This window comes from Sporosarcina sp. P26b (assembly GCF_002743245.1).
In the GTDB taxonomy this organism is placed as follows: Bacteria; Bacillota; Bacilli; order Bacillales_A; family Planococcaceae; genus Sporosarcina; species Sporosarcina ureae_C.
Window position 1 is genome coordinate 1 of record NZ_PDYW01000007.1, and the last position, 115,343, is coordinate 115,343.

Consider the following 115,343-nt stretch of genomic DNA (forward strand, 5'->3'; position numbering starts at 1 on the left):
CGTCGTTTATTTAGCGTGCTTACAAAGATCTTACCCTTTTAATCAAGCTAGTAAACCATGGATAGTGCATGGGATGCGGGTTATAAATTTACTATCAATTCTTAAGTTGACAGCTATGGGCTCAAGCCACGCCCTCCGGAAAGCGTTCCCATCTGGAGTACCAATCCCGAACCGTTACAAAGTTTATTAACTAAATTAGCACCATTACCTAAAAACCGTTTCATGCAATCGTGCATGAAACGGTTTTCTATTTCATAAGCTACAATGCGGAGAAAAAGGAGGGCTAATGATGAAAGAAGAACTATACGAAAACTTAGCTAGAAGAACAGACGGCGACATTTATATAGGTGTGGTAGGCCCTGTTCGAGTAGGGAAATCCACTTTTGTCAAACGAGTCATGGAGGAAGTCGTAATTCCTAACATGACGGATGCCAATGATCGAATACGAGCACAAGACGAACTTCCCCAAAGTTCACCAGGTCCCGTAATTATGACTGCAGAACCTAAATTCGTACCTGCCCAAGGAACAAGCGTTTCAATCGGGGATGGCGAACTAGAATTCCAAATTCGCCTAGCAGACTGTGTAGGTTACGTCATTGATGGCGTGAAAGGATATGAAGACGAGGACGGACCGAAATATGTCCATACACCTTGGCATAACGAACCCATCCCGTTCCAAGAAGCAGCACGGATCGGAACGGACAAGGTCATTCGTGATCATTCAACAATTGGTATCTTGCTGACAACAGACGGTACGGTGAATAATATTTCACGGGCTGCTGCTGAAGTGGCGGAGAAAGAAATTGTTGCAAAACTACAAGAGATCGGTAAACCATTTGTCATTGTGTTGAACTCTAAAATGCCTGCTCATGAAAAAGCATTGGAACTAAAACATCAATTGCATGAAAAGTATGGAGTTCCAGTCATTGCAATCAGTGCGGATCAGCTCAATGCAGCAGAGATCCAGTTAATTCTTAAAGAGGCGTTGTATGAATTCCCGATTACGGATATCGAACTACAACGCCCGGATTGGATGGAAGAGCTAGGAGATAGTCATAAACTGAATTCACGTATCGATCAGTTGATCACAGACGGGTTCCTCGGCGTCTCGAAGATTCGTAAAGTCCAGGAGATTGCAGAGTTATTGCAAGAAGAGGAGTTTATTAGGCAAGCAGAAGTAATAGAAGTGGATGCGGGTAAAGGCCGAGCGATCGTGAAGATTGATATGGATGAGCAAGCCTTCGTTAATGTCTGTGAAGAATTTATGGGGACAGAAATGCGTTCTAAGAAAGATTGGCTCGTATTTATTCAAGAAGCCGTGAAAGCGAAAAAATCTTATGATATGTATGCTGAAGCGATCGATACAGCGAAAAAGTCGGGGTATGGTGTTGCGTTGCCATCGATCGAAGATTTCCAGCCGACTGCTCCTGAATTAATTAAACAAGATACGTTTTATGGTGTAAAGATGAAAGCAAAAGCACCGTCGCTTCATATTATTCGAATCGATATGGAAGCAGAATTTGCTCCATTGATCGGTTCTGAATTCCACAGTCATCACTTGTTAAAAGAATTGAAAAATGCCTTTTTACATGATCGAGAAGCGCTGTGGGAAACGCAGTTATTCGGTACACCACTTCATGAAGTTATGAAAGAAAGTATCCGATATAAGACTGCGGCGGTTCCAGATCGAGCGAGAAAAAGATTGCGTGAAACAATTGAACAAATGGTTAATGATGGAAATAAAGGTATGATTACTTTTATTGTTTAAGCTAAAATAGCTGAAAAAAAGCATAAATAGTATAGTGTGAAGTGAAGAAAGATCCGTCAAAAACGGGTCTTTTTTCTATGCTTTTCCATGAAAATCGCTTGAAATGCCGAGAATAAAGGAAAAGCGCGATAATATTGTTGCACCTCAGTTTTTCTTATGTTACTCTTTTTACAGTGTTAACAGCAATAGCATCCCCTTTGAGAGGAGGTGAACGGTGTGAATAAAACAGAATTAATTAACTCTGTAGCAGAAGCGGCAGGTCTAACAAAAAAAGACGCAACTAAAGCTGTTGAAGCTGTATTCGATACAATTCAATCAACTCTTGCTAACGGTGATAAAGTTCAATTGATTGGTTTCGGAAACTTTGAAGTGCGCGAACGTGCTGCACGTAAAGGACGTAACCCACAATCAGGTGAAGAAATCGAAATCGCTGCAAGTAAAGTTCCAGCTTTCAAAGCAGGTAAAGCACTAAAAGACGCAGTAAAATAATTCGAGATTTTACATAGGAGTCCGTCCAGCAAATCTGTCAATCAGATGGCTATGGATGGACTCCTTTCCATTTTTTTAATGGAATACATAAGGAAGTACAAGTCACTATACGGAATGATTGGAATGTGCTAGTATTTTGGTGAAATAGGTTTTGTTCCTACAAGGAGGACATGCTGTTATGAAAGAGCAAGATGTAAATAAATTAGAGCAGGCAGTTACGATGATCTTGGAAGCGATCGGTGAAGATCCGGCTCGTGAAGGATTAGTTGAAACGCCGAAACGTGTAGCGAAAATGTACCAAGAAGTTTTTGAAGGTCTAAATAAAGATCCAAGAGATTATTTTGATACGGTATTTCATGAAAATCATGATGAAGTCGTATTAGTGAAAGATATACCATTTTATTCTATGTGCGAGCATCACTTAGTGCCATTTTTCGGTGTAGCCCATGTAGCATATATTCCACGTAATGGAGTGGTCGCTGGCTTAAGTAAATTAGCTAGAGCGGTTGAAACGGCAGCACGTCGTCCGCAATTGCAAGAACGCATTACATCGAGCGTGGCAGATGCTATGATGGAAAAACTGAATCCGCATGGTGTCTATATCATTATTGAAGCGGAACATATGTGCATGACAATGAGAGGAATCAAGAAGCCTGGAGCGAAAACTATCACGACAGTCGCTAGAGGAATCTATGAACACGATGACGTCAAACGGGCTGAAATTTTATCTCTTATTAGAACAAACTAAGGTCTTTGCCGAGCACTTGCTGTATATGCTATCATTAGAATTATATATAGACTGGAGATGCGAACATGACACAACCGGATTATCTAATTATTAAAGCGAAAAAAGATGGAGTGAATGTCATTGGACTCACTAGAGGCAATGACACAAAGTTTCACCATACCGAAAAATTAGATAGAGGAGAAGTCATGATCGCGCAGTTTACCGAGCATACATCCGCTATAAAGATTCGGGGAGAAGCTGAAATTCATACAGCTCATGGCGTAGTTTCAAGCGAAGAAAAAGAATGACCGTATAGTTTACGGGAATGGAGCTTACTGATGGAGACAAAAGGATTCACTGACCAAGTCGACAATTATATATATGATTTGCGACGCGCTATTTACCAGCCAGTGGTCGAACGAGATGCAGGGCGTGCATCGATTGACAGGCGAAAAGCAGCGTTGCTCCTATTGCCTTTGCTCAACGGAGAGCAGTGGACGGACGAGATGCAGACCGCAGCTTTGGCGATTGGTGCCATCCATACGGCATTTGACGTTCATGACCAAATTGATATCGCAGATGCATCATCCAAAGAACAGCAATTGATGGTTCTCGCCGGTGATCACTTCAGTGGTATCCATTACAAGCTATTGGCATCGATTCCGAATTTCCATCTCATTCGTTCCTTGTCTGCAGCAATCGGTAGAGTCAATGAATGCAAGACGACATTGTTACAAACTCCGCCAACAACACTCGAAGAGCGATTACAGTTGATTACTGAAGTGGAAAGCGCGTGTATTGTAGAATTCTTCGACACATTTGGCTTTACGCGGTACACACACATCATCGAGACGCTTGTTCCATTCCTATGGTTGCTTGACAGTAAACAGCATGATTTAAATCGGATGAAATTTCCGCATTTAGTGCCAAATACGAGTGACACGCAAGACTGGATCGATCAATTGCAGCAACAGCTGAAGGATAGATTAGAAAACAGTTTTTATTTACATACTGAATTAGTGGAAGAGTTGCAAAAAATGACGAACGAACAAGAAAGTAAACTGAAGTGAAGAAAGAAGGGACGAACTGTGGCGGTCTCAAAAGAAGAAAAAGTTCATAACGTCTTTGAAAAAATTTCGACAGACTATGATAAAATGAATTCCGTGATCAGTTTCAATCAACATATTAAGTGGCGAAATGATATCATGGTGCGCATGAATGTACAGCCTGGAGCGAAAGCACTTGACGTTTGTTGTGGTACAGCAGACTGGACCGTGGCATTAGCCGAGGCGGCTGGACCTACTGGCGAAATTGTTGGATTGGACTTCAGTGCGAACATGCTGGATTCCGGCAGAGATAAAGTAGCACCTTATCCGAATCTAACATTGATTCAAGGTAATGCCATGTCTCTTCCTTTCCCGGATCATTCATTCGATTATGTGACTATAGGTTTTGGTCTACGAAACGTTCCGGATTACTTAACTGTATTAAAAGAAATGCGACGTGTTTTAAAACCGGGTGGTATGGCAGTATGTTTGGAAACATCTCAACCCAAAATACCTGTCTATCGTCAAGGTTTCCGTTTCTATTTCAAATATATTATGCCGTTATTCGGTAAACTCTTCGCGAAGAGCTATAAAGAATATTCTTGGCTACAAGAATCTGCAAATGATTTCCCAGGCATGAAAGAGTTGGCGCAACTTTTTGTCGATGCAGGATATCAAGAGGTTTCTTATAAGTCTTACAGTGGCGGTGCGGCGGCGGGCCATATCGGTTACAAATAATGAGTACACGGGAGAAGGTAATGGGTTTGGAAAAAATTAAGTTGATGTCGCTTTATACGGATTTCCGCAAAGACATGTCCTATATTGAAAAAGAACTTGAGCGTTCCGTGCAATCTTCTTCTCCCATTGTTCGTCAAGCTTCTTTGCATTTATTGAAAGCGGGTGGAAAGAGGATTCGGCCGATTTTTGTGATTTTGGCTGCACAATCTGGAAACTATTCGATGGAAAATGCTGCAAAGGTCGCTGTATCACTAGAATTAATTCACATGGCGTCTCTTGTCCATGATGACGTAATCGATGATTCTGATATGCGGCGCGGATTAGAAACTGTTAAAGCGAAGTGGAACAACAGGGTAGCGATGTATGCAGGCGATTTCATCTTTTCACGTGCGCTGACATCCATAGGCAATATTGAAAAAGCTTCTGTCCATCAAATTTTGGCAGAGACAATGCTTGAGATATGCAAAGGGGAAATCATTCAAATTGATTTCCAGCAACAAACCGATCAAGGATTACGTGATTATTTAAAGCGTATTAAGCGTAAGACGGCTTTATTGCTTTCTTCAAGCTGTGAACTTGGCGCATTAAGTTCGGATGCAGATGCAGAAACTGTTCGGAAATTGAAGCGTTATGGCTATTTCACAGGGATGGCATTTCAAATTATTGATGATATCCTGGACATTACTTCAACAGATGCGGAGCTTGGAAAACCAGCCGGAAGCGATTTATTGAATGGTCATATTACTTTGCCGGTTTTATACATAAAAGATGATGAACAATTCAAACCCTTTATGGAACGTGCGTTTACCGGTGAGATGGAAGAGTCAGATAGACAAGCGATGCTTCGTTATATTCGACAAAGTGGTGCGATCGACAAAGCACAGCATGTGAGTGATTTGTATTTGATCAAAGCGTTGAAGGAATTGGAAAGTCTACCGAATAGCAAATCGAAGAAAGCATTGATTCAAATCGCTGATTTCATCGGACAACGAAAATATTGACGATGTTTGTTAATAGTTGAAAGAAAAAGGCGTCAATGTTACGATTTAAAAGGGATATTCCCTATACATGATTGAAGGAGTGTTTTAGAGATGGAAAGAACATTTTTAATGGTAAAGCCTGACGGCGTACAACGTAACCTAATTGGTGAAATCGTTGGTCGTTTCGAAAGTAAAGGATTCCAATTAGTTGGCGGGAAATTAATGAACATTTCTCAAGAACTTGCTGAACAGCATTACGGAGAGCACAAAGAACGTCCATTCTTCGGAGAGCTTGTAGAATTCATCACTTCTGGACCAGTTTTCGCAATGGTATGGGAAGGCGAGAACGTAATCTCTACTTCACGCTTAATGACGGGTGCTACAAATCCGAAAGAATCAGCTCCAGGAACGATCCGCGGAGATTTCGCTGTAACAGTAGGCAAGAATATCATTCATGGTTCAGACTCAACTGAGTCAGCAAGCCGCGAGATCAACTTGTTCTTTAAAGAAGAAGAGCTTGTGACTTATGACAAAACAGTGAACAACTGGATTAACTAATTGCCAAAAACAGCCGAGCGAATTTCGCGTGGCTGTTTTTCTTATACATACGATATACTTTTTCCGCTATAATGAGAACGTACATAGAAAGAAAAGGCAACAGGGGGTCATGAGATGTCTGATTATTCGATATTAATTCAAGGCGTAAAGAAGAAGACCGGGATCGATTTATCTTTATATAAAGAAGCTCAAATGAAGAGAAGACTCACTTCTTTGTATGAAAAAAAAGGATTCCGTAATTTTAAAGATTACTCTCAAGCTATTCAAACAGACAAAGACTTATTGGAAGAATTCCTTGACCGAATGACGATTAATGTGTCAGAATTTTACCGCAATGCCGTTCGTTGGAATGTCTTAGAGAAGAAGATTTTCCCGCAATTATTAGAGAAAAATAAGCGCTTGAAAATTTGGAGTGCCGCTTGTTCTACGGGAGAAGAGCCTTATTCACTTGCGATGGTTCTGTCCTCACATGTTCCATTGCGTGATATCTCCATCCACGCGACGGATCTTGATATGGGCGTGTTGAATCGTGCGAAAGTTGGCCTATACAATGAACGTGCATTAAAAGAAGTCCCCAAGCCAATCATTGATAAATATTTCATAAAAGAAGGCGCATCTTATCAAGTTGTAGATGATATTAAGAAAACAGTTACGTTCAAACAACAAAACTTGCTTGAAGATCGCTATGATACAAACTATGACTTGATCGTATGCCGTAATGTGATGATCTATTTCACGGAAGAGGCGAAAGACCAAATCTATTCCAACTTCTCCAAAGCATTAAAGCCAGGGGGGATTCTGTTCGTCGGAAGTACAGAACAGATCTTCAATCCTGAAAAATACAATTTTGAATCAGTAGATACATTCTTTTATAGAAAAAAATAATAATCCACGTTACGGAGGAATCGAATATGCGCTTTATAACAGCTGGAGAATCACACGGCCCAAAACTTACAGCCATCATTGAAGGATTACCTGCACAGATGGAACTAACGGCTGAAATGATCAATAAAGAATTAAAGAGAAGACAAGGTGGACACGGTAGAGGTCGTAGAATGCAAATAGAGAAGGACCTTGTGGAAATCTCTTCTGGTGTACGCCATGGTAAAACAATAGGCTCACCGGTCACGCTGACGGTTGTCAACGATGATTGGAAGCATTGGACTGGTATTATGGGCGTAGAACCACTTCCCGAAGATATGAATCCTGAAGATGTGAAGCGTCAGATCACTCGTCCACGTCCTGGGCACGCAGATCTTGTAGGTGGCATGAAATATGGTCACCGTGATTTGCGAAATGTCCTTGAACGTTCGTCGGCACGTGAGACAACGATGCGTGTAGCGATCGGAGCAGTTGCGAAGCAATTCTTGCGTCAGCTCGGTATCGAAACTGTAGCGCATGTAACAGAAATTGGTGGCGTTCAAACAAATCCTGCTGCTTATGCAGATTTATCCATAGAAGAACTTCGTGCCATCGTAGAAGAAGATGCAGTATACTGTGCGGATCAAGATGCGTCAGCCAAAATGACGGAAGCGATAGATGCGATTAAAAAACGCGGCGATACACTGGGCGGCGTAGTGGAAGTGATCATCGAAGGATGCCCTCCAGGAATCGGTAGTTATGTACAGTTTGATCGTAAAATGGACGGCAAACTTGCTGGAGCTATGATGAGCATCAACGCATTTAAAGGTGTGGAAGTAGGTCTTGGATTTGATATGGCGAAAATGCCAGGCAGTGAAGTGCATGATGAGATCGCATGGAATGCAGATCAAGGCTATTACCGTAAATCCAATCGTTTAGGTGGACTTGAAGGTGGAATGACGACAGGTATGCCAATCGTAGTTCGCGGTGTAATGAAACCAATTCCGACGCTTTATAAGCCACTCGAAAGCGTAGATATTGATACGAAAGAAGCCTTCGTTGCGACAATTGAGCGATCTGATCCTTGTGCGGTTCCTGCCGCATCCGTTGTAGCTGAGCATGTCATCGCAACTGAAATGGCAAAAGCTATCATGGAGGAATTCCGTTCGGATACAATGGACGGTCTACAGAAGGATATTGAACAATATAGACAATATGTAAAGGAGTTTTAAGATGGATAAGTTAACGGTTTCCGTCCGCGATCATCGATACGACGTCTATATAGGTTCGAAAACATATGATTTATTTTCGACTGAATATGCAGAGTTACTTAGTTCGACAGATAAAATTGGTATCATTGCCGATGCGCATGTTGCGGAGTTACATCTTCCTTTATTACAAGAAGCTCTACTACGTTCCGGTCGCGAGGTATCGGTGAAAATTGTGCCTGGCGGCGAGAAGTGTAAAATGCCAGAAGTTTACGTAGAGTGTCAGTCTTTCTTACTGACTGAAGGTTTTACACGTAATTCACTTCTCATCGCTTTCGGCGGTGGAGCGTGCGGAGATCTGACAGGATTTGTGGCAGCTACGTTTATGCGTGGAATTCGCTTCATTCAATGCCCTACAACTGTTCTTGCGCATGATAGTGCAGTCGGTGGCAAGACAGCCATCAATATGCCGGAAGGGAAGAACATGGTCGGTTCATTCCACCAGCCTTCAGCGGTATTATTTGATACGGATGTATTTAACACGTTGCCGGCTTCCGAAATGCGTTCAGGACTAGCGGAATTAGTCAAACACGCCTTTATTTCGGATGCGCATTGGACAGAGCAATTATTGGAAAAGAAGGAGTTCTCTACTCCATCCATCGAGTGGCTTGAAAAAGAATTATTACAAGGCATTCAAGTGAAAGCCGATATTGTAGGACAAGACGAGTTTGAAGGTTCTACACGTAAGTTTCTAAATTTCGGACATACATTTGGTCATGCAGTAGAAGCGGCATCAGGATTCGGCACTCTCAGTCATGGAGAATGTGTCATGATCGGTATGGGATATGCTTTCTTGCTAAGTGAAAAATATGGTGATATTCCTGAAGGGTTTACTAATCGTTATCTTCACTTTGCTAACCGTAACGGTTATACATTCGGACCAGTATTCTCTTATAGTTTCGAAGAGTTATTATCCTATATGCAAAAGGATAAAAAAGCTTCATTTGGTAAGATGAATTTTGTGCTACTGCAAAAGATTGGTGAACCGTTTGTGAAGGAAATTAGTGCCGAAGAGTGTCAGAAAGCATTTATAGAGTTCAAAGAGAAATTGGAAAGCGAGGGAATCGTATGAGTGTAAGAGGAATTAGAGGCGCCACAACTGTGGAAACTGATAACGCGCAAGAAGTGTTACAAGCGACAGAATCTCTTGTACTCGAAATGGCAGAGGTGAATCAATTTAAACCCGAAGATATTGGTTCGGTCATTGTTTCAACGACAGTGGATGTCAAAGCAGCATTCCCAGCAAAAGCAATCCGCTCGATTGAAGGCTGGACGTATGTGCCAGTTATGTGTACACATGAGATCGATGTACCAGGCTCTATGCCTATGTGTATACGCGTCATGATGAATGTAAATACATCAAAAAAACAAAATGAAATACAACATATCTATCAAAATAAGGCAGTTCAATTACGACCTGATCTACAAAAATAAATCAACGAAAGTAAAGGAGGAGCCATCCCATGAAGTGGAAACCAATTTTACGTACGATGAAACCTTATACCCCAGGCCGTTCACTAGAAGATGTAAAACATACATACGGCTTGCAAGAAGTAAATAAGCTCGCTTCAAATGAAAACCCTTATGGTTCATCACCGAAAGTCGCAGAGTATTTACGTTCAAAAGCAGCCCAATTTGAAATATACCCAGATGTATACACAGCAGGTTTACGTGGAAAGCTAGCGGAATTCCATCAAGTTGAATCGAATGAAATTCTTTTCGGAAACGGTTCAGATGAAATTGTTACTATCATTTCACGTGCCTTACTGCAACCGGGTACGAATACAGTGATGGCTTCCATAACGTTTCCTCAATATGCACATAATGCAAAAATTGAGGGAGCTGAAATTCGTGAAGTGGCCATGCTTGAAAATGGCGACCACGATCTAGAAGGCTTTTTAAAAGTTGCGGATGAAGAAACAGCAGTCATCTGGATTTGTAACCCAAACAACCCGACAGGAAATCTTTTGTCGAGTACAGCGGTGAAAAATTTCTTGGATCAAGCGCCTAAGACAGCTCTTATAGTTCTCGATGAAGCGTACTTTGAATTTGTTACGGATTCTTCACAGGAAGACGCAATGAAGTGGATTCATGACTACGATAACTTAATTATTCTTCGTACTTTCTCTAAAGCATATGGACTAGCAAGTTTCCGCATTGGGTACGGTGTGACGAACGCGGATGTAGTATCAGAACTCAATAAAGTACGAAATCCTTTCAACAACAGCTCATTGGCGCTCGCGGTAGCGGAAGTTGCGCTTGAAGATCAGGAATTTCTTCAACATTGCGTGACCCACAATGCGGAAGAACGAAAACGTTATGAGGAGTATGCAAAACAGCATTCATTAGCAATCTATCCTTCGGCTACTAATTTTGTATTAATCGCTGTACCTGGAGATGCAGATGAAGCATGCGAAGTGTTATTACAAAACGGATATATTGTCCGCAGCGGAAATCTGCTGGGCACACCAGGATTTGTTCGCGTGACAATTGGAACGCATGAGCAAAATACAGGTTTATTCAAAGCATTTGATCAATTATTAACTAACTAGTAAGGATAGATGACAATGAAAACGACTGTAAGTATTATCGGACTCGGGTTGATCGGTGGATCCCTTGGTCTAGCATTAAAGCGAAATCCAGAAGTTCATATTATAGGTTTTGACCGTTCTTACGCTACTGCTGATGAAGCATTTCGAAGAGGAATCATCGATACGGTTGCACCTTCCGCAAAATCAGCCTGTGAACAGGCTGACTTTGTTGTTTTTGCGACGCCTGTTAACACGACAGTGGCTCTTTTTGAAGAAGCAGTAGAGTGGGACTTTAAAGAACATGCTATTGTCAGTGATACAGGCAGTACGAAAAAACCTATTATGGATGCAGCTAAAGCATTGCAAAATAAAGGAATTACCTTCATTGGTGGTCATCCGATGGCGGGTTCTCATAAGAGCGGTGTATCTGCTGCGATGGAGCATCTCTTTGAGAATGCGTATTATATTCTCACCCCTAATGAAACAACAACTGAAGAACAAATCATGCATATAGAAAATTTGCTGTCTTCAACTAAAGCGAAATTGATTGTACTACAAGCAGAAGAGCATGATCGCATGACGGCAATTATTAGCCATTTTCCGCATATTGTTGCATCTTCTTTAGTCGGTCGTTTAGCTGCACAAGAAGAAGGTCAACCATTCGTAAAAAAATTGGCTGCAGGTGGTTTCAGAGATTTAACACGTATCGCTTCGGCAGATCCTGTCATGTGGCGAGATATTACCATTCAAAATAGAGAAGAATTATTGTCACAAGTGGATGGTTGGCTTCATGAGATGAACTCGATCCGCGATATGCTAGAAGAGAATAATCCAGAGCATATTTTTGATTTCTTTGCACAGGCAAAAACGTACCGCGATCAATTGCCTTCCACAAGTCAAGGTGCAACTCAAGGGGCGCTTTATATGCCATTTGATTTACACATCGACATACCCGATCATCCTGGTATCATTTCCGAAATCACTAAAATTCTAGCAGATTCTAATATTAGTTTGACTAATATACGTATCGTCGAAACACGTACAGATGTGTACGGTATTTTGGTTATTAGCTTTCAATCAGCTTCTGAACGTAAGCGAGCTCGTCAAGTGTTGACGTCAGAAACGGATTATTCCATGCACGTACTTTAAGAGGAGGAGAGCGCAATGTCAGAACAACAAACCGTTTCATTTGAAAAACCGGTCCTTCGCGGCACTTTGCAAGTACCTGGAGATAAATCTATTTCCCACCGTGCCGTGATGTTGGGGTCAATTGCAAAAGGCAAAACGACTATCAGTGGATTTTTGGATGGTGAAGATTGTCTGAGTACGATTGAAATGTTCAAACAGCTTGGTGTGAAGATTACTCGTAACGGAACAGATGTCACTGTTGAAAGTCCTGGCATCGCGAATTGGCAGACACCTGCTAAGCCATTGGATGCAGGCAACTCGGGAACGACTGCCCGTTTAATGTTAGGTATTTTATCAGGATCTTCGGTTACTTCTGAAATGTGTGGAGACCAATATTTGTCGAAGCGACCAATGAAACGCGTAACAGATCCTTTAGAACAAATGGGTGCTACTATTACGAGTGAAGGGAAGGCGGATTATTTACCTCTGACTATCACTGGAAAAACGTTGCAGGCCATCGACTATTTAATGCCTGTTGCCAGTGCGCAAGTGAAGTCTGCCATTTTACTGGCGGGTCTTCAAGCACAGGGCACGACTTCTGTTACTGAAATTGCTGTCTCTCGTGATCATACAGAGCGTATGCTAGTCCAATTTGGTGCGGAGCTTGAACAACAAGATAAAGTGATTCGTATAGAAGGTGGACAGCAACTGACAGGGACTGATGTTGTAGTGCCAGGGGATATTTCATCTGCAGCATTTTTCATGGTAGCAACAGCAGTAGTAGAAAATAGTGATGTTTCGTTTCTAAAAGTTGGATTGAACCCTACTCGGACAGGTATACTAGACGTACTGGAATCGATGGGTGTAGAGATCGAACTATCGGATGAACAAGGGTTTACAGGTGAGCGCTACGGTACTGTGCGTATCCGACATTCTAAACTGCGAGGGACGGAAATTGGTGGCGAATTGATTCCAAGACTGATCGATGAACTTCCCGTACTTGCATTGTTAGCAACACAAGCGGAAGGAAAGACCGTGATCAAAGACGCGGAAGAACTTCGTGTTAAAGAGACGGACCGTATTGAAGCAGTTGCTACAGAATTGCGGAAACTCGGAGCGAATATCGAGACCACACCGGATGGAATGATTATACAAGGACCGACACCTTTAACGGGAGCTACACTGCAATCATACGGTGACCACCGTCTTGGAATGATGGCAGCCGTTGCAGGATTGATTACGTCTAGTCCTGTTCAAATCGATAATCCATCTTGTATTGCTATTTCCTATCCACACTTTTTCGAAGATCTATCGGAGCTAGTGAATCAATAAAGTAGAATAGAAAGCTCAGGTGAAGAAATGAATGTACTGCAGGAATTGGAGCAAATTTTACTCGACGGAGATTTAGATGCTCTACAAGATAAAATACAGAAACTGCAAGCGGCGAATGAATATGATGCTCTATATGATGTCGCGAATATGTTAGTCGAATATGGATTCGTCGGACAAGCAGACGGGATATTCTCAGAACTACTAGTAGTGTTCCCGGATGAAGCGCAGCTCAAAATAGATCGGGCTGCTGCTTTGCTTGAACTGGGTGAAGAGGATGAAGCGCTATTATTGCTAACGGATATTTCACCAGACGAGGAAGAGTATGTTCAAGCATTGCTCGCGCAGGCAGATTATTATCAAATGCTTGGCCTTGCCGAAACAGCATTAGCTAAAGTACGGGAAGCTGCAGAACTGGCTCCTCACGAACCGGTAATCCAGCTAGCGCAAGCGGAGCTTCTATTGGACTCAGGAAGATACAGTGAATCGGTGAGAATTTATCAAAAGCTTCACGAGTCATCTGATGAGGTTGCGGGCGTACGTCTGTCTTCACGTCTTGCCGAAGCCTACAGCGCAGGTGCTGCGTATGAAGAAGCCATACCTTTCTATGAGGAATTACTTGAGAATGCATCAAATCCTGAAGAATTATTCGGATTGGCATTGGCTTACTACCAAACTGCACGCTATTCGGAAGCCGTAACACGTCTCGAGCAATTAATTGAAATGGATCCAGATTATTTCTCGGCCTATATGCTAGCAGGTCAAAGTTATGCCCAGCAAAATGAAGATGACAAAGCCTATGAACTGTTCCAAAAAGGTATTGAGCGTGATGAATTTGATAAAGAATTACAACTCGCTGCAGGTAAATCTGCTTTAAAACTGCAAATGCCTGAACAAGCAGAAGAGCATTTGAAAGAAGCACTCGTACTGGATCCGGAATATATCGATGCTCTCGTAACGCTTGCTGCAGTCTACGAAAATCAGGAAGAGAACGAGGCATTAATTGAATTGCTACTGTACGCAGAAGCTGATCAATTGGAGATTCCTTTACTCGATGCTTTTCTTGCATATGCCTATGAGCGTAAGGAAGATTATAAAAAAGCGAATGAAATGTATTTGAAAGCATATGATGGGATGAACGAAGATGCTGCTTTCTTAGATCAATATGCACGATTCTTGCTAGAGGAAGGCAAACGCGAAGAAGCATTGCCGATTATTCAGCAGCTAGTTAGAATTGCACCGCATGAAGAAGAATGGACAGCATATATCGCGCAATCTGAAGAGGAGGGGTAAGATGAATGCCATGGTTCCTGTAGCTGCCAAGAAAGAATTTTTAAGGTGGTTTTTAAAGCGCTATCGATTAAAGCGACGGGAATGTGTATGGATTTTAAATTATCTTCTCAGCAACGAACATTTATTGACGAATGTTCACTTCACAGATGAAGCTCATCACTGTCCGCGTGCTATGATCATTTCCACAACAGAAGTGGATAGTATTCCCTTCCGTTTCTACAAGGGGAGTTTGATGACGGCAGACGCAGAAAAATCATTTCACGACCTTAGGCTGCATCCAGATGAAGATATGTTCATCCAACTGAATTTCAAAAACAGCAATAAGTGTCCGGAGTATGCGAGTGTGGCGGAAGAGAATCCTTATTTGCCTGAAGATCTCTTGAAGAAAAAGAAGGACCAGCAAATAGCGGAAAAACTTCTCGAAGAGAGCTTCACCTTGACGACCAATGAAATGTTGCTGAAGAAAATCGACGAAGCGCTAGACAAAGGCGACCGTGAGCTATTCATCAGCTTAACGGCTATGCTGAATGAAATGAAAAAAGATAAAGACATTCACCAATGATTTCGCCCTTCGCGGTGGAATCATTGGTTTGCGTTGAGGGAACATATGCGCTAAACTTTACTAAGTAATGTAAGGAGGAATGACAATGAACTGGGTTCCGAAAGATGTAGATACCTACATAAATCAGAAAGAATATATCGATACAATCGTTGTGCCTTTGATTGCCATAGATACGCGACCTGAAACTATGAAAAACAGCGCTTCCTCTTCTGAATTCTTGATGAATCTTTCCATGTTCATCGAGAAGCAGTTCAAGGGGCGTATGATGTTCATGCCGCCTGTGTCCTATACACAGTCGACAGACTTGCAGCAAATGGCAGATACGCTGTCAGAGGACTTAAAGAAGTCTTCCTTTACGCATGTTTTCTATCTCACGACGGATCCGAAGTGGACAAGCGTCACGGTGGAGGGTAAGATTGTCTGGCTGCCGTCTATCCCACTAGAGACAATGGATAACCATCTACGTCAGACCATCATGGAAGACCAGCTACGGCAAGTTCTGACACACTTCATGGAGAGTTGGAACGTGCAGTGAGAAGCTGGTTGCGATTGGTGAATACTTTCTGAGTTTGGGGAGAATTTGTGCTTTGGAGGCGACCCTTTAATCGTTGCGATAAAAGTGGAAGGTATTTCTTGTGGTCGATTCAAGCTGAAGCAGTAATCGATTTGGAAATTGAATTTGAACTATGTTAAACTTTAATCTGTATACGTATTAAAAGTAAGTCCGAAGACAACGCTAATTAACACAAAGTAATCATTCAGAAATACCGCTACCAAGAGGATGCAAGCACTATTATGTACTTATTTAAAGAACTATGTCGGTTTGTCACCAAATCTTAATATTTGTCCACAAACTTAAGCACCTACTAAAAGCATTATTGAATTTAGTTTCATATTGATATATCATAGATATGTCCTAGTATTACAATTAGCAAAAGAATGTCCGTGGGACTGACTTTGGAGTAAGAGGAGGGAAATTACTGATGAGCAATAAAGTGTCAAGACGCACGTTCCTAAGTTATACATTAATGGGAACTGGTGGGTTCATGGCCTCTGCAATGCTGATGCCGATGATTCGTTTCGCAATTGATCCCGTTCTGGCTAGTGCCGGCGGTTCCGACATGATTCCAACACCGCAAAAAGAAGCCGATCTTTCAGAAGTACCGGTTCGTGTAGACTATACAATCAAAGATCGACAAGATGCATGGTATACTTCTGACGAATCTAACACGGCTTGGGTCTACAAAGAAGGCGACAAAGTCATAGCACTTTCTCCAGTCTGTAAACACTTAGGGTGTACTGTAAACTGGGAAGGCGACGAGCATAAAAACGAGTTTTTCTGCCCTTGTCACGCTGGACGTTACAAGAAAAATGGTGATAACATTCCAGGAACACCGCCACTTGGACCGCTTGATGAGTTTGAAGTAGAAGTCATCGACGGATTTGTCTATCTTGGTGGAGTAATACCGAACACATTAGTCTAAAGGGTAAGGGGGTACGACCGCAGTGTTAAATAAAATTTATGATTGGGTGGATGAACGGTTAGATATCACACCAATTTGGCGAGATATCGCTGACCACGAAGTACCTGAGCACGTAAACCCTGCACATCATTTTTCTGCATTCATCTATTGTTTCGGAGGTTTGACGTTTTTCGTAACGGTTATCCAAATCTTGTCTGGTATGTTCCTGACAATGTATTACACACCGGATATTGAAAACGCATGGAAATCAGTTTTCTACCTTCAAAATGATGTTGCATTCGGTGAACTTGTGCGAGGGATGCACCACTGGGGAGCTTCGTTAGTTATCGTAATGATGTTCCTACATACTTTGCGTGTATTCTTTACAGGGTCTTATAAGAAACCTCGTGAATTGAACTGGATCGTCGGAGTGTTAATCTTCGTCGTTATGCTAGGTCTTGGCTTCACAGGCTATCTATTGCCTTGGGATATGAAAGCTTTATTTGCAACAAAAGTTGGGATTGAGATTGCCGCGTCAGTACCTTTCATCGGAGAACAGATTAAAATTCTTCTCGCGGGTGATTCCACGATTTTAGGTGCACAGACGTTAACAAGATTCTTCGCGATTCATGTATTTTTCCTACCAGCTGCTTTGCTTGGGTTGCTCGCAGCACACTTTATCATGATCAGAAGACAAGGTATTTCCGGACCACTATAAGAACCAGTTTTTTGGTTAGGGTCATCTGAAATTTAAGAAGGAGGGAATAACATGCACCGCGGAAAAGGGATGAAATTTGTTGGTGATTCGCGCATCAAGGCTTCAGGCAAGATGGCGAATACACCAAAAGACTACTCAGAATATCCGGGTAAAACCGAAGCATTCTGGCCAAACTTTCTATTGAAAGAGTGGATGGTTGGAGCAGTTTTCTTAATCGGCTATCTAATCGTTACACTTGCACACCCGTCACCGCTTGAGCGTCAAGCGGACCCGACGGATACAATGTATATACCGGTTCCAGACTGGTATTTCCTTTTCATGTATCAGTTATTGAAATATGAATTTGCTTCCGGTCCTTATAACGTGATCGGCGCAATCGTAGTTCCAGGATTGGCTGTTATGGCTTTAATGCTAGTTCCTTTCATGGATACTACAAAGGAAAGACGTCCATTTAAGCGTCCGTTACCAACTGGATTCATGATTCTTTCATTCTTGGCGATCTTCTACTTGACTTGGGAATCAGTTGAAAACCACGACTGGGAAGCAGCAAAAGTTCAAGGTGCAATCGTTGATGAAGTAGAATATGATGAAACAGCAGAAGGGTATGAGATTTATCAGGGCTCTTCCTGTATTGGCTGTCACGGTGACTCTTTCCAAGGTGGATTGGGCTTGCCGTTAACTAACACAGGTATGACACCTGAAGAAATCATCGAAATCGCTCATGATGGCCGAGGTTCAATGCCTCCTGGTACATGGGAAGGTTCAGATGAAGATCTTCAAGTACTTGCTGAATTTATATCTGAGCTAGAAACGAAGTAAGAAAAAAGAGTCAGGAAACTGGCTCTTTTTTTCTATCTATTTATACGTAACCAAATTATACATAGAAGTAGTATATTCCAATGGAAGTGGTGATGTTTTTGCGAATGTTATGGGCACAAATCTGGATGATTCTTTCACATAAATCCTTCTTATGGATTCTTCTTTTCATTAATATATTAGGGTCTGTGTACGGATATGATTGGTATATGTGGCAGCTGGAAATTACCGAGCCAAAGTTTTGGATTTTCGTACCGGATAGTCCGACCGCTACATTATTCTTTTGTTTCGCTATCATCGGCTGGCTACTCAATCGAAACTTCAAACTAATGGAAGCTCTCGCACTCATTACGCTGATCAAATATGGATTATGGGCAGTGGCTATGAACTTGCTGACACTTGTCGTAACGGGTTCGATCGGCTGGGTTGGTTGGATGCTGATTGGTTCTCACTTCGCAATGGCATTGCAAGGCATTCTGTATATACCGAAATATAGATTCACTGGGTGGCATATTGCCATTGCCGCAATTTGGACACTTCATAACGATGTAATTGATTATGTGTTTGGGCAAATGCCCATTTACCGTGACTTGACGCAATTCAGTCCGCAAATCGGTTATTTCACATTTTGGTTATCGATCGCTTGTATTGTAATTGCAATATGGGATTATAGATCAAGATTGAAAGCACGGGTTTTGAAAGCGTAGCTAATAGTTGCAGTAACCAAGCAAACATTATAAAATGTAGGATAGAGAGAAAGAGAAAGGGGAGAGATCGACGTGTTCTTGATTTACTTTGCCATCATTTTATTGCTACCGATTTACGCGCAATTTAAAGTGAAAAGCACATATAAAAAGTATTCGAAGATCCGTTCTACTTCCGGAATGACCGGTGCTCAAGTAGCAAGGCTTATATTGGATCAAAATGGTTTACATGATGTGAAAGTAGTAGAAAGCCAAGGATTCTTAACTGACCATTACAATCCATTGACAAAGATTGTGGCATTGTCCACAAGTAATTATCATGAAGCATCTGTTGCTGGCACAGCAGTGGCAGCGCATGAAGTTGGTCACGCTATTCAAGACAAAGAGGCCTACTCATTCTTGCGTTTCCGTCACAGATTAGCGCCTGTTGCAAGTCTGACGTCTAATGCATCATGGGTATTTATCATGATCGGAATTATCTTCTCAAGCATGAATTCTTTGCTAGGGATCGGAATTGTGTTGATGGCAGTCGGCGTATTGTTCCAAATTGTTACATTGCCTGTAGAGTTTAATGCATCTTCACGTGCGATGGACCAGATCGTTCAACTTGGAATTATCCGCAACGACGAAGAGCCACAAGCGAAAAAGGTATTAAGCGCAGCAGCGATGACATATGTTGCCGCAACTGCAGTAGCTGTTCTAGAATTAGTACGTTTAGTACTAATCTTTACTAGCCGCGACTAATAAACAGAAAAATCCTTCTGCTGATATAGCAGAAGGATTTTTTTAATCGGCAATTGGCCGTTTTTGTTCATCCAGTGTGAAACCTTCACCCATGACATCATGTACTTCCATCATGGAGACAAACGCTTCAGGATCGACTGAGACGATCAGATTCTTCAATCGAATCATTTCATTTTTACCGACTACACAATAGAGTATTTCACGATCTTCCTTTGAAAAATGTCCGTATCCTTTGAACACGGTCACGCCACGTTCCATGGAATCGGCGATTTTACTAGCGATTTCATCGGGGAAGTTCGTTACGATGAAAGCACCTCTTGCGGAATATGCACCTTCTTGAACGAAATCAATGACCCGCGCACCGACGAATAACGCAACTAAAGTGTACATCATCGAACGGTAGTCTAAATACACAGCCCATGACAATAAGATGATTGCTGCATCAAATGTGAACATCGTTTTGCCCATTGTAATGCCGAATTTCTTATGCGCAAGCCTTGCTATGATATCCGAACCGCCTGTCGTACCACCGCTTCTAAATATAATACCGAGCCCAACACCGATGAAAACACCCGCAAATAATGAAACTAAGAATAGATCGCCTTCCATATGAATATTGACTTCATATTTCATAAACAATTTAATGAATACGGAGACGGCTACTGTACCAATGACGGTATAAATGAAGGAACGTCTACCAAGCATTTTCCATCCTATAATGAACATGGGAATATTCAGCAACAAGTTCATCAATGCGGGATCCCAATTGAAGGCGAACAGTAAGATCAACGTAATTCCCGTGAATCCGCCTTCCGCCAGTTCATGTTGGATCGTAAAGTTTACGAGTCCGAAACTAAATAATGCTGCACCCAAGATAATTAATAAGATATTGCGTACACGAATTCCAGCGAACAAATACAACACTCCTTTGTTAGATGCACTCTTGATGTCATCAAGCTTTTATTTCTAGATAGCTTGTCCATTCAACGCACGTATTTTCATGTCACAATTCGTGCATTATACATAGTATGTGCTAAATATTATATTTTGACAATAGCCAGAAGAATGCATACGATAGGAAGGGGAGTTGATTGCGATGACTAAAACGATGGAACAACTGCAACAGGAAGTTGACACATACATAACAGGCTTTAAAGAAGGATATTTTCCTCCTATGGAACTCATCGCACGATTGACAGAAGAGTTAGGGGAATTATCACGTGAAGTTCAAGATCGCTATGGTATGAAGAAGAAAAAATCTACTGAAGCTGTGCGGACTTTGGAGGAAGAAACAGGCGATCTGTTATTCGTCCTCATCTGCTTCGCCAACTCACAACAAATCGATTTATCTACAGCACTTGAGACCGTCCTGACAAAATTCAACACAAGAGATAAAGACCGCTGGACTAAAAAGGAGGAAATGGAATGACGATTAAATTAGCGATAGCAGGTGCACGTGGAAGAATGGGTGGAACTGCGGTAGTGGCAGGTACGGAAGCAGCAGACATTGAAATCGTGGCGGCACTAGATTATAAACATGATGGAGAATATTTACATAATGGTTCAGTAACAGATGCGAAAGATGGAATTCCAATATATACATCTCTTGCAGCGTTACATGCGGCGCATCATCCAGATGTATTACTTGATGTGACGGATCCTGATGCGGTATTCGCTAACGCAAGCGAAGCATTATCTCTTGGTATGGACGTAGTGATCGGAACATCAGGATTGACTGCTGAAATGCTAGAGGACTTGGAGAGCCTTTCCAATGAACAGCAAAAGAGCTGTATTATCGCACCGAACTTCTCGATAGGCGCTGTGTTGATGATGAAATTTGCCCAACAAGCTGCACGTTATTTGGGAGACGTTGAAATACTTGAAATGCACCATGATCGGAAACTCGATGCACCGTCAGGAACTGCTGTTAAAACTGCAGAAATGATTCGTGAAGTCCGTGCAGCTCATATTCAAGGTCATCCTGAAGAACAAGAAACGCTAAAAGGCGCACGCGGTGCAGATGTGGAGGGAATGAAGATTCACAGCATTCGGTTACCTGGATTGCTTGCACATCAAGAAGTGCTACTTGGCGGTGAAGGAGAGTTACTCAAAATCCGTCATGACTCATTCGATCGTAAGTCCTTTATGCCGGGGATATTACTGGCGATTCGTGAATCAGTTTCCACACCACGATTCGTATACGGGCTTGAAAAAATTATAGATTAAACTTTTGCGGTGAGGCGGTTAATGTATGCAACATAGAAAATTAAAAGTAGGTGTCATTTGTTATCCTTCGCTTGGAGGATCAGGCGTAGTGGCAACGGAATTAGGACTGAAAATGGCGAGTAAAGGTCATGAGATGCATTATATTACATCGAGTAAACCTTTTCGTTTTTTAGATGTTCATCCAAATATCCAGTTTCATGAAGTGACGATCGAAGGATATGCGGTATTCAAGTACCCTCCTTATGACATTGCCCTTGCGAACCGTATTGCGCAAGTCATCGAATCGGAACAGCTGGATTTGCTCCACGTACACTATGCGGTGCCACACGCGATCTCGGCTATTCTGGCAAAAGATATGGCGGAATCCTCTATCGGTATTATAACGACCTTACATGGTACCGATGTGACGATTCTTGGCCACGACCCTGCATTACGAAATACATTGTCTTATGGTATTAATAAATCTGATCGTGTAACAGCTGTTTCACGTTCATTACGCAATGAAACGATTGAGTTGCTACAACCGAAGACGGAAATACGAACGATTTACAACTTTATCGACGAGGGAAAGTATTATCCACGTGAAGTAGCGCATCTGCGTGAAGAACTAGGTATTGCAGAAGATGAAAAAGTACTGATCCATATATCTAATTTCCGTAAAGTGAAGCGCATTCCCGATATTATCGAAAGCTTCCGTTTAATCGATAAGCAACATAAAGCAAAATTGCTATTAGTTGGTGAAGGTCCTGAAAAGTTTGATTTGGAAGAGTATGTAGAACGTATTGGATTGCAAGACGATATTCTGTTCTTAGGGAAACGGGATGATCTACCTGAATTATTATCAATCAGTGATGTGATGTTGTTACTTTCTGAGAAAGAAGCATTCGGTCTCGTCTTACTCGAAGCTTTTGCGTGCGGTGTGCCTGCCGTAGCCAATGCAATCGGCGGTATCCCGGAGGTTGTTCAGGATGGCGTTAACGGATTCTTAGTGCAACTAGGCGATGTACAAGCTGTTGCAGATCGTGTCACACAGTTGCTGAGCGATTCGGCTTTATATCAACAAATGAAAAAGCATGCGATTCAAACAGTGCAAGAAGAATTTAGTTCTGATTCGATTGTAGAACAATATGAGGAATTATATTATGAAGTGGCGGCGATGAAATGACGTCTACATTTGGTTCCGCAGCGAGCCGGCAAGTCATTCTAGAATTAAGTACAGCAGGCTACGAAGCAGTCTTTGTCGGCGGTGCAGTACGTGATGCTGAACTCGGCAAAAAGCCGCTCGATATCGATATAGCAACGTCGGCTACACCTCACCAAGTCAAAGAAGTATTTAGGCATACTATCGATATCGGTATTGAACACGGTACGATTCTGGTGATGATGCACGGCGAGCCGATTGAAGTGACGACGTACCGTACCGAATCTACATATAGCGACCAGCGTCATCCTGATGAAATAATCTATGTGAATTCATTGAAAGAAGATTTACAACGACGTGACTTTACGATCAATGCGCTTGCGATGACAGTGGATGGTGAACTCATAGATTTATTTGATGGACTGAAGGATTTGAAGCAAAAGATCATTCGTTGCGTGGGGAACCCTGAAGAACGCTTTGGGGAAGACCCGCTACGTATTTTCCGTGCTTTGCGTTTTTCCTCTGTTTTGGATTTTGAAATTGAAGAAAAAACATTGGATTCGATGAAAAAACTAGCTCCTTCATTACGGCATGTCGCAATTGAACGGATCAAAACCGAAATGGATAAACTGTTTCTAGGAGAGAATCCTTCCCGTGCATTTCATTACGGACGTCAAATTGGTTTACCCGAACTTTTTCCGGAGTTACTTGCGGCATTTGATACACTGGATCGCTACACTCCGTTTCTTCACGCGCGTCACGGCTTCGCAGCAATGCTTGCCGTAACGGACACAGAAGCCGCAAATCTCTCAAGACAGTTCAAATTGTCGAACGAGGAAAAACGCTTTTTGAAACAATTTGAGGAAGCATTTGCTAGCCGTAGAAATCATGTATTTGGTCCATGGGAATTCTATAGCTATTCAACCGACGTTTTAGAAGTTGTAGAAAAAGTGTATCATGTGAATCATGAAGATAATGAATTAATTACACAGCAAATTGAACAATATAAAGAGCAATTACCGATTAGAACACGTACAGATCTCGCTTTTACTGGAACGGACTTGTTGAAGTGGTCAGGCAAAAGTGGTGGAAAATGGACGAGTGATTGGATCAAGAAAATCGAACGAGCAATTGTCTTCGGACGAATTGAAAATGACGCACAGGCGATAAAGGACTGGTTTATAAATGAAATCACCCGTGAAAAGTGAATTATTGAAACGATTATTTGCGGCGCAAGGTGAACCTATATCGGGTCAAGATATTGCCGATGAATTCGGTCTCTCACGCACAGCTATTTGGAAATACATTAAAGAGCTTGAAGAAGAAGGCTATGAAATTGGGTCACAACGAAAGAAAGGCTATTACTTAATTGAAGCCCCAGATTTGGTCAACCAAGGAAACATCACGGAGTATTTAACGACAGAACGCTACGGAAGGACTATTAAATATTTTACAACAGTCCCTACTACGCAGACGATTGCACATGAAGACGCACAAAATGGAGCGGAAGATGGCACGTTGATTATTTCTGAAGAACAGACAGCTGGAAAAGGACGTTTGGCTAGACCTTGGACGTCAAAAGCAAATCGAGGCATTTGGATGAGTTTGATTATTCGTCCCGAACTGGCACCGCAATATGCTCCTCAATTGACACTGGTAGCGGCAGTAGCCATTGTTCGTGCAATTGAGGAAGTGGCAGATATTCAACCTATCATTAAGTGGCCAAATGATATTTTGATCAACGGTAAAAAGGTTACAGGTATTTTGACGGAGCTTCAGTCGGATCCCGATCGTGTCAAAGCGGTTATTTTGGGAATGGGCATCAATGCTAATCAACAGCCATCCGATTTCCCTGAAGAATTACAAACGATTGCCACATCATTACGTATCGAAAAAGGCGAAATGATTGACCGAGCGCAATTAGTGGCGGCCATCCTGAAGTATCTTGAGCAATATACGGACTTATATGTCGAAAAAGGATTTCCTCCAATTAAAATTTTATGGGAAAGTTATGCCGCCATTACAGGCAAGAAAATTAAAGCGAGCATGGTCCATGAAACAGTTGAAGGAGTCGCACTTGGTATATCACATGAAGGCATGCTAGAACTACAACTTGCAGACGGAACGATTCGCGGAATTTATTCCGCAGATATCGAGATTAAGAATTAAAACTATACAGAATCTGACTGTTTTGATATAGTATACGCATAGGGCGGTATCAATTATGGAGCTGCACCTGCTTGGCAAATGAATTATATAAGAAATCTGCCTTGATCTTTATAGACAGGGACGGAGGAAGCTAAATCAAACGCTTACGCAACCCTTCTGTCCAAATTTGGATCAGTAGGGTTTTATTTTTGGTTATTTTGCCTACCAAACGCCTGCTGAAATCAGACGTAAAGGAGAAGATTAACAGTGAAATCGACAACAGATTTTTCGAAAATGAAAACAAACGGTGAGAAAATCAGTATGCTGACAGCGTATGATTATCCGACAGCACAAATTGCAGAACAAGCGGGGATTGATGTACTTCTTGTAGGCGATTCACTTGGTATGGTCGTACTCGGTTATGATTCGACATCGCATGTGACGCTTGACGAGATGTCGCATCACGGCAAAGCAGTTCGCCGAGGTGCAAAAGATACATTTGTCATCGTAGATATGCCGTTTGGTACGTATCATGGTTCAGCTGACATAACCTTACAGAATGCTTTACGGTTATTCCAGGAAACTTCTGCGAATGCGCTTAAAGTAGAAGGCAGTGGTGCAGTCATCGATAAAATCAAGTTGTTGACGACAGCGGGTATGCCAGTATGTGCACATTTAGGATTGCTTCCGCAGTCTGCTGGAGTCACCGGTGGATATAAAGTACAAGGTAAAACAGCGGCGGCAGCTAAACAGCTGATTGATGATGCTAAAGCTTGTGAAGCAGCAGGAGCATTCATGATCGTGCTCGAGTGTATTCCTTTCCAATTAGCGAAAGAAGTTTCTATGGCCGTTTCTATTCCTATCATCGGAATTGGTGCAGGCGCAGAAACAGATGGACAAGTACTTGTTTTTCATGACATGGTTCGCTACGGTAATCATAAATTACCAAAATTCGTTGAAAGTTATGCGGAAGTTGGTAAAGATATCGAAGGCGCCATGAAGTTATATAACTCGGCAGTGAAAAACGGTTCATTCCCTTCTGAGAGCCACCGCTTCACTATGAAGGAAGAAGAACTGGATGCGTTGTACGGGGGGAAGACACTATGAATGCCAGTGCTACTATGCAAATAGTTCGTTCAATCGCTGAACTGAAAAATATTCTTAATCCAAGACAACGAGAAGGACGCACAGTTGGTTTCGTACCAACAATGGGTTTCCTTCATGAAGGACATATGGCATTAGCGAAGGAAGCGCGGAGAGATCATGACATCGTAGTGATGAGTATTTTCGTTAACCCTGCACAGTTCGGACCCGGTGAAGATTATGATGCCTATCCACGGGATGAACAGCATGACGCGGAACTTGCATCCACTGCAGGAGTGGATTATCTATTCATTCCATCTGCTGAAGAGATGTATCCTCGTAAAAGCGGAATCAGTATTTTGCCAGGTGAACAGGCATCCCGACTATGTGGTGCTTCTAGACCAGGACATTTCGATGGTGTATTGAAAGTGGTATTGAAATTATTCAATATCGTTGATCCAGATGAATCCTATTTTGGTATGAAAGATGCACAGCAACTTGCGATTATTGAAACATTCGTACATGATTTCAACTTGCGTACGTCAATTACTCGTGTACCTACTGTGCGTGAAGAAGACGGTCTCGCGAAAAGCTCCCGTAATGTCCGATTACTTGAACATGAACGAAATGAAGCGAGCGCGATTTATCGTGCACTGAGCTTGGGAAGACGCAGTTATTATGAAGGCATTCCATTGCAAGAGGTAGCGAAGATCGTGCGCAGAACGATTGAAGAGGAAACGTCAGGAACGATTGATTATGTCGAAGTACTGGCTTATCCATCATTGGATGAAAATATCAACGACGCGGCAGAAGTGATAGTAGCCGCAGCGGTGCAGTTTACTTCCGCAAGATTGATAGATAATATTATTATGTCAACTATAAAGGATGAATAGAATGTTTAGAATGATGATGAATGGAAAATTACATCGCGCTACTGTCACAGAAGCTGACTTGAATTACGTCGGCAGCATTACAATTGATGGAGCTTTATTAGAAGCTGCGGGTATGTTGCCGAATGAAAAAGTGCAGATCGTCAATAATAATAACGGTGCGCGCTTCGAAACGTATATTATCGAAGGAGAGCCAGGTAGCGGCGTGATTTGTGTGAACGGTGCTGCTGCGCGTCTTGTGCAGCCAGGCGACATCGTCATCATCTTATCCTACGTGTATGTGTCGGAGGAAGAGGCACGCACGCATCGACCGACTGTGTTGATTATGGATGAGAACAATCGTGTGAAAGAAGTTATTACGGAAAAACCTGGCGTCGCTATATTCTAAAGAGTACTAAACCCCCATTTGAGAGTTATTCGAATGGGGGTTTAGTTTGTAGAATTTGAGAGTTGGGAAGGAGAAAGAAGCGTTGATCTGCGTTCCGAACTAGAGCTTTAATCCGAAACTACTACCCAATGTTCCTTTTAATTTTTTCTTGTCATTGACTCCGATGCAAGACGTGAGTCGCTGTGGTAAGTGTGATACAATTTGCTTTAGAAACCAAATAGGAAGTTGATGATGGTATGTCTACAAGCAAATATGCAGTTGTCGATTTGGAAACGACTGGTCATTCGCCTTCAAAGGGAGATCGGATTATTCAAATAGCAATTGTCTTTATTGAGAACAATCAAATAATTGATACATATATGCGCTATGTGCATCCGCAGCGCTCGATTCCGCCCTTTATTCATCAATTGACATCAATCGGAGATGAAGACGTTGCAGACGCCGCTCCTTTTGAAGAGATCGCTGAAGAGGTGGCAGATTTGCTTGCTGGGTGTATTTTTGTCGCGCATAATACAGACTTTGACGTATCATTTCTACAAAAAGAATTCATACGATGTGGCATGTCACAATGGTATGGCAAGACGATTGATACAGTAGAACTAGCGAAGATTATGTATCCTACATTGCCAAGTTATCGATTGCAGGATATAGCCGAATCTCTGGGGATCCCTTTACAGCAAGCTCACCGTGCGGATGATGATGCGGAAGCGACTGCGTTGTTCTTGTTGAAGGCACTTGAGAAAATTGAAACGTTACCTAAAGAAACATTAAGTCGTATGCATGAGCGTTCATTTGCGATGAAATCTGAAATCTCGACGTTATTCTATGAAGCACTTAAGCGCTCTCGAGGACATGAAACATCTAGTGACTACGCTTTGTTCCGAGGGATTCCGTATGTAAAATCGAAGCTCCGTACTATGGCATGGCCGCAGCCTATAGCATTTCCAGCAGACGAGATGGCGAAAGAACATGTGATGCAGAAAATTCATCCGTCTTATCATATTAGAGAAGGTCAAGCACAGTTGATGGATTTGACGTGGCAATCATTCATTGAAAAGAAACAAGTGGCTGTTGAGATTCCTACGGGTGCAGGCAAGACGATCGGTTATTTAGTACCGGCATTAATTCATGCATTTGAAACGAAACAACCGGTTGTTATTAGTACGTATACAAACCATTTGGTCGATACACTAGCCGAGGAAGTCGCAAAACTTGAAAAGGCTTTGCACATAACGATTCCAACGACTGTGATCAAAGGTATGTCAAATTATATTTCATTGGGAAAGTTTGAAGAACTTATGCATTTTAATGATGAAGTGTATGATGACTCCATCACGATCATGCAGTTATTGGTCTGGTTGACAGAAACGACTACTGGAGATTTAGATGAGGTGAATGTATCGGGAGGCGGTCAGCTGTTTGTCGACCGTATCCGTAAGCGTTCGATGCGCGTGAAGAAAGATGAACGAATAGCCGATTTCTATACACATACATTGAAAAACTGCCAGCAGTCGATGGTGTTGTTGACGAATCACTCGATGTTACTAAATGACAAACAGCGCTATGATCCGTTATTCCATTCCATTAGTGGTTTGGTGGTGGATGAAGCGCATCAAATGAATCAAGCAGCTATTCGCACGCATCAGCAAGTGTTTTCCTATACAAATTGGAAGTATGTAATGAGTCAGTTGAACGGCTTAAGTAATTGTCAGTTGCTGTTTGATATGCAAGATGTCTTGATACGATTTCATTTTAATCATAAAACTTCCACCGAACGCTTACAACACGCGTTTGACGAATTCATGTTGGCATTCGATGAATCGATGCTCGTACTGATCAACTCGAACTCAAATAACGGGGATAAACAGGTGACAAAAACGATACAGCCACTATCTAAGCGTTTGAGGACGAATGAAATTTTCACTAAAGTTTTGCGTAAGATGAATGAATATATTAGCGTGTCTGAAAAATATGCTGCACCACTAAAAAACCTCTCGAATGAATTAACTGTTCATGAGCTTGCTGTACTGAATGAATGGTCTTATTGGGTCAATGAAATGAAAGTCAAAGCAGGAGAATGGGTTGAACTATTTTTGGAAAAGCCGAAAATGAGCTCGACGGTTTGGATGGAAAAAGACAGCCGCAGTTTGCCAGGTAGTTTACAGATCAAGAAAAGCCCAGTTAACGGTTCTGAAGTCATCCGGGATTTCATTGATACACTCGAAGGTGAGGCAGGTATCGTCTGGACATCTGGAACGCTAACAGCCGGACAGCAAGATCGCTTCGTGCTGGATCAAGCGGGACTGCCGCCTTCTGTCCCATTATATACATTTAAAGCACCTGCTAACTTTTACGAAGGCGCACATACGTTAATTGTGGAAGATATGCCGGATATTCAGCAAGTATCGAATGATGAGTATATCGAAGCGGTGGCGGATGCACTAATTCAAACGGCCGTTGCGATTGAAGGACGAGTATTTGCATTGTTCTTGTCGCATGACATGTTGAAGAAGACTCATCAAGCGGTGATCGACAGTGAATCATTGCAAGAAGATTATGTATTGATTGCACAAGGTGTTAGTTCTGGAAGTCGTCACAAGCTGTTAAAGACATTTAAACAGCAGGAGAAAGCGGTGTTGTTCGGCACGACGAGCTTCTGGGAAGGCGTCGATGTACCGAGTGAACAATTATCTGCGGTAGTTGTTGTTCGTCTGCCGTTTACTTCACCGGATGAACCTCTCTTTAAAGCGCGTTCTGAAGCATTGGTCGCAGAGCGTAAAAACGCATTCATGCATCTAGGTTTACCTGAAGCTATACTGCGTTTCCGACAAGGATTCGGCAGATTGATTCGCTCATCTGATCAGCAGGGGTTCTTTATTATATTAGATCGCCGTATCGATACCAAATCCTATGGTAAATCCTTTTTAGAGGCATTACCAAAGTCATTTGTGAAAAAAGTATCCCTTGAAGGTCTAGTTAACGAGATCGAAAATTGTTATAATGATGGATGTAGCAAAAGAAAGTAGGTTGTAAAATGAATCGAAAAAAATCAACGGTTCATTCGATAGGAAGAGTCGCTTATGCTTAATTGGATTAAGTTTCTATTTCTATTTTTACTCACACTTGGAATCACGATTACACTGATCGTTTTCTACCAAGCAGAGAAACCGTTCGCTGCATCGAGTAAGGTAGCGGAAAAAGCTGTATTGGAAAATAATGTTCTTGAAAAGGTAAATAAGACGAATCATTATCATGGAAAGACATCATGGATCACGGTCTATGGAATAGATAAGAATGGACATGAAAAAATAGTTTTCGTTGAAGAACAAACGACGAAAATACTAAAAGCCGTTTCGATTAAAGATGGTATTACAGAGCAAAAAGCCATTGCTAACGTCAAAAGAGATGATGATGTGAAGAAAATACTGAACGCATCATTAGGTCTGGAAAATGACACACCATTTTGGGAAGTTGGTTATCTCGATAGCGAGGATACGTTAAACTATGCGTATCTAAACTTCACCGATGGAAAGCGGCTTAAGCATATTACAAAATTATAGAGTGAGTTGGAATTAGAACTAAAAGGGAGCGGTCAATTTGAGAAAGCAATTAGCGTCCAGAGTAAGTACTTTAACACCATCTACAACATTAGCGATTACTGCAAAAGCAAAAGAAATGAAAGCAGCCGGCATCGATATTGTTGGGCTCGGAGCAGGCGAACCGGATTTTAATACACCTGAAAACATTTTGGCAGCAGCGTATCAATCAATGAAAGATGGAAAGACAAAATATACTCCTGCGGGCGGTCTTCCAGAATTAAAAGACGCTATAATTGACAAATTGAAAAGAGATCAAGGCTTGGACTATACACGTAAGGAAGTGTTGGTCGGTATCGGAGCGAAGCACGTACTCTTTACACTATTCCAAGTCCTACTGAATAAAGGTGATGAAGTCATCATTCCTTCCCCATTCTGGGTGAGTTATCCGGAACAGGTGAAATTAGCGGAAGGCACGCCAGTATTTATTGAAGGCACGGCTGCCAATCAATTCAAAGTATCTGCGAAGCAAATCAACGAGGCAATTACTGATCAAACTAAAGCCGTGATCATTAACTCGCCAGGTAATCCGACGGGAATGATTTATTCCAAGGAAGAACTGGAAGAAATTGCTGAAGTTTGCCGTGAAAAAGACGTGTGGATCATTTCGGATGAAATATATGAAAAACTCGTTTATGATGGACAACACCATGTATCCATTGCGCAACTTTCAGAAGATGCAAAAGAGCGTACATTCGTTATAAATGGAGTATCGAAATCCCATTCGATGACAGGTTGGAGAATTGGTTATATTGCAGGTGACGCGGAAGTAGTAGGTGCGATGACGAACCTCGCTAGCCATTCGACGTCTAACCCGACAACGACTTCACAATACGCTGCGATCGAAGCATATAACGGACCGCAAGATGCTGTGGAAGTGATGCGAAAAGATTTCGAATCCCGTTTGAATCAAGCGTATCCTAAGCTTGCAGCTATCCCAGGTTTCCACGTGTTAAAGCCACAAGGAGCATTCTATTTCTTGCCCGATGTCCAAGAAGCATTGAAGAATACTGGCTTTGCAAATGTCGATGTGTTCGCACAAGCGTTATTGACAGAAGCGAAAGTAGCAGTCATTCCAGGTACTGGCTTCGGTTCTGATTCGACGATTCGACTTTCGTATGCAACGTCAATCGATCAATTGGAAAAAGGAATTGCACGTATTGATCAATTTGTAAGAGATCACTGGAAAGCGTAAAACAGAAGCAACCCATTAGTTGCTGATGAGAGGAAGTTTCAAATATGCAGCAAGATGAGCGGCTGAAAATCTGGATTGAGCAGGGGAATGTTTCTATTTCCCAGCTCTTTTTTCAACATTATAAAAAACTATTGATCTCAGATAATGATGCCATGGTATTACTCCATATGATTGCATTTCAGGAAGCGGGGAACTATTTTCCTACGCCGACCGATATCGCGAATCGTATGCAACAACAAGAGAAAGATGTTACGAATTGCTTACAGCGCATGATGCAAAAAGGATTATTTTCTATAGAACAGAGTACCGATGAAAATAAAGTATTGCATGAAAAGTTTTCATTTTATCCTTTATGGAAACGATTGATAGAAGAAGTTGAAAAACAGAAGATGCAGTCAGAAGAAGAAGTGGTCAAGCAGGATGAGGGAGAAATCTTCTCGTTATTTGAGCAAGAATTCGGTCGTTTCTTATCACCGATGGAATTTGAAACAATCGGTATGTGGATTGATAAAGATGGTCATTCCACGGAAATTATCCGTGCAGCATTACGAGAAGCCGTTTTGGCACAAAAGATGAGTTTGCGTTATATTGATCGGATTTTATTTGAGTGGAAAAAGAAAAATGTCAAGACTATGCGAGATGTTGAAAAGCAGACGAAAGCGTTCCGTCCGACAACTGTAGCAACAGCTCCGCAAGCAAAAACAGCAATTAAAGATGTACCTTTCTATAATTGGCTTGAAGAACGGGAGTAGGTGAAACGATGCTGACAAAAACACAATGGAACATATGCCTGCAAAAGTTCGAAGAGATGTTTCCAGAAGCGCATTGTGAACTCGTTCATAAGAATCCTTTTGAATTACTAATCGCAACTCTTTTATCAGCGCAATGTACAGACGTACTAGTCAATCGCGTCACAGCAGAGTTGTTTAAGAAATATCAAACACCAGAAGATTATCTTGCTGTACCTATTGAAGAATTGCAGGACGATATACGTTCAATCGGCTTGTTCCGTAATAAATCAAAGAATATACAGGCACTTAGTCTCCAACTGCTTGACGAGTTTGGTGGAGAAGTACCTCCAAACCGTGATGAGATGATGACGTTACCGGGTGTGGGTAGGAAGACAGCCAATGTCGTTGTATCAAACGCATTCGGTGTTCCAGCTCTAGCTGTTGATACACATGTGGAGCGCGTAGCGAAAAGGCTTGGCATGAATCGCTGGAAAGATCGTCCGCTTGATGTAGAAGAAAAAATCATGCGTTGGACACCAATGGGAAAATGGACTCAAACTCATCATCAAATGATTTTCTTCGGTCGTTATCACTGCAAAGCACAAAATCCCAACTGCCCAGAATGTCCACTGTTGGATTTATGCCGTGAAGGCCAGAAAAGGATGAAAGCGAAATGACACCTGAACAGTTAAAAGAACATGTCCAACAAGTACTTGCTCGGTGGGAACAGCAAAAGCCGGAATTAGAAGAAACGTATGCTGTCAACGACGAACGTAAATTGCTATTAATACAGCCAGCAATCGAGCAGTTAGAATGGTTGATCGGCCAGAGTGAACTAGCAGAGAATTCTCATACAGGCAAGATGCACCATGCACTTGAGCCGAATAATTACGAGGAACGAATCGAATTTATCAAACTGCAAAAAAATAGTCATTATGCGATGATTCAACTGACGATGCTGTATGATGAGATGAAGAAGAAGGCGGCACGTATACGTGTTCAACAGTAAATAAAAAGAGCGAATCGACATCATGTCGGTTCGCTCTTTTTTAGTTGATAGGTTAATCAGAGGGGTTGATGTTGGGTTCATTTTGATTTTGACCTTGTTCTCCTTGATTCCCTTGGTTTCCTTGTCCTTGATTGTTCTGACCTTGACCTTGACCTTGATTTTGATCTTGGTTGTTTTGGTTATTGTCGTTCTCATTATTGTTCGAGTTGTTGCCATCTGGATTATTTGGGGTATTTTGATCCGATTGGTTTTGATCTTCATTATCGGATTCATTATCTGAATTTGAGTCAGTATCTGATGGATCATCGTCCGGAATATTTTGATCATCCCCGTTATCGTCAGGCACAATGATTGGCTCGTCTTCAATTACTGGTTCATTTGCATCTTTTATCGATAGGCTAGCTGTTGCTGATCCGCTCGTATAGCCGCCCATATTGGCACTCACGTAGAATGTATAGCTCTTGCCGTATTCTACACCTGAATAGGTCGTCTGCTGATCAGAAGTAGTGGTAATACTTTGTGCTGCCCCACCATCAACAGAGACGCTTACGTTGAATGTAGGACTTCCTAGGCTATCATACTTATTCGATACATCATAATTCCAATTCAATTGAACGGTGTTGGAATTTGCATCGAATTGTGCGGTTAAACCTTCCGGACTTGGGATGGATATTTTTTCAGGTACTGCAGATCTGTCGGGCAGTGTTCCCCTGACAAATAATTCAGTACTAATCTGATTGCGATAAGTAAATGAACTCGCCAGCATGATAGGGTCACTGCCTTTGACGATATCCGCCTCTTCTACAGAGTCGGGTTGAGCGAATGTACCTGGATCTTTTGCGATTTTGCTCATGACATCACGGAAAAGATATTGTGGAACGTAACGTCCGTGCTCATATGTCGTGATAGGTAGATACTTACCATACCCGCCCCATGTTGAAATTGTATATTCGGTTGTATAACCTGTAAACCACGTATCAGGCACGTAATGACTTTTCATATTGTCTTTTTGCATTTTTTTAGCATCAAAATTTGTTGTACCAGTTTTTCCCGCAATATCCATATTACTGATATTTGCTCGAGTACCTGTTGCTTCATACTCGGTAAGGACATCACGCAATACATCTGTAATCATATAGGCAGTAGAATCTTTCATTGCAGTTACAGGATCCGGACGTAAATTCTTTTCTGTTTTCCCGTCACGCAATACTAGTTTAGTTACGGCATGGGGTTTTGTGTAAATACCGCCATTACCGAAAGCAGCATATGCGCCTGCCATTTGAACTGTAGAGAATTCAGCTCCGCCACCTAGGGCATTAGATGAATCTATATTGTCATACGTAAACCCAAGTTTATTCGCGAAGGCTTCTGCTTTCTTAGTTCCTACTTTTTCAAATGCCTTGACTGCCGGTACGTTTCTAGACCAATACAGTGCTTGTCGCATAGTTAATGTACCAAGGAATTTACCATCTGCGTTACGGATCTTATCACCCGAGCCTTTATAACTGTATGGTTCATCAACTACTTTTTGTCCTGTAGACCAGTCTAGCTCTTCAATTGCCGGACCGTAAGACAAAATTGGCTTTATACTGGAGCCCGGTGCACGTTTTACTTCGGCGAAATTCAAATTTCGACCTGAATAGTTTCGTCCGCCACCAATTGCAACGATAGCGCTAGTTTTCGTATCCAGTACCGTCATACCTGCTTCCATTTCATCCGATTCATAATAACTCGGATCATTGATGGCCGCTTCTACTGTTTCTTGTACTTTTGTATCAAGCGCTGTCTGCACTGTCACACCTTCAGATAGAAGATCAGCATAGCCAGCAGCTTCAATTTCATCAAGTACCGCATCCACGTAAGCAGGATATTTACCGAATACTTCACGGTCTTCTTCTGCTAATAAAGTAGAAGTTACCGGTACTTTCTTTGCTTCATTCATTTCAGCGGTCGTAATCTTGCCGTGACGTTCCATAAGAGTCAATACGATATTACGGCGTTTTTCTGCACGTTCAGGATGTTTAAACGGATTATAGCCGTTTGGAGACTGCGGCATACCTGCAAGCAAAGCCATTTCAGGTAATTCCAGTTCGCCTACTTTTTTTCCGTAGAAGAAGTTTGCACCTGTACCGATGCCATAACGTGTACCTGACATTAAAACTTTATTAAAATACATTTCGAAAATTTCTTCTTTTGTATATTCTTTTTCCAATTTGTGCGCAAGCCATGCTTCTTGTGCTTTACGTTTCAACGTTTTTTCGTTTTTTAAGAAAGAGTTTTTAATGACTTGTTGCGTCAAAGTAGAGGCACCTTGTGCTCCAAATCCACTGCGGAAGTTGGCAACTACGGCTCCGCCAAGACGATAGAAGTCTATACCACCGTGTTTGAAGAAACGAACATCTTCCGTTGCTAGAATTGCGTCTTTCAACTGATCCGGGATTTCATCGTATGGTACAAATTCCCGTTTTTCAGCTCCGAACTTCATGAAAATATCGCCATCTTTTGTAAGGAAGTTTGACGTCAAAGGATCTTTTAACAGTTCCTCATCTAGATCAGGCGCTGTACTTGCATAATAAGCAAATAAGGAAACGCCGCCAACTAATACTATAAGGAAAAGTGCAGCAATCCCCAGGAGAATTTTCTTCCACAACTCTTTTGGGAACTTTCTTTGGGGCTGTTTTTGTCGTTCTGTTTTAACTGTTACTTGTTTCTTTCGTCTTTCCGTTCTCGAGTTTATGTTATCACTCATAATAGTTCCTGCCTTTCGCTCTCGTTAATCTGTCTTGCTTTTGATCCAATCCGCTACAGCTTGTATATAATCCAACCGGGGTTGATAACCCGCATTGATCTCGATGGATCGTTGTTCGATTTCTACTAACGTAATAGACTTTCTTCCACCCTTTTCCATACGTTGCCAAAGAGGATAGAATTCTTGAAACGGTAGTAAGAAATATCGATCCAATAAAGTAAAGTTGACGATAAAAAAAGCCAGTCCTGATTGGTCAATCACTTGCTTCATATGTTGCACTTGATGCAAATGAATGTTTTGCAATGGCAACGAAGTTTTATTTTTCGTTTCTTTTGCTTCAAAATCCACATAATAACCGTTCCAAATGCCATTATAGTCAGTCGTAGAAGGAGTACGGAAGTAGGCTTCTGTAATGACCGCAGCACTTCTTGCGGGATACCGCACGTTCACAATTTGTATAGGAACAGGCTTTTTATGGATGACAGCCAAACCATGCGCTAAATAGTATTCATTTGTATCATTTAGTTCGTCCTCTAATGACTTACCCCGATTACTAAAAGAGTAGTCAAAATTTTTCTTTTTTGAAGAAGATACGGGAGGAGTAAACTTTTTTCCGTTTGGATAACGTATCGCCATTGTGACCACCTCGTACTCTACATCATACCATACCCACTACTGGACGAGTTACCGAAAGGAAGGTTTCAGGAGAACTAAAAGTAGTCGATTTCGTGACAGCTTGGAATGTTTGTTCGCAGAAAGTGGAGGTGTGTTCCTATATCTGATAAAATGAATAGAAGTACGTTTTTAATGATAGACACTAAAGGAGTTTTCTATAGATGAACAAGATAACAGATACAAAATTATTACTTACGATTTGTGATGAATGTGAGCAACGTTTTTACAGAATGAGAGAAACTGATCATGAACCCGATTTCTTTGGAGAAGTAAAACCATATGCGGATCGTAGCCACAAGGCCATTGCCGATTGGGCAGATGAAATGAAAGTATGGATTAAGAAAGAAAAACCTCTTTATGTACATGAGGTCCAAATCGATTCATTGAAAGATTCGATGACACAATTCGTCGTACAATCTTTTTACAAAGCGACCGGTAAAAAGCGCTTTATCTTATCGATACGTGCAGGACGCTACACATTACAGACGGTTTTATCTGCGATGAACGCAGATAAAGGAGTGGACCACGTGAATGAATAAACACAGTATACCGGATACCATTCAAGAGCTATTTGCGGATTCTCGCTTTGGTCCTAATATCGCCTATATAGAAACAGTAAAAGAGCAAGAGGCGGTCATCGCGGAGTTTCCTCCGAAGTTGCATCCTTCCATTCGGAAAGCTTTGGCGATGAAAGGTATTACACAGTTATACAGTCACCAGAGACAAGCGTTTGACTCAGTTAGCGAAGGGCACTCTATTACTGCCATTACACCGACTGCATCAGGAAAATCACTTTGTTATCATTTGCCTGTATTGCAGTCGATTTTGGATGATCCATCTTCACGTGCACTGTACTTGTTTCCAACGAAAGCCTTGGCACAAGATCAACTAGCTGATTTACATGACTTGATTGAAGCGAGTGGAGAAACGATTTTAAGTCACACGTATGACGGCGATACCGCTCCAGGTTTACGAACGAAAGTCAGAAAATCAGGTCATATTATTTTGACGAACCCCGACATGTTGCATTCAGCCATATTACCCCATCATACGAAATGGATTTCATTGTTCGAGAACTTGAAATATATTGTCGTAGATGAACTTCATACGTATAAAGGTGTATTCGGTAGTCATGTGGCGCATGTTTTAAGAAGGTTGCAGCGCATTTGTAACTTTTACGGCAGCGATCCGATTTTCATTTGTACGTCTGCGACGATTTCGAATGCAAAGGAACTGGCAGATAATTTAACGAACAAAGACATGGTATTGATCGATCAAAACGGAGCACCACGCGGCAAGAAGCATTTTGTTTTCTACAATCCACCCATCGTCCATGACGTGTTTGGTATACGTAGAAGTGCCGTGCTTGAAGTACGTGATTTAGGTGCGTTTTTATACCAGCGCCATATTCAGACGATCATTTTTGCACGAAGTCGGGTGCGTGTAGAAATGCTTGTTACGTATATGAAAGAACTGACGAAGAAAAAGTTGTTTGATAAAACGGTAATGGGTTATCGTGGCGGCTATCTTCCGTCAGAACGGAGAACGATTGAAAGTGGCTTAAAGAACGGCGATATTCGTACAGTAGTAAGTACGAATGCGCTAGAACTCGGTATTGATATTGGACAATTGCAAGCTTGTATTATGACAGGTTACCCGGGAAATATTGCGAGTGCCTTGCAACAAGCAGGTCGTGCCGGTAGACGTCAGGAAGATGCGTTAATTATTTATGTAGCGCAATCAATGCCGCTTGATCAGTATATTATTCAACACCCGCAATACTTGCTCGGACGGCAGCCTGAAGAAATCCATATTCATCCGGATAATATGTTGATTTTGATGGATCATTTAAAATGTGCTTCATTTGAATTGCCTTTTAGTTCCACTGAAACATACGGTGAGTTTGAAGTGCAGGAATTATTAGCATTTCTTCAGAGCGAAGGCGTTTTATTACAAACGTCTGATAAATGGCATTGGATGACAGATCGTTTTCCGGCAGGTGAGATTAGTTTACGTTCGGCTTCGCAAGAAAATGTTATTATCATCGATCAAACATTCCCAAAAGAGACGCGCGTAATTGGAGAAATGGATCGTTTCAGCGCGATGACTTTATTGCATGAAGAAGCCATTTATTTACATCAAGGGACGCAGTATCAAGTGGAGATGCTCGACTGGGAAGAAAAGAAGGCCTATGTAACGGTTGTTGATGTTGATTATTTCACTGATGCAAATCTCGCAGTGGAATTGAAAGTTATAAGTGAAGACAAACGCATGGAAGACGGAGATCGAACACTAGCATACGGAGATTTAGCAGTGCTAGCGATTCCGACAATCTTCAAGAAAATAAAATTCGATACACATGATAATATCGGCTCAGGTCCAATTTCGTTACCTGCAGAAGAAATGCATACGTCAGGTACTTGGCTAACATTCGATGTACCAGAGGACTGGGAGAAATCGGACTTGACGGATGCCATGACTGCTGCAGCATACGTTATTCAGTCGTTAGTACCGTTATTTATTAAATGTGATCGCAATGATATTCACGTAGTTCCACAAGTGAAAGCGATTCATATGGAACGTCCTACATTCTTTATTTATGATAGTTATCCAGGTGGAATTGGATTAAGCGAGAATATTTACAGTCGTTGGCGAGAATTATTGATGCTATCTGCAGATCACGTGGCGGAGTGTCCATGTGAGTATGGATGCCCAGTATGTATCGGGGCACAGGAAGCAGGGCAGAAGGACAACAAACATCGAGCGCATAGTTTGCTGGCGGAGTTGGCGAAATGATTGAGGAGAGTTGGAGCTTTTGGCTTCGACTCTTTTTTTATAAAACATCCATTCGAGTAAATAGAAATTTCAACTATTTTTAGTAATAATTATAAAGCCATTTACTATATCAAACTATATTCTGCTATTATGAGTATGTAGAGCTATTAAACTACTAAATAATAGGGGGTAAAGACCAATGAAGGAAAGAACATTCCGGAAGTTTGGCGCGACGTTTGTTGTCGCTAGTGCAGTAGTAGTAGTAGCAGGGGCATCAGTTGGTGCAGCGGAGCAGTGGTATAGTGATGTGTCAAAGGAAAATACACATTATGCTGCAATTAAAGCTTTGACAGATCAAAACATTATCCAGGGGTATTCTGAAAATCTGTTTAAGCCAGGTAATTCAATTGAGCGTCGGCATGCGGCATTGATTTTAGCCAAGCTAGGCGACTTTGAAGAACCAACTAATGTAGGGGAAGTATTAAAAAAGTATAAAGACGTATCCGGTACTAGTTATTATGCAAAAGAGATGGCTACACTGACGAATGCAAATGTGTTCAATGGTGATGAAAAAGGTAACTTCAATCCGACAGCAGCGCTTACGCGTCAGCAAATGGCTAACGTACTTGTGAAAGCGCTTAATTTGGAAAAATATGATACGGGTGAAAAAGTTCAAATCAACTTATCGAATGTAGGAGAATCACATAAAAAAGGTGTACAAATCATGGCGAACCTTGGTTTGACAGATCAGCTAAATAACTTTAGACCGAATGAGCCTGTCACGCGCGGCGCATTTTCATCATTCATTCACCGAGCGCAGCAACTGCAACCAGAGTCAGACGACTTTACATTGTCATTGATGCATATGAATGATACGCATGCGCGTGTAGCGGAAATGCCGAAAGCGATTACCGCTATTAAAGAAGTTCGAAACGAAAAGCCAGATGCATTGCTTCTTCACGGCGGAGATGTATTCTCAGGAACATTATATTTCTCAGAGTTTGAAGGACAAGCCGATCTAGAACTGATGAATTTAATGGGTCTAGATGCAATGGTATTTGGTAATCATGAATTTGATTTAGGGAATAGTGTAAACGGTCACGAATCATTGGCGAATTTTGTGAAAGGCGCTAATTTCCCTGTAATCAGTAGTAATATAGATTTCTCTAAAGATGCTCATTTGAAAAGCCTTGTAAGCAAAACAGACTTTACAAGCACACCGGCATTGGGAGAAATTCATAAAGGCTTGATTAAGGAAGTGAACGGAGAAAAGGTTGGAATCTTCGGATTGACGACTGAAAGCACAGCGTTCGTTGCTAGTCCAGGTGCTGTAGAGTTCTTGGATTATAAGGAGTCTGCTGAAAAAGCTGTAGCTTATTTTGAGAGCCAAGGTGTCAATAAAATTATTTCCGTAAATCATCTAGGCTTTGACAGTGATCCGTCTGTAGGGAATGATTTACTTCTAGCTCAAGCGGTTGAGGGTATCGATATTATCGTAGGTGGGCATTCACATACGAAACTATCTGAACCTGTTATTGTCGATAAAAAAGCAAATGGAGATCAGAAGGACCTTACAGTCATTGTTCAAGCAGATCAGTACTTGACTCATCTAGGAACATTGGATGTAGAATTTGATAAAAACGGTGTAATTACAGGACAAGCGGGTAAATTAATCAGCTTAAAAGATAAAGCGGATGACGCTGAAGCTGCGAAAGCACTTCTGAAGTATTCAGGTAAAATCGATGAAACGTTTGGTAAGGAAATCGGTGCAACGTTAGAAGTAGATCTACCAAATCCAAGAAGTCGCGGAGAAGAAGGTCCGACTGACAGTGTCCGTGCCAATGAAACAGCACTTGGCAACTTAGTAACAGACGGAATGCTCGAAAAAGCGAAAGAATATGATGCAAAAACGGTAATTGCTCTACAAAATGGTGGAGGTATTCGCAATCACTTGAATAAAGGGCCCGTTACAGTGGGCGCTGTAATTGAAGTACTACCATTTGGTAATACATTATCTCTAGTCACACTAACAGGTGCAGAAATTAAAAATACGCTTGAGCATAGTGTGCGAAACTCCCCTAATGAAGAGGGCGGTTTCTTGCATATGTCTGGAATGAAAATGACATTTGACAGCAGTAAAAAACCTGGTGAACGCGTTCAGACAATGCAAGTGAAAATGAATGGTGAGTATGTAAATATTGAGATGGATCAAGAGTATGTTGTGACAACGAATGCCTTTACAGCTAGGGGCGGAGATGGCTTCGAGTTACTTGGGGAAGCGTATGAAAAAGGTCGCGTAGTGGATCTGGGATTAGATGATTGGGTCAACTTGCGCGATCATATGGTTAAGCTTGGAACAGTTAAGCCTGAGATTGAAGGACGCATTATTGATTTGAATAAGTAATGCGTGTTCACTGAAAATCGTTAGTGCTTAATCTAACGGATTCGGAACATGTGAAGGAAACGTTAAAAAACATAGCAAATGAGGACGCAATTCACAGGTGAATTTGCGTCCTCATTTTTGTCGTTGAATCAATATTTTCATTCTCCAGATTGATGAATTGTGTATGCAATAGTGCTGGCGGTCAGCCTGTTAATTGAAGGTTGGAATGATTTTTTTCGTAAGTAGTTTTGAAATAAATGAAAACGTTGAAGGCAAGAAAGTATTTTATGATAAAGTAGATTACAAAGGGATGGTTCCTTCAATGAATGGGCCAGATCAATGAGAAAAGTTAAGGGGATTGGGGTATGTTAAAAAAGGTTGTTAAGTATTGGCTAACCACTTGTTTAATTTTCTTAGTACTTATAACTATTACGCAATGGATATTTGATCCAGAGATTAGATGGATTCAAAATATAATAGTCGCTGTTGTTGCATATTTATTTCTTATAGTGATTGATTTGATTATCAAGTCATTAGCAAAAGCTAGAAAATAAATGTTTGGCTAATAACGATTCGGGCGCTTACATGGAATAAGAGCTGAGTTTAAATAAAGGTTGGTGGGAGACTTGAATCTAACATTTATAAGGCATGGTCAGGGAATTCATACACTGAATCCCCCAGATAGCTTACGTATCAAAAATCCATCCTTAACACAGAAAGGCATAGAACAAGCCAAATTATTAAGGCGTCAGTTCCCTTTGTCGGAAAACGATTTTATTATTATAAGTCCAACGAGGAGAACGCTGCAAACAGCTCTTATTTGGAGTAACGATACACAGTGTAGAAAAATTATAGATCCAAGGGTATCACCTAGGATGTTTCCTCAAAAAACGGAGGGGCTGACGCTTCCGTGTGACGAAATTATGGAGATAGAAGACATTAGAAACGAATTCCCCATCTTTGCCTTGGGTGAACATTGGTCCACCGAATTATGGACCAATGGTATAAATACTATGCCTGATCGGGAATTCAAAGTTCTTGGTGAGCGATTTCTTGGTTGGTGTAAACAACAATCAAAGGGAAACGTCTATATTGTTTCTCATGATGGAACCATCACATCTTACCGACAATTGATTTCTAATCGTTTATTTACGAGAGATGACTTTCTAGATGATGGTGGTTGGATAAATGTTCTGTATTAAGCAATAGGGCCATTTTCTTGAATGGGATGGGTTAGCTAATGTGATAGATTTTTGTAAGGAATGGGGATGAAAGATGAAAAAGTTCAAGGAAATTGAATACTGGGATTTAACCGAGAATCCAAAAGATGATATTTATAAAAGGCTTATAAAAGTGCTGTGTAATAATTCAGATAAGTTTTATTTTATCATGAGGAAAGAACTTAAATATAATCAAGAAATACTTGCACAATTTGAGCCTTACACTCTAGAAACTTACAAAACAAAAAAATGGGCAGGGACGGAAACAAAAGGTCCAGCTGCAACAGTTTTTGTTATGGAATCAAATGAAGAAACCTATAAGCTGTTAGTAAAATATGCAAATAGTTTATATGATTGGGTTGCTCCAAAGTTACCTGAAGACTTAACGTTTATAAAGAATAACTTTATTTGGTTTTCCTGTACGACGCACGAAGAATTTGCAGGTTTTTCAATCCGTTCAGACTATTACAAGAATCTAATCTTTGGAATTCAAGGTTTGAAATTGGAACCCTTAGAATAAATCGCCTTAAGGTAACTTTATTAAAACAAACGGGCCAGATTGTGAAACCGCCGTGCAGTATTTCACGTACCGTCAGTTGGTAAACTCTTTAACTGAGAAGGGCATGGGGATATTATGAATGAAAGATGTCCAGGTTTACTGTTATTAGCAGTAATTATATGGATTGCTTATTTTGTTTGTGCAATAATATTCGGTCACAGTATATGGTTTGTTAAGATCCTCAGTTTGGCATCTGTTACTCTTTTGGGAATATTGGTTTTTATTGTTTGGAAGAACAAAGAAAGTGAAACTGAATTGCGGGATTAATTAAATTACAACAATCGGGCCAAATAGTTTTGTAAATTTATTAGATAAAAAGGAGGGGTATGTTGAAACTTCCGAAAGTCTCAGAAATAAAATTTTTTAAATTAATGATACATTCGTTTGTAGTTGTTTTTGTTTTAACTCTAATAACGCTTTTTAGTAAAGACTTACTAGGGTGGGCACTTGGACATCCAATTGAAAAAGATGTTAGGTATGTATCTACTGGTTTATTTATGATGTGGTTGTTATTTGCATTGCAAAAAGATAAATATAAAAGACAAAATAACGATTGTTGACAACTCTATAAAACAATCGGGAGCGATTGCTGCATAAATAATCGTACCCATACCGCAATCGGGCCATTTTATTCGTTAATACAGCTATAAATGGCTTTATTAATTTATTCTAGAAGGAGTTGAGACAGATGTTTTACGCTCCACTTTTTGAAAATGATGTACCAGCTGCATTCTCCCGCTCTTGACGGAGAGAATGTAAAGTGTACTTCTCTCCGTTAAGGCGCTTATAAAAAGCCTGAAAACGGAGGGTGCGGAATGAAAAATACATTTATTGGTTCATTATATCTAATTTTAGCCTCTAGCATTTGGGGAGGCATGTATGTTGTCGTTAAAGTTGTGGTGGCAGTCATACCACCGGTTGAACTTGTTTGGATAAGGTATGTGATTGCTCTTCTTGCTTTAGTCACGATTGGACTGTTAACCAAACAGAACTGGAAGATAAAAAAACAGCATATTGGCCTTATAGTTGCGATTGCAGTTATAGGGTATGCGGTCTCTATTGTTGCCCAGGAAACAGGAACAATGCTTACTACTGCACAAATGGGCGCGATTATAACATCTACAACACCAGCATTCATGGTTGTATTCGCTAGTTTAATCCTGAAAGAGCGCCTGTCTATCAGAAAATTTGTTTCGGTGTTTTTGGCGACTGTTGGTGTGATTGTGATTGTTGGGGTCGATAATCTGGATATGTCCAGTATGCTTGGTGGTCTATCGCTTATTATAGCAGCGTTGACATGGGCACTCATGTCCGTGCTTATAAAACGTCTGCCCAATGATTATTCTCAAATCGTTGTCACAACATATGCGACTTTAATCGCTGTGATTATTTTAACTCCCTTTGTTATTCCAAGATTGCCTGAGATTAATATGAGTGATCTGGTCAGACCAGAGATTTGGGGAGGTTTAATTTATCTGGGGATTATATCTACAGCCATTGCATTTCTGCTGTGGAATCGTGGTCTACAAATGTTAAATGCATCCAGTGGTGGTCTCTATTTTTTCTTCCAACCAATTGTGGGAGCTTTACTAGGATGGCTGATACTTGGCGAAACGCTTACTTTCACCTTTTGGATTGGTTCCATCTTAATTCTCTTTGGTGTCTTGATTGTTATTAAAGACGAACATGGAAATCATCCTGAGAAAGCTTATTAAAAACGGATAACTGGGAACACAGATATTTAAAGGTATCTGTGTTCTTCTAGTTAATCTTTATCAGCTGAGTATTTATAGCTTTTATTCAATTTCACTATCGGGCGCAATTATGAAATAAAGTTCAGAAGCGCTCGCTCAGCTGCTCTTCGTTACAGCCAGCGACAGCGAGAGCGGTGACGAAGAACGGCTAAGCGAGTAGTTCACTGCCCGCCCATAGGTGATCGCTCTATATCGCAATCGGAAGATACTGTTAGCAATCACAAGGTAAATATTAAATTAAGTTAATGGAGCGTGAGAAGAAATGGTGTATCTAGGTCATAAACCACTGATAGAAGGAGAGAAAGTCGTTCTCAGACCTTTTAAGGATGAAGACTTTCCTTTTATAGAAGAATGCTTAAAGGATCCCGAAGTATTAAAATTGACTGGGAGCAGTTCGGATTTTAATAGAGAATCAACTCTCCACTGGTACAATACAAGAAATGAACAAACCGATCGCTTGGATTTGGCTATAGTTGACCAATCCCAGGGCTTTCTAGTTGGAGAGGTAGTAGTCAATTTATATGATGAAAAAAATCACAGCATGAATTTCAGGATACTTATTGGTCCGAGGGGAAGGAATCGTGGATTAGGAACTGAAACAACCCAACTGATAATCGATTATATATTTAATAACACGATACTGAACGAACTTACTTTAAGCGTTTTTGATTTTAATCCAAGGGCCAAGTATGTGTATGAAAAAGTTGGCTTTGAAATAGAAAGTATTGATAAAAACGATCTTGAATTTGAAGGAGAATGGATAGATTCTATCAATATGAAACTGGAAAAAGAAAATTGGCTTAAAAGAAAAAACAGTTGAAATAATCTTAAGTAGGGTAAATTACCTATATAACGACTACCGGTAAACTAGGGTACAAGTCTGTACCCAATCGTATCCCTGTCACTCATTTTATTCGTAGAATAGGATCGTTTGAGTGACAGAGAGGTGATAATCAAGTCGATTTTTTAATGTATCTCCACATGTTGCTGAATCACTCGCTGTCTATATCGATACCGTCACCGTATCCAAACCTTTCCTTACTCGTTGTACATTAAAATTTACAACGTATCCACGTTTTTTCCACTTGTTTACGAGAAGATCATTTATATGAATTAAATAGTACATACATCAACCATTTTTGGTTACTGGACAAATGTTTTTTCGATTCGTTTATCTGGGATGAACCAAATGATCGCAACTACTAAATACAAAGTATACGAAACAGCCGGTACCCAAAATGCAAACACGATCCCAGTTATATAAAGTAGCATGGACACTTTACCTTTCCAGTCAAAACCTATTTCTTTCGCTAAATCTGATTTGCCCCCTTCGCATTGAACGACTTGTTTTTGTAAGAATAAGTACGACACAGCACAAAGGAAAAGAATTACACCATAAAATAATGTCGGTACTGCTTCTAACGGATTCATTCCTACCCAAGCGGTCGAAAACGGAATGAGCGACATCCAAAATAACCAATGTAAATTACTCCATAGGACACGACCGTTCAACCGATTTAATTTATACACTAAATGGTGGTGGTTGTTCCAATAGATCCCCACATATACGAAACTTAGCATATAACTTACGATGGTCGGTATGAGTATGAGAAATGCTTCTTTATCAATGGCGGTTGGTGGCTTCAGCTCTAAAACCATGATCGTAATGATGATTGCTAGTACACCATCACTAAATGCTTCCATGCGACTTGTTTTCATGTAGTGACACTCTGCTTTTATCCTTCTTCTTTCTATTCACAAATTTGCTCTATTTCAAACAGTCATGACGTTATTTTTTATAGTATCCTTGTAACTTTTTACTATGGACTATTCAGGGACGCTTAATTATCCATTGTCCTGAAAATATTTTTAGTTGATGTATCCTTTACCGCATTATGCCTCTATATAGCATATGAGGAGATGAAAATGTATCTCCTACATTTGATTTCATTAGGAGGAAACTAGATGTATTTATTACTCAATGAACCATCATTTACATTGCAAACAACTTTAGTTATGGAAGTGGGATTGAATGAAGCTTTTTTGCTGCAGCATCTGCATTATCGTTCACTCATATCAAAAAATAAACGGGATGGATATACGTGGGTGTACAAAACTTACGAGGATTGGAAGGAAGAGATTCCATTTTGGTCACTCAATAAAATTCGGCGTACTATTTACAGCTTAGAATCTCAAGGGTATCTAATTTCGAATTCTTCGTATAATAAAATGAAAATTGATAGAACGAAATGGTATCGCATCGATTATACGAAGCCGATCTTCCAAATTCAAAATGGTACGGTGGATGTTTCAGATTGAAACGACTGCAACACAAAAAGAAACGACGGATGCACTCGAAATGGACAAATGGATTCATCCTTACTGGGTACACCAATAACCAATGTACTTTAAGTAAGTAAAGAATAAAGATATTGTCGAGATGAATCTCGACGTTGCATTTTTTAACAAACTATTTTTTAACGCACATACTATGTTAATTCATAGAATTTAGGGTAAAAGAAATAAGAGAGACTAACAGGAGGAGATCTATATGCCAGTTCAAATTAAACGAGTTTATGAAGAAGCAAAGAAAGCAGATGGAATGCGAGTTCTAGTTGATCGTGTGTGGCCACGTGGAATGAGCAAGGAAGATGCGCATGTGGATGAATGGTTAAAAGAAATAGGCCCGAGTAAAGAACTTCGTCAATGGTTTGATCATGATCCCGATAAGTTTGATGAATTCAAGGAAAAGTACAAAGAAGAATTAAAGAATAGTGAAGAGCAGAAGGAAGAGTTAGAGAAATTGAAAGACTGGACGAAAGAGCATAAGAAGAATATAACGTTAGTGTTTGGAGCGAAGGATGAAAAGAATAATCAAGCTGTAGTATTAAAAGAAATCTTAGATCGTCAACAAGTGTAATCATGACACATAAGAAAAGTCGCTACTCCTTTTGAAAGACAGAATACAATAAAAAAGTAATCAAGGGGTGAAGATAATGTCCATGTTCAAGCGTTTCGTAGTAAGGATGCGTGAAAGTATATGGTTTATTCCAAGCATTTATACGATTCTCGCATCCATTTTTGCGCTAGCCACGGTTTTAGTCGACACAAAGTATAACAACGCCTTGAAAGAGTACATACCTAGTTATTTCCGAACAACGGTGGATTTAGCACAAACGATTTTAGGTACGTTATCAGGCGCATTGTTAACTATGACAACCGTCACGTTCTCAACGATTATGGTCGTGTTGACGATGTACTCGTCACAATTTTCACCTCGAGCACTTCAGAACTTCTTGAATAAATCATCTACTCAACGTGTGTTAGGGATTTTTATGGGAGGCTTTGTCTACACCATATTGTCGTTACTATTCATGCGTAAAGCATCGATCAATCATGAAGTGATTTCTGCTTCTGTCGGAGTTGCGATTGCCGTGATCTGTTTAGCATTCTTCGCATTCTTCATACATAATGTCGGAACTTCGGTTCAAGTAAGTCGGCTTATTCGTGAATTAACGGATGATGTACTCACTGCGCTTGACAGTGAAAAGGATGGAATGAAAGAAAATCGCGTCGTGTGGAGCGAAGAGAAACCTTTCTTCGCACAGAGTTTTACTTTTGTTAGTGAAGTAAAGAGTGGAAACTTTGGATACATACAATACATCGAATATGAAAAATTGACGAAATGGGCAAATGAACACCAAGCGATCATAGATATAGTAAAGCCGATTGGTGCATTTTGTGGAACACATACGAGTATTGCCACGGTGTACTCTCAGAAAGAATTATCTAGTGATAACCTTTCATCACATTTCATATTAGGTGAAGAACGCTCGATTTTACAAGATGTAGAGTACGGTATCGAAAAAATTGTGGAAATTGCGTTGCGTGCGCTGTCTCCAGGAATCAACGATCCGAATACGGCTATCCGCTGCATTCATTCGATAGGGGAAGTGTTACAGCGAGCTGCTTTATTACCAGGGGGTATTGCGGTGACGTATACCGAGGAGAACAAACCGTGTTTGGTGGCGGCGTATCCAAGTTCGGAAGACTATTTTTATGCAGCGTTCAGCCAAATTAGTTATTACGGTAATGAAGATGCAAGCATTCTCAATGCTTTATTGGACGCTCTTCTGTATATTGCACGTAATTTGGAAGATGATAAAACGAAAAAACTCGTTCAGTTGATGACCAATTATGCGTGGAATCATTTCACTCATTCAGTACTTGAACCGTTAGACAGCGCAAGACTGCAAGAGAAGCGTCAAGTAATAGACGAACTAACGAAGTAAAAAGCAATACATGCCTAGTAAGCATATACTGCTTTTTACTGGATATTATCCATACGCTTTCTGATGTGCTTTTTTACGCTTAATATAATCTTCATCTGCACGAATAGCATCCCATCGTTCTTTGAAAATATTTGCAGATTCTGCCTTGATCGGATCCAAATCGCGTTCTTTTACCGTACCATCGTCATTATACTTTCGTCCGCTTTTATGATTCGCATAACGTCGTGCGCGGGTATAACCCATTTGAATGAATTTTCGTGCCATATCCATGCCAACAAAGTCGTCGTGTTTTCGATATTCTTCAAAGAGTTCACAAATTTGATCTGCCGACTCTTTTGCGATTTCAGGCGTTTTAAATCGCCAGTGAGGTAAAATTTCACTTTTATAAGGCTCGACCAATAACACACCTTGTTCTCCTTTGCCGACTCTATATAATTCAGGGTTTTTGCGTAAATCTAACGTACTGTAATCCAAATCATAATCGAATGGCATATACTCACATCCTTTTACTTCTATTTACCCACGTAGGAATGGTAAAAAACGTGAGAATACATAATGTAAAACACTTTACAACCGAACGTACATTCTTTATACTTGAATAAAGGGAGGGAACGAATGTGCGGTATTCATTAGAAAAGGCATTACAATATGGTGAAGTTCTCGAAGTGATGTATGAAGCAAAAGATGGTTCCATTAGCAAAAGGAAAATTCGTGTACTGAATATACATGGTAAAACATTTACAGCGTATTGTTTTTTGCGTAACTCCAAACGGACTTTCCTAATTGATCGTGTACTGGCAGTTGTTCCTGTAACGGTGAAAGAAGCGATTGTCATTTAATAAAAATAGTAATAGAAAGAAATCACGCGATGCATCCCTTTGCCAGGATCCATCGCTTTTTTGTTGATTTACGTCTGAAAATCAAATTTCATATAAAACTAAATAAATCATGTATAATTTAGAGAATAACGATTATTTCTGAGGTGAAGGTATGATAAACCAGAATGTACCGAACATAAAAGTGAATCCGTTCTATAGACAAACGGTTCAGCATATAGTGGATAGCCAACAAATAGGGGAACAGATAGATGAGTTGAATCGTCATGTCATATGAGCAGAAATTAATGGCGATGAAGTCGCTGTTGAAGAAGACGACAGTAGTTAAAGAAGTGGAAGAGACGTTTAAGGCGCCACCCGCACCCAGTTATGAAAAACGTTGGTTGACAACGGGCATGGAGAAAATAGAAAATGAATTCGGAGTCGTCTACAAGCGTGTAATTCATTATCCGCTAGATACGATGCACGGTGATTTTTGTTTGGGCGATGTAAAGCAAAAGTTGATGAAATGGTCTGAAGCTGATTATCTGCATCCATTAGCTCCGAATGCGGGCAAGCTTCTGTTTTTTGATACGGAAACAACGGGTTTAAAAGGCGCGGGAGCTGTTATTTTTCTCATTGGATTATTGGAATTACAATCCGATGAATTCGTCATGACGCAGTACGTCTTACCGAATCCCGACCATGAAGCAGCATTTCTTTATGCGTCAGAATTATGGAAAGAAGGACTCACACTCGTCACCTATAACGGGAAAAGCTTTGACTTCCCCCAACTCCAAACTCGTTGGTCAATGCATAGGAAACTATTACCGCCACTGCCTGTTCCACATCAAGTCGATTTATTACATGGATCGCGCCGAATTTGGAAAGGACAGATGGAATCATTCAAGTTGACCGAAGTAGAGCGAACGCAGCTAGGCTTTCATCGGAAGGATGATATACCTGGCCATATGGCACCTATTATTTATCAAGACGCGGTAAAAAACGGTCGTGCTGAAATTTTAATGAAAGTCATGTGGCATAATGAATGGGATATTCTATCGCTGGTGACGCTGTTTAGTCTGTCTACGGATATTGTCATGGATGAAACTAGTCAGCATAACGCCCAAATCGCAACAAATATTGCCAAGTGGTTCCAAGACCTTGGTTTGAAAGATCATAGTTATAAGGAACTTCAACGAATTGCGAAAGAGTACGGGACGAGTTATCCTATAACGCATTATCATTTAGGCTTTTTGTTAAAGCGTCATAAAGAATTCGACCGAGCCATACAATCATTTGAAATCGTCGCAACACATGGTACTGGTAGAGAACAAGTACTAGCTTACGAGGAACTCGCGAAACTATATGAACATCAAATAAAGGATTACTCGCTCGCATATGAGCGCATACTACGTGCAGATCAACTCTTGCAGAAACCCAATGAATTGACCATGCGTTTTAGTCAACGCATGAAGAAATCGATAGCCAAGCGGGAAATGCGAGTGAATAGAAAATTGTTTCCTGGGCAAGCGCAAGAAGCGCCACAAGAAGAACAATAGTCTTTTTCAGTAAGACAAAGAATGACAACATATGCTATAATGACCTTATGGAATCATAGATGGAAGGACGTTTTGTCATGGAATTAAAGCTAGATACGAAAACGATCTTGGAAAAAGAATTTAAGCAAGCTATTCGAGGGTATAAACAAGAAGAAGTAGACTGGTTTTTGGATGACGTCATTCAAGACTATGAAACATTCAAAAAAGAAATCGCACGTCTACAAGAAGAAAACACGAGATTGAAGTCAGAAGTCAATTCATCCCAGAGACGCTCTCAAACACCCGCACCTCAAACGACGAATATTGATATCATTCAGCGCATCGCGAATCTTGAAAGAGAAGTATTTGGCGACAAATTGGTTCAGCCTGAGCAGTAAAAATTAGATAGTGTAATGAGAGAACCGCCACAGTAAAATGTGGCGGTTCTTTTTCGATGTATTCATTTTCTCGTTTCGACGACTTCTTCTAGCGATTGAAACTCTTGAACGAAATCTAGATGAATGGCTTCCCATAAATAGTGGGACGCAATGGAACGTTCAGGCGCCCATAGTGGCGATTTCTCAATGAGTAGTTGACGTCGTTCAGCCTTTTCCACTCCGTACAGCCACTGTGCAGATCGCTGGATTCCTACGTCATCTACAGCGAGTATATCTGGTCGGCCAAGTGATAAGATCAAAAACATCTCAGCTGTCCATTTACCGATACCTTTGACGTGAATTAATTGCTTCAGAATCTCGTCATCGTCATATGTTGCGATGTGATCTAGATCAAGATCACCATTTGCGATTTTGTCTGCAAGATCCTTGACGTAGTCAGACTTTCTCATAGTCAAGCCAACTTCTCTCAACTGTTCTTTTGACGTCATGATTAAGCCGTCCACTGTTATATGCCCTCCAAGTAAATCGAGTAAACGAGCGTAGATCGCACTTGCAGCGTTCACTGAGATTTGCTGACCGATAATGGATCGCACTATGGATGATACATAATCTGTTCGTAAAGGTACTTCAATATCACCAATGAGCGATATTAACTGTTTCAGTCTTGGATCTTTTGCGCCAAGAGATTGGACTGCTGGATCCCGTGTAGTTATGTGAAGTATTTCCAAAGCGCTCACCTCAAGTATTCAAGTTGTAAAGAATCAGACACCATCTTTCAACCATTTCGCCGTCAATGTATCAGCAGAAAGCATTTCTTGCGGTGTACCTTCAAAGAGAATCGTTCCTCCTCGTTTTCCTCCGCCCGGACCGAGTTCAATTACCCAGTCACTAGCTGCGATGAAATCTAAATTATGTTCAATGATTATGACTGAATTGCCTTTGTTTACAAGTCTCTGAAACAGTTCCAGTAGCTTGCCATTGTCACTCATATGCAATCCTAATGACGGTTCGTCTAATAGATAGATTTGTCCTTCGTTTTGTAAATGGCTCGCCAGTTTAAGCCGCTGTATTTCCCCGCCGCTCAATGAACTCGTCGTTTGTCCTAGCGTAAGATAATTCAACCCGACTTCATCCAGCATATCCATTCTTTTTAATATCTTCGGCATAACGAAATGTTCTTTCGCTTCGTCTACTGTTAACTCTAAAATTTCTGCAATGTTTTTCCCTTTGTACACATAGGAAAGGGCTTCATCTGAATAGCGCAATCCGCCGCAAGCTTCGCATACAACAGTTACCGGATCCGCAAATGCGACGTCAGGCGTAGTTACACCTTTTCCGTCACATACAGGACAAGCGCCTAACGAGTTAAAGCTAAATAGTCCTGCGGGTTGTCCTGTTTCTTTCGCTAGGATTTGCCGAATATCATCCATGATTCCCATATACGTAGCTAGTGTAGAACGGCTAGAGATCCCAATACGTCCTTGACTCACTTTAATGATGTCAGGATATTTTGCCGAAAACGCTTCAAATAATAAAGAACTTTTACCTGAGCCTGAGACGCCACAGACAGAAACAAGTACATTTTTAGGGATATCAATGGATACATCTTTGAGGTTGTTAGTATTCGCCTTCGTCACGACGAAATGATCGTTTGATTCGCGTGGGTGCATATTGATTTCTAATTTGTGATCGAGTTTCGTTAATGCAGAAGCCTTCTGTAATCCATCGGGCTTGCCTTGATAGACGATTTCTCCGCCTGCTGCGCCTGCACCGGGGCCCATTTCCACAATCTCATCTGCCACTTTTATAACGGATAAATCATGTTCGATCACAATGACGGTATTATGGTTAGCTTTTAGACCTTTGAGCATGCCGATTAACATATCCACTTCTTCTGGATGAAGACCTGCGCTTGGCTCATCGAAAATATAACTTATATTGTTTAAACTACTTCCTAAATGCCGTGCGATTTTGACTCGTTGTGCCTCGCCACCCGAAAGTGTTTCCATTTTTCGAGACAAGCTCAAATAGCCAAGACCTAAGTCAATCAGTTGTTGTACATTGGGAATTGCCTGTCGTGCGATAGACTCGCCAAGGGGATCAGATATATTTTGCAGTTCGGGCAAAAGCTCTGTTAATTCCAATTTATCGTATTGAGCAATATTGAAACCGTTAATTTTAGATTTCAACACTTCTGGATTTAATCCTGAACCGTCACAAGTAGGGCATAATGTATGCGTCGACACCGCCAGCACATCTTCTTGTGACGTTTGTTTAAGTTTCGTAATATCCCGATTAATATAGAGACGTACAAATCTAGGCAATAATCCATCCCACTCATGATCATGCGGACCATCTTTCGTGTGGAATGGCGCAAACACTCTTTCGCCTTCAGGAGGTCCATAAATCAATAAATTATATTGATCTTCAGGGTATTCTTTAATCGATAAGTCGGGATCGAATAACCCACCTGTCATCATCCATCTACCTTGCCATCCAGAAGGCGACAACGGCTTAAACTTCACAGCGTATTCTCGAAGCGACTTGTCCAAGTCGATAATTTTATGCAAATCAGGATACACTACTTCGCCAAAGCCATTACATTGCGGACATTTACCGAATGAACTTTGATTAGAGAAGTCTGTAGCCGAACCGATTGCGGGTGTACCGATACGCGAGAACAATAGACGAATCAATGGATGAATGTCCATATACGTCCCAACTGTTGAGCGAGTATTACCTCCAACCGGCTTTTGCTCTACTACGATAACTGGACTCAAATGCTGCATTAAATCAGCACGCGGTCGTTCATAACGAGGCATTTGGTTTCGTACGTAGAGTGGGTAATTCAATGTCATTTGCCGTCTACTCTCCGTTGCCAGCGTATCAAACACTACCGAACTCTTGCCCGATCCCGACAAGCCGGTAAACACCGTTATCTGTTCCTTTGGTAAATTTATATCTATATTTTTCAAATTATTCTCTCGTAATCCACGTAAAACAATCTCATCTTTGTTTTCCTTCATATAAGAGCCCTCCTCTACACAGTAAAAAGTAGTTCTGCTAGATGATTTCCCTAAATTACAGAAGTTACACTATGTAATTTGAAGAATTGATAAGTAGGAGTATGCAGGGGCTTCAATTCAAAACTACTCTCAACTCACTTTCCATTTCGGTAACATTTCACAACAACAATTAAATCTAACACTTTCCAAACGAATCCATTGTGTAAATTCGAGTTCTGGTGTATACTCAGGAGTGCCATAGAGAGTATTCAGGTAATCGCTGCAACTTCGGTTGTAGAGGAAAGTCCATGCTCACACGGATCTGAGATGACCGTAGTGTTCGTGCTCGGTGAAAAAATAAGCCGGGGCAATGCATTTGCATTGATGGCGGGAATAACTCCTAAGTCTTCGGATATGGACTAGATTCTCTGAAAGTGCCACAGTGACGTAGTCGGCATGGAAACATGTCGAGTGGAACGGGTAAACCCCACGAGTGAGAAACCCAAATTATGGTAGGGGCGTTCTTCCGAAAGAATTCAATGGAGGAAGGAACAGGCAATTGTCTGTAGATAGATGATTACCACTTCAAGTACGAGGCGCGAGCCGTTTGAGTACCGAAGAACAAAACATGGCTTACAGAATATTCTATGGCATTTATCTTACAATTTGCTCTCCTACAGTTTTGGGAGAGTTTTTCTTTTTATAGAAGCGAACGTATACATATACCTTTCTACAGATAGAAGGGACATATTGACCGAAACAAGAGAATGGAGTGTTGAAACATGAGTAAATACAATTTAGTAGCAACCGCTGCCATGGGGCTCGAATCCATCGTAGCATCTGAAATAAAAGATCTTGGCTATGAATGTCAGACAGAGAACGGAAAAGTCTATTTTTCGGGAGACGAAGAAGCAATCGCAAGAGCGAATATGTGGTTGCGCGTGGGCGACCGAGTACGAATTATTGTGGGCGAATTTAAAGCCTTCACATTTGATGAGTTATTCGAACGCACGAAAGCTTTGCCATGGGAAGAGTTCTTGCCAGTAGATGCGGCGTTCCCTGTGTCTGGTAAATCCGTCAAGTCCAAATTATTCAGTGTACCTGACTGTCAGGCAATCGTGAAAAAAGCTATAGTGGAACGTTTGAATAGCGCCTATAAACGTACTGGTTTCTTAAGCGAATCAGGTCCGCTCTTTAAATTAGAAGTTTCTATATTAAAAGATACCGTAACATTGACGATAGACTCAAGTGGTCAAGGCTTGCATAAACGCGGCTATCGTTTGGCTCAAGGGGATGCACCATTGAAAGAAACGATGGCTGCTGCACTCGTTAAACTTTCAAAATGGAGCCCGAACCGTCCATTTGTTGACCCGTTCTGTGGATCGGGTACGATTGCGATCGAAGCGGCAATGATTGGACAAAATCTAGCTCCAGGTTATAACCGTTCGTTCTTAAGTGAAGAGTGGCCATGGATGCAAGCGGATGTATGGGATCGTATTCGCGAAGAAGTAGAAGACGTTGCGAAGTATGATTTACAACTTGATATTCGCGGGTTTGATGTAGATCACAACATCGTCTCTGTGGCACAACGTAATGCGATGGAAGCAGGATTCACCGATTTGATTTCATTCGAGCAACGGGACGTGCGTGACTTGAGACTTGAAGGAGAAAACGGCGTCTTGATCGCCAATCCACCGTATGGTGAACGACTCGGTGAAGTGGAAGAAGCAGAAGATATTGCAGAAGTTCTTGGTGAGATTATGACACAATATCCATCATGGTCCGTATATATTTTATCTTCACTTGAAAACTATGAAACGATGTACGGCAAACGTGCAACGAAAAAACGTAAACTATTCAACGGATTCATTCGGACGGATTTGTATCAGTTCTGGGGAAAACGTTCATAATTAAACGAGCAGGAAGAGGAAGAGATGCCTCTTCCTTTCGCTTGCATTCAGGAGGAGTCAGTATGAATACAAAAATTCCATTTGAGTTGGATAAAGGTCAAACATTTTTTGAATCTCTCAACGATTGGCTCGGCGATACGCTATATGATGATTTAACAGAAAAAGGATTCGAATGCCGTGATGAGCAGATTTACATGGCATTTCAAATAGAAAAAGCCCTGAAAGAAAAGAATGTGTTGCTTGCGGAAGCGGGAGTAGGTACGGGAAAAACGATTGCGTACTTATTGCCAGCTATTGCCTATGCGCGTTATACAGGGAAGCCAGCTGTAATTTCCTGTGCAGATGAAACACTGATCGATCAATTGATCAAAGAAGAAGGCGATATTCAAAAATTGAGTACGGCTCTGAATATGACAGTGGACGTCCGTTTAGCTAAAGCACGCAATCAGTATATTTGTTTGAAGCGTCTAGAAGAAACTAGCATGAAGACGAATGAAGATTTTGTCGATTTGGTTGAAGATCAAATACCGGAATTCGTTCATGCCGAGCGTTCATTGCAGTCGGTATATCCTTACGGTGAGCGTTCGGATTATCCTTATTTGGCTGATGAAGAATGGGAAATGATCAATTATCATCCGATCATGCAGTGTGCGGCTTGTGATATTCGTAACCGTTGTGGGCAAACTATTCATCGTAATCATTACCGCGAAGCTGCGGACTTGATCATTTGCTCGCATGACTTTTATATGGAACATTTGTGGACTAAGGAATCGCGCGTCAGACAAGGGCAGTTACCTTTATTACCTGAAGTGTCGATGGTGGTCTTTGATGAAGGACATTTGCTTGAGTATTCCGCTCAGCGTGCATTGACATATGAAGTGCAAGAGCAAACGATTATCAATTTGCTGGAGCGTATTATGGTCGATGGAATTCGTGAGAAAACATTGCAACTAATGGAGCAATTGCTTGAAACACATGAACTATTTTTCACCCAGCTGAAAACGAATGCAATTCAAAATGACAATGAGCGCTTGACAATCGAAAAGAACCAAGAAATGATGAGTCTCGCTGCAACTGCTGTTTCATTATCTCATGAACTGCTTGAAGAGTTTGTCTTTGAAGGTGAATTGTATGTCATTCCGGAATATGATTTAAAAATTGTTGAAGAGTATTTGGAGCAATATATTTATTCCATGGAATTGTTTGCTGGCGACAATGACGCAGTGGATTGGCTTGAAAATCGACGTGACGAAAGTACATTACTTATTATGCCAAGACTTGTAACGTCTATCTTGAAAGAAAAGTTATTTACGGGGACTATGCCGATCATCTTCTCGTCTGCCACACTATCCGTTGAGGAATCATTTGATTATTTGGCGTACAGTTTAGGTATCGTTGATTATCAATCCTTCTCCATCGCTTCACCATTTGATTATGAAAACGTTATGAAAATTCATTTGGAACAAGGAACTACTGAAGAGAATGTCACACGTCTTTCCGAGTTATTAGAAGTTGAGGAGCAGACATTGGTATTATTTAGTTCCAAGCAATCGATGATGGATGCTTACGACCAATTACCGCTTGAACAGAGCGTTATGGTGACGTATGAAGGCGAGCGTTCACTTTCTTCATTGGTGAAAGACTTCCAGCAACGCAAAGTGAATGTTTTCTTCTCCTATCATCTTTGGGAAGGTCTGGACTTGCCGAATGATGCGTTGACGCGTGTCATCATCTTCGACTTGCCATTCCCGCCACATGACCCATTGTTTGAAGCAAGAAGAGAGTTTGCGGAAGATCCGTTTGACGAAGTCGATCTACCCTTTATGCTGTTACGTTTGCGACAGGGGATTGGTCGATTGATCCGAACGAGCGATGATCATGGCTCAATTCATATGTTTATGAAACCTGAGAATACAGAATTGCTACCGGTCATTGAGCGTGTACTCCCTGTACCGTTCTCTTGATCACAATAGAAAAAGCGTGCAGACGTCGGAGTTTATTCCGGCATCTACACGTTTTTTTATATTATCGTTCTTCGTCAATTGTAAGCAATAAATTGAGGATCTGGTCATCTTCAAATTTAACTGGAATTTTAAATGCTTGTTTAAAGCCATAAAATTTCGTTTGGCCCGTCATGACAGTAGGTGGAGAAATATCTAGCGTCAGCTCATCTTTCTCCAAAACGGTACATAGATTTCCTGCAATCATATTGCCAAGCTCGCCAGTGAAGGATTCGGCCATTTCTCCTTCGATTTGCATGCCAAACATCGCTTGACCGATTTCGCTAATAATCGAATGAGTAGGTTCTACAATTAAACGGCCTTTGATATCACCGATCAGTCCAATTAATACACTGATTTCACGTTGTTCGTATGGTTGTTGTATAAGGGCGGGAGAGAGGACTTGGAATTTCAGTGGGACGACAGTAGTGAGTGATGAAATCGTCGCGTTCAAAACTTTTTGTACGTTTGTTGCTGTATCCATCTAAAGAAACACCCTTTCACAAATGCGTTAGTAGTTCAATCATATCACTAAACATACCTAAAAGACTAGAAGAATTTGACGGAGATAGTCATACTGTCATGATTCCTTATGATTCTTCCTGTTTATCTATTTTTTGTTTTATAGCAAATGAGGTACTTATTGCTTTCGCCCTCTAAATAATCAATCTTCTAAAGTAACTATCTATTTTTTCACGCATTAATGGTATGATGAGATGAGTTTAAATTGAAAGGACGACGATTATGTCTACAAACCATGAATTTTTACAGCAAACTGCTACATATGGACAAATTTTCTCAAATAATGAAGACGATGAACGTAAAGCAAAAACGACGTTACTTGCTAATAAAATAATCGACAAAGAATATACGATTGCTTTTGCCGGACACTTTTCGGCAGGAAAATCTTCGACAATCAACGCATTGACAGGTGATGATCTTTTACCATCAAGCCCGATTCCGACAAGTGCGAACATTGTAAAGGTACATAAGGCGGATGAGGATTATGCCATTATCCACCGAGTAGACGGGAGTGCCATTAAATTCAGCGGCCATGGTTTCTCTGAAGGCGTAAAAGCCTACAGTAAAGATGGAGCTGAAGTTTCATTAGTTGAAATCGGCCATACCGAATCCAATTTACCTGAAGGCATTACGGTAATGGATACACCGGGTGTTGACTCAACAGATGATGCCCATAGACTATCTACGGAGTCTTCATTGCACTTGGCAGATCTTGTATTTTATACGATGGACTATAACCATGTACAATCTGAAATGAATTTCCGTTTCACAAAAGAATTAATGCGTTATAACAGTAATGTGTACTTAATTATCAATCAGATCGATAAGCACCGTGACAGTGAATTATCATTCGACGAGTTCAAAAAGTCGGTGGAAGATTCATTCAAGCTATGGGGTGTAGAGCCAAAAGGAATTTTCTACACATCATTGAAGCAACTGGATCATCCACATAATGATTTTGAAAAAGTCAAAGCGATCGTTGATGGTTCGATTGAACACCGCGAAGAAAATTTCGAACAGAATATCGAACAATCTTTATTGAAATTAAAAGATGAGCATATGACATATCTTCAGCAACAAGTAGATGATTTGAAAGAGAACCATTCGGAAATCTTAAGCGAATCCGAGTGGGATCAGTTTGAAGAGCTAAATCAAGATCTAAAGGATGCGAAAAAACGTTTAGAACTAGTCTCAGGCGACGAATTCTATGTGAATTTCGAGAAAGAACGCAATGAATTATTATCGAACGCGGGACTAGCACCATTTGAAACAAGAGAATTATTGAAAGATCATTTGGAAGCAAAGTCACCAAAGTTCAAAGTCGGCTTACTATTTGGCGCGAAAAAGACCGCAGAAGAGCGCGAAAGACGTCGTCAAAAGCTAGAGGATAATATTTCAGGTTTAGCTCACACACAAATCGAAATTTATATGAAGTCTTTGATGAAGAGTTCATTGAAACAAGCAGGAATTTTAACCGATGAGCGTTCACTTGCGATTGATAATATAGATCTGACACTGCCGTTTGACGAAGTCGATGAACAACTACATGTTCAAGAAGTGATTACAGGCGAAACTATTTTGAATTACGCAGAGCAAATGAAACGTGCCATTCATTTAGTATATAAACGTAAAACGGACAAGTGGAAACAAGAGATGTCCGTGATCGCGAAAGAATCCGGTGGCGAGCAATCAGGACCACTTGTTGAAACGATTGCGATGTTACAGGAAAAGGTAGATGCACTGAAAGAAATGAATAAATGGCTAGAACGTATGAAGTGGGTCGATAAAGAAATCGCCAATCCATCAGCGCCGACGCGTATGGGCCGTGATCAACTCATTGCTAAGTGGGAACAACCTAAAAAGATTGAAACGATCGAATATGTAGCGAAAGAAGAAGTGCAAGAAACGACTGCTGAAGAAGTAGAAGAAGTAGAAGAAGTAGTCGAAGAACAACGTCAAGTGGTCGATTCGGAAAAAGCTATCATTCATGCACAGCACATCGCTAATTCAGTTGAAGCGATTCCTGGGTTTGCAGAAACGGCAGCGTATTTGATGACGAAAGCAGATCGCTTAAAAGGGCAAGAATTCACAGTCGCATTGTTTGGTGCATTCAGTGCAGGGAAATCTTCATTTTCTAACGCGTTGATTGGTGAGAAAGTGTTACCCGTTTCACCGAACCCGACAACCGCTGCGATCAACCGAATCCGCCCAGTGAGTGAAACGCACTTGCATAATACGGCAGATATCCACTTGAAAGATGTAGCAACGATGACAGAAGACGTAGCATTGTCATTCGGTGCGCTCGGTATCGATATTTCGTCACTTGAAGATGCCTTCAATAAAACGGATGCTGCGATGAAGCAACCACTTGAAGACGAGAATTTGCATATCCATAAGTCGTTCATCAGCGCATTCCAGAGAGGGTATCCACTCTATACGCCTGCTCTTGGTACGACGTTGACAGTAGAGCGTGAAGAATTCACGAAATTTGTTGCGCAAGAAGAACGTAGTTGTTTCGTCGATTCGATCGACTTCTTCTATGACTGTCCGTTAACTCGTCACGGTATTACGTTAGTAGATACACCGGGAGCGGATTCGATCAACGCGCGTCACACCGACGTAGCATTCGAATATATTCGTAATGCCGATGCGATTCTTTTCGTAACGTACTATAACCACGCATTCGCACGTGCCGACCGTGAATTCCTTATTCAGTTGGGCCGTGTAAAAGATGCGTTCGAACTTGATAAAATGTTCTTTATCGTCAACGCCATCGACCTTGCTTCGAATGAAGAAGAAGGCGAAGAAGTAAAAGGTTTCGTTGCGAATGAATTGCAGAAATTTGGAATCCGTAATCCACGAGTGCACGGTATTTCAAGCCTTGAAGCATTGGAAGGCAAGTTAACACAACAACCGAATCCATTAATGGTCGATTTCGAAGAGAAATTTTATTCATTCCTTGAGCATGATTTACGCGCGCAAGTTGTCCAGGCTCTAGAAGAAGAAACGACGAAAACAATTGATCGTCTAGCTTCGTTAATTGACAGAACGATTCAAAACCGTTCACGTAAAGCGGAAAGACTAGAGGAACTCGCGACTGCTGAAAAGGCAATTAAAGAGCGCTTCGAAAAGAGCGCAAGTGAGATTTTAGTGAAATCCACTCAAGATGAATTGAGTGAACTTGTCTACTATATTTTACAACGTGTCTTCTTGCGTTTCGGCGATTTCTTTAAAGAAGGCTATAGTCCGTCCACGTTCGCGAAGAACTCATCAGATAAAGCATTAAAAATCGCGTTGGCGGAAACAGTCAATATGGTAGGCTTTGACTTAACACAGGAATTAAAAGTAACGAATTTGCGTATTCTCCAGTACATGAAGAAACAATTGCTAGAACGTCAACGTATGGAAGTCCGTTCATTGTCCGAAATGGATCAATCGATCGTGCCTTCACCATATGAGCCAAATGACAAAGACATGCTGTCATTTGAGACACCGTATGAAGATCCTATGAAATATAGTGCAGTTAATAAATCATTTAAAAATCAAAAGTCGTTCTTTGAGCGCGGTGATCGTGATATCTTGAAAGCGAAGCTGGAAGAAATATTGAAAAAAGATGCGTCGAGCTATCTTGGTGATCAAAAAGAACGCATTGAGAAGTGGGCAGACTTATGGATTGACGATGAAGCAGAAGCATTACGCGTTCATTTATTGCAAGAAAGTTTAGTACAAATCGAATCGGAGCGTACATTGCTTGATGGTTCGGAGCAGCTAGAGCAATGGCAGAAAACGTATGAAAAAATCCGTCAAGAGGAGCTGGTTCAATGACACAAGTATTCGTATCTATTCACGATATAGAGACAAGTCATGCGAAATGGATCGATGCGCGCTTTTCATTGCAAGATGAAGAACGTGGCAAACTTGATTATCAAAAAGAACACGTAAAAGGCGCCGTTCATTGGGATTTAGCGGAAGATCTATCGGGCACATCAGTAGAAGGTGGACGTCATCCGTTGCCTTCTACTGAACAGTTGACTGAGCTATTCCGTAAAAGTGGACTGGAACGTACAGATGCAATTTTGATTTACGACGATGGTGGGAATCCTTTTGCAACACGTGCTTGGTGGATGTTGCAATATGGAGGTTTCACGAATGTGCACGTCGTAACAGAAGGATATGCTGAATTACGCGAAATCGTAGACGTAACAAGTGACTTTGTTACGCCTGCACGCTCAACAGTGGAACCGCAGTGGCAAGATCACCTATATGCAAGTAGAAGTGAAGTCGAAGAAGTGGTGGCGGGCAATCAAGCGTCACAACTTGTCGACGCACGTTCTGAAGTTCGCTATCGCGGAGAAAAAGAACCGCTCTACCATAAAGCTGGCCATATACCGACAGCTCGAAACTTTGATTGGGAACAATTAAAGCAAGATGGACAGTATGATGTGCAGCAAGCGAAAGAACAATTACAACAAGTTGTGACACCTGAAGATGATGTCATCGTCTACTGTGGCAGTGGTGTAACGGCTTCCCCTTTATTCGCAGCACTTAAAGAACTGGACTATCCAAATGTAAAACTATATGTAGGTAGTTTCAGCGACTGGATTTCAAAAGACGACGCACCGATCGAAACCGCAATAAGGGGTTGAAACACGATGCAATTCGCATTGCTCGGAGATATTCATTCATCAAAAGAAGATTTGCAAGCCGTACTGGCGCAAATTGCTAATGAAGCACCTGAAGCGACTCTTATTGGGACGGGTGATTTATACGAATGCACGGTCAGCAAAAAAGACCTTCATGGCCAAATTTATCCTACTGTCGAAGAAGTGATCAAACATCCGGATGGCATCGATGAGCTATTCACTTTTTCGTCCATTTACGGCAATCAAGAACAACGCATTCTGCTGCTGACTAAGCAAACAGAACCTATACGGGACTTCTTGAACGACTTACCGGAGACTTTGAAGATAGATGAGGCAATCATTATCCATGGCCACCAATGGTCGCATAACGAAGCGGCAGCGTGGCTTGCTGAGCATCTTCCAGAATCACGCGTAGTGTTTCACGGACATACCCATCGGTCAGGCATTACAAGCGATGGAAAACACATAGCGATGAACTGGAACGAAGAGATGTCAGTGAGGGGTTCACGAACGGTTGTTAACGTAGGTGCTGTAGTGGGCTCTAGAGAATGGGTGTTGTATGATTCCGAAGAACAAACCGTTAGATTTATGAAAGTGTCACAACGCTAAATGGGTTTATGTCTAACCCGTTTAGTTGTGAAGTGAATAGTGAACTAGTAAGTGAAGCATCGCATTTTGCGGTGCTTTTTTATTTTTAAAATATACTTGGATATCTTTGGTATAATCGAATTGAAGTGCAAAGAGGTATTGATGTGCAGTAAGCGTATTATTTTATAATTTATACTGTGAGGAGGAAAATCCAATGAAAGTAAGAGCGATTTTTATTGGCGATGTTAGATTTGATCAGTGCCCAGCTTTTGAATTGAATACTGAAACGAACTATTTTGAAATGATAATTGACAAAGAGATTAAATATGAAAATATCCATACTGGAAGTTGGTTGCATTTATCTCAAGTTTAATCCATGGAAGACACGATGAACAAATTCTACTGTAACTATCAAGTTTTTCGGTCACCGATAAGAGAAGGGGCGATTGTATCTTGAGTAATCGTACTGGTGCTAAAATAAGGCCATTTTGTGAATATAGTACGTTCATCTACTAGATAATGGGGGGGATAAAGTGAGAAAGAGCAAGAAGTACAAGTTGATTTTGTTATTAATCTTTCCTCTTGTAGTGAGTTTAATAAGCAACCTTTTATTAACTATTGGAGCTGATACGGATTCATATATTTTTTTATACATTACAACTTCAATTATATATATTTGGGGATTCGTTGCTATATTTTTTTGGTTTTATGTAGGAATACAATTTGGGAATAGCGAGACATCCGAAATGAAAAGCTTTTTATTAGGAAATAGTTTATGGATGATCTCATTGCTTTTATATATCTGGCAGTTTATTTTACTGGAGGATGAAAAAAGGAATCTTTTCATTGCTGGACTATCGCAGGATTATGCTCTTGGCTTTGTAGGTGTTAGTGCTAAAATTATAGGATTTTTCACTAATTCGATTGATGGCAATGCAGTTATAATGATTTCCTATTTAATTATGTTGTTAGTTTTTACAATAGGATTTTTGTTTGCTGCTAAAAACAGACAATTAAAATCAACTTAATTATATATTCAAATGCATCAGTGGATTAGTATGGCACATCAATCGGATCAATGATTTTGTGAGTGTTTATGTATAACTAAAGCGTGCCTTTTTTGAATGAAGATCTGCGCTTAGTATTGCAAAATCGGGCAATTTTGTTAGACAAAGACTGGAGGTAAGCCCTTGTTAGGAGAACAGTTTTATACCCAAGTAAGAAAATCAAGAAATACATTCCTGATATTTGCAGCTTTAAACCTTCTCTTCCTATCGGGAATATCGTTTACGTTTGTAATTCCAGGTCAGAGAGGGTTTAGTTTGTTTTTTATGGTTTTGACATTAGTAATGTATTTCATTATAGCAAACATATTCGTAGGTTTATTTAAAGATAGAAAATGGTTTGTTTTTACGATTTGTATAATTTTAATCAGTGTTGGAATGGGTTGGCGTTTATGGCTTGAATGGGGAGAAGTTACTTTAGTTGAACATACGAGTCTGGCAGTTTATATAGGGTATCCAAGTATTAGTGCGATCATCCTGACAATGTTTTATATCATTAGCCATTCTATAGCTAGAAAACAGTCAGCTTTTCATTAAGATTCTTGAAGAAGTTTACTTAGTTACCTATTTCTAAGCAAAGTTTAAGATTCATAACGATAAGCTGATAAACTAAATATTAGGAATAATTTTGTACTGTTAGTATGATGGAATTACTAAATAAATAGTAGGAGGAGTGTTCAGATGACAAAATATGAATTATCAAACGTGTGGAAGTGGGAAGAAGAGAATTCAAATAGATGGGGGAACCGCCCGACAGCTGGTGAACGTTTTGAACAAAAACTACCGGTCGGAGAGGCACCGTTCCAACTCTATTCACTCGGAACACCGAACGGAATTAAAGTGACGATTATGCTGGAAGAATTAAAAGAGTTGGATGTCGATGGTGCAGATTATGATTTGTATGAAATCAATATTGGAGCCGAGGAACAATTTGGTTCGGATTTCGTCAAGGTCAATCCTAATTCTAAGATCCCAGCCTTAGTCGATCAAAGTCAAAGTCCGCGTTTGGAAATTTTTGAATCAGGATCGATTTTGCTTTACTTGGCTGAGAAATTCAATAAACTGATCCCGACAGATATTCATGGACGGACAGAAACCCTTAATTGGCTATTCTGGCAAATTGGAGCGGGTCCTTATGTTGGTGGAGGATTTGGTCACTTTTTCGCTTATGCGCCAGAGCCAATGAAATACCCAATTGATCGTTTTACTATGGAAACGAAACGTCAATTAGACTTACTAGATAAAGTATTAGCTCAGCGTTCTTATATTGCTGGCGACACTTATACCATTGCAGATATTGCGATCTGGTCTTGGTACGGACGTTTAGCTTTAGGAAAGTTGTATGAAGGCTCTTATGAATTTTTAAACATGGATGAATATACTCATCTATTGGAATGGTCTCATCGCATTGCGAAACGACCAGGCGTTCAAAGAGGCCTTGCAGCAGAGTATCAGTCGCTTGGGGAGTAGTTTCAAAAAACATGTATTGATGTTTTTCTTCTTTAAAATAAAATTGAAACCTTATATGGACATGTCAAAGAGAACGATATCGTAAATAGGATAAGCGGTTTATTCAACAAAATGGGTGCGATTCTTGTATAAGAGTTTTGCACCCTATTCAGTAATAGGGCCAGATTTTGTGATACAAAAGATTGATCAAAAGGTGGGGTGGAATTGGGGATATTAACCAAGATTCAAGAGGAGTATAATAAAAGTAAGTTGTTTTTTGTTGTTAAAGCATTTTTAACTGTAGCTACAATTTATTTCGCGGTTAGGGTTATATATATTTCTATATCAGGATTATTGAATTCCAGTGTCTTACCTAACAAAATAATATTTTTACTTTTTTTTATGCTTTTCTTTTTGGGGTTATCTAATCTCGTTAAGGTTATTGAAATGTTTATTTATAAACAAAAAAAGTATTTCACATTGCAAATTGTAATCACCATTTTTATTCTTGCCGTTTCTGTCTTTATAATAGTGATATAAAGTTAGCTAATAATCAATCAGGGGCAATTCACTAATAAGATCCGTTCTTCAATCGGGCCAATTTCTGCATAAACTGTTGCTTTCCGTTCCGGCGCAGGCTTTCCGGAGGGCGTGGCTTGAGCCGCTTCCTTCGCTGCGCTCCGTCCAGGGTCTCAAGGCTCACGCTGATCCTCTCGAAGTCGGCGCCTGCACTTCAAGCAACGGAGTGTATTAAGTAAAAAGTGTCCATTCAACAATAGGGCCATTTTTATGGGGGAGAGAAACAAATGGGCAAGCGTAAAAAAAGTAAAGGGAATAGTATCCTTTTTGACACGGCTGTGGAGATAATGCTCAATGTTCTACTCTACCTTCCAAGGTTAATTATTAGTTTATTTAGATGGTTATCCTGAAGGTCGAATTTCATCTAACGGACGCGATTGTGTAACAAGTTTTTTGCAAATACGTAGTTGATCGGAGCGGAAACCGGCGACTCTGGGAGGATCAGCGAGAGCCGTAACGAAGAACGGCTTTTGCGAGTGAAGCGTAGCGAGAAGGAGCACATCTTTGCTTTGACAGGTGAAACACCCAGCGAGCGAAGCGAGGGGTGTGGTTCACCGCCCGCCCTCCAGAAGCGTCCGGTTGCAGCGCAGATCAACGGGTTGTAACCGCTATCCTGTTAACGAGTGCTAAAGCTAAAATGAGATAAAATAGTAAGTTCTTATTAAATACAGGGAGGAAAAGGATGGCAAGGCAGCAGGATTTTACAGAAGGAAATATAATCAAACAACTCATGCTTTTTTCAGGACCCATTATGATAACAAATTTACTACAAGCATCCTATCAATTTATCGATAGTTTGTGGGTTGGGAATTTAATTGGTGCGGATGCACTTGGTGCTGTGGCTATTTCCGGGACGGTCGTCTTTACGGTTTTGTCATTCGTCATCGGCTTGAACAACGCTGCACTAACGATTTTATCCCAGCAAAAAGGCAGAGGTAGCGAGTCAGGACTTCGGCGTTATTTAAATGCATTTGTCGTTCTGCTTTCCGGTATGTCGATCGTGCTCGGTATTGCAGGACTTATATTTGCGGAACCACTCTTGCGCTTACTTGGAACTCCCGACGAGATGTTGGCGATGGGTGTTTCGTATTTGCGAATTAATTTCATCGGCATCCTTTTCTTATTCGGCTATAATTTTATTGGTACCGTATTCAGGTCGGTAGGCGACTCGAAGACGCCACTTTATTTTGTGCTAGCCGCAGTTATTTTGAACACAGTACTGGATCCTTTATTTATTTACGTCTTTGGATGGGGAGTTCAAGGCGCTGCTTATGCAACGATATTATCACAGGGAATCGCATTTGCCGCTGGTGCTATTTATTCAGTGCGTAAAAGCCTGGTTCCATTCTCAAAACCACATATTCCAGCGCGCCGAGAAGTACTCGATATATTAAAATTAGGAATTCCTGCGGGTTTACAAATGAGTGTCATTTCGGCAGGTGTGATGGCAATCATGAGTGTAGTCGCATCATTCGGTCCAGCAGTTGTCGCGGGATACGGGGCGGCACAACGATTGGATAGTTTGATTATGCTGCCAGCCCAAGCACTCGGAACTGCGGTCAATAGTATGGCGGGTCAAAATATCGGGGCAGGCAGATGGGACCGAGTTCATAAAATTACGTTGTACGGGTTTGTATATAATTTGATAGTCATGTTTGCGATCGCCATTCTGATCATCCTATTTGCGGATTATGGGATAAAGCTATTCATAACAGAACCGGAAGCTGCTGATTTTGGTATAAACTATTTAACGGCAATTGCATTATTTTATCCGTTCCTAGGCATTAATTTTGTTTTAAATGGGGCTGTCCGTGCAGCGGGAGCCATGTTCCAAGTGCTTGTGCTAAACATCATTTCTTTTTGGATTCTTCGTTTCCCAATTACGTATATATTGTCAGGCATCATGGGTGAGAAAGGAATTGCACTCGGGATGGGCATCAGTTTTGTTATTAGTAGTATCGCTGCGTTTATGTATTACCGATATGGAAAATGGCGAGAAATCGAAGCTTTCGGGGAATGAATCAATCGACCAAAGTGCGATGTTATGGATAAGAAAAGCACGAAGACCGTTTATTGAAGCTAATCAAATCCTCGGCAATAGAATATCGCGTGTAATAAGATGGATATGTGGAATAAAAAACATGTAACGGGCTATCCTCTTGTCGAGAATTAGGAGGTCATACACTTGCAAAGTACACAGAGAGTAGGCATGATGTCTTTTATTAGTCTACTTATAGGACTGACTTTTCTTTGCCTGTTTATTTTTTCGGGTAGATTATTCATTACAATGCCACTTGGTTTTATCCTTCTTGTATTCTCATTCGTTTTATCCTTGTTTAGCAGAAAAGACAAATTCGGGAGAGTATCACTTTACGCTTTCCCAATAATTATAGTCATCTACTTATTGTTCTTCGTAGTGATGTATTTATTTTGGCATACACCATAACGCACTCACTTAGTTGATGGGAACGAGGGACGGGGTTCTCCGCCTGTAAGATACACGTCTGGCTATAGCGACAAGTCACAACCACTTAACCTCGTGCAAAAAAGATCGTCATGAAGCACGACCTTTTCCGAATAAAAATAGAACAGTAGCAGTACACTCTTTTAGTGACGGTTATAATAGACAATAAAACAGTTCGCTCAGGCTATTCCTTTTGCTTCTTCTGCATCAAAATCGCCTGCCGGGCAAGTGTATCTGCCGTCTTGTTTGTGCTGTCGGCAATCCACTTTATAAAGAAAAAGTCAAACGTCGCCGCCAGTCGCAACGCCTGTTTCAGATAAGGTGCATACTGCTCGTTCTTCACAAACTCCTTCTCCATCGACTGCACGACTACCGTCGAATCAGACCTCACCGACACCATACCTGTTGTCAGCTTAGACGCCTCCTCAAGACCTCTTACAAGCGCTTGAAATTCCGCGTGATGATTATTCGTTGGCTCAATCGGCTCACTAATCCGCACATCCTGTCCTTCTCCTTTTATATACACACCAATTCCGCTCAACCCAGGATTCCCTGCGCTAGCACCATCTATGTACACTTCCAACATGAAATTTATCGCTCCGATCTGGTAATGAATTGTAAAAAACGTAGAAACACTTGCAACATCCCGTCAGTCAACTTAAAATAGAAGGAAGAAAGGTGGGAGTTCTTTTCTAATGGATAAAGTAGTTGTCATGAAAGAAATTAATCAATTGCTCGATATATATTGTGAAGGTTGTTACGTCAAAAAACAACTAACAAACGAACGCGGTAAAACAGGCGCTCACCAATTTTGTATTTCCGACTGTACCGTAGGAGACCAACTGCAATTCCTTGGAAGAGAAATCAACAAGATCAGTACGGCCTCCAAATAAATAATGAAAAAGCATCCCGCAACTGCGTGGATGCTTTGTTTATGTTATAAATTCAGCTGTTTGCGCCGAGATGAGGTTACACTTCATCCTCAAGAGTCGATACGTTAGCCGCCTGTGGACCACGATTTCCTTCAATTACTTCAAAAGAAACTGTTTGACCTTCAGTCAGTGTCTTAAATCCATCGGTTGCAATTCCTGTGAAATGTACAAATATATCTTCACCATCGTCTGCTTCGATAAATCCATATCCTTTGTCACTGCTGAACCACTTCACTTTACCTTGGTGCATAATAATTCCTCCTCGGCAATTAGAAATCCATCTCCACACGTAACGTGTAAGTCTATTACTGCAAACTTACCCAATACGGCTTCTTACACTATACATGAGTAGGACAACAGTGTCAACGGTAAGTAGAATATTCAGATTACTATTTACTAATAATGAGGAAAGTATTGGTTTTTATCTGACTATTCCCTATAATGAGGAAGTATTCATTTTATTTATAAGAATTATGTAAGGAAGTGTTGAAGTGAAAATTGTCATCGCACTTTTGCAAGTAGGATTTTTATACATACTATTTCTAGCAGGAGAGTTTTTACGTGCGAAACTATCTATTCCTTTGCCAGGAAGCATTATTGGTTTGCTGTTGTTGTGGGCGTTGTTATCGATCAAAGTCGTCCCGCTTCGCTGGGTAGAAAAAGGGGCGTATGTATTTCTATCGACTTTGCCGCTTTATCTGATTCCGGCTACGGTTGGTGTCATGGATTATGGCCATGTGTTCGCCGGCAAAGGTAGCTTACTGATCGTTATCACAATCGGCAGTACATTCATCACGATGGTCGTCGCTAGTTTAGTTAGCCAATCTATGGCCAAGCGTCAAGTGAAAGAGGAGGGGACTCTTTCATGAATACACTAGCACTTGCCTTCACGATGATAATGTTGACAGTTATGCTGTACTTTTTGATGAACGCTGTATACGTTAGGCTGCGTTCGCCATTTCTAGTACCTATTCTAACAACGACTATTGCAGTTATCGTCGTGTTATCGTTATTCAATGTTTCCTACGAAACGTATATGGTAGGGGGGAAGTGGATCGATGCATTGCTAGGTCCCGCCATTGTCTCACTTTGTATTCCTCTTTATAAGCAACGGGATATCATTAAGAAAAACCTGTTGCCGATCTTCGGTGGCGTTGTCGTGGGAGGAATTGTCGGGATGTTGACTGGTGTCTTAGCAGCGCGACTTGTTGGATTTTCGAATGATCTGTTAGCGAGCATCTTACCGAAGTCCATTACTTCTCCCATTGCCATGCAAATAGCAGAAGAGCTTGGTGGCATTCCTTCGCTAGCGACGGTATTGGTCATTATCGCCGGACTCGCTGGAATCCTCATGGGTCCATGGATCAATCGCTGGTTCAAGATTGATACAGCGATTGGCCAGGGCATTGGTCTTGGAGTGGGGGCGCATGCGATCGGAACTTCTAAAGCGCTCGAATACGGAGAACAAACAGCTTCTATGAGTTCGGTAGCGATGACACTATCTGCGATTATCGGTGCGCTAGCTGGTCCGTTATTCGGTATTTGGTTATTTCCATAGAAAAGCGAGATTCCTATTCAACTAGGAATCCCGCTTTTTTTAATGCTTCTTCTGCATCATGTAATTGTTCTTGTTTAGGAGCAGAAATAGCATGCAAGTGAATCCCACTATCGTCTAAATTTAATAAATAAGGGGCTTGTGCTTGCTCGATCTGTTCTATAAACGTTTTTACTTCTTGCCTGTTGGACACCATGATCGATGCACGTACATCGCCGTACACAGGGTGTTCTACACGGACGTCTTTCACCGTCACGCCATGATCGACTAAAATGTTTAGCTCCTCTGCGGTTTGTTCAGGAGCGTGTTTGCAGACAATGATTTTTTCAATAGCACGCACCCTTTCGTTTGCCCGAGTGTATAAATACCCTTGATTCGTTGCCATAATAGGTTCGTTTTTTGCTTTTAAAAGATTAATATCACTGACGATGACTTGTCTGCTGACATTCGTCAAATCTCCGAGCTCTCCACCTGTTACAGGATGATTTGCTTCTTGTAGCGTCCGTAGTATTAAATCACGACGCTGTTCACCTAACACTTTTGATTTATGTCGCAAAGTTCTCACCTGCTATCTATATAATATCTAAGAGAATGCCTTTAGTTTGAGTTGAAACGGCGACCTCAAGCAATACGTTTGCTAGCTCCGTAACATTTTCACTAGTCGATGTCTTTCCAAATGAAACTCGAACGAGCCCTTTCGCCAAATGTGCAGGTATCTTCATCGCACTCATCGTCGTGGAAGATTGTTGTTGACCTACTTGGCATGCGCTACCTGTCGACACTGCAAATCCTCTTCTATTTAATTCTAACATAATGAGCTGTCCTTCCGAGTGTTTGACGCATAGTCCGACGATTTGTGGAAGCTGTTCCGATTGTTGCTGGCTACCGTAAATAGTAAATAGTTCTTTATGTTCATTCAATATATTAAGAAAAACAGAGCGCAATTCCACGTAATCTACTTCACCCGGATCTGCCAGTTCGGCTGCTGTTACGAATGAAGCGATGCCTGGCACATTCACTGTTCCTCCCCGAAAACCCTTCTCTTGTGTAGCGCCTGGAAATAGAGGAACGACGCGAATGCGTGGATCAATATACACGGCACCTACACCTTTTGGTCCGTACACTTTATGGCTAGAAATCGACAAGCTATCTACGAATGGACTGATGTCGCGTATGGATAGCTTGCCAAAAGATTGAACACAGTCGCTATGTAAATAAATTCCTTTAGGTTTCACTAGGTCAGATATCGCATGAATCGGTTGAATAGTGCCGATTTCCGGGTTGCAATGCTGAATGGATACTACAGTCGTGTCTTCAGTAATCGCTTCTTCAAGTGCATGTAGATCGACTATGCCATTGGCTGTGAAAGGTATGAGTGAAATTCGAAAGCCCTGTCCTTCAAGATAGGCTGCTGCTGAATGAAGGGAAGGATGTTCTGCCGCTGAAAGAATGATATGTTGACCTTTTTTCTTGGCAGACTGCGCTAGCGATAATAAAGCGAGAGCGTTACTTTCTGTTCCACCTGAAGTGAAATACAATCCATCTGGACGGACACCGAGCATTTTCGATAAATTGTTTCTGCTGTATGCCAATAGGTTTTGCGCAGCACCTCCTGCGTCATGGAGACTCGTCGTGTTGCCGAAATGTTGCTGTGAGACAGACACGAATACCGAAGCGGCTTCCTCACGAAGAGGGGTAGTTGCAGCGTAATCAAAGTAATGCATAGAAAAGACCTCCTGCAATAAATAATATATTCATCTTGTCATATATCCGCGTGTATGTAAAGATAGATGTAAAGACACCCAAGAATAAATAAAGGTGGTAAGAAAAACAGATGAATACAATCAAATTGAGATCCATGTTAGAGCAGTTTTTCATAGAGGACGTAGGGGATGGGGATCTATCCGCAAATACATTATTTCCAGCTGATGTAATGGGTGAAATGCAAATTATCGCCAAAACGCCAGGCATATTTTGCGGTTCCGATATCATGAAAACAGGTTTTCAACTTATGAATCCTACTATTGAAGTGACGTGTCTCCTACAAGACGGTGAAAGAATGGAAGAGAAGCAAATACTTGCTCGTGTTAGAGGACCGGTTAGAAGTCTATTGACGGCGGAGCGCGTAGTACTAAACTGCATTCAGCGAATGAGTGCGATTGCAACGAAAACTGCGGATCTAACTGCATTATTGTCCGGAACAAACACGAGAGTTTGTGATACGCGAAAAACCGCCCCTGGACTTCGTATGCTAGATAAATATGCAGTTCGAACCGGTGGCGGATTTAATCATCGCAACGGCTTATACGACGCAGTGATGCTAAAAGATAATCACTTGGCATATGCAGGTTCTATTACACAAGCCGTGCAACTACTTAGATCACAGTTAGGTCATACGGTAAAAATAGAAGTAGAAATAGAATCGCTAGCACAGCTACAAGAAGCTATTGAAGCCAATGTGGATATTATTATGTTTGATAACCGCACACCGAAAGAAATTACGGACTGGTTACCACTCGTACCTCCACATATTGTAACCGAAGCTTCAGGCATGATTACAGAAGAAACGATTGCTTCTTACGGCAAGACAGGAATTGATTACATATCGGTTGGCGCGCTGACGCATTCCGTTATTGCAGCGGATATTAGCGCAACTATACAACTTACACCACAGGAGGACTGAAGAATATGTCGATGATGGATCTTGTAAAAGAACAAGCAAATGCTATGTTGCCTGAACGGTATAAACACTACACAGTGACTGAAATGGAAGAAAAAATTCGCTCGATTAAGCAGACGTTAGGAACTAAATTATTTATCCCTGGCCACCACTACCAGAAAAATGAAGTGATTCAATTTGCGGATGCGACAGGAGATTCTTTACAATTAGCACAAATTTGCGCAGCGAACGAGGAAGCAGAACATATTGTGTTTTGTGGGGTACACTTCATGGCAGAAACTGCAGATATTTTAACGACGGAAAATCAACACGTCTATTTACCCGATATGCGTGCGGGTTGTTCAATGGCAGACATGGCAGACATTTACCAGACGGAAAGAGCATGGACAGACTTGCAAAGGCGTTTTGGAGATACGATTCTTCCATTGACATACGTAAATTCGACGGCAGCGATCAAAGCGTTCGTCGGTCGTCATGGTGGTGCGACGGTGACTTCGTCAAACGCCAAAGAAATCGTCCAATGGGCTTTCACTCAGAAAAAGCGGATACTATTTTTACCTGATCAACATCTAGGGCGTAACACTGCATACGGACTTGGCGTGCCACTCGACCATATGGCGGTCTGGAACCCCATTACAGATACACTAGAATACGCTGGTGAAGACGAAGAGTGTCAAGTGATTTTATGGAAAGGACATTGTTCCGTTCATGAAAACTTCACGGTAGAAAATATTCGTCAGTTACGTGAAAGTGATCCCGGGCGCCGAGTTATCGTTCATCCCGAGTGTTCACATGAAGTCGTAATGAAGTCCGATGACGACGGTTCCACAAAGTATATCATTGATCAAATTCAAGCCGCCGCTCCTGGAACGAAATGGGCGATCGGCACGGAAATGAATTTAGTCAACCGGTTGATAGAAAATCACCCTGATCAAGATATCATTTCATTAAATCCGTTAATGTGTCCTTGTTTGACAATGAACCGTATCGATCTACCGCATTTATTATGGAGTCTTGAAAGTATTGTGGAAGGGAAAGAGCAAAACATCATCAAAGTGGATGCAACGACATCTGCAGATGCGATAGATGCGCTAGACCGTATGCTACAGCGAAAGTAACGTAGCAGTGCTTGACAATTACTCTGAATATTGTATGATTGGGGAAATGATATGGAACGTTGAAGAAGGACCAGTAGATAAATAGCATGTGTTAGAGAGCGGAATCCATCGGCTGGAAGTTTCCGTCGCAATGCCTTGTCGAACCTGCCTTTTGAGTCCTGTGAAAAAACAGGCGCGCACCTTGGCGTTAGAAGGAAAGCGGGATTCGTTAAAATGAATCCAATGATGGTGGCACCGCGGAAGTTACGTCCTTTCGTCCTGATTATATCGGGACGATTGGGCTTTTTTATTGTATAAAAGTAGATGATATGTAGAAATGGTAGGCGAATCCATATGAAAAGACAACGAATCGTTGTGAAAATCGGTAGCAGTTCGTTAACAAATGATCATGGAGAAATTGATCAGGTGAAATTCAATGATCATGTCGATGCGTTGGCGATGTTGAAAAACATTGGGCATGAAGTCATTGTTGTCTCGTCAGGAGCGGTGGCGGCAGGTTTTGCGCGTCTTGGCTATTCCTCCCGACCACAGACGATTAAAGGTAAACAAGCTGCGGCGGCAGTAGGTCAGAGCTTATTAATTCAGTCTTATATCGAAAGGTTTAGCGCACATAAAGTTATACCGGCACAGATTTTATTGACGCGCCATGACTTTGCGGATCGTGATCGATACCGCAACGCATTTGCGGCAATGTCTGAATTGCTTGATCGCGGTATTATGCCGATCATTAATGAAAATGATACCGTATCCATCGATGAATTGACGTTTGGTGATAATGATATGCTATCCGCATTAGTCAGTGGTTTCCTACATGCGGACCAATTGATTATTTTAACCGATGTCAACGGGATCTACACAAGCAATCCGCGAACAGACCCAGACGCTGTACGATTGACTAAGTTGGATGAAATTTCAGATGAATTGCTCGGTGGGGCGGATGATACAGGCTCGAAAGTCGGTACGGGCGGTATGCGTTCGAAGCTACTAGCTGCAAGAACGGCTCACACATTAGGCGTGCCGCTTTTCATCGGAACAGGACATGGTCCATCAAAATTGCTGGATATTTTAAAAGGTCATGGAGACGGCACATATATTTCTAGCCCCGTTGCCAACACGATCAATACAAACCGCCAATGGATTGCCCTTCATTCCGAATCTACTGGACGTCTATACGTCGATCAAGGCGCCGAAGAAGCAATTGTGCATAATGGACGTAGTTTATTACCAGCAGGTGTCTTTAAAGTGCAAGGTGACTTTGAGACTGGCCAAGTAGTAGAAGTGTTCGGTTTAAATGGTTTAATCGGTAAAGGGGAAGTCACGTATTCGTCTGAACAACTAAAACAAACGATTTCCAATAAAGATCAACTGGAAGAATTCAAGCCTATGCTAGAAGTCATTCACCGTGACCGCTGGGTACAAGTGTAATCAAAGGGGAGAATAGATGATGAGTGAGATTAGAAATAAAGGAAAAGCTGCAAAAGAAGCAAGTGTTGTATTGAACGTGGCAACGACTGAAGAGAAAAATCAGGCATTGCAATTGATTGCCGATCAACTATTGCAAGAACAAGATCAATTACTCGCTGAGAATAAAAAAGATATTGAAGAAGGCCGCGAAAAAGGAATTGAATCAGCGGTTCTTGACCGTATTTTATTGACGCCTGAGCGCATTGAAGCTATGGCGGAAGGTGTTCGTCTATTAGTTGATCTTAAAGATCCGATTGGGGAAACACTGGAAGAAATCCAGAAGGAAAACGGTTTACATATTGTCAAGAAGCGCGTGCCAATCGGTGTCATCGCCATGATATATGAAGCGCGTCCGAATGTGACGATTGATGCGGCATCCCTAGCATTGAAAACAGGAAACGCGGTCGTCTTGCGCGGAAGCTCTTCTGCTAAACATTCCAATTTAGCACTATGGCGTGTCATTCAACGCGGGCTTGAAAAAAGTTCATTGCCAGTGGATTCTGTTCAACTAATTGAAGACACAAGCCGAGAAACGGCGAAAGAATTGTTCACACTCAATGACTATTTAGATGTTTTAATCCCTCGTGGCGGTGCCAAATTGATTCAGACTGTCATTCGAGAATCTACAGTACCCGTAATCGAAACGGGTGCCGGGAATTGCCATGTATTTATTGATGAATCCGCTGACGAGAAAATGGCCATCGATATAGTCGTTAATGCCAAGACGCAACGTCCTTCGGTTTGTAACGCGATCGAAACGGTTTTGATTGATTCCAACTGGTTGACGCAACATGGGAAGAGTTTGATCAAAGCATTACAGGACCAAGATGTTCAAATACAAGGTGACGATCAGCTACAGGCATTTGACTCAACTATCGAAGCGGTTGAACAAAATGATTGGTCAAGTGAATACTTGGACTTGACAGTTCGCGTCAAGAGCGTGGAAAATGTACAGCAAGCACTTGATCATATTGCCACATATAGCACGAAGCATTCGGAGTGCATTATTACACAAACGGATGCACATGCCGAGCTGTTTTTGAATAGCGTAGATGCGGCAGCTGTTTATGTGAATGCCTCCACTCGCTTTACGGATGGTTTTGAGTTCGGTTATGGTGCAGAAATCGGTATCAGTACACAAAAACTTCATGCAAGAGGACCGATGGGATTAGAAGCGTTGACTTCTTCCAAATTTGTAATTCGAGGGACCGGACAAATTAGATAATATGTAGGAGGGTTTATTTATGTCAACTGAAAAAAACATTTTACACTATGAAACTACCGCACCAAAAGACAAGCCGGCAGCAGATGATCCACTTGCTTTCGGAACAATTTTTACTGATCATATGTTTGTGATGGATTATACAGATGGAACGGGATGGCATGATCCACGTATTGAGCCATACAAGCCGTTTCTACTGGACCCAGCCGCTATCGTCTTGCATTATGGACAAACTGTTTTCGAAGGATTAAAAGCCTATTTGAATGAAGACAAAGAAGTAGTTTTATTCCGTCCAGAGGAAAACATGAAACGTTTGAATCGTTCAAATGATAGATTATGCATGCCGATGTTCGACGAGAAATTTGTGTTAAGTGCACTGAAAGAGTTAATTTCTCTTGATAAAGACTGGATTCCGGACAGACCAGGAACATCACTTTATGTGCGACCATTCATTTTCGCGACACAGCCGTATTTAGGAGTAGCCCCTTCTAAAACGTATCGTCTCATGATTATTTTATCTCCAGTAGGACCGTATTATAAAGAAGGAGTCAATCCTGTTAAAATTGCCGTGGAGTCACAGTATGTTCGTGCGGCAGTAGGTGGTACAGGCTCTGCGAAAACGGCTGGTAACTATGCGGGCGCGATGAAAGCGCAGGAAGTAGCAGAAGCAGAAGGATATTCGCAAGTGCTATGGCTAGATGCGAAAGAACATCGCTATATCGAAGAAGTAGGAGCGATGAACGTATTCTTCAAGATCGATGGCGAAATCATTACACCAAGCCTTAACGGTAGTATTTTAGAAGGTATTACGCGTAAGTCAGTTATCGAATTATTGATAGATTGGGATATCCCAGTAACAGAACGCAAAGTGTCGATCGAGGAAATTATGGAAGCTAATCGAGCAGGCACATTGGAAGAAGCATTCGGTACAGGAACGGCCGCTGTTATTTCTCCAATAGGTGAACTGTTCTTTGAAGGGGAAAAATGCGAGATCAATCATAATGAAATCGGTGAGCTTTCATTGAAGTTATACGAGACGATTACAGGCATTCAGACAGGCAAAGTGGAAGATCCGTTTAACTGGGTCGTGCCAGTAGACTAAGTTTCCTCACAAATAAGGTGGAATGGTCCGTGACAACTGCGTTGCTGTGAAGTACACTGTTAATAGTTTTGATTGAAGGGGAGTTTCCTGATGAACAAAAGTTTGATCGTTCTATTCCTGGCAGTACTGCTATTTACAGTGACAGGATGCGGAAAAACGTCTTCTGCCCCGTCGAGTGCGGAAGATTTAATGAAGAAAGCAGAACAAGCGATGGAAGAGTTGCAATCAGTTCATGCCAATATCGCGTATGATGAAAGTAGCGTCACATCCGATCCTGCAAAACGTACAAGCAAAAATGTACAAATACAGGCGGATATTGAACAGAATCCACTGAAGAGTTCAGAGGAAGTCGTCTGGAAAATTCCAAAACAAGGCGCGAAAAACATTCAATTATTCCGCCAAGGTACTCAATTGGCTATGCAAGAGACATTTGAAGAAGAGAAAAGCGAATGGCTAGAGTTAACAGAAGCGCAGCGTGCAGAATTGCTCGGTGTGTGGGTGCCGTTCGTCTCTCCAGTAATGGACTTCTCGCTATTAGAACCGTTTCTGCATGACGCAGAACTAGAAAAGATTGATTACGGCTATGCTATACAGTTTTCTTTATCGCCTGCTGATTATCGTCAGTTGATGGAAATCGTATCCGTGAATAGTCCGCAACCTGAGAAATTTGTCCATACGCATGGAGGATTTCCTGTAGTGGAGAAGCTCGACGTGGAGCTAACGGTTAATGAAAAGACGATGTTTGTCACAGGGATGAAGATGTCAGCAAATGTCACAAGTTATTTCGAGCGAGATTATATCCGTTATAAACAAAAACTCGATGCAAAGTATAGTTATTTTAATGATATCGATGCGATTTCCACACCGAAAGATGCAGCGATGTTCGAGTAAGATAAAAAAATCCACGCTGACCTACTACAGGTTGGCGTGGGTTTTTGTCGTTTCGAGCTATATCCCTAACGTGGATTCTTTTTTCCCTTGAATGATTGAAGACGTTTGTGAATGGCCGCCATTCTTGTTTCGTCACCTGCTTCTACAGGGGTGTAGAACTTAGAATGTACTAAGCTGTCAGGCAAGTATTGTTGGTCTGTCCACCCACCGAATGTGCCAACTGGTGTTGCGTGTGGATAAACATAGCCACCATGACCGAGTGCAGCAGATCCGCTGTAGTGTGTGTCGCGTAAATGCATGGGGATTTCACCGGTTGGTTTTTCATGCAATGTTTTCGTGGCAGCATCGATCGCTTTATAAGCAGAGTTTGACTTCGAAGCTAAACACATCTCTATAATGGCTGTTGCAAGTGGAATGCGTGCTTCAGGCATGCCGAGACGCTGTGCGGCATCTGTAGCCGCGAGAACTCGGCTCCCAACTTCCGGCGCTGCCAATCCAATATCTTCATAACTCATGACGAGCATACGTCTAGTAACAGCAGTCAAGTCGCCGATTTCAAGTAATTGTGCCAAATAATAAAGCGCCGCATCGACATCACTTCCGCGTACACTTTTTTGTAAAGCGGATAATAAATTAAAGTGATGCGATCCCTTTTTATCACCTAGTAAACTAATTCTAGTTAATAATTGTGCGAGCAATGCATCTTCTATAATAATCTTGCCGTCTTCTTCGTCACTAGCAGCAAGTAATGATTCGAGAAACGTTAAAGCTTTTCGTGCATCCCCATTCACGCCTTCTGAGATTTTCTCCAGTTGTTCTGTAGTGATGTCGATTGTTTCCTTACCGAGTCCTTTTTTCTCGTCTTTCAACGTACGCTCGAGTAATTCCAGTAAATCTTTTGGCTGCAATCGTTTCAATTGGACGATTTCCCCGCAGCGCGAACGAATAGCGGGATTGACATCGTGGAATGGGTTTTCCGTTGTCGCACCAATCAAGACGATCGAACCGCTTTCTACGTGAGGAAGCAGTGTATCTTGTTGCAATTTATTGAAACGATGAATTTCATCTAAAAATAGCAATACTTTACCTGTCATCCGGGCTTCTTTCACTACATCTTCTACATCTTTCTTGCCCGCCACAGTCGCATTCAGCGCAATGAAAGGAAGTTTCGAAGTACCCGCAATTGCGTAGGCTAACGACGTTTTTCCGATACCTGGTTCACCATATAATAAAAGAGAAGGGACATGCCCGTTCTTGATCATCCGATATAAGGGAGTATTTTTGCCGATGACGTGGTCTTGTCCGATCACTTCATCAATCGTCTCAGGCCGCATACGAAAAGCCAAAGGTTCATTATGCATGTACATCCTCCTAGCGTACGTTTGTTCTTTCATTATACCGTAAAACATTAGTGAAGTCATTTGCAAGAACCAGTGATACAATTATGCTATACTGATTTCAGCAATTTTAGTAAAGGACGATGCCCAATGAAAATATCCACCAAAGGACGATACGGACTTACAGTAATAGTAGAATTAGGACGGAAATATGGAGAGGGTCCTGTGCCTTTGCGTAAAATCGCAGAAGAACAAAATCTCTCTGAAGCATATCTGGAACAACTGATCCCGCCTTTACGCAACAGCGGAATGGTGAAAAGTGTTCGCGGTGCCTACGGTGGCTATAAACTCGCAAAAGATCCATCCGAGATTATGGCAGGGGACGTCATTCGTTTGCTTGAAGGGCCGATCCAATTAGTCGAAGGACTCGATGACGATGATATTCCGCAACGCGAACTATGGAAACGAATCGGAGACGCCATCCGAGGGGTATTGGATCATACGACGATTAGAGACTTAATTGAATTTGAAGATACGTCGACTGCTGATGAATACATGTTCTATATTTAAAGGAGTTTAGTTATGAAACCAGCTATATATTTAGACTATGCCGCTACGACACCGATGCATCCAGCTGTATTGGAGAGATTTACTACTGCGCTACATGATACATATGGTAATCCTTCAAGTACGCATCAATTTGGCCGACACGCAAAGAAAGTGCTAGAAGAAGCACGTAAAACGCTAGCTTCTTCAATCCATGCATCCCCGAATGAAATCATTATTACTTCTGGAGGTACAGAAGCGGATAATTTGGCGATTTTTGGGTACGTACAGTCGTTGAATACAGACGGCAAACATATTATTACGACAGAAATTGAACATCACGCGGTATTAAACCCTTGTAAACAACTGGAGTCACAAGGCTATAAAGTGACGTATCTATCACCCGACCGAAATGGGGTCATTACAGCACAACAAGTTCAAGATGCGTTAACAGATGAAACCATTTTAGTGTCCGTTATGTTCGGTAACAATGAAGTAGGAACGATTCAACCGATTGCAGAAATCGGCGAGTTGCTCTCTACACATCCGGCTGCTTTTCACACAGACGCAGTGCAAGCTTACGGTACATGCCAACTGGACGTCGAAGAACTGCAAGTCGATTTCTTATCAGTTTCAGCTCATAAAGTGAATGGACCTAAAGGGGTCGGTTTCCTGTATCAACGAAATGGCAAGTTGTTGTCGAGCCAAGTACTCGGCGGGTCACAAGAGAAAAAACGTCGCGCAGGTACTGAAAATGTGCCAGCTATACTTGCATTTGCAGAAGCAGTCTCGATTGCTGAGCAAACGAAACTAGAAAAGCAAACAACGTATTCTATGTATAAACAAAAAATGGCGGATGTCTTTGAAACAAATCAAATCGATTTCCAACCGACTATTCCCCACGCAGTAGAATCTTTACCACATATTTATCATGTATCGTTTCCGGGTACCGATGTGGAGACGTTTTTGATGAGCTTGGATTTAGAAGGGGTAGCCGTATCAAGTGGTTCTGCTTGTACTGCAGGATCATTTGAACCGTCACATGTCGTAACGGCTATGTTTGGCACGGAATCAGATAAAGCTAGAAACTCGATCCGCATCAGTTTCGGCTATGACTTAGATGAATCTATTATAGAAGAAGCAGCCAATCGAATCGCAAAAGTAGTCAAACGACTAGTGAAATGAATTCAGTAAAGGATGAACAATATGACAACGAAAAAAGCACCTGCCGATACACGTGTAGTCATTGGAATGTCAGGCGGAGTGGACTCTTCGGTTGCGGCATTACTCTTAAAACAGCAAGGCTATGAAGTGATCGGAATCTTTATGAAAAACTGGGATGACACCGACGAATCCGGACATTGTACCGCGACAGAAGATTTTGAAGACGTACGCAGTGTTTGTGATCAGATCGGCATTCCGTATTACTCTGTGAATTTTGAAAAGCAATATTGGGATAAAGTATTTACGTATTTCTTGGATGAATATAAAAAAGGTCGCACACCGAATCCAGACGTCATGTGTAATAAAGAAATCAAATTCAAAGCATTCCTCGAACACGCAAAAAGTCTAGGTGCCGATTATTTGGCGACCGGACATTATGCACAAGTCGTAGAACGCGAAAACGGTGTAGCGATGCTCCGTGGTGTAGACAATAATAAAGATCAAACATACTTCCTGAATCAATTGACGCAAGAGCAACTACAGCAAGTAATGTTCCCTCTAGGTCATATGGAGAAAAGTGAAGTCCGTGAAATCGCAGAACAAGCAGGACTCGCAACAGCGAAGAAAAAAGATTCAACAGGAATCTGTTTCATCGGCGAGCGTAATTTCAAAGAATTCCTCGGGGAGTACTTACCTGCACGTCCAGGCGAGATGCAGACGATGGACGGAGTGAAGATGGGCAAGCACGACGGACTCATGTACCATACAATTGGGCAACGTCATGGTCTAGGAATTGGCGGAGCTGGAGAACCTTGGTTTGCGGTCGGTAAAGACTTGGAGCGCAATGTGTTGCTAGTTGAACAAGGCTTCTATCACGACACACTATTTTCAACGAGTTTACAAGCAACGGATATGAATATTTGTTCACCGAAAGAATTACCGGAGACATTCACTTGTACAGCTAAGTTCCGTTATCGTCAACCGGACACTAAAGTAACGGTGCAGTTGTCTGGTGACGAAGCCATCGTGACGTTTGATGAGCCTGTTCGTGCAGTCACGCCAGGACAAGCTGTCGTGCTGTATGACGGTGATGAGTGCCTAGGTGGCGGAACAATCAATGAAGTATTTAAAGACGGCAAGAAACTGACATACGTAGGATAAGGAGGCAATAGCATGTCGATTCATCAAAATGCGATTAAAGAAATGCAAGAAGGCAATTATGAGAAAGCGATCGAGCTTTTCATGAAAGCGGTAGAAGAAAATCCAGAAGAGCCTACAGGCTATATTAATATCGGAAATATTTTTGCGTCGCTTGGAGATGCTGAGCAGGCGGAACCGTTTTTCCAAAAAGCATTAACGCTTGACGAGAATGCAGGAACGGCTTTTTATGGACTGGCGAATCTATATTACAATCAAGAACGCTTTGAAGAGGCAGCAAAATTATATGAAAAAGCGATCAATACAGGATTGGACTCTGCCGATGCGTATTTCATGCTCGGTAAAAGTATGGAGCAAGCAGGTAATGACCGTTTAGCATTGCCGTACTTACAGCGTGCGGTAGAGCTGAATCAAGACGATCAAGAAATCGCATTGTCCTACGGGATTTTATTAGCGAAATTGGAGTTGTTTAAAGAAGCAAAGCCTGTATTCGAAGCTATTTTAGCAGTCACACCAGATCATGCGGATACTCACTATAATTTAGGTGTATTGTACGCAGTTTCCACGGAAGATAAAGCGACTGCATTGTCTCATTTGGAACAAGCTTTCATTGCTGAACCAGACCATACACAAGCGCGTTATTTATTCGATATGATCAAGCTTGGAGAACAAGGCGAGTAATATATTTGTAGAAAAAGGAGGGAACCCTTCGATGAGTGAAACAGCACCATATTTAATCGGTAGGCCGGTCGTGACGATTTTCCATAATACGACGAATCTATTTTCCATCGTCAAGTTAAAAGTCACTTCCACCAATACTGATTACCGCGACAGTGAAATAGTGATCAAAGGCTCTTTCCCTCCTCTCGTCGCGGAAGAAGATTACAAATTCACAGGACGACTCGTTAACCATCCAGTACATGGACAGCAGTTCGACGTGCAGACATTCTCAAAAGAGTTGCCTGCGACAGAGGCGGGTCTGATCCTGTACTTATCTGGTGATTTATTTCCTGGAATCGGGAAGAAAACAGCTAGTGATATCGTGAAGACACTCGGCAATAACGTCATCCAGAAAGTCCTTGAAGACCGCAGTGTACTGGATCAGATTCCGCGTTTGAGTGACGAACGGAAAGATACGCTCGTTTCAGTCTTGCAGGAGAATCTAGGTCTTGAACGTACTATGGTGCAACTCAATGAATGGGGCTTCGGTCCGCAAGTGGCTATGCGTATATACCAAGCGTATCAAGATGATGCCATCACGATTCTGACGGAAAATCCATATCGTTTAATTAAAGAAATTGAAGGGATCGGCTTTCAACGTGCAGATGATCTCGCGAAGCAACTCGGGCTCGTAGGAGATCATCCTGCGCGTATTAAAGCAGCTGTTTATTACAGCGTACATAGTGAAGTACAGTCAGCAGGACATGTCTACGTAGAGTCAGAGGTGATCTTGCCGCAAGCGAAGCAGCTACTTGAATCGAGTCAGGCACATATTATCTCGTACGAATCGATCACCCAAGCCGTGATTGAACTCGTCGAAGAAGGCACACTGTCTGCTGAAATGCAGCGACTCTATTTACCCTCTCTTTATTTTTCGGAAATTGGGATTGCCGCTAAAGTCAATAAAATTCTCGAAAATGAAGTCGCGGAACAATTTCCCGCTTCTGAAATACGAAAAGCTATTGGTGAAATAGAGGAACGTTTGGAAGTACAGTATGCCGAAACGCAAGTAGAAGCGATTGAACGCGCCCTTCATTCTTCATTACTCGTGCTAACAGGGGGACCCGGGACAGGTAAGACAACTGTCATAAGAGGTTTAGTTGAGGCGTACGCAGAACTGCATGGTATCTCACTTGACCTCGACGAATATGCACGTAAAAAAGAACCGTTTCCGATCATCTTGGCAGCCCCTACCGGACGCGCAGCGAAACGGATGTCCGAATCAACCGGATTACCTGCCATGACGATCCACCGCCTACTCGGATTTACGGGTCAGGACGCCGAAGAAGAGACGGAGCGGGAAGTGGATGGCAATCTCATCATCATTGACGAAACGTCCATGGTCGATACGTGGCTCATGCATCAGCTGTTAAAAGCTGTCCGCAATGATGCACAGTTATTATTCGTTGGAGATCAGGATCAACTACCTTCTGTAGGACCTGGTCAAGTGTTGCATGACTTCATGCAGTCAGGAAAAATTCCGGTCGTTGAACTGACCGATATTTTCCGGCAAAGTGAAGGCTCAACCATCATCGAAATGGCCCATATGATCAAGCAAAAAGAATGGACGATGGATGTTACAAAGAAGACGTCGGATCGGTCGTTTATTAAAGCGTCGAGTGAACAAATTTTGCCTGCAGTTAAACAAATCATTCAAAACGCCACATCAAAAGGGCATTCCATTAAAGACATTCAAGTGCTAGCACCGATGTACAAAGGTCCAGCAGGCATAGATGGTTTGAATAAGATGATACAAGAAGTGACGAATCCACCTGCTGAGGGAAGAAAAGAAATGGTTTTCGGAGAAACGACGTATCGTGTCGGGGATAAAGTTCTGCAACTCGTCAATCAACCGGAAAGTAATGTTTTCAATGGGGATATGGGAGAAGTCGTTGCGATCATGCTAGCGAAAGAAACGACTGACAAAAAAGCGATCATGGTCGTTTCGTACGACGGCAATGAAGTGCAATACGAGCGAAGCGACTTGAATCAGCTGACACTTGCGTATTGTTGTTCTATTCATAAATCCCAAGGTAGCGAATTTCCAATCGTTGTCATGCCGATCGTCAGAAGTCAGCGGAAAATGTTACGTCGTAATCTGCTGTACACCGGGATTACGCGTGCAAAGAACTTCTTAATACTTTGCGGTGAAGCAGAAGAATTTAAAGCAGGCATTGCGCGCACCGACGAAACCGAGCGACAGACGACACTTCAAGAACGCATAACTGGGGAAACACAAGAAGTTCAGACAACACAAACAGCAGAAACGATCTCACTCGATACAGCACCTGCAAAAGTGACGGCTGAACCACAAGATATGTCGCACGCGAAGTTAACGATGGAAAATTTCACTGCAATTGATCCGCTCATAGGTATGAACAATGTATCACCACTCGACTTTCTTGAAGTGACTGATTGACAAAGCGAGAGAACTTTCCTATAATTCGTTTAGAAATAATGAAAAACGTTGAAGGAACAAGTACCTGTTTATTCTGTGCAAAAGAAAAGAGCTTCTTGGCTGAAAAGGCTCTCTCAGATCTACGGCGAACGCTATTCCGAAGTTGCAGGCTAATCCCTGCCGTCTTGCCGCGTTAAGGCAACTCGAGATACCGCTTCATGCGGTAATTAGGGTGGTACCGCGATCAATGAAACCTTCGCCCCTTTATACAAGGGGGGGAGTTTTTTTAATTTTAGGAGGAGTAAAACGATGAAGAAACTTACGGCAGCTGAAATCCGCCAAATGTTTTTAGACTATTTTAAAGAGCACGGACATAATGTAGAACCATCAGCTGCATTAGTACCAGTTGATGACGCATCACTATTATGGATCAACAGTGGAGTCGCAACATTGAAAAAGTATTTTGATGGAAGAGTAATTCCTGAGAACCCACGGATTGCAAATGCGCAAAAATCGATTCGTACAAACGACATTGAAAACGTCGGCTACACAGCGCGCCACCATACGTTCTTTGAAATGCTTGGCAACTTTTCAATAGGTGATTATTTCAAAGAAGAAGCTATCATCCGTGCGTGGGACTTCCTGACTAATGAACAGTGGATCGGTTTTGATCCGGAACTTTTATCTGTAACTATCCATCCAGAAGATGAAGAAGCATACACTATTTGGAAAGATCAAATTGGCATTCCAGTAGAGCGTATCATTCGTCTTGAAGGAAACTTCTGGGATATCGGCGAAGGTCCAAGTGGTCCGAACTCTGAAATCTTCTATGATCGCGGACCTAGTTACGGTGACGATTTCTCAGATCCAGAATTATATCCAGGTGGAGAAAATGAACGCTATTTAGAAATCTGGAACTTAGTATTCTCTGAGTTCAATCATAATCCTGATCACACGTATACACCGCTTCCAAAGAAAAACATCGATACAGGAATGGGTCTCGAGCGTATGGCATCCGTAATTCAAGATGTACCTACAAACTTCGATACAGATTTGTTCTTACCGATTATTGAAGCGGTTGAAAATGTATCAGGCAGAAAATATGGTGAAACGACGCAAGCGGATATTGCGTTTAAAGTCATCTCAGATCACATCCGTACCGTAGCCTTCGCAATCGGTGACGGCGCACTTCCGTCCAATGAAGGCCGTGGATATGTGCTGCGTCGTCTATTGAGAAGAGCGGTTCGTTTCGCGAAACAATTAGGCATCGATAAGCCATTCATGTACATGCTCGTACCGATTGTCGGAGATATCATGAAAGACTTCTACCCAGAAGTCCATGATAAACAAGCATTCATTATGAAAGTCGTGAAAAACGAAGAAGATCGTTTCCACGAAACATTGCATGACGGAATGGCGATCTTAACGACAATCATTGAAAAAGCAAAAGCTTCAGATTTGCCAATCGTTTCAGGCAGCGACGCGTTCAAACTTTATGACACATATGGTTTCCCGTTTGAACTAACAGAGGAATTTGCTCTAGAAGAAAATGTGGCAGTTGATCGTATCGGGTTTGACGAAGAAATGGCTGCACAACGAAATCGTGCACGTGCTGCGCGTGTAACGTCTGACTCCATGCATGTTCAATCCGGCGTGCTTGGTGAAGTGCATGAGGCAAGTGAGTTCATTGGCTATAGTCAACTAGAAACGAATGCGATCGTCAGTGTACTTGTGCAAGACGGTCAACGTATCGCACATGCATCTGAAGGTGAAACGGTACAAATTATTTTGGATCAGACACCGTTTTATGCAGAAAGTGGCGGTCAAGTAGCGGATAAAGGCACGATCTCAAACGAGTCGTTCACGGCAGAAGTTCGTGATGTCAAAAAAGCGCCTAATGGACAGAACTTGCATACCGTTTTCATCAGTTCAGGTGAATTGAATGAAGGAGTAGCAGTCGTTGCTAAAGTAGACGAGTTCTCTCGCAATTTGACAGTGAAGAATCATACAGCTACACACTTATTACATCGTGTGTTAAAAGATGTTCTTGGTGAACACGTCAATCAAGCAGGATCATATGTTGGCCCGGATCGTCTTCGCTTTGACTTCTCCCATTTTGGACAAGTTACAAAAGAAGAACTAGAGCGCATCGAATTCCAAGTCAATGAACAAATTTGGGCAGGTACGCCAGTGAACACATTAGTATCACCGATAGCTGAAGCAAAAGAAATGGGTGCGATGGCATTGTTCGGCGAGAAATACGGTGATATCGTACGCGTCGTCAAAGTTGGAGATTACTCAATCGAGCTATGTGGAGGATGCCACGTTCGCAATACGTCCGATATAAACGTATTCAAAATCGTTTCTGAAGGCGGAATCGGCGCGGGTACTCGACGCATCGAAGCATTTACGGGTGGACAAGCTTTCCGTTCATTCAAAGAAGATCAAGCGGTCATTGATCAAATAGCAACAACGGCTAAAGCAACTCCAAAAACGGTCGTCACAAAAGTTGAATCGATTCTCGCAGACTTTAAAGAACTTCAGCGAGAAAATGAATCACTGCAAGCGAAGATGGGCAACAGTCAATTGACAAGCGTCATGGAAACAGCTCAGCAGATCGAAGACGTCACAGTCATTTCTGCAAATGTAGAAGTGAAAGACAACAACGGTTTACGTCAATTAATCGATGAAATGAAACAAAAAACTTCCAAAGGCGTCATTGTACTTGGTACAGTAACGGATGGAAAAGTCATGTTGGCAGCAGGAGTTACCGACGATTTAAAAGGTAGCAACTACCACGCAGGAAAAATCGTCAACCACGTTGCATCTCTCTGTGGCGGAAAAGGTGGCGGTCGCCCAGACATGGCAATGGCTGGAGCAAAAGATGTGTCAAAACTTGATGATGCGCTTCAATCCGTGTATGATTATGTAAAATCTGTTTAACCATTATGTAGAGCGATTATGTTAGGGAAATAGATAAGATGTACGATGTTTAATCTATACGACCTTTTTATAGTAAGAAGTTAATTCGTTATACACATAAATGGAAATCGGAAAGCGGGGTGTCGAGTATGAGTTCATCAGATGAAACGATGAAGTTCAACTTTCCTGAGGAGTCAATGGAGGAAGAAGTCAAATCAGTCATGCTCCACGTTTACAAATCATTAGAAGAAAAAGGGTACAACCCGATTAATCAGATGGTCGGCTATTTACTATCTGGAGATCCAGCCTATATTCCACGCCACGAAGACGCTCGTAGTCTGATTCGGAAACTGGAACGAGATGAAATTCTAGAAGAATTAGTCAAGTTCTACATTCGGGAGAATAGAGGCAAATCCGAATGAGAACTATGGGATTGGATGTCGGCTCAAAAACAGTCGGCATTGCGATAAGTGACAGTCTCGGTTGGACAGCCCAAGGAATCGAAACGATCAAAATTGATGAGGCGGTAGGTTCTTTCGGGATGAAACGAGTCAAACAGCTAATAGAAGAATACGAAGTGACAAAATTTGTCGTCGGGTACCCGAAGAATATGAATAATACCATTGGGCCCCGCGGCGAAGCTTCCGAACAGTACGCAGAGAAATTGCGAGAAAAGTTCGGTTTACCTGTTGTATTATGGGATGAAAGATTAACGACTATGGCTGCAGAACGCGTTTTAATCGATGCCGATGTGAGTCGAAAAAAACGTAAAGAAGTCATAGACAAAATGGCAGCAGTTATGATTTTGCAAGGATATTTAGATTCACAAAAAATTTAGAGGTGATTACACAATGGAACACGGACAAGAGAACATGACAATCGTAGATGAGAACGGCGAAGAGCACGTATGTGAAGTAATTTTAACATTTGATTCAAAAGAATATGAAAGATCATACGTCCTGTATCATATTTTAGACGGCGAAGAGAGAGACGATGACGAGGAAGTTGAAATCCACGCGTCCGCATTCATTCCGACTGAAGAAGGACAAGATGGTGGTTCACTTCTTGAAATTGAGTCCGATGAAGAATGGGATATGATCGAAGAAGTTTTGAACACATTCCTTGAAGAAGAAGACGAGTAAACGATAATAGTATGTGACGGGCGGAATGGTGCTGACCGTTCCGTCTTTTTTAGTTAATTGATCCATAGCGGAAGAAGAGGTGAGGCTTGTGGAAAAAGAGCCCCAAAGAAAAAAACATGTCATGTTTGAACGAATGTTGGAGCAAAAGGAAGAAGTGAGAACCGTTAGAAAAATAGTACTTTGGATTGTTGCGATTGTATTGGTTGTAGGGATAGTAGGAGGCTTTTCAGTCTATACATACATAAAAGGCGCGTTGCAACCCGTTGATCCGGATTCGGAAAAAGTAATAGAAGTAGAAATTCCAATAGGTTCAGGTTTGGATACAATTTCTGAAAAACTGGAAAAGTCGGGTATTATTAAAAGTGCACGGATCTTTAAATACTACGCAAAAGTAAATAACGAAGCAGATTTCCAAGCAGGAACATATGGCTTGTCACAGTCTATGACGCCTGATGAATTAATCGAGAGTCTAAAAACAGGTGTAGTCTACCGCACGCCAGCATTTACGCTTGTGATTCCGGAAGGTTTAACACTTGATCAAATTGCAGAAAAAACGAGTGAAAAGACGACAATTACTTCAGAACAGTTTATGAAGTACGTGACGGACGAACAGGTCATTGCAGAATATATGACGAAGTATCCAGAAGTGATAACGGATGAAATTCTAAATGAAAATATCCGCTATGCTCTAGAAGGTTATTTATTCCCAGCTACTTATCCATTCTATGAAGAAAAACCGACTGTAAAAGAAGTTGTGGATACGATGGTAGATGCGACTGTACAGAACGTCATTCCGTATAAAGCCTACTGGGCACCAGAAGATGAAGAACTGAAGAAAAGTCGTTCAGTCCATAAAATGCTGACATTTGCTTCATTGTTGGAAAAAGAAGCAACAGGCGAAACGGATCGTCAAACGATTGCGAGTATCTTCAATAACCGCATTGCACAAGGTATGCCATTGCAGACCGATCCAACCGTTCTATATGCACTAGGCGAACACAAAGCCCGCGTGATGAACGAAGATCTAAAAGTGGACAATGTCTATAATACGTATAAAAATAAAGGATTACCGCCCGGCCCGATTGCAAATGCTGGAACAGCTTCCTTACAGGCGACAGTTGAACCGTCTAAAACAGGATATCTATTCTTCCTAGCAGATAAAGACGGTAACAATCACTATGCCAAAACGTATGAAGAACACTTGAAAAACAAAGCCGAATTTATTGATAGCCAGTATAAATAATACGTTGTAAAGGGGAAGTGTATATGACGGACTACACTGCGTACATTAGCCGCTTTGCAGAAGGAAAAGAGCCGCTCATCCTTGAAATGGAACGCTTCGCTGAAGAACACCGTGTGCCAATCATGGATGATGCAGGTCTTTATACGTTGATCGGGTTGCTGAAAATCCAGCAACCTAAGCGTATACTCGAAATCGGAAGTGCCATCGGCTATTCGGCTATTCGATTAGCAAAAGCGTTTCCGGACGCAATCATTTATACAGTCGAGCGCGACACGGAACGTTATGAGAAAGCAGTCGAGAACATTGAGCGTAGCGGATTGCGAGAGCGCATCACAATCATTCATGCAGATGCACTGGAACTGGATGAAACGACATTACACCAGCAACCATTTGATGCACTGTTCATAGATGCAGCAAAAGGACAATATCGAAAGTTTTTCGACAAATACAGTCCTCTTGTTGGTGCGTTAGGTGTAATTTATTGTGATAATATGTTTATGCATGGTATGGTGCTGTTGGAAGATGCAGACATACCAAAACGTAACCGAACAATGATTCGAAATTTGCAGCAATTCACGAGCTGGGCGATGCGCAATGAACAGTATGAAACGTCATTGTTACCAATAGGTGACGGCATTTTGATAGCCGTGAAAAAGTAGTGAAGAGTAGACCGTAAAGGGGAATAGTTGTGAAGAAAAAACCTGTCGTGATCGGTATTACCGGAGGTTCAGGATCCGGAAAAACTAGTGTCACCAAAAAGATACATGAAGTATTCCAAGGTCATTCAGTCGTTGTCATTGAACAAGACGATTACTATAAAGATCAATCACATTTGGCATTTAATGAAAGATTACAAACGAATTATGATCATCCGCTAGCGTTCGATACAGATTTACTGATTCAACATATCCATCAGTTGATCAACAGACAGTCAATCGAAAAGCCGACATATGATTATACTTTGCACACACGGGCGACTGAAAAAGAAGTGGTAGAGTCACAAGACGTTATCATTCTTGAAGGAATATTAGTCTTAGAAGATGAACGTTTGCGTGATCTTATGGATATTAAGTTGTTTGTTGATACCGATTCAGATATACGAATTATTCGTCGTATTTTACGGGACATCCATGATCGTGGACGGACGGTAGATTCTGTCGTAGAACAATATATGACGGTTGTTCGTCCTATGCACAATCAATTCATTGAACCTACAAAAAAGTATGCTAATATAATCATTCCCGAAGGCGGCGAGAACGCGGTTGCGATTGATTTAATGGTAACGAAGATAAAAACAATTCTTGCATCTGTCGATGAAGTATAATATGATGATGACATAATTTTAAATCAATTCAACATCCGCCTGTTTATATAAGTAAATGAGGATGTGCGCAAGACATGCAAGGGCTTTTTTTCGTTCAGACGAGTAAAAGGAATGAAAAGAAGAAAAGTTAAAACTAAAATAGTTCCACTATGTCACATAATTAAAGTTAGTGTGGCATAGTATTTTTTATGAACAGAAATTTGAGGAGTGTTATTAAATGGTTTCAGAAAAAAAGTTTCCAATGACAGCTGCAGGTAAAGCAAAGTTAGAAGAAGAATTAGAGTATTTGAAAACGGTTAAACGTGTGGAAGTAGTAGAAAGAATCAAAATCGCACGTAGTTACGGTGATTTATCGGAAAACTCCGAGTACGATTCAGCGAAAGAAGACCAGGCATTTGTCGAAGGGAAGATTTCTTCTATTGAAGGAATGATTCGCAATGCAGTCATTATTACTGAAAATGAATTAAATACGGATGAAGTTCAATTAGGTAAGACGGTCACATTCAGAGAAATTCCTGACGGTGACAAAGAGACATATACAATTGTAGGATCAGCAGAAGCGAATCCTCTAGAAGGTATGATCTCAAACGACTCACCAATTGCAAAAGCATTAATTGGTCGTAAGAAAGACGAAAAAGTTAGGATTCAAACTCCCGGCGGTGAAATGTCAGTAGAGATACTCGAGATAAAGTGACACACGTACCGTCTTCTTATTTGTAGAAGACGGTATTGCTTATTTTGATCAATTCCCACTACGGGATTTGTGTTTCATTTCATAGTAAAGGAGTCGTCAAAAATGCCAGATGAAGGTCCAAAGTATTCAAGATCATCAAGAAAACAAGGTAGTAAAGCAAACAAAGTGAATAGAGCATTGAATATTTCAATAGGCGTCGTAGTTTTTCTGATTGCAGTGGTTGCTATTATTTTTATAACAGGTGATGACGACAAAAATGAAGTAGCGATTGAAAAGCCCGAAGAATCTACTCAGTCCGATACAGCACCAATTGAACCTATTGTTTTAGATGATGAAGATGATACGGACAAGCCTGATAAGGAAGATTCTGAACCAACAGAAGTGGAAGAGCCTGAAGTTCAAGCTCCTGAAGAAACTAACGAAGTGGTAAATGAAGTTGTGGAAGAACCGGAAGCACCTAAAGTAGAAGAACCGAAAAAAGAACAGCCGAAAAAGGAACAACCAAAAAAAGAGCAACCGAAGAAAGAAACTTCTTCTGATTCCGGCAAGAAAGCTATTGTAAATCCTGACTGGAAACCTGTAGGTACAAAGCAAACAGGCGAGCACGTCTCGAAGTACGATGGTCAATCCGACGATTGGAATGAAAAAAAGAAAGCCATCTCCTATGCGACAGGACTGTCTGAAGATCAGTTATATTTTGATCGCATTCAAAATGGAGGAAGTCCTCAAAAATCAGAAGGTATTGTCAGAAGTAAAGATAATTCCAAAAAATATAAAGTATATCTAGAGTGGGTTGACGGTCAAGGCTGGAAACCAGTGAAAATGGATGTATTGAAGTAAGGATATCAAACTACCGATGTGCTGCTTTTTTGCAGCACATTCTAGTTAGTGAAAAAGAGGAGAGGGCATAAATGAAAATAGCAATCGTAGGAGCAATGGAGGAAGAAGTTGAAATATTGCGCAGAGAAATCGGTCTTGGGAAGATTACAACGATCGGAAACTGTGAGTTTATCGAAGGTAAGGTAGGTAAGCACCAAGTGATTGTGACGAAGAGTGGCATTGGTAAAGTAAACGCTGCCATGGCAACAACAATCCTACTACAAAACTACAAACCGGACGTAGTCTTGAATACAGGTTCTGCGGGTGGAACAAATCCTGAACTCGAAGTAGGAACGATTGTCATATCGGATTATGTCCTGCATCATGATGTCGATGTAACCGCATTCGGATACGAGCTAGGACAAGTACCACAACTTCCTGCAAGTTTCCCTTCAGATTCTACACTAATTGGTTTCGCTAGAGAAGCCGTCATTGAATTAGATACATATGAACATTGTGTAGGTACGATCGCTTCAGCTGATACTTTCATGGATGATCCTGAAAAAGTGTTACAAGTTAAAAGTAGATTTCCACGAGTGATCGCAGTAGAAATGGAAGCTGCGGCTGTTGCTCAAGTTTGTTATCAATTCAATACACGTTGTGTAGTAATCCGTGCACTATCTGATATTGCCGGAAAAGAATCCACAGTCAGTTTCGAAGAATTTTTACCGCTTGCTGCCAAACACTCGTCACAGATAGTTTTGCGTGTCATCTCGAAACTTTGATCGTTCTATGATAAAATGACTAAGTAGACAGACCAGCAGTTCGTTTGGTTGAGAGGAGGGACATTCAATGGGATTCTTAATGGGTGGAGTATTTATCGTCACTGCACTATTGGCACTAATTATTTTACGCGAGGTTAAAGCTGACTAAGAATAAAATTAAAGCGTTTCCGGTGTGCGGGGGCTGTGGCCCAAGGTTGCACGATCGGAAACGCTTTTTGTATTATTGATATTCATGCTTGAACGATTGATACAATTTGACGATTGCCCGCTTCTCGATTCGTGAAACATAACTTCTGGAAATATTTAATTGCTCTGCGATTTCTTTTTGGGTCATCGGCTGATCGTCTAACAAGCCGTATCGTCTTTGGATGATTTCGAGCTCCCGTGAATCTAGCTTGTTCAAATGTCGGTATAGCCGCTCTTTTTGTTCGTTTTGTTCTACGGTTGTTTGTGGAGGTATGTCGTTTGTTTGAAGGAGGTCTGCGATTTCCAAGGATTGGCCGTCTTTATCCATGCCGATTGGTTCGTAGAGGGAGACATCTTTTTGTACCTTTTTCTGTGTTCGTAAATACATAAGTATTTCATTTTCGATACAGCGCGCAGCATACGTAGCAAGCTTTGTTTTACGGTCTGGCGTAAAGCTATTGACGGCTTTCATCAGACCAATCGCCCCGATTGAAATATAATCATCAAGCAGTTCATGCTTCGGTTGAAACTTCTTGACGATATGGGCGACCAAACGCATATTGTGTTCGATAAGTTCATCTCGTGCACTTTCATCGCCTTCAGCTAATCGTCTCAGGCATTCGGCTTCTTCCTTCTTGGACAACGGACGAAGGAAAGCTTGACCTCTGATGTATCCGATTAGCGCGGGGATCTCTAACCATAATTGCATGACGGCCAGGAAAAACCCGCTCATGTGACCACCTCCGATTATTGGTAGTTTACTCTATGCAAACAACGGATGGTCTATCACTGACAAGAAAAGCGATAAAATCAGACATAGTTGTGCGTGCATAGTACACAACTATGTTATAATCAGACAAGAATTTGTTGTAGGGCGGAGAGGATAATGTGTTAAATCGTTTTTTACCGAGCGCATATGTTAAATCAGTATTTTTGATCAAACCGGAAGACCTGATTGAAAATGGTATTAAGGGCATCATTACGGATTTAGACAATACACTCGTTGAATGGGATCGTGCAGATGCCACGGAAGATATTATGGCATGGTTCAAATCAATGCGCGATGCCGGTTTACAAATTACAGTTGTTTCCAATAACCATATAGAGCGCGTTAGTCACTTTTGTGACCCGTTAGGCATCCCGTATATTTGCGAAGCGCGAAAGCCGTTGAAGAGATCATTTTATCAAGCAATGGCTACGTTAGGATTGCCTAAAAAAGAAATCGTTATGATTGGTGATCAATTATTGACAGATGTCTTGGGTGCGAATCGAGTGGGGTTACAGACGATATTGGTCGTCCCTGTGGCAAGTTCCGATGCGCCAATCACGAAGTTCAACCGCGCGATTGAACGACGGATTATGGCAAGGTTTAGAAGAAAAGGATTACTTACGTGGGAGGACTAAATTTGGAATTGATCAAATGTATTGGATGCGGTATTACAATCCAAACAACCGATAAAACTGCAGAAGGCTATGCACCACCTGCTTCTTTAGAGAAGGAAGATGTTATTTGCCAGCGTTGTTTTAAATTACGGAACTATAATGAACTACAGCCAGTTTCCTTATCAGGAGACGATTTTTTAGCGATTCTAAATGGAATCGGTGAGAAACAAGGTTTAATCGTCAAAGTCGTGGATATCTTTGATTTCAACGGTAGCTGGATTAATGGCCTGCATCGCTTTGTAGGCAAGAAAGACATCTTGTTGATCGGTAATAAAGCAGATATTTTGCCGAAAGCGATTAATCCGCAACGAGTGAAGAATTGGATGAAGGCAGAAGCGGCAAAGCTTGGCTTAAAACCGATTGACGTCTTGCTCGTTTCTGCTGTAAAAGGGAACGGCATGAGTGAAGCACTCGACGCAATCGAGAAATACCGTAAAGGTAAAGACGTCTATGTAGTCGGTTGTACGAATGTAGGGAAATCTACGTTTATTAATCGGATCATCAAAGATGCGACGGGTATGGAGGATGTCATTACGACGTCTTATTTCCCTGGAACAACTCTTGATGTAGTAGAAATTCCATTGGACGATGGAAAAATGCTGATGGATACACCAGGGATCATCAATGATCACCAAATGGCCCATCACTTAGATGCGCACGATTTAAAATTAATTACACCAAAAAAAGAGTTGAAGCCGAAAGTCTATCAACTGAATGCGGAACAGACTTTGTTCATTGGTGGACTGGCACGTTTTGATTTCATTCAAGGTGGACGTTCTTCATTCAATATTTACGCAGCGAATGCATTACCGGTTCATCGGACAAAGCTTGAAAATGCAGATGAGCTATTTAAAAATCATCTAGGTGACATGCTTTCTCCACCTGGACCTGCATCCCTCGAAAATTTGCCGCCACTTGTGCGCCATGAATTTTCGATTAAGGAAGCAAAGACAGACATAGTTATTTCAGGTCTTGGCTGGATTACGATTCAGCATGCGAATGTAAAAGTGGCTGTACATGCACCAAAAGGTGTGAATGTCGTAATCAGACCTTCATTGATTTAATAGGGCTAGGAGGAATGACCAATTGAAAAAATGGTATGCGGTAGTAGGCGATCCGATCGCGCAATCGATGTCACCGGTCATGCACGATCAGTGGTTTGATGAAAACGATTTGGACGCGACGTATATACCGATTCATGCAACAGCGGGAAACTTGGAACAAACGATCAACAGTTTGCGTACACTCGGATGCAGCGGTTGGAATGTGACAGTACCCCATAAACAAGCAATTATTCCTTTCCTTGATGAAGTGGATGAATCGGCGAGGGTCATGAATGCGGTGAATACAGTCTACCAAACCGATCAAGGTAAACTAATCGGTGCCAATACAGATGGTGCAGGTTTCGTGAAGTCTTTGGAGGAGTTTTCCGAATCAGTTACAGGTCCTGTGTTACTTATAGGAGCTGGCGGAGCGGCTAGAGGTATCGCCTTTGCTTTGCAGTCAGCTGGCTATGGACCACTCTATTTCACGAATAGGACCGCTTCAAGGGCCGCAGAACTATCGACAGCGATGGATGACGGTCATGCGCTATCTATTGAAGATGCGGAAGAACGTCTTGGGGAGTTCGGACTGGTCGTCCAAACTACTTCGGTCGGTATGAATTTTGCACAAGAAGGGATACCACTTGATCCAAAGAATATCGCAAGTGGTGTCGTAGTGGCGGATATTATTTATAATCCGCTTGAAACAGAATTTTTACGACAAGCAAAACAAGCGGGTGCTAAGACGATGAATGGCGTAGGAATGTTCGTCCATCAAGGCGCATTAGCTTTTGACAAGTGGACAGGCGTCTATCCTGACACGAAAAGAATGACAGATACGATTACAATGAAAGTTGGCGGGTAAACATGTTAACAGGTAAACAAAAAAGTTTTTTAAGAAGCGAAGCACATCATTTAGATTCATTATTCCAAATTGGGAAAAGTGGTCTGACAGATGCAATCCTCGCTCAAATCGATGAAGCGCTAGAAGCACGTGAACTACTCAAAGTAAGCGTCCTTCAGAACTGCGACGAGGACAAAAAAGAAATTGCTGAAAAGATTGGCGCGTATAAGGGTATTCACGTAGTTCAAATCATCGGCAGCACAATTGTTTTATACAGAGAATCGACAGAGAAAAAACGCATACAATTACCGTAAGGAGAATCAGATGAAGCGAATTGGCATTTTGGGCGGAACTTTCAATCCGCCGCACACTGGACATTTAATGATCGCCAATGAAGTGCGTCATGCACTGCAGTTGGACGAAGTATGGCTGATGCCTACTGCAGTCCCGCCGCATAAGCTTACGACGGGCGATGCAACAGCGGAGCAACGTCTACAAATGGTGAAGCTAGCGGCAGATGAAGTGGAAGGCTTGCGTGCATCTTCGTATGAAATTGAGCGTGGCGGAGTATCATTTACATACGATACGATGTCTCAATTAGTTTTGGACGAACCCGATGTTCACTTTCATTTTATCATTGGTGGGGATATGATCGATCAGTTGCCGACATGGTATCGGATTGAAGATTTACTCGATATTATTACGTTTGTCGGTGTAAAGCGCCCAGGTGCTACTAACGCTTCTGCAATCCCGGTACAACTAGTGGAAACACCTCAACTTGATTTGTCATCCACATTGATCCGCCAGCGTTTTGCAGAAGGAGGAACTGTGCAACTTTTGATTCCTTCCGCTGTCGAAGCTTATATTCGAGAGGAGAGATTATATGGATCTTCAACAAGTTCGAATTGATCTGGAACAACGCTTACCAAAAGCACGCTATGAACATGTGTTACGTGTCACGGAAACTGCAAAGAAGTTAGCGGAAGAAGTGGGTGTATCAGTAGAAAAGGCTGAAATTGCAGGCCTATTTCATGACTATGCCAAGTTTATGGATAAAGACGAGTTACTTCAATTATTAAAGCGTGACGAAGACTACGAGCTCTATGCACAGTATCACTCTGAACTATGGCATGCGCCAGTTGGAGCTATGCTTGCGAAAGAGCGTTACGGAGTAGAAGATCACGACATCTTGCAGGCAGTCCGTTTCCATACGACAGGACGTGCTGGGATGAGCGAGCTAGAGAAAGTAATTTATATTGCAGATTTAATTGAACCAGGAAGAAAGTTTCCGGGGATCGAAGAACTTCGCCAACGTATTGACGGAGAACCGCTGGAAGATCAAATGACCGAATGTATCCAGCACACATTTAAATTTTTAGTTCAGCGATACGCAGTCATTTTTCCTCATTCATTTGATTGTTATAATGACCATGTACGTAGAAGAAAGGAACAGTGAAGTATGCCAACATTATTAGAATTAGCTTATGAAGCAGTAGATAGTAAGAAAGCGGAAGATATCGTAGTATTAAACATGGAGGGCATTTCACTAATTGCTGATCAATTCATCATTTGTCATGCAAACTCTGAAAGACAAGTACAAGCGATCGCACGTGAAGTAGCAGATGCAGCTTCAAAAGAAGGATATCCAGTGAAGCGTTTAGAAGGATTCGACGCAGGTCGTTGGATTTTAGTCGATCTACTAGATGTAGTCGTTCATGTATTCCACAGAGATGAACGTGGATTCTATAACTTAGAAAAGTTATGGGGAGACGCACAGTTATTAAACGTTGAGGATGAAGTATGAGTTCTTCCTATTCAGCGTTCGCATCTATTTATGACGAACTAATGAATGATATCCCATATGACGCCTATGTCGAGTTACTCGATTTGGCGTCTGCTGGCGTTTCAGGGAAAAAAGTATTGGATATTGGTTGCGGAACTGGCTTGCTGTCCGCCATGCTCGCAAAAAAAGGAGCACATGTCACCGGTATCGATCTTTCCGCTGATATGCTCGAAGTTGCTTCGCGTCGTGCAGAATCACTTTCTCTTGATATTACATTGATCGAGCAACCGATGCAGCGACTAGACGTAGAAGAGACATTTGATGCAGCTGTCATATCGATCGATTCCTTAAACTATATAATTAAACAAGCAGATGTCTTAGAAACATTCCGCCGCGTATATGAATCGCTTGCTACAGGTGGCGTGTTGCTATTTGATGTGCACTCGTTAGAGAAAATGGATGAAATCTTCCTTGAAGGTCCTTTTGTTTTCGATAATCAACGTATTTCATATATTTGGCAAACAGCTCCTGGTGACGAGACTCACTCCATTTATTCTGAGTTGGCGTTTTTCGTTAGACAGGAAGACGGTTCTTATCAGCGTTTTGACGAAGTACATATGCAACGAACATTTGCGATACCTGAATATGTTCAAATGCTTGAAGAAGTTGGATTTCATATTGAGCGTATTTTTGCAGATTGGGAAGATGAAGCACCTGAAGAAGAAAGTGAAAGAATCTTCTTCCAAGTACGGAAATAAGTCTTCCATAGTATTTCACAATCGGGTATAGTGAAGGGGACTCCATACGGTGCCGAAAGAAAGGATTGTTGTTTATCCGTTCATTCTTTACCGAAAAATGGCGTACATTGATCATTCCTATTGCAGCGTTCGCTGTACTTTCCACTGTTTGGTTCTTTCCCCGAGAACCGTCGGACCAACTTTCCGAAGAACGTGGACAATCCCTATTTGAACCAATTGAAACTACTGAAGAAAATAAAGAAGTGGAAGCACCGATCGAGTTAGTGGCTGAAGCGGTCTCCGTTGCTATTCTTGTAGATGTAAAAGGTGCTGTAAAACATCCCGGACTCTATTCGATGCAAGAAGGTGATCGCTTGCTTGATGCAGTCGACAAAGCAGGAGGTTACACGGAGGCCGCTGACACTAGGTTGTTGAACCATGCGCAAAGACTGCAGGATGAATCTGTCGTCTATGTACCGATCGCAGGAGAAGAACCACCGGTATATGAGCAACCAGCCGCGGCGTCAACTTCTTCGTCTGAAAGTTCCGCTTCGAAAGTAAATATCAATGCAGCGAATGAAAGTGAATTTCAAACGCTTCCTGGCATCGGTCCAGCAAAAGCTACGGCGATTGTACAATACCGTGAAGAGCATGGAGCTTTTTCGCAATTGGATGGAATAAAAAATGTGTCAGGCATTGGTGACAAGACATTTGAAAAATTAGAACCACTTATTATTCTTAATTGATGGAGGCAACCGTATGGAGCGAATTACTTGGGATCAGTTCTTCATGGCGCAAAGTCATTTGCTGGCGATGCGCAGCACGTGCACACGGCTCTCAGTGGGGTCCATTTTAGTACGTGATCAGCGTATTATTGCTGGCGGCTATAATGGTTCAATTTCGGGTGGAGACCATTGTATTGAACACGGCTGTTATGTCGTGGACAATCATTGCGTTCGAACGATACACTCAGAAATGAATGCATTACTACAATGTGCTAAATACGGCATACCGGTCGCAAAGGCAACTATTTATGTCACACACTTCCCGTGTTTACAATGTAGTAAAGCATTGATTCAGGCAGGTATTGAACGCGTTAAATACGCGGAAGATTACCGAAATAGCGAGTATGCACTCGAGTTGTTTGCGCAAGCGGGTGTCGAGATTGAAAAAGTGCCGTTTGACGAGCGATCTATTGACTTCGCCAGTGAAGAGAAATTTTCACTATTCAACGAAATGTTGACGAAAATGCAAGAGCTTGGCGCTGAACCTGAAGAACTAGATGCCCTTTTACAAAGGGTGAATCACTTATTTGGCAATTAATCCGATCGATACGATGGATGTATATAGCGATTCCTGTAGCGATTTCTGCGTTTGCAGCTGAGCTTTCAGGATCGCTTTTATTTTTAAATGTTTTATTCCTCATACCATTCTACTTTTTGCGCAAAGATTATCTACATCTAATTCTTTGCTCACTTCTTGCTAGTCTCTCTTTTTTCTATTTCTCCAATCATTTTACAGCACTTCCTAACGATTCTGTCATGACATTTCAGTGGAAAGATCAAGTGAAAATCGATGGAGGTAAAGTGAAGGGCTTTGCTACATTACATGACGGGACAATGGTTTATATGATGTATACGCTAACTTCCGAACACGAAAAGAAACGCTTCCAAGCTGCGCGATTATCTACGTTTTTGTTCACAGCTGAAGTGGAGCCGAAAGAATTGGAACCGGCAGCCCATGACTATTCATTCGATATGGCACGCTATTTACGAATGAACGGTGCAGCGGGAATTCTAGAAGCCACACGTATCACATCTAGTCAGCCCCTCACAACACTTCGAACGCGACTCTCGCATTACCGCTTTTCTATCAAACAACATATTCACGAGCACTTTCCGTCTTCACTTGTCACGGAAGCAGAGGCATTATTGATCGGTGACCGTTCTGGCATGGACCGACTCTTGCAGAAAGAATATCAAACGCTTGGGATCACGCATTTGTTTGCCATTTCTGGTTTACATGTCGGACTGTTGACGTTTTTCATACGGGCAATCTTCTTGCGAGTTGGTTTTCGAAAAGAATGGGTGACCTACGGATTACTGGTGTTTTTGCCGACTTACGCATGTATTGCTGGGGGAGCACCTTCTGTCTGGCGTGCGGCCACTGTCACGATGATTGTATTACTTGCGGTTACAGGGAATTTGAGATTGCGCCTAGATGATGCACTGGCTTTGAGCGCATTGTTTTTTATCGTGATGCAACCTCATATCGTATTCCAGCCTGGATTTCAGCTATCTTATTTAGCTGCATTCTCTTTATTGTATTCGTCAGCTATTTTAAGCCAGGCGAAAAATGGATTCGTTGTATCGTTTCTTGTCACGGTTATTACGCAAGTCGCGCTTTATCCTATTTTGTTGTATCACTTCTTTGAGTTGTCGATTTCTTCTTTTATCGCAAATTTGTTCTATGTCCCTTTGTATTCCATATTTATTTTGCCAGCCAATTTATTACTATTAGTTTGTACGTATACAATTCCTCCGCTAGCCAGTTTACTTTTTCACATGTATGAACCAGTCAGACAATGGATAGGTAGCATGACCACTTGGTTTGCTTCATTTCCGTACCAAATGTGGACACCGGGACAGCCGGATGGAATAGGTTCTGCGCTTGCGGTTCTTGGGATCTTACTATTTCTAGTTTCTTTGGAACGAAGAAAATGTATTGCGCTAGGTATCGCTGGCTTATTGTTACCGGCATTTTATTTGGAAATCAAACCGATACTACATCTGGACGCGATCGTTTCGTACGTCGACGTGGGACAAGGGGACAGTACGATTATCGAGATGCCTTTTAAAAAAGCAGTGTATATGATAGATACTGGTGGCGTCGTTCATTTTGGTGAAGCGAATTGGAAAACTCCTGAGCAGCCATTTGAAATTGGACGAAATATCGTTGTGCCGTACTTAAAAGCAAAAGGTATTACGAAAATCGACCGATTGATGATTTCTCATGCCGATCTTGATCATATGGAAGGTGCGGATGAAGTCATGGAAGAGTTACGCGTGAAGGAGATTCATATACCGCCTGGAAGCGAACAAGAGAAAGCGATGAAAGACGTGTTACGACTGGCCAATGAACAAAAAGTTCCAGTGCAGCTCGTTGGGGAAGGCTTTAATTGGAATATAGACGATTATCAGTTTCAATATGTAGCGCCTGAAGAACGTGTGTATGACGGCAATGACAGTTCACTCATACTGGTCATGAAGAAGAATGATCTTCATTTCATCTTTCCTGGAGATTTGGAGAAAGAGGGAGAACAGCGATTTTTGCAAAGGTATCGCTCTGCAGATTTTCAACGTGTTGTGCTAAAAGCAGGTCATCATGGCAGCAAAACATCGAGTACAGAGCCTTTTATCAATTTCTTACAGCCCGAGTTTATTATTGTTTCGGCAGGAAGAAATAGTCGCTATGGACATCCGCATGCAGAAGTAGTGAATCGTTTCATTGAGCATGACATTCCGTTTTGGTCGACAGCGGAACAAGGAACTATTGAATTACGTGTAAAGGATGGTATGTATACGACTACATCTAGTCGCTAAAAACAAATAGACACATCCGCCAATTAGGTGGATGTGTCTACTTTATAAAACAGTTGATTAGCGAGCGACGATATCGATGATCGTAGCAACAACAAAAATTGCCGAAAAACCGATAAACGCAACTATAAAGCCGATGCCACTATCAATCGCGTCATTACGTTTGGATTGGACATCATGTTCAAATTCATTCATTGCTACACCTCCTAATTCCATACTAAGTATAGATGAAAGTGAAAGAAAAATCCATATAAATCGACGTTTTTAGGTGTTGCAATGTATGTTGACACAATTTGTTCATAGAGTAAGTGAATTATAAGTTAAAAGAGCGGAAACGCATATGGCCATTTCCGCTTCATCCATTCTAGTTAATAGTATCTGTCCTTTTCTGCTGTTTCGCGATGGTTTGGTGTCATCGGTTCTTGCTTCGGTGTCAAGTGACCAAATTCGGCCAATTCCAAAGAGATTTCTTCTTTCTCCTCAGGTTTTGAATTTTTACGAGTATTTGCTTCTAGACGCTTAGATTTTTTCATCAATAAACCTCCTTTACTCGCTAGTATGGAGAAATAATTGATTTTCATGTATAGTTAGCACAGGTTTTTACATGCAAGTACTCGTTAACAGAGGTGAAGAAAGTGGTTACGAAAATTTGGAGTCAAATTGAAAAAGGCGATGTGCAACCAGTTTATTTACTGACTGGTACTGAGCAACATTTATTGGATGAAACGATAAAGAAATTGATCAAGGCAGTGCCCGGCATGACATCATCTGAAGTGAATCGCTTTGATTTGGAAGAGATACCTATCCAGGCAGTTCTTGAAGTAGCGAATGAATTTCCGTTTTTAGTCGATCATAAATTAATTGTCGCAAAAAACTGCTCGTTTTTGAAAGCAACCGATAATTCAAAAGAAAAACAGAACCATCAATTAGAATTGTTGGAAAAATGGCTGGAAAATCCATCGCCTACCGCAACGGTAGTATTTGTGGCGCCATATGAAAAATTAGATGCACGAAAGAAAATTACGAAGAAAATTAAAAAGCATGCAGTTGTCGTAGAAGCTGTGGCTTTGCAAGGACAAGACTTATCTACGTGGATCATGCAACAAGGGAAAGATAAAGGGATTGCGTTTGATAAAAAGACAGCTGAATTCCTCATGGAGATATCAGGAACTGATTTGCTGACTCTTTCTACTGAAGTGGACAAGCTAGCGGGTTATTTGGCATTCAGTGGCACAGTCGACGTCGATATGATTGAACAATTGGTTGCTAGAACGCCCGAAATGGATGTATTCCGCCTGACGGATTCATTCGTTAATAACAAACGTGCGGAATCACTTGCTGTCTATCATGATTTATTGCGTAATGGTGAAGAGCCGATCATGATGGCGTCACTCATCGCAAGCCAAGTACGTTTAATGATCCATGTGACAAATCTCCGTAAAAAAGGCTATCAGCAACAACAGATCGCCACCACCCTTCATATCCATCCGTATCGCGTCAAATTGATGATGCAACGGAAACTGCCGCCTTTACCAGTTTTATTGAAGGCGTTGGATGATTTGGCGACGATTGATTTGCAATTGAAAACTACGAGTGGCAATCGCCAGCGTAAACTAGAATTATTTTTAATGAATGGTTTATAAAAACGCAAAAAAAGACTGCCGTCACGAGGAGGCAGTCTTTTAACATGTCATTATTGAGCTTTTTTAGTTAGACGTGATTTTTGACGAGCAGCAGTGTTTTTTGGGATAAGACCTTTACGGGCAGCAGTATCCAATTGTTTCACAGCATTTCTCAAAAGTTCTTCAGCGTTCTCTTCTTTATTCGTAAGAGCCGCATCCGCTTTACGGATTGCAGTACGCATAGAAGCTTTAACGTGCGAGTTTGCTTCGTTAGCAGCAGCACTTTGTTTCACGCGTTTGATAGCACCTTTAATGTTTGGCATTTCATTCACCTCCAGCTTTCAGGTAAGGCAAGAGTGTTTCCACAATCATCCGGACATCTCTTTACAACAAGCATAATTTTAACAAAGCTCATGACAGATTGCAAGAAAAAAAGTAAAGTGATTCATCTTTACAGCAATCTATTCCAGAATAATCGCCGATTAATTGCACAAACTGGCTAGTAGAGGTGAAAAAAATGAGCGAAATCAACTACTATCGAACGGATTTAATTGATGAAAGTGATGAGTTTGTCAGGCATCAGACAGATCAAGAAGAAAAGAAATTGAAGGAAATGTCCGGAATACGTGTCGAAGAACAAACAATTGGTCGAATTAAAGCAACTACGGTAAAAGTGACAGCAGAAGGTGAGGAAGAAATCGGGAAAGCGAAAGGTACATATATTACGCTGACGATTCCGACACTTGCTGTTCACGAAATCGATGAGATTCAAACATTATGTGAACTTGTGGTCGAAAAAATGGACACCTTAATTAAAGAAAAGATACCGGGAGACGTAAAGAAAGTGTTATGTGTCGGTCTCGGTAACCGAGAAATTACGCCTGATGCTGTTGGGCCCGCTGTTATGGATTATGTGAAAGAAGTGATACCTGATTATTACGAAGCAGATGAAAGTGGTGTGATGGTTTATGCACCGGGGGTAACGATTCAGACGGGTTTAGAAACTGCGTCCTTCGTAAAAGCAATCGTCGATCAAAGTAAGCCGGATCTGTTACTCGTCGTCGATGCTCTTGCTGCGAGAAGTAGCGCAAGGCTTTGCCGTACGATTCAGCTAACAGATACGGGTATTCATCCGGGCTCAGGTGTAGGGAACAGCCGCAAAGAGTTATCAGAAAAAAGTCTCGGCATCCCCGTCATTGCGATAGGCGTGCCGACAGTAGTGGACGGCCCTGTACTCGTGGCGGATGCGATTGACACGATGTTTGGCTATATCGCAACGAAAATTGAAGAGGATAGTATGCCTTCGTCTAAACTCTCAACGGGTCGTTTTCCTCAACGCATCACAAAAGATGCAGATCGCACAGCGCTTGGACCTATATTCGGTGATTGGTCATCATGGACGCATGAAGAACGAATTAAATTATTTGAAGAAGTACTGACCAATCAGGAGTTGTCGACATTTATATCGCCAAAAGAAATTGATTCGTGGGTAGCGAACTACGCCACGGCATTGTCTTCTTCATTAATTAGTTGGATTCATAAAGTAAATACGTGAACTAGTCATTGACCTTTTTTCTTCTGCATATTGTGGAAGATGGAGGGATTACTATGAAAAAAACTTTGCAAATCTGGATGAGCGTTATTTTTGTATTGTTCATCTTCCCTGTCGTACTGCAGTACATTCCTAAACAGCCGACCATCCCCACTGCCCTCTCGTTAAAGGAACCAAGCACAATAGTTTACGCATCCAATGTATTGGAAGAGGATATTCGTCCTAAAGTGAAAGGTAATGTTTTAATTTATTCGACTCATTCACATGAAGCGTATGAACCGATTACGAAAGCAGCGGATGGTAAAGTTGCAGTGTCTCATCATTCGGAGAATATAATAAAAGTGGGCGCGCGGCTAAAAGAGAATTTAATATCACATGGTCTTGGGGCAGAACAACTCGATATCGATATTGTGAAAATTATGCAACAAAAGAAGATACCGTATCATCGCTCGTATGCTGCGATCAGGCCGTATGTGGAAAAGAAGGTTAACGAACAATCTTATGATTTAGTCATCGACATGCACAGGGATTCGCTCGGTCCTTCTAAAACGACCATAACGCACGCTGGTCAACGCTATGCAAAAGTGGCATTTGTCATTGGAAGAGACCACCCGTATTACGAACGGAATTTGGCCAAAGCGAAGCAATTGAAAAGTGAAATGGAAAAAATAGTGCCGGGTATCACGCGAGAGATCATCATCAAAGGTGGCCGTGGAGTAGACGGTAAATACAATCAAGATTTAAATACAAGCATCATTTTGATCGAAATGGGTGGCGTAGGTAATACTGAAATGGAAATCAATCAAACGATATCTGTCGTTGGTGAATCTATTTCCGCTATGATGATCGTGCAATAATCTTTCAAATATTGAAGTCTGAACCGTTCACTGCTATAATTCAAGTAGCTTAAATAGGTACGTACATGTAGGAGTGAACAGTGATGAATCAAGAGCAGAGAGCAGCACGTCAAAAAAACATCCGAAATTTTTCTATCATCGCCCATATCGACCATGGAAAGTCCACGCTGGCTGATAGGATTTTAGAAAAAACGGAAATAGTGAAAACACGTAATATGAAATCGCAATCATTGGATTCGATGGACCTGGAACGTGAACGCGGGATCACCATTAAATTGAATGCCGTTCAATTAGTATATACGGCAAAGAATGGTGAAGACTATACGTTTCACTTGATCGACACACCAGGACACGTCGATTTCACATATGAAGTATCGAGAAGTTTGGCAGCTTGTGAAGGCGCTATTTTGGTTGTAGACGCTGCACAAGGTATCGAAGCCCAAACATTGGCGAACGTCTACTTGGCACTAGATAATGATTTGGAAATCTTACCTGTCATTAATAAAATCGATTTACCGGCAGCTGATCCGGAACGTGTAAAAAAAGAAATTGAAGAAGTTATCGGATTGGATGCTTCAGAAGCGGTTTTAGCTTCAGCAAAAGCTGGAATTGGCATTGAAGAAATTTTGGAGCAAATCGTAGAAAAAGTGCCAGCGCCTGAAGGAGATCCTGAAGCGCCATTAAAAGCGTTGATTTTCGACTCCCATTACGATCAGTATAAAGGCGTTATCGTCAATATCCGAATTGTTCAAGGGAAAGTAAAGCCAGGCGATAAAATTCGTATGATGGCTACAGGTAAAGAATTTGAAGTGCTTGAAACAGGAGTCTTTACTCCGACAATTTCTCCTCGCGATGAATTGACTGTAGGGGACGTAGGTTTCTTGTCTGCTTCTATTAAAACGGTAGGGGATACACAAGTCGGAGATACCATTACACTTGCCAATGACCCTGCAGATGAAGCATTACCAGGTTATCGTCGTATGAATCCGATGGTGTTCTGCGGATTGTACCCAATCGATACGTCTAAATACAACGATTTGCGTGAAGCGCTTGAAAAGCTAGAACTGAATGACTCTGCACTTGAATATGAGCCAGAGACATCCCAAGCACTAGGATTCGGTTACCGCTGTGGGTTCCTCGGCCTATTGCACATGGAAATTATTCAGGAACGGATCGAACGTGAATTCAATATCGATTTGATCACAACAGCGCCAAGTGTTATATATAAAGTAAACTTAACGGATGGTTCAACGATGAATGTGGATAATCCATCGATGATGCCTTCTGCACAAAAAGTAGATTTCGTAGAAGAACCATATGTTAAAGCGTCTGTCATGGTGCCAAATGATTATGTAGGTGCTGTTATGGAACTATGTCAACGTAAGCGTGGAGATTTCATTACAATGGATTATATGGACAGCACACGTGTCAATATTATCTATGAACTGCCATTGGCGGAAATTGTCTATGATTTCTTTGACCAATTGAAATCCAGCACAAAAGGCTATGCTTCGTTGGATTATGAATTGATTGGCTATAAGCGTTCGAAACTCGTGAAGATGGATATTCTGTTGAACGGTGAAAATGTCGATGCACTGAGCTTTATTGTGCACAATGACTTCAGCTACGAGCGCGGAAAAGCAATCGTTGAAAAACTGAAGTCGTTAATTCCAAGACAACAGTTCGAAGTTCCTGTTCAAGCAGCGATTGGTCAAAAAATCGTTGCGCGTTCTACTATTAAATCAATGGGTAAAAACGTTTTAGCAAAATGTTACGGTGGAGATATTTCCCGTAAACGTAAATTGCTTGATAAGCAAAAAGAAGGTAAGAAAAAAATGAAACAAGTCGGCTCGGTGGAAGTTCCACAAGAAGCGTTCATGGCTGTTTTGAAGATGGATGAAGATTAATTGAACTCAGCAAAAAGGGGGCAAATCGCCCTCTTTTTGCCGTTTACATACTCATATAAAGGATGTGACAGCATGCGGGGAGTGTATATCCATATACCGTTTTGCCAGCAAATTTGTCATTACTGTGATTTTAATAAAGTGTTTTTGAAAAACCAGCCGGTCGATCGATATATCGAAGCGATTGGTAAAGAGTTTTATTATATGAAAGAAGCCGGCCATTCATTTGAAGAAGTGGAAACGGTATTCTTAGGTGGTGGCACGCCAACAGCGCTTAGCGTCGAACAACTTGACCGGTTACTGACGATTGTTTCACAGTACGTAGATGTGACAACGTTAAAAGAATTCACAACCGAAGCAAATCCTGACGACCTGTCAGAAGGACAACTATCTATTTTGAAAGAAAAAGGTGTCAATCGTTTATCAATCGGCGTTCAAACTTTCAATGAACGATTACTGAAGCAAATCGGACGCACGCATTCCAACGAAGACGTGGAACGTGTCATTGCGGCTGCACGGAGTGTCGGTTTCGAGAATATCAGTATCGATTTAATGTACAGCTTACCGACGCAGACTGTAAGCGAATGGGAAGAGACGCTCGATCGGGCATTGGCGCTTGATTTGCCGCATTACTCCGCCTATTCATTAATTGTTGAACCAAAAACGGTATTTTACAATCGAATGGTTAAAGGGAAATTACCGTTGCCTGGAGAAGATGTCGAAGCTGAAATGTTTGAGATGGTCATTGAACGCATGAATGCAGCAGGCAGGGAACAATATGAAATCAGCAACTTCGCAAAACCTGGATATCCTTCGTTTCATAACTTGATTTATTGGGAAAACTCCCAATATGCAGGTATTGGTGCAGGTGCTCACGGCTATCTCGGCAAAGAACGCTATTCAAACGTAGGTCCGTTAATGCACTATATCGACCACTTAGAAGAAGGCAAGTTACCTCGCAAGGACGTTCATGAAGTAACACTGGCAGAATCAATGGAAGAAGAAATGTTCCTTGGTTTGCGAATAGTTGAAGGAGTTTCAA

119 protein-coding genes and 1 other RNA gene (1 of these 120 running past the window's edge) are annotated in these 115,343 nt (G+C 41.5%); 103 read left to right on the top strand and 17 right to left on the bottom strand.

From position 1 onward, the window contains the following. The first annotated feature begins 289 nt into the window (after positions 1–289). The 23 genes from spoIVA (at position 290) to CSV69_RS08735 (ending at position 19,723) form a co-directional block, all read left to right on the top strand. Positions 290–1,768 (top strand): stage IV sporulation protein A, encoded by a 1,479-nt coding sequence (spoIVA, locus tag CSV69_RS08625; protein WP_085428800.1) that lies wholly within the window; start codon positions 290–292, stop codon positions 1,766–1,768. 216 nt (positions 1,769–1,984) lie between these two features. Further along, positions 1,985–2,257 (top strand): HU family DNA-binding protein, encoded by a 273-nt coding sequence (locus tag CSV69_RS08630; protein WP_037561579.1) that lies wholly within the window; start codon positions 1,985–1,987, stop codon positions 2,255–2,257. A 178-nt stretch (positions 2,258–2,435) separates the two neighbouring features. Further along, a complete protein-coding gene (gene folE, locus CSV69_RS08635; protein WP_085428801.1) occupies positions 2,436–3,005 on the top strand; it encodes a GTP cyclohydrolase I FolE in 570 nt (189 codons plus the stop codon). Positions 3,006–3,070: 65 nt separating this feature from the next. Continuing rightward, positions 3,071–3,292 carry a trp RNA-binding attenuation protein MtrB gene (mtrB, locus tag CSV69_RS08640; RefSeq protein ID WP_085428802.1) on the top strand — a complete coding sequence of 74 codons (222 nt, stop codon included), beginning with the start codon at positions 3,071–3,073 and terminating at the stop codon, positions 3,290–3,292. A 30-nt stretch (positions 3,293–3,322) separates the two neighbouring features. Then, a complete protein-coding gene (locus CSV69_RS08645) occupies positions 3,323–4,054 on the top strand; it encodes a heptaprenyl diphosphate synthase component 1 (RefSeq protein WP_085428803.1) in 732 nt (243 codons plus the stop codon). An 18-nt stretch (positions 4,055–4,072) separates the two neighbouring features. Continuing rightward, on the top strand, positions 4,073–4,768 hold the full coding sequence (locus CSV69_RS08650) for a demethylmenaquinone methyltransferase (RefSeq protein WP_085428804.1): 696 nt from the start codon (positions 4,073–4,075) through the stop codon (positions 4,766–4,768). 26 nt (positions 4,769–4,794) lie between these two features. Next, complete coding sequence (locus CSV69_RS08655; protein ID WP_085429114.1) at positions 4,795–5,769, top strand: polyprenyl synthetase family protein; 975 nt, start codon at positions 4,795–4,797, stop codon at positions 5,767–5,769. Between the two features lie 90 nt (positions 5,770–5,859). Further along, a complete protein-coding gene (ndk, locus tag CSV69_RS08660; RefSeq protein ID WP_085428805.1) occupies positions 5,860–6,306 on the top strand; it encodes a nucleoside-diphosphate kinase in 447 nt (148 codons plus the stop codon). Positions 6,307–6,420: 114 nt separating this feature from the next. Next, positions 6,421–7,191 (top strand): CheR family methyltransferase, encoded by a 771-nt coding sequence (locus CSV69_RS08665; RefSeq protein WP_099693192.1) that lies wholly within the window; start codon positions 6,421–6,423, stop codon positions 7,189–7,191. 26 nt (positions 7,192–7,217) lie between these two features. Next, entirely contained in the window at positions 7,218–8,399 is a 1,182-nt protein-coding gene (gene aroC, locus CSV69_RS08670) for a chorismate synthase (protein ID WP_085428807.1), read from the top strand. A 1-nt stretch (position 8,400) separates the two neighbouring features. Next, the gene (gene aroB / locus CSV69_RS08675; RefSeq protein ID WP_099693193.1) at positions 8,401–9,507 is read left to right on the top strand and encodes a 3-dehydroquinate synthase; all 1,107 of its coding nucleotides are present in this window, start codon (positions 8,401–8,403) and stop codon (positions 9,505–9,507) included. Continuing rightward, positions 9,504–9,869: a chorismate mutase gene (aroH, locus tag CSV69_RS08680; protein WP_099693194.1), complete on the top strand. Its 366-nt coding sequence runs from the start codon at positions 9,504–9,506 to the stop codon at positions 9,867–9,869. Before aroB ends, aroH begins: the two co-directional genes overlap by 4 nt. A 29-nt stretch (positions 9,870–9,898) precedes the next feature. Continuing rightward, the gene (hisC, locus tag CSV69_RS08685) at positions 9,899–10,987 is read left to right on the top strand and encodes a histidinol-phosphate transaminase (RefSeq protein ID WP_099693195.1); all 1,089 of its coding nucleotides are present in this window, start codon (positions 9,899–9,901) and stop codon (positions 10,985–10,987) included. A gap of 15 nt (positions 10,988–11,002) precedes the next feature. Continuing rightward, positions 11,003–12,115: a prephenate dehydrogenase gene (locus CSV69_RS08690; RefSeq protein ID WP_099693196.1), complete on the top strand. Its 1,113-nt coding sequence runs from the start codon at positions 11,003–11,005 to the stop codon at positions 12,113–12,115. Between the two features lie 15 nt (positions 12,116–12,130). Further along, positions 12,131–13,426, top strand: a complete 1,296-nt coding sequence (aroA, locus tag CSV69_RS08695; RefSeq protein WP_099693197.1) for a 3-phosphoshikimate 1-carboxyvinyltransferase — start codon at positions 12,131–12,133, stop codon at positions 13,424–13,426. Between the two features lie 27 nt (positions 13,427–13,453). After that, positions 13,454–14,716 carry a tetratricopeptide repeat protein gene (locus CSV69_RS08700; RefSeq protein ID WP_099693198.1) on the top strand — a complete coding sequence of 421 codons (1,263 nt, stop codon included), beginning with the start codon at positions 13,454–13,456 and terminating at the stop codon, positions 14,714–14,716. A gap of 1 nt (position 14,717) precedes the next feature. Next, on the top strand, positions 14,718–15,278 hold the full coding sequence (locus CSV69_RS08705) for a ReoY family proteolytic degradation factor (protein WP_085428814.1): 561 nt from the start codon (positions 14,718–14,720) through the stop codon (positions 15,276–15,278). A 79-nt stretch (positions 15,279–15,357) separates the two neighbouring features. Beyond that, a complete protein-coding gene (locus tag CSV69_RS08710) occupies positions 15,358–15,813 on the top strand; it encodes a DUF2487 family protein (RefSeq protein ID WP_099624579.1) in 456 nt (151 codons plus the stop codon). Between the two features lie 445 nt (positions 15,814–16,258). Continuing rightward, complete coding sequence (locus CSV69_RS08715; protein WP_085428816.1) at positions 16,259–16,762, top strand: QcrA and Rieske domain-containing protein; 504 nt, start codon at positions 16,259–16,261, stop codon at positions 16,760–16,762. A 22-nt stretch (positions 16,763–16,784) separates the two neighbouring features. After that, a complete protein-coding gene (gene qcrB, locus CSV69_RS08720; protein WP_081244540.1) occupies positions 16,785–17,459 on the top strand; it encodes a menaquinol-cytochrome c reductase cytochrome b subunit in 675 nt (224 codons plus the stop codon). A 51-nt stretch (positions 17,460–17,510) separates the two neighbouring features. Next, on the top strand, positions 17,511–18,278 hold the full coding sequence (locus CSV69_RS08725) for a menaquinol-cytochrome c reductase cytochrome b/c subunit (RefSeq protein WP_099693199.1): 768 nt from the start codon (positions 17,511–17,513) through the stop codon (positions 18,276–18,278). 80 nt (positions 18,279–18,358) lie between these two features. Continuing rightward, on the top strand, positions 18,359–18,982 hold the full coding sequence (lhaT, locus tag CSV69_RS08730; protein WP_233192356.1) for a lipoprotein heptaprenylglyceryl N-acetyltransferase LhaT: 624 nt from the start codon (positions 18,359–18,361) through the stop codon (positions 18,980–18,982). A 66-nt stretch (positions 18,983–19,048) separates the two neighbouring features. Beyond that, positions 19,049–19,723 (top strand): zinc metallopeptidase, encoded by a 675-nt coding sequence (locus CSV69_RS08735; protein WP_099693200.1) that lies wholly within the window; start codon positions 19,049–19,051, stop codon positions 19,721–19,723. Positions 19,724–19,765: 42 nt separating this feature from the next. Here CSV69_RS08735 and CSV69_RS08740 read toward each other — a convergent pair whose 3' ends face one another. Beyond that, positions 19,766–20,638: a YitT family protein gene (locus CSV69_RS08740; RefSeq protein WP_085428819.1), complete on the bottom strand. Its 873-nt coding sequence runs from the start codon at positions 20,636–20,638 to the stop codon at positions 19,766–19,768. Between the two features lie 181 nt (positions 20,639–20,819). Between CSV69_RS08740 and CSV69_RS08745 the strand changes: the two genes are divergently transcribed. The 14 genes from CSV69_RS08745 (at position 20,820) to CSV69_RS08810 (ending at position 34,130) form a co-directional block, all read left to right on the top strand. Next, the gene (locus CSV69_RS08745; protein ID WP_085429116.1) at positions 20,820–21,152 is read left to right on the top strand and encodes a nucleotide pyrophosphohydrolase; all 333 of its coding nucleotides are present in this window, start codon (positions 20,820–20,822) and stop codon (positions 21,150–21,152) included. Then, complete coding sequence (gene dapB, locus CSV69_RS08750) at positions 21,149–21,949, top strand: 4-hydroxy-tetrahydrodipicolinate reductase (protein WP_085428820.1); 801 nt, start codon at positions 21,149–21,151, stop codon at positions 21,947–21,949. The genes CSV69_RS08745 and dapB overlap by 4 nt, the downstream gene beginning before the upstream one ends. Before the next feature lie 25 nt (positions 21,950–21,974). Continuing rightward, positions 21,975–23,114: an N-acetyl-alpha-D-glucosaminyl L-malate synthase BshA gene (gene bshA, locus CSV69_RS08755; RefSeq protein ID WP_085428821.1), complete on the top strand. Its 1,140-nt coding sequence runs from the start codon at positions 21,975–21,977 to the stop codon at positions 23,112–23,114. Beyond that, the gene (locus CSV69_RS08760) at positions 23,111–24,298 is read left to right on the top strand and encodes a CCA tRNA nucleotidyltransferase (RefSeq protein WP_099693201.1); all 1,188 of its coding nucleotides are present in this window, start codon (positions 23,111–23,113) and stop codon (positions 24,296–24,298) included. Before bshA ends, CSV69_RS08760 begins: the two co-directional genes overlap by 4 nt. Next, positions 24,276–25,259, top strand: coding sequence for a biotin--[acetyl-CoA-carboxylase] ligase (locus tag CSV69_RS08765; RefSeq protein WP_085428823.1), 984 nt, complete (start codon positions 24,276–24,278; stop codon positions 25,257–25,259). The genes CSV69_RS08760 and CSV69_RS08765 overlap by 23 nt, the downstream gene beginning before the upstream one ends. Before the next feature lie 246 nt (positions 25,260–25,505). Continuing rightward, positions 25,506–26,345: a 3-methyl-2-oxobutanoate hydroxymethyltransferase gene (panB, locus tag CSV69_RS08770; protein ID WP_099624584.1), complete on the top strand. Its 840-nt coding sequence runs from the start codon at positions 25,506–25,508 to the stop codon at positions 26,343–26,345. Beyond that, entirely contained in the window at positions 26,342–27,214 is an 873-nt protein-coding gene (panC, locus tag CSV69_RS08775; protein ID WP_369823945.1) for a pantoate--beta-alanine ligase, read from the top strand. Before panB ends, panC begins: the two co-directional genes overlap by 4 nt. Position 27,215: 1 nt before the next feature. Beyond that, complete coding sequence (panD, locus tag CSV69_RS08780) at positions 27,216–27,599, top strand: aspartate 1-decarboxylase (protein WP_085428825.1); 384 nt, start codon at positions 27,216–27,218, stop codon at positions 27,597–27,599. Between the two features lie 236 nt (positions 27,600–27,835). After that, complete coding sequence (dinG, locus tag CSV69_RS08785) at positions 27,836–30,625, top strand: ATP-dependent DNA helicase DinG (RefSeq protein ID WP_099693202.1); 2,790 nt, start codon at positions 27,836–27,838, stop codon at positions 30,623–30,625. Between the two features lie 54 nt (positions 30,626–30,679). Beyond that, the gene (locus CSV69_RS08790; protein ID WP_085428827.1) at positions 30,680–31,159 is read left to right on the top strand and encodes a cell wall elongation regulator TseB-like domain-containing protein; all 480 of its coding nucleotides are present in this window, start codon (positions 30,680–30,682) and stop codon (positions 31,157–31,159) included. 37 nt (positions 31,160–31,196) lie between these two features. Then, entirely contained in the window at positions 31,197–32,390 is a 1,194-nt protein-coding gene (locus tag CSV69_RS08795; protein WP_099693203.1) for a pyridoxal phosphate-dependent aminotransferase, read from the top strand. Between the two features lie 44 nt (positions 32,391–32,434). Further along, complete coding sequence (locus CSV69_RS08800) at positions 32,435–33,142, top strand: DnaD domain-containing protein (protein WP_085428829.1); 708 nt, start codon at positions 32,435–32,437, stop codon at positions 33,140–33,142. 8 nt (positions 33,143–33,150) lie between these two features. Beyond that, the gene (gene nth / locus CSV69_RS08805; protein ID WP_099693204.1) at positions 33,151–33,798 is read left to right on the top strand and encodes an endonuclease III; all 648 of its coding nucleotides are present in this window, start codon (positions 33,151–33,153) and stop codon (positions 33,796–33,798) included. Beyond that, the gene (locus CSV69_RS08810; protein ID WP_099693205.1) at positions 33,795–34,130 is read left to right on the top strand and encodes a YpoC family protein; all 336 of its coding nucleotides are present in this window, start codon (positions 33,795–33,797) and stop codon (positions 34,128–34,130) included. Before nth ends, CSV69_RS08810 begins: the two co-directional genes overlap by 4 nt. A 52-nt stretch (positions 34,131–34,182) precedes the next feature. Here the strand turns inward: CSV69_RS08810 and CSV69_RS08815 are convergent, their stop codons facing one another. Continuing rightward, on the bottom strand, positions 34,183–36,879 hold the full coding sequence (locus CSV69_RS08815; RefSeq protein ID WP_099693206.1) for a transglycosylase domain-containing protein: 2,697 nt from the start codon (positions 36,877–36,879) through the stop codon (positions 34,183–34,185). Positions 36,880–36,903: 24 nt separating this feature from the next. Beyond that, on the bottom strand, positions 36,904–37,515 hold the full coding sequence (recU, locus tag CSV69_RS08820) for a Holliday junction resolvase RecU (protein WP_099693207.1): 612 nt from the start codon (positions 37,513–37,515) through the stop codon (positions 36,904–36,906). Between the two features lie 200 nt (positions 37,516–37,715). On the opposite strand from recU, the gene CSV69_RS08825 reads away from it, so the two are divergent. From CSV69_RS08825 to CSV69_RS08870, 9 genes are all read left to right on the top strand, one after another. Next, a complete protein-coding gene (locus CSV69_RS08825; RefSeq protein WP_099693208.1) occupies positions 37,716–38,093 on the top strand; it encodes a YppE family protein in 378 nt (125 codons plus the stop codon). Then, complete coding sequence (locus CSV69_RS08830; RefSeq protein WP_099693209.1) at positions 38,086–40,350, top strand: DEAD/DEAH box helicase; 2,265 nt, start codon at positions 38,086–38,088, stop codon at positions 40,348–40,350. Before CSV69_RS08825 ends, CSV69_RS08830 begins: the two co-directional genes overlap by 8 nt. Positions 40,351–40,528: 178 nt before the next feature. Continuing rightward, complete coding sequence (locus CSV69_RS08835) at positions 40,529–42,733, top strand: 5'-nucleotidase C-terminal domain-containing protein (protein ID WP_099693210.1); 2,205 nt, start codon at positions 40,529–40,531, stop codon at positions 42,731–42,733. 344 nt (positions 42,734–43,077) lie between these two features. Then, the gene (locus tag CSV69_RS08840; protein ID WP_085428836.1) at positions 43,078–43,266 is read left to right on the top strand and encodes a hypothetical protein; all 189 of its coding nucleotides are present in this window, start codon (positions 43,078–43,080) and stop codon (positions 43,264–43,266) included. A 63-nt stretch (positions 43,267–43,329) separates the two neighbouring features. After that, positions 43,330–43,914 carry a histidine phosphatase family protein gene (locus CSV69_RS08845; protein WP_233192357.1) on the top strand — a complete coding sequence of 195 codons (585 nt, stop codon included), beginning with the start codon at positions 43,330–43,332 and terminating at the stop codon, positions 43,912–43,914. Positions 43,915–43,987: 73 nt separating this feature from the next. Then, on the top strand, positions 43,988–44,452 hold the full coding sequence (locus CSV69_RS08850; protein ID WP_099693211.1) for a hypothetical protein: 465 nt from the start codon (positions 43,988–43,990) through the stop codon (positions 44,450–44,452). Positions 44,453–44,820: 368 nt separating this feature from the next. Next, complete coding sequence (locus tag CSV69_RS08860) at positions 44,821–45,051, top strand: hypothetical protein (protein WP_085428840.1); 231 nt, start codon at positions 44,821–44,823, stop codon at positions 45,049–45,051. Between the two features lie 255 nt (positions 45,052–45,306). Continuing rightward, the gene (locus CSV69_RS08865; RefSeq protein ID WP_099693212.1) at positions 45,307–46,206 is read left to right on the top strand and encodes a DMT family transporter; all 900 of its coding nucleotides are present in this window, start codon (positions 45,307–45,309) and stop codon (positions 46,204–46,206) included. 301 nt (positions 46,207–46,507) lie between these two features. Beyond that, positions 46,508–47,065 (top strand): GNAT family N-acetyltransferase, encoded by a 558-nt coding sequence (locus CSV69_RS08870; RefSeq protein WP_099693213.1) that lies wholly within the window; start codon positions 46,508–46,510, stop codon positions 47,063–47,065. Positions 47,066–47,388: 323 nt separating this feature from the next. On the opposite strand, the gene CSV69_RS08875 is transcribed toward CSV69_RS08870, so the two are convergent. Next, positions 47,389–47,964 carry a TMEM175 family protein gene (locus CSV69_RS08875; RefSeq protein WP_099693214.1) on the bottom strand — a complete coding sequence of 192 codons (576 nt, stop codon included), beginning with the start codon at positions 47,962–47,964 and terminating at the stop codon, positions 47,389–47,391. A 246-nt stretch (positions 47,965–48,210) separates the two neighbouring features. Between CSV69_RS08875 and CSV69_RS08880 the strand changes: the two genes are divergently transcribed. From CSV69_RS08880 to CSV69_RS08890, 3 genes are all read left to right on the top strand, one after another. Next, positions 48,211–48,564 carry a hypothetical protein gene (locus CSV69_RS08880; protein ID WP_099693215.1) on the top strand — a complete coding sequence of 118 codons (354 nt, stop codon included), beginning with the start codon at positions 48,211–48,213 and terminating at the stop codon, positions 48,562–48,564. Positions 48,565–48,796: 232 nt separating this feature from the next. Then, positions 48,797–49,165, top strand: coding sequence for a DUF488 domain-containing protein (locus CSV69_RS08885; RefSeq protein ID WP_099693216.1), 369 nt, complete (start codon positions 48,797–48,799; stop codon positions 49,163–49,165). A 76-nt stretch (positions 49,166–49,241) separates the two neighbouring features. Further along, positions 49,242–50,537 (top strand): DUF2254 domain-containing protein, encoded by a 1,296-nt coding sequence (locus tag CSV69_RS08890; protein ID WP_099693217.1) that lies wholly within the window; start codon positions 49,242–49,244, stop codon positions 50,535–50,537. A 45-nt stretch (positions 50,538–50,582) separates the two neighbouring features. Here the strand turns inward: CSV69_RS08890 and CSV69_RS08895 are convergent, their stop codons facing one another. Further along, positions 50,583–51,029: a DUF4385 domain-containing protein gene (locus tag CSV69_RS08895; RefSeq protein ID WP_099693218.1), complete on the bottom strand. Its 447-nt coding sequence runs from the start codon at positions 51,027–51,029 to the stop codon at positions 50,583–50,585. A 125-nt stretch (positions 51,030–51,154) separates the two neighbouring features. On the opposite strand from CSV69_RS08895, the gene CSV69_RS08900 reads away from it, so the two are divergent. The 3 genes from CSV69_RS08900 to gpsB all read left to right on the top strand — a co-directional run bounded on the left by CSV69_RS08900 (position 51,155) and on the right by gpsB (position 53,291). Next, complete coding sequence (locus CSV69_RS08900) at positions 51,155–51,376, top strand: transcriptional regulator (RefSeq protein WP_099693219.1); 222 nt, start codon at positions 51,155–51,157, stop codon at positions 51,374–51,376. 263 nt (positions 51,377–51,639) lie between these two features. After that, on the top strand, positions 51,640–52,914 hold the full coding sequence (locus tag CSV69_RS08905) for a ribonuclease H-like domain-containing protein (protein WP_099693220.1): 1,275 nt from the start codon (positions 51,640–51,642) through the stop codon (positions 52,912–52,914). A 77-nt stretch (positions 52,915–52,991) separates the two neighbouring features. After that, positions 52,992–53,291 (top strand): cell division regulator GpsB, encoded by a 300-nt coding sequence (gene gpsB / locus CSV69_RS08910; RefSeq protein ID WP_083036176.1) that lies wholly within the window; start codon positions 52,992–52,994, stop codon positions 53,289–53,291. Positions 53,292–53,353: 62 nt separating this feature from the next. Here the strand turns inward: gpsB and CSV69_RS08915 are convergent, their stop codons facing one another. Together CSV69_RS08915 and CSV69_RS08920 are read right to left on the bottom strand one after the other, a co-directional pair. Then, positions 53,354–54,028: a DNA-3-methyladenine glycosylase family protein gene (locus CSV69_RS08915; protein WP_085428849.1), complete on the bottom strand. Its 675-nt coding sequence runs from the start codon at positions 54,026–54,028 to the stop codon at positions 53,354–53,356. Between the two features lie 24 nt (positions 54,029–54,052). Further along, complete coding sequence (locus CSV69_RS08920; protein ID WP_099693221.1) at positions 54,053–56,317, bottom strand: ATP-binding cassette domain-containing protein; 2,265 nt, start codon at positions 56,315–56,317, stop codon at positions 54,053–54,055. Positions 56,318–56,561: 244 nt separating this feature from the next. Between CSV69_RS08920 and rnpB the strand changes: the two genes are divergently transcribed. From rnpB to CSV69_RS08935, 3 genes are all read left to right on the top strand, one after another. Continuing rightward, an RNA gene (gene rnpB / locus CSV69_RS08925) (RNase P RNA component class B) lies at positions 56,562–56,937 on the top strand. A gap of 141 nt (positions 56,938–57,078) precedes the next feature. Continuing rightward, positions 57,079–58,206 carry a THUMP domain-containing class I SAM-dependent RNA methyltransferase gene (locus CSV69_RS08930; protein WP_099625647.1) on the top strand — a complete coding sequence of 376 codons (1,128 nt, stop codon included), beginning with the start codon at positions 57,079–57,081 and terminating at the stop codon, positions 58,204–58,206. Positions 58,207–58,268: 62 nt separating this feature from the next. Beyond that, positions 58,269–60,170 carry an ATP-dependent DNA helicase gene (locus tag CSV69_RS08935; protein WP_099625648.1) on the top strand — a complete coding sequence of 634 codons (1,902 nt, stop codon included), beginning with the start codon at positions 58,269–58,271 and terminating at the stop codon, positions 60,168–60,170. A gap of 61 nt (positions 60,171–60,231) precedes the next feature. Here the strand turns inward: CSV69_RS08935 and CSV69_RS08940 are convergent, their stop codons facing one another. Next, positions 60,232–60,690: a chemotaxis protein CheX gene (locus CSV69_RS08940; protein WP_085428853.1), complete on the bottom strand. Its 459-nt coding sequence runs from the start codon at positions 60,688–60,690 to the stop codon at positions 60,232–60,234. A 260-nt stretch (positions 60,691–60,950) separates the two neighbouring features. Between CSV69_RS08940 and CSV69_RS08945 the strand changes: the two genes are divergently transcribed. The 8 genes from CSV69_RS08945 to CSV69_RS08980 all read left to right on the top strand — a co-directional run bounded on the left by CSV69_RS08945 (position 60,951) and on the right by CSV69_RS08980 (position 71,071). Beyond that, positions 60,951–64,553, top strand: a complete 3,603-nt coding sequence (locus tag CSV69_RS08945; RefSeq protein ID WP_099693222.1) for a dynamin family protein — start codon at positions 60,951–60,953, stop codon at positions 64,551–64,553. Continuing rightward, positions 64,550–65,374, top strand: coding sequence for a sulfurtransferase (locus CSV69_RS08950; protein WP_099693223.1), 825 nt, complete (start codon positions 64,550–64,552; stop codon positions 65,372–65,374). The genes CSV69_RS08945 and CSV69_RS08950 overlap by 4 nt, the downstream gene beginning before the upstream one ends. 6 nt (positions 65,375–65,380) lie before the next feature. Further along, positions 65,381–65,980, top strand: coding sequence for a metallophosphoesterase family protein (locus CSV69_RS08955; protein ID WP_099693224.1), 600 nt, complete (start codon positions 65,381–65,383; stop codon positions 65,978–65,980). 193 nt (positions 65,981–66,173) lie between these two features. Further along, a complete protein-coding gene (locus CSV69_RS16800) occupies positions 66,174–66,332 on the top strand; it encodes a hypothetical protein (protein WP_157130003.1) in 159 nt (52 codons plus the stop codon). A gap of 160 nt (positions 66,333–66,492) precedes the next feature. Then, entirely contained in the window at positions 66,493–66,987 is a 495-nt protein-coding gene (locus tag CSV69_RS08960; protein ID WP_085428857.1) for a hypothetical protein, read from the top strand. Between the two features lie 162 nt (positions 66,988–67,149). Then, positions 67,150–67,560 (top strand): ABC transporter permease, encoded by a 411-nt coding sequence (locus tag CSV69_RS08965; RefSeq protein WP_099693225.1) that lies wholly within the window; start codon positions 67,150–67,152, stop codon positions 67,558–67,560. 144 nt (positions 67,561–67,704) lie between these two features. Further along, positions 67,705–68,493, top strand: coding sequence for a glutathione-dependent disulfide-bond oxidoreductase (gene yghU / locus CSV69_RS08970; protein ID WP_099693226.1), 789 nt, complete (start codon positions 67,705–67,707; stop codon positions 68,491–68,493). A 1,240-nt stretch (positions 68,494–69,733) separates the two neighbouring features. Next, the gene (locus CSV69_RS08980) at positions 69,734–71,071 is read left to right on the top strand and encodes an MATE family efflux transporter (protein ID WP_099693228.1); all 1,338 of its coding nucleotides are present in this window, start codon (positions 69,734–69,736) and stop codon (positions 71,069–71,071) included. A 628-nt stretch (positions 71,072–71,699) separates the two neighbouring features. On the opposite strand, the gene CSV69_RS08990 is transcribed toward CSV69_RS08980, so the two are convergent. After that, positions 71,700–72,101 (bottom strand): ribonuclease HI family protein, encoded by a 402-nt coding sequence (locus CSV69_RS08990; protein WP_099625655.1) that lies wholly within the window; start codon positions 72,099–72,101, stop codon positions 71,700–71,702. Between the two features lie 109 nt (positions 72,102–72,210). On the opposite strand from CSV69_RS08990, the gene CSV69_RS08995 reads away from it, so the two are divergent. Beyond that, positions 72,211–72,408 carry a zinc-finger domain-containing protein gene (locus CSV69_RS08995; RefSeq protein WP_029054626.1) on the top strand — a complete coding sequence of 66 codons (198 nt, stop codon included), beginning with the start codon at positions 72,211–72,213 and terminating at the stop codon, positions 72,406–72,408. Between the two features lie 76 nt (positions 72,409–72,484). On the opposite strand, the gene CSV69_RS09000 is transcribed toward CSV69_RS08995, so the two are convergent. Further along, on the bottom strand, positions 72,485–72,697 hold the full coding sequence (locus CSV69_RS09000) for a cold-shock protein (RefSeq protein ID WP_085428866.1): 213 nt from the start codon (positions 72,695–72,697) through the stop codon (positions 72,485–72,487). A 241-nt stretch (positions 72,698–72,938) separates the two neighbouring features. Between CSV69_RS09000 and CSV69_RS09005 the strand changes: the two genes are divergently transcribed. Together CSV69_RS09005 and CSV69_RS09010 are read left to right on the top strand one after the other, a co-directional pair. Further along, positions 72,939–73,316 (top strand): CidA/LrgA family holin-like protein, encoded by a 378-nt coding sequence (locus CSV69_RS09005; RefSeq protein WP_085428867.1) that lies wholly within the window; start codon positions 72,939–72,941, stop codon positions 73,314–73,316. Beyond that, the gene (locus tag CSV69_RS09010; RefSeq protein ID WP_099625656.1) at positions 73,313–74,005 is read left to right on the top strand and encodes an LrgB family protein; all 693 of its coding nucleotides are present in this window, start codon (positions 73,313–73,315) and stop codon (positions 74,003–74,005) included. Before CSV69_RS09005 ends, CSV69_RS09010 begins: the two co-directional genes overlap by 4 nt. Positions 74,006–74,018: 13 nt before the next feature. Here the strand turns inward: CSV69_RS09010 and CSV69_RS09015 are convergent, their stop codons facing one another. Next, a complete protein-coding gene (locus CSV69_RS09015) occupies positions 74,019–74,558 on the bottom strand; it encodes a transcription repressor NadR (RefSeq protein WP_099693230.1) in 540 nt (179 codons plus the stop codon). Between the two features lie 16 nt (positions 74,559–74,574). Next, positions 74,575–75,726, bottom strand: a complete 1,152-nt coding sequence (locus tag CSV69_RS09020) for an IscS subfamily cysteine desulfurase (protein WP_099693231.1) — start codon at positions 75,724–75,726, stop codon at positions 74,575–74,577. A 110-nt stretch (positions 75,727–75,836) separates the two neighbouring features. Between CSV69_RS09020 and nadC the strand changes: the two genes are divergently transcribed. The 6 genes from nadC to CSV69_RS09050 all read left to right on the top strand — a co-directional run bounded on the left by nadC (position 75,837) and on the right by CSV69_RS09050 (position 82,479). Beyond that, positions 75,837–76,685, top strand: coding sequence for a carboxylating nicotinate-nucleotide diphosphorylase (nadC, locus tag CSV69_RS09025; protein ID WP_099693232.1), 849 nt, complete (start codon positions 75,837–75,839; stop codon positions 76,683–76,685). 5 nt (positions 76,686–76,690) lie between these two features. Beyond that, positions 76,691–77,800, top strand: a complete 1,110-nt coding sequence (gene nadA / locus CSV69_RS09030) for a quinolinate synthase NadA (RefSeq protein ID WP_099693233.1) — start codon at positions 76,691–76,693, stop codon at positions 77,798–77,800. 333 nt (positions 77,801–78,133) lie between these two features. Continuing rightward, positions 78,134–79,225 carry a glutamate 5-kinase gene (gene proB / locus CSV69_RS09035; RefSeq protein ID WP_099693234.1) on the top strand — a complete coding sequence of 364 codons (1,092 nt, stop codon included), beginning with the start codon at positions 78,134–78,136 and terminating at the stop codon, positions 79,223–79,225. Between the two features lie 19 nt (positions 79,226–79,244). Further along, entirely contained in the window at positions 79,245–80,489 is a 1,245-nt protein-coding gene (locus CSV69_RS09040; protein ID WP_099693263.1) for a glutamate-5-semialdehyde dehydrogenase, read from the top strand. A gap of 19 nt (positions 80,490–80,508) precedes the next feature. Further along, a complete protein-coding gene (locus CSV69_RS09045; protein WP_085428874.1) occupies positions 80,509–81,588 on the top strand; it encodes a branched-chain amino acid aminotransferase in 1,080 nt (359 codons plus the stop codon). A gap of 90 nt (positions 81,589–81,678) precedes the next feature. Further along, positions 81,679–82,479, top strand: a complete 801-nt coding sequence (locus CSV69_RS09050; protein WP_085428875.1) for a DUF6612 family protein — start codon at positions 81,679–81,681, stop codon at positions 82,477–82,479. 65 nt (positions 82,480–82,544) lie between these two features. On the opposite strand, the gene CSV69_RS09055 is transcribed toward CSV69_RS09050, so the two are convergent. Continuing rightward, on the bottom strand, positions 82,545–83,840 hold the full coding sequence (locus tag CSV69_RS09055) for a replication-associated recombination protein A (RefSeq protein ID WP_099625661.1): 1,296 nt from the start codon (positions 83,838–83,840) through the stop codon (positions 82,545–82,547). A gap of 126 nt (positions 83,841–83,966) precedes the next feature. Here CSV69_RS09055 and cymR point away from each other — a divergent pair, with 126 nt between their 5' ends. The 15 genes from cymR to mtnN all read left to right on the top strand — a co-directional run bounded on the left by cymR (position 83,967) and on the right by mtnN (position 98,731). Then, positions 83,967–84,386 (top strand): cysteine metabolism transcriptional regulator CymR, encoded by a 420-nt coding sequence (cymR, locus tag CSV69_RS09060; RefSeq protein WP_085428877.1) that lies wholly within the window; start codon positions 83,967–83,969, stop codon positions 84,384–84,386. Positions 84,387–84,398: 12 nt separating this feature from the next. Further along, the gene (locus tag CSV69_RS09065; RefSeq protein WP_099693235.1) at positions 84,399–85,547 is read left to right on the top strand and encodes a cysteine desulfurase family protein; all 1,149 of its coding nucleotides are present in this window, start codon (positions 84,399–84,401) and stop codon (positions 85,545–85,547) included. A 21-nt stretch (positions 85,548–85,568) separates the two neighbouring features. Then, a complete protein-coding gene (gene mnmA / locus CSV69_RS09070; protein WP_085428879.1) occupies positions 85,569–86,687 on the top strand; it encodes a tRNA 2-thiouridine(34) synthase MnmA in 1,119 nt (372 codons plus the stop codon). 12 nt (positions 86,688–86,699) lie between these two features. Next, positions 86,700–87,365: a tetratricopeptide repeat protein gene (locus CSV69_RS09075; protein ID WP_085428880.1), complete on the top strand. Its 666-nt coding sequence runs from the start codon at positions 86,700–86,702 to the stop codon at positions 87,363–87,365. Positions 87,366–87,396: 31 nt separating this feature from the next. Then, a complete protein-coding gene (recD2, locus tag CSV69_RS09080) occupies positions 87,397–89,823 on the top strand; it encodes an SF1B family DNA helicase RecD2 (protein ID WP_099693236.1) in 2,427 nt (808 codons plus the stop codon). Between the two features lie 288 nt (positions 89,824–90,111). Then, positions 90,112–92,745, top strand: coding sequence for an alanine--tRNA ligase (gene alaS / locus CSV69_RS09085; protein ID WP_099693237.1), 2,634 nt, complete (start codon positions 90,112–90,114; stop codon positions 92,743–92,745). Between the two features lie 128 nt (positions 92,746–92,873). After that, a complete protein-coding gene (locus tag CSV69_RS09090) occupies positions 92,874–93,146 on the top strand; it encodes an IreB family regulatory phosphoprotein (protein WP_085428883.1) in 273 nt (90 codons plus the stop codon). Then, a complete protein-coding gene (gene ruvX / locus CSV69_RS09095; protein WP_099625665.1) occupies positions 93,143–93,562 on the top strand; it encodes a Holliday junction resolvase RuvX in 420 nt (139 codons plus the stop codon). Before CSV69_RS09090 ends, ruvX begins: the two co-directional genes overlap by 4 nt. Positions 93,563–93,575: 13 nt before the next feature. After that, complete coding sequence (locus CSV69_RS09100; RefSeq protein WP_085428885.1) at positions 93,576–93,866, top strand: DUF1292 domain-containing protein; 291 nt, start codon at positions 93,576–93,578, stop codon at positions 93,864–93,866. A 121-nt stretch (positions 93,867–93,987) separates the two neighbouring features. Further along, positions 93,988–95,109: an endolytic transglycosylase MltG gene (mltG, locus tag CSV69_RS09105; RefSeq protein ID WP_085429120.1), complete on the top strand. Its 1,122-nt coding sequence runs from the start codon at positions 93,988–93,990 to the stop codon at positions 95,107–95,109. 23 nt (positions 95,110–95,132) lie between these two features. Further along, entirely contained in the window at positions 95,133–95,768 is a 636-nt protein-coding gene (locus tag CSV69_RS09110; RefSeq protein ID WP_085428886.1) for an O-methyltransferase, read from the top strand. Positions 95,769–95,797: 29 nt separating this feature from the next. After that, positions 95,798–96,433: a uridine kinase gene (gene udk, locus CSV69_RS09115; protein WP_085428887.1), complete on the top strand. Its 636-nt coding sequence runs from the start codon at positions 95,798–95,800 to the stop codon at positions 96,431–96,433. A 217-nt stretch (positions 96,434–96,650) separates the two neighbouring features. Next, positions 96,651–97,127 carry a transcription elongation factor GreA gene (gene greA / locus CSV69_RS09120; RefSeq protein WP_085428888.1) on the top strand — a complete coding sequence of 159 codons (477 nt, stop codon included), beginning with the start codon at positions 96,651–96,653 and terminating at the stop codon, positions 97,125–97,127. A 102-nt stretch (positions 97,128–97,229) separates the two neighbouring features. Continuing rightward, on the top strand, positions 97,230–97,967 hold the full coding sequence (locus tag CSV69_RS09125) for a DUF1510 family protein (RefSeq protein ID WP_085428889.1): 738 nt from the start codon (positions 97,230–97,232) through the stop codon (positions 97,965–97,967). A gap of 71 nt (positions 97,968–98,038) precedes the next feature. Further along, a complete protein-coding gene (mtnN, locus tag CSV69_RS09130; protein WP_085428890.1) occupies positions 98,039–98,731 on the top strand; it encodes a 5'-methylthioadenosine/S-adenosylhomocysteine nucleosidase in 693 nt (230 codons plus the stop codon). Between the two features lie 220 nt (positions 98,732–98,951). Here mtnN and sigK read toward each other — a convergent pair whose 3' ends face one another. Next, complete coding sequence (sigK, locus tag CSV69_RS09135) at positions 98,952–99,650, bottom strand: RNA polymerase sporulation sigma factor SigK (RefSeq protein WP_085428891.1); 699 nt, start codon at positions 99,648–99,650, stop codon at positions 98,952–98,954. A gap of 155 nt (positions 99,651–99,805) precedes the next feature. Between sigK and CSV69_RS09140 the strand changes: the two genes are divergently transcribed. The 11 genes from CSV69_RS09140 to CSV69_RS09190 all read left to right on the top strand — a co-directional run bounded on the left by CSV69_RS09140 (position 99,806) and on the right by CSV69_RS09190 (position 108,369). Then, positions 99,806–100,321 carry a YqeG family HAD IIIA-type phosphatase gene (locus CSV69_RS09140; RefSeq protein ID WP_099625668.1) on the top strand — a complete coding sequence of 172 codons (516 nt, stop codon included), beginning with the start codon at positions 99,806–99,808 and terminating at the stop codon, positions 100,319–100,321. A 2-nt stretch (positions 100,322–100,323) separates the two neighbouring features. After that, entirely contained in the window at positions 100,324–101,424 is a 1,101-nt protein-coding gene (yqeH, locus tag CSV69_RS09145) for a ribosome biogenesis GTPase YqeH (protein ID WP_199170406.1), read from the top strand. 22 nt (positions 101,425–101,446) lie between these two features. Continuing rightward, positions 101,447–102,268: a shikimate dehydrogenase gene (aroE, locus tag CSV69_RS09150; RefSeq protein WP_099693238.1), complete on the top strand. Its 822-nt coding sequence runs from the start codon at positions 101,447–101,449 to the stop codon at positions 102,266–102,268. Positions 102,269–102,270: 2 nt separating this feature from the next. After that, entirely contained in the window at positions 102,271–102,561 is a 291-nt protein-coding gene (gene yhbY, locus CSV69_RS09155) for a ribosome assembly RNA-binding protein YhbY (protein WP_085428895.1), read from the top strand. A 10-nt stretch (positions 102,562–102,571) separates the two neighbouring features. Continuing rightward, complete coding sequence (locus CSV69_RS09160; protein WP_085428896.1) at positions 102,572–103,156, top strand: nicotinate-nucleotide adenylyltransferase; 585 nt, start codon at positions 102,572–102,574, stop codon at positions 103,154–103,156. Further along, positions 103,131–103,703 carry a bis(5'-nucleosyl)-tetraphosphatase (symmetrical) YqeK gene (gene yqeK / locus CSV69_RS09165; protein WP_099693239.1) on the top strand — a complete coding sequence of 191 codons (573 nt, stop codon included), beginning with the start codon at positions 103,131–103,133 and terminating at the stop codon, positions 103,701–103,703. Before CSV69_RS09160 ends, yqeK begins: the two co-directional genes overlap by 26 nt. A 3-nt stretch (positions 103,704–103,706) precedes the next feature. Continuing rightward, complete coding sequence (gene rsfS, locus CSV69_RS09170) at positions 103,707–104,051, top strand: ribosome silencing factor (protein ID WP_085428898.1); 345 nt, start codon at positions 103,707–103,709, stop codon at positions 104,049–104,051. Continuing rightward, the gene (locus CSV69_RS09175) at positions 104,048–104,788 is read left to right on the top strand and encodes a class I SAM-dependent DNA methyltransferase (RefSeq protein WP_099693240.1); all 741 of its coding nucleotides are present in this window, start codon (positions 104,048–104,050) and stop codon (positions 104,786–104,788) included. The genes rsfS and CSV69_RS09175 overlap by 4 nt, the downstream gene beginning before the upstream one ends. Before the next feature lie 68 nt (positions 104,789–104,856). Further along, positions 104,857–105,513: a helix-hairpin-helix domain-containing protein gene (locus tag CSV69_RS09180; protein WP_232319558.1), complete on the top strand. Its 657-nt coding sequence runs from the start codon at positions 104,857–104,859 to the stop codon at positions 105,511–105,513. A gap of 13 nt (positions 105,514–105,526) precedes the next feature. Beyond that, on the top strand, positions 105,527–106,090 hold the full coding sequence (locus tag CSV69_RS09185; protein ID WP_085428900.1) for a ComE operon protein 2: 564 nt from the start codon (positions 105,527–105,529) through the stop codon (positions 106,088–106,090). A gap of 218 nt (positions 106,091–106,308) precedes the next feature. Next, positions 106,309–108,369 carry a DNA internalization-related competence protein ComEC/Rec2 gene (locus CSV69_RS09190; protein WP_158232642.1) on the top strand — a complete coding sequence of 687 codons (2,061 nt, stop codon included), beginning with the start codon at positions 106,309–106,311 and terminating at the stop codon, positions 108,367–108,369. A 57-nt stretch (positions 108,370–108,426) separates the two neighbouring features. Here the strand turns inward: CSV69_RS09190 and CSV69_RS09195 are convergent, their stop codons facing one another. Continuing rightward, complete coding sequence (locus CSV69_RS09195) at positions 108,427–108,561, bottom strand: YqzM family protein (RefSeq protein WP_085428902.1); 135 nt, start codon at positions 108,559–108,561, stop codon at positions 108,427–108,429. A gap of 173 nt (positions 108,562–108,734) precedes the next feature. Continuing rightward, positions 108,735–108,899 carry a hypothetical protein gene (locus CSV69_RS16805; RefSeq protein WP_158232643.1) on the bottom strand — a complete coding sequence of 55 codons (165 nt, stop codon included), beginning with the start codon at positions 108,897–108,899 and terminating at the stop codon, positions 108,735–108,737. A 102-nt stretch (positions 108,900–109,001) separates the two neighbouring features. Here CSV69_RS16805 and holA point away from each other — a divergent pair, with 102 nt between their 5' ends. Beyond that, complete coding sequence (holA, locus tag CSV69_RS09200; protein ID WP_099693242.1) at positions 109,002–110,009, top strand: DNA polymerase III subunit delta; 1,008 nt, start codon at positions 109,002–109,004, stop codon at positions 110,007–110,009. A gap of 50 nt (positions 110,010–110,059) precedes the next feature. Here holA and rpsT read toward each other — a convergent pair whose 3' ends face one another. Continuing rightward, positions 110,060–110,311, bottom strand: coding sequence for a 30S ribosomal protein S20 (gene rpsT / locus CSV69_RS09205; protein WP_085428904.1), 252 nt, complete (start codon positions 110,309–110,311; stop codon positions 110,060–110,062). Between the two features lie 194 nt (positions 110,312–110,505). On the opposite strand from rpsT, the gene gpr reads away from it, so the two are divergent. The 4 genes from gpr to hemW all read left to right on the top strand — a co-directional run. After that, entirely contained in the window at positions 110,506–111,543 is a 1,038-nt protein-coding gene (gene gpr / locus CSV69_RS09210; protein WP_099693243.1) for a GPR endopeptidase, read from the top strand. A 53-nt stretch (positions 111,544–111,596) separates the two neighbouring features. Continuing rightward, positions 111,597–112,397, top strand: coding sequence for a stage II sporulation protein P (gene spoIIP / locus CSV69_RS09215; protein WP_232319560.1), 801 nt, complete (start codon positions 111,597–111,599; stop codon positions 112,395–112,397). A gap of 83 nt (positions 112,398–112,480) precedes the next feature. Next, positions 112,481–114,304 carry a translation elongation factor 4 gene (gene lepA, locus CSV69_RS09220; RefSeq protein ID WP_085428906.1) on the top strand — a complete coding sequence of 608 codons (1,824 nt, stop codon included), beginning with the start codon at positions 112,481–112,483 and terminating at the stop codon, positions 114,302–114,304. A gap of 72 nt (positions 114,305–114,376) precedes the next feature. Next, positions 114,377–115,343, top strand: partial view of a radical SAM family heme chaperone HemW gene (gene hemW / locus CSV69_RS09225; protein ID WP_099693244.1) — the 5' portion only. 173 nt of this gene lie beyond the right edge of the window; only the first 967 of its 1,140 coding nucleotides appear in the window; it begins with the start codon at positions 114,377–114,379; its stop codon lies beyond the right edge, outside the window.

What these genes read in the sequence shown, in the direction of transcription:
- spoIVA (WP_085428800.1), top strand. Translation starts at nt 290, where the DNA reads ATGAAAGAAGAACTATACGAAAACTTAGCTAGAAGAACAGACGGCGAC.
- folE (WP_085428801.1), top strand. Translation starts at nt 2,436, where the DNA reads ATGAAAGAGCAAGATGTAAATAAATTAGAGCAGGCAGTTACGATGATC.
- mtrB (WP_085428802.1), top strand. Translation starts at nt 3,071, where the DNA reads ATGACACAACCGGATTATCTAATTATTAAAGCGAAAAAAGATGGAGTG.
- CSV69_RS08645 (WP_085428803.1), top strand. Translation starts at nt 3,323, where the DNA reads ATGGAGACAAAAGGATTCACTGACCAAGTCGACAATTATATATATGAT.
- ndk (WP_085428805.1), top strand. Translation starts at nt 5,860, where the DNA reads ATGGAAAGAACATTTTTAATGGTAAAGCCTGACGGCGTACAACGTAAC.
- CSV69_RS08665 (WP_099693192.1), top strand. Translation starts at nt 6,421, where the DNA reads ATGTCTGATTATTCGATATTAATTCAAGGCGTAAAGAAGAAGACCGGG.
- aroC (WP_085428807.1), top strand. Translation starts at nt 7,218, where the DNA reads ATGCGCTTTATAACAGCTGGAGAATCACACGGCCCAAAACTTACAGCC.
- aroB (WP_099693193.1), top strand. Translation starts at nt 8,401, where the DNA reads ATGGATAAGTTAACGGTTTCCGTCCGCGATCATCGATACGACGTCTAT.
- aroH (WP_099693194.1), top strand. Translation starts at nt 9,504, where the DNA reads ATGAGTGTAAGAGGAATTAGAGGCGCCACAACTGTGGAAACTGATAAC.
- hisC (WP_099693195.1), top strand. Translation starts at nt 9,899, where the DNA reads ATGAAGTGGAAACCAATTTTACGTACGATGAAACCTTATACCCCAGGC.
- CSV69_RS08690 (WP_099693196.1), top strand. Translation starts at nt 11,003, where the DNA reads ATGAAAACGACTGTAAGTATTATCGGACTCGGGTTGATCGGTGGATCC.
- aroA (WP_099693197.1), top strand. Translation starts at nt 12,131, where the DNA reads ATGTCAGAACAACAAACCGTTTCATTTGAAAAACCGGTCCTTCGCGGC.
- CSV69_RS08700 (WP_099693198.1), top strand. Translation starts at nt 13,454, where the DNA reads ATGAATGTACTGCAGGAATTGGAGCAAATTTTACTCGACGGAGATTTA.
- CSV69_RS08705 (WP_085428814.1), top strand. Translation starts at nt 14,718, where the DNA reads ATGAATGCCATGGTTCCTGTAGCTGCCAAGAAAGAATTTTTAAGGTGG.
- CSV69_RS08710 (WP_099624579.1), top strand. Translation starts at nt 15,358, where the DNA reads ATGACAATGAACTGGGTTCCGAAAGATGTAGATACCTACATAAATCAG.
- CSV69_RS08725 (WP_099693199.1), top strand. Translation starts at nt 17,511, where the DNA reads ATGCACCGCGGAAAAGGGATGAAATTTGTTGGTGATTCGCGCATCAAG.
- lhaT (WP_233192356.1), top strand. Translation starts at nt 18,359, where the DNA reads ATGGAAGTGGTGATGTTTTTGCGAATGTTATGGGCACAAATCTGGATG.
- CSV69_RS08745 (WP_085429116.1), top strand. Translation starts at nt 20,820, where the DNA reads ATGACTAAAACGATGGAACAACTGCAACAGGAAGTTGACACATACATA.
- dapB (WP_085428820.1), top strand. Translation starts at nt 21,149, where the DNA reads ATGACGATTAAATTAGCGATAGCAGGTGCACGTGGAAGAATGGGTGGA.
- bshA (WP_085428821.1), top strand. Translation starts at nt 21,975, where the DNA reads ATGCAACATAGAAAATTAAAAGTAGGTGTCATTTGTTATCCTTCGCTT.
- CSV69_RS08760 (WP_099693201.1), top strand. Translation starts at nt 23,111, where the DNA reads ATGACGTCTACATTTGGTTCCGCAGCGAGCCGGCAAGTCATTCTAGAA.
- CSV69_RS08765 (WP_085428823.1), top strand. Translation starts at nt 24,276, where the DNA reads ATGAAATCACCCGTGAAAAGTGAATTATTGAAACGATTATTTGCGGCG.
- panC (WP_369823945.1), top strand. Translation starts at nt 26,342, where the DNA reads ATGAATGCCAGTGCTACTATGCAAATAGTTCGTTCAATCGCTGAACTG.
- panD (WP_085428825.1), top strand. Translation starts at nt 27,216, where the DNA reads ATGTTTAGAATGATGATGAATGGAAAATTACATCGCGCTACTGTCACA.
- dinG (WP_099693202.1), top strand. Translation starts at nt 27,836, where the DNA reads ATGTCTACAAGCAAATATGCAGTTGTCGATTTGGAAACGACTGGTCAT.
- CSV69_RS08790 (WP_085428827.1), top strand. Translation starts at nt 30,680, where the DNA reads ATGCTTAATTGGATTAAGTTTCTATTTCTATTTTTACTCACACTTGGA.
- CSV69_RS08800 (WP_085428829.1), top strand. Translation starts at nt 32,435, where the DNA reads ATGCAGCAAGATGAGCGGCTGAAAATCTGGATTGAGCAGGGGAATGTT.
- nth (WP_099693204.1), top strand. Translation starts at nt 33,151, where the DNA reads ATGCTGACAAAAACACAATGGAACATATGCCTGCAAAAGTTCGAAGAG.
- CSV69_RS08810 (WP_099693205.1), top strand. Translation starts at nt 33,795, where the DNA reads ATGACACCTGAACAGTTAAAAGAACATGTCCAACAAGTACTTGCTCGG.
- CSV69_RS08815 (WP_099693206.1), bottom strand. Translation starts at nt 36,879, where the DNA reads ATGAGTGATAACATAAACTCGAGAACGGAAAGACGAAAGAAACAAGTA.
- recU (WP_099693207.1), bottom strand. Translation starts at nt 37,515, where the DNA reads ATGGCGATACGTTATCCAAACGGAAAAAAGTTTACTCCTCCCGTATCT.
- CSV69_RS08825 (WP_099693208.1), top strand. Translation starts at nt 37,716, where the DNA reads ATGAACAAGATAACAGATACAAAATTATTACTTACGATTTGTGATGAA.
- CSV69_RS08830 (WP_099693209.1), top strand. Translation starts at nt 38,086, where the DNA reads ATGAATAAACACAGTATACCGGATACCATTCAAGAGCTATTTGCGGAT.
- CSV69_RS08835 (WP_099693210.1), top strand. Translation starts at nt 40,529, where the DNA reads ATGAAGGAAAGAACATTCCGGAAGTTTGGCGCGACGTTTGTTGTCGCT.
- CSV69_RS08840 (WP_085428836.1), top strand. Translation starts at nt 43,078, where the DNA reads ATGTTAAAAAAGGTTGTTAAGTATTGGCTAACCACTTGTTTAATTTTC.
- CSV69_RS08850 (WP_099693211.1), top strand. Translation starts at nt 43,988, where the DNA reads ATGAAAAAGTTCAAGGAAATTGAATACTGGGATTTAACCGAGAATCCA.
- CSV69_RS08865 (WP_099693212.1), top strand. Translation starts at nt 45,307, where the DNA reads ATGAAAAATACATTTATTGGTTCATTATATCTAATTTTAGCCTCTAGC.
- CSV69_RS08870 (WP_099693213.1), top strand. Translation starts at nt 46,508, where the DNA reads ATGGTGTATCTAGGTCATAAACCACTGATAGAAGGAGAGAAAGTCGTT.
- CSV69_RS08875 (WP_099693214.1), bottom strand. Translation starts at nt 47,964, where the DNA reads ATGAAAACAAGTCGCATGGAAGCATTTAGTGATGGTGTACTAGCAATC.
- CSV69_RS08880 (WP_099693215.1), top strand. Translation starts at nt 48,211, where the DNA reads ATGTATTTATTACTCAATGAACCATCATTTACATTGCAAACAACTTTA.
- CSV69_RS08885 (WP_099693216.1), top strand. Translation starts at nt 48,797, where the DNA reads ATGCCAGTTCAAATTAAACGAGTTTATGAAGAAGCAAAGAAAGCAGAT.
- CSV69_RS08890 (WP_099693217.1), top strand. Translation starts at nt 49,242, where the DNA reads ATGTCCATGTTCAAGCGTTTCGTAGTAAGGATGCGTGAAAGTATATGG.
- CSV69_RS08895 (WP_099693218.1), bottom strand. Translation starts at nt 51,029, where the DNA reads ATGCCATTCGATTATGATTTGGATTACAGTACGTTAGATTTACGCAAA.
- CSV69_RS08905 (WP_099693220.1), top strand. Translation starts at nt 51,640, where the DNA reads ATGTCATATGAGCAGAAATTAATGGCGATGAAGTCGCTGTTGAAGAAG.
- gpsB (WP_083036176.1), top strand. Translation starts at nt 52,992, where the DNA reads ATGGAATTAAAGCTAGATACGAAAACGATCTTGGAAAAAGAATTTAAG.
- CSV69_RS08920 (WP_099693221.1), bottom strand. Translation starts at nt 56,317, where the DNA reads ATGAAGGAAAACAAAGATGAGATTGTTTTACGTGGATTACGAGAGAAT.
- CSV69_RS08930 (WP_099625647.1), top strand. Translation starts at nt 57,079, where the DNA reads ATGAGTAAATACAATTTAGTAGCAACCGCTGCCATGGGGCTCGAATCC.
- CSV69_RS08935 (WP_099625648.1), top strand. Translation starts at nt 58,269, where the DNA reads ATGAATACAAAAATTCCATTTGAGTTGGATAAAGGTCAAACATTTTTT.
- CSV69_RS08940 (WP_085428853.1), bottom strand. Translation starts at nt 60,690, where the DNA reads ATGGATACAGCAACAAACGTACAAAAAGTTTTGAACGCGACGATTTCA.
- CSV69_RS08945 (WP_099693222.1), top strand. Translation starts at nt 60,951, where the DNA reads ATGTCTACAAACCATGAATTTTTACAGCAAACTGCTACATATGGACAA.
- CSV69_RS08950 (WP_099693223.1), top strand. Translation starts at nt 64,550, where the DNA reads ATGACACAAGTATTCGTATCTATTCACGATATAGAGACAAGTCATGCG.
- CSV69_RS08955 (WP_099693224.1), top strand. Translation starts at nt 65,381, where the DNA reads ATGCAATTCGCATTGCTCGGAGATATTCATTCATCAAAAGAAGATTTG.
- CSV69_RS16800 (WP_157130003.1), top strand. Translation starts at nt 66,174, where the DNA reads ATGAAAGTAAGAGCGATTTTTATTGGCGATGTTAGATTTGATCAGTGC.
- yghU (WP_099693226.1), top strand. Translation starts at nt 67,705, where the DNA reads ATGACAAAATATGAATTATCAAACGTGTGGAAGTGGGAAGAAGAGAAT.
- CSV69_RS08980 (WP_099693228.1), top strand. Translation starts at nt 69,734, where the DNA reads ATGGCAAGGCAGCAGGATTTTACAGAAGGAAATATAATCAAACAACTC.
- CSV69_RS08990 (WP_099625655.1), bottom strand. Translation starts at nt 72,101, where the DNA reads ATGTTGGAAGTGTACATAGATGGTGCTAGCGCAGGGAATCCTGGGTTG.
- CSV69_RS08995 (WP_029054626.1), top strand. Translation starts at nt 72,211, where the DNA reads ATGGATAAAGTAGTTGTCATGAAAGAAATTAATCAATTGCTCGATATA.
- CSV69_RS09000 (WP_085428866.1), bottom strand. Translation starts at nt 72,697, where the DNA reads ATGCACCAAGGTAAAGTGAAGTGGTTCAGCAGTGACAAAGGATATGGA.
- CSV69_RS09010 (WP_099625656.1), top strand. Translation starts at nt 73,313, where the DNA reads ATGAATACACTAGCACTTGCCTTCACGATGATAATGTTGACAGTTATG.
- CSV69_RS09020 (WP_099693231.1), bottom strand. Translation starts at nt 75,726, where the DNA reads ATGCATTACTTTGATTACGCTGCAACTACCCCTCTTCGTGAGGAAGCC.
- nadC (WP_099693232.1), top strand. Translation starts at nt 75,837, where the DNA reads ATGAATACAATCAAATTGAGATCCATGTTAGAGCAGTTTTTCATAGAG.
- nadA (WP_099693233.1), top strand. Translation starts at nt 76,691, where the DNA reads ATGTCGATGATGGATCTTGTAAAAGAACAAGCAAATGCTATGTTGCCT.
- proB (WP_099693234.1), top strand. Translation starts at nt 78,134, where the DNA reads ATGAAAAGACAACGAATCGTTGTGAAAATCGGTAGCAGTTCGTTAACA.
- CSV69_RS09040 (WP_099693263.1), top strand. Translation starts at nt 79,245, where the DNA reads ATGAGTGAGATTAGAAATAAAGGAAAAGCTGCAAAAGAAGCAAGTGTT.
- CSV69_RS09045 (WP_085428874.1), top strand. Translation starts at nt 80,509, where the DNA reads ATGTCAACTGAAAAAAACATTTTACACTATGAAACTACCGCACCAAAA.
- CSV69_RS09050 (WP_085428875.1), top strand. Translation starts at nt 81,679, where the DNA reads ATGAACAAAAGTTTGATCGTTCTATTCCTGGCAGTACTGCTATTTACA.
- CSV69_RS09055 (WP_099625661.1), bottom strand. Translation starts at nt 83,840, where the DNA reads ATGCATAATGAACCTTTGGCTTTTCGTATGCGGCCTGAGACGATTGAT.
- cymR (WP_085428877.1), top strand. Translation starts at nt 83,967, where the DNA reads ATGAAAATATCCACCAAAGGACGATACGGACTTACAGTAATAGTAGAA.
- CSV69_RS09065 (WP_099693235.1), top strand. Translation starts at nt 84,399, where the DNA reads ATGAAACCAGCTATATATTTAGACTATGCCGCTACGACACCGATGCAT.
- mnmA (WP_085428879.1), top strand. Translation starts at nt 85,569, where the DNA reads ATGACAACGAAAAAAGCACCTGCCGATACACGTGTAGTCATTGGAATG.
- CSV69_RS09075 (WP_085428880.1), top strand. Translation starts at nt 86,700, where the DNA reads ATGTCGATTCATCAAAATGCGATTAAAGAAATGCAAGAAGGCAATTAT.
- recD2 (WP_099693236.1), top strand. Translation starts at nt 87,397, where the DNA reads ATGAGTGAAACAGCACCATATTTAATCGGTAGGCCGGTCGTGACGATT.
- alaS (WP_099693237.1), top strand. Translation starts at nt 90,112, where the DNA reads ATGAAGAAACTTACGGCAGCTGAAATCCGCCAAATGTTTTTAGACTAT.
- CSV69_RS09090 (WP_085428883.1), top strand. Translation starts at nt 92,874, where the DNA reads ATGAGTTCATCAGATGAAACGATGAAGTTCAACTTTCCTGAGGAGTCA.
- ruvX (WP_099625665.1), top strand. Translation starts at nt 93,143, where the DNA reads ATGAGAACTATGGGATTGGATGTCGGCTCAAAAACAGTCGGCATTGCG.
- CSV69_RS09100 (WP_085428885.1), top strand. Translation starts at nt 93,576, where the DNA reads ATGGAACACGGACAAGAGAACATGACAATCGTAGATGAGAACGGCGAA.
- mltG (WP_085429120.1), top strand. Translation starts at nt 93,988, where the DNA reads ATGTTTGAACGAATGTTGGAGCAAAAGGAAGAAGTGAGAACCGTTAGA.
- CSV69_RS09110 (WP_085428886.1), top strand. Translation starts at nt 95,133, where the DNA reads ATGACGGACTACACTGCGTACATTAGCCGCTTTGCAGAAGGAAAAGAG.
- greA (WP_085428888.1), top strand. Translation starts at nt 96,651, where the DNA reads ATGGTTTCAGAAAAAAAGTTTCCAATGACAGCTGCAGGTAAAGCAAAG.
- CSV69_RS09125 (WP_085428889.1), top strand. Translation starts at nt 97,230, where the DNA reads ATGCCAGATGAAGGTCCAAAGTATTCAAGATCATCAAGAAAACAAGGT.
- mtnN (WP_085428890.1), top strand. Translation starts at nt 98,039, where the DNA reads ATGAAAATAGCAATCGTAGGAGCAATGGAGGAAGAAGTTGAAATATTG.
- sigK (WP_085428891.1), bottom strand. Translation starts at nt 99,650, where the DNA reads ATGAGCGGGTTTTTCCTGGCCGTCATGCAATTATGGTTAGAGATCCCC.
- yhbY (WP_085428895.1), top strand. Translation starts at nt 102,271, where the DNA reads ATGTTAACAGGTAAACAAAAAAGTTTTTTAAGAAGCGAAGCACATCAT.
- CSV69_RS09160 (WP_085428896.1), top strand. Translation starts at nt 102,572, where the DNA reads ATGAAGCGAATTGGCATTTTGGGCGGAACTTTCAATCCGCCGCACACT.
- yqeK (WP_099693239.1), top strand. Translation starts at nt 103,131, where the DNA reads ATGGATCTTCAACAAGTTCGAATTGATCTGGAACAACGCTTACCAAAA.
- rsfS (WP_085428898.1), top strand. Translation starts at nt 103,707, where the DNA reads ATGCCAACATTATTAGAATTAGCTTATGAAGCAGTAGATAGTAAGAAA.
- CSV69_RS09175 (WP_099693240.1), top strand. Translation starts at nt 104,048, where the DNA reads ATGAGTTCTTCCTATTCAGCGTTCGCATCTATTTATGACGAACTAATG.
- CSV69_RS09185 (WP_085428900.1), top strand. Translation starts at nt 105,527, where the DNA reads ATGGAGCGAATTACTTGGGATCAGTTCTTCATGGCGCAAAGTCATTTG.
- CSV69_RS09190 (WP_158232642.1), top strand. Translation starts at nt 106,309, where the DNA reads ATGACATTTCAGTGGAAAGATCAAGTGAAAATCGATGGAGGTAAAGTG.
- CSV69_RS09195 (WP_085428902.1), bottom strand. Translation starts at nt 108,561, where the DNA reads ATGAATGAATTTGAACATGATGTCCAATCCAAACGTAATGACGCGATT.
- CSV69_RS16805 (WP_158232643.1), bottom strand. Translation starts at nt 108,899, where the DNA reads ATGAAAAAATCTAAGCGTCTAGAAGCAAATACTCGTAAAAATTCAAAA.
- rpsT (WP_085428904.1), bottom strand. Translation starts at nt 110,311, where the DNA reads ATGCCAAACATTAAAGGTGCTATCAAACGCGTGAAACAAAGTGCTGCT.
- gpr (WP_099693243.1), top strand. Translation starts at nt 110,506, where the DNA reads ATGAGCGAAATCAACTACTATCGAACGGATTTAATTGATGAAAGTGAT.
- spoIIP (WP_232319560.1), top strand. Translation starts at nt 111,597, where the DNA reads ATGAAAAAAACTTTGCAAATCTGGATGAGCGTTATTTTTGTATTGTTC.
- lepA (WP_085428906.1), top strand. Translation starts at nt 112,481, where the DNA reads ATGAATCAAGAGCAGAGAGCAGCACGTCAAAAAAACATCCGAAATTTT.